Source organism: Kitasatospora sp. MAA4 (assembly GCF_029893355.1).
Classification (GTDB): Bacteria; Actinomycetota; Actinomycetes; order Streptomycetales; family Streptomycetaceae; genus Kitasatospora.
Genome location: NZ_JARZAI010000019.1, coordinates 1 through 113465, shown reverse-complemented (window position 1 = coordinate 113465; position 113465 = coordinate 1). Strand labels below are relative to the sequence as shown.

At 71.7% G+C, this 113465-nt stretch carries 104 protein-coding genes, 1 rRNA gene and 2 pseudogenes (1 of these 107 running past the window's edge); 46 read left to right on the top strand and 61 right to left on the bottom strand.

The window, feature by feature from the left end; genetic code table 11:
• Nucleotides 1-182, bottom strand: partial view of a GMC family oxidoreductase gene (locus tag P3T37_RS24770; protein WP_280726034.1) — the 5' portion only. Its footprint begins 1657 nt before the window's first position; only the first 182 of its 1839 coding nucleotides appear in the window; its start codon is at nt 180-182; its stop codon lies off the left edge, out of view.
• A 20-nt stretch (nt 183-202) separates the two neighbouring features.
• Entirely contained in the window at nt 203-616 is a 414-nt protein-coding gene (locus tag P3T37_RS24765; RefSeq protein ID WP_280726086.1) for a hypothetical protein, read from the bottom strand.
• A gap of 297 nt (nt 617-913) precedes the next feature.
• Between P3T37_RS24765 and P3T37_RS24760 the strand changes: the two genes are divergently transcribed.
• Entirely contained in the window at nt 914-1753 is an 840-nt protein-coding gene (locus tag P3T37_RS24760) for an SURF1 family protein (protein ID WP_280726033.1), read from the top strand.
• Nucleotides 1754-1777: 24 nt separating this feature from the next.
• Here P3T37_RS24760 and P3T37_RS24755 read toward each other — a convergent pair whose 3' ends face one another.
• The gene (locus tag P3T37_RS24755) at nt 1778-2509 is read right to left on the bottom strand and encodes a cupin domain-containing protein (protein ID WP_280726032.1); all 732 of its coding nucleotides are present in this window, start codon (nt 2507-2509) and stop codon (nt 1778-1780) included.
• Between the two features lie 389 nt (nt 2510-2898).
• On the opposite strand from P3T37_RS24755, the gene P3T37_RS24750 reads away from it, so the two are divergent.
• The 10 genes from P3T37_RS24750 to P3T37_RS24705 all read left to right on the top strand — a co-directional run bounded on the left by P3T37_RS24750 (nt 2899) and on the right by P3T37_RS24705 (nt 13329).
• Nucleotides 2899-4080 (top strand): hypothetical protein, encoded by a 1182-nt coding sequence (locus tag P3T37_RS24750; protein ID WP_280726031.1) that lies wholly within the window; start codon nt 2899-2901, stop codon nt 4078-4080.
• Between the two features lie 140 nt (nt 4081-4220).
• Nucleotides 4221-5486: a sedoheptulose 7-phosphate cyclase gene (locus P3T37_RS24745; RefSeq protein ID WP_280726030.1), complete on the top strand. Its 1266-nt coding sequence runs from the start codon at nt 4221-4223 to the stop codon at nt 5484-5486.
• 46 nt (nt 5487-5532) lie between these two features.
• Complete coding sequence (locus P3T37_RS24740) at nt 5533-6312, top strand: cupin domain-containing protein (RefSeq protein ID WP_280726029.1); 780 nt, start codon at nt 5533-5535, stop codon at nt 6310-6312.
• Nucleotides 6309-6719 carry a hypothetical protein gene (locus tag P3T37_RS24735; protein WP_280726028.1) on the top strand — a complete coding sequence of 137 codons (411 nt, stop codon included), beginning with the start codon at nt 6309-6311 and terminating at the stop codon, nt 6717-6719. The genes P3T37_RS24740 and P3T37_RS24735 overlap by 4 nt, the downstream gene beginning before the upstream one ends.
• The gene (locus tag P3T37_RS24730; protein ID WP_280726026.1) at nt 6716-7273 is read left to right on the top strand and encodes a VOC family protein; all 558 of its coding nucleotides are present in this window, start codon (nt 6716-6718) and stop codon (nt 7271-7273) included. The genes P3T37_RS24735 and P3T37_RS24730 overlap by 4 nt, the downstream gene beginning before the upstream one ends.
• A complete protein-coding gene (locus P3T37_RS24725) occupies nt 7270-8838 on the top strand; it encodes a GMC family oxidoreductase (RefSeq protein ID WP_280726025.1) in 1569 nt (522 codons plus the stop codon). The genes P3T37_RS24730 and P3T37_RS24725 overlap by 4 nt, the downstream gene beginning before the upstream one ends.
• 28 nt (nt 8839-8866) lie before the next feature.
• Nucleotides 8867-9979: an NAD(P)-dependent alcohol dehydrogenase gene (locus tag P3T37_RS24720; RefSeq protein ID WP_280726024.1), complete on the top strand. Its 1113-nt coding sequence runs from the start codon at nt 8867-8869 to the stop codon at nt 9977-9979.
• A 44-nt stretch (nt 9980-10023) separates the two neighbouring features.
• Nucleotides 10024-10728, top strand: a complete 705-nt coding sequence (locus tag P3T37_RS24715; protein WP_280726023.1) for a response regulator transcription factor — start codon at nt 10024-10026, stop codon at nt 10726-10728.
• 146 nt (nt 10729-10874) lie between these two features.
• Nucleotides 10875-13040, top strand: a complete 2166-nt coding sequence (locus tag P3T37_RS24710) for a histidine kinase (protein WP_280726022.1) — start codon at nt 10875-10877, stop codon at nt 13038-13040.
• A gap of 100 nt (nt 13041-13140) precedes the next feature.
• Nucleotides 13141-13329 (top strand): hypothetical protein, encoded by a 189-nt coding sequence (locus P3T37_RS24705; protein WP_280726021.1) that lies wholly within the window; start codon nt 13141-13143, stop codon nt 13327-13329.
• A gap of 130 nt (nt 13330-13459) precedes the next feature.
• Here P3T37_RS24705 and P3T37_RS24700 read toward each other — a convergent pair whose 3' ends face one another.
• A complete protein-coding gene (locus P3T37_RS24700) occupies nt 13460-14776 on the bottom strand; it encodes an amino acid permease (protein WP_280726020.1) in 1317 nt (438 codons plus the stop codon).
• Nucleotides 14777-14782: 6 nt separating this feature from the next.
• Here P3T37_RS24700 and P3T37_RS24695 point away from each other — a divergent pair, with 6 nt between their 5' ends.
• Nucleotides 14783-14950: a hypothetical protein gene (locus P3T37_RS24695; RefSeq protein WP_280726019.1), complete on the top strand. Its 168-nt coding sequence runs from the start codon at nt 14783-14785 to the stop codon at nt 14948-14950.
• 115 nt (nt 14951-15065) lie between these two features.
• On the opposite strand, the gene P3T37_RS24690 is transcribed toward P3T37_RS24695, so the two are convergent.
• Entirely contained in the window at nt 15066-15746 is a 681-nt protein-coding gene (locus tag P3T37_RS24690) for a response regulator transcription factor (RefSeq protein WP_280726018.1), read from the bottom strand.
• Nucleotides 15743-17017: a sensor histidine kinase gene (locus P3T37_RS24685; protein ID WP_280726017.1), complete on the bottom strand. Its 1275-nt coding sequence runs from the start codon at nt 17015-17017 to the stop codon at nt 15743-15745. Before P3T37_RS24685 ends, P3T37_RS24690 begins: the two co-directional genes overlap by 4 nt.
• A gap of 133 nt (nt 17018-17150) precedes the next feature.
• On the opposite strand from P3T37_RS24685, the gene P3T37_RS24680 reads away from it, so the two are divergent.
• Nucleotides 17151-18062: an ATP-binding cassette domain-containing protein gene (locus P3T37_RS24680; protein WP_280726016.1), complete on the top strand. Its 912-nt coding sequence runs from the start codon at nt 17151-17153 to the stop codon at nt 18060-18062.
• Nucleotides 18059-18877 carry an ABC transporter permease subunit gene (locus P3T37_RS24675; protein ID WP_280726015.1) on the top strand — a complete coding sequence of 273 codons (819 nt, stop codon included), beginning with the start codon at nt 18059-18061 and terminating at the stop codon, nt 18875-18877. The genes P3T37_RS24680 and P3T37_RS24675 overlap by 4 nt, the downstream gene beginning before the upstream one ends.
• 46 nt (nt 18878-18923) lie before the next feature.
• Here P3T37_RS24675 and P3T37_RS24670 read toward each other — a convergent pair whose 3' ends face one another.
• Both P3T37_RS24670 and P3T37_RS24665 read right to left on the bottom strand, forming a co-directional pair.
• Nucleotides 18924-19400 (bottom strand): 2Fe-2S iron-sulfur cluster-binding protein, encoded by a 477-nt coding sequence (locus P3T37_RS24670; protein WP_280726014.1) that lies wholly within the window; start codon nt 19398-19400, stop codon nt 18924-18926.
• 10 nt (nt 19401-19410) lie between these two features.
• On the bottom strand, nt 19411-21747 hold the full coding sequence (locus P3T37_RS24665; protein WP_280726013.1) for a molybdopterin cofactor-binding domain-containing protein: 2337 nt from the start codon (nt 21745-21747) through the stop codon (nt 19411-19413).
• Between the two features lie 175 nt (nt 21748-21922).
• On the opposite strand from P3T37_RS24665, the gene P3T37_RS24660 reads away from it, so the two are divergent.
• Nucleotides 21923-23410: a M1 family metallopeptidase gene (locus P3T37_RS24660; protein ID WP_280726012.1), complete on the top strand. Its 1488-nt coding sequence runs from the start codon at nt 21923-21925 to the stop codon at nt 23408-23410.
• Between the two features lie 3 nt (nt 23411-23413).
• Here P3T37_RS24660 and P3T37_RS24655 read toward each other — a convergent pair whose 3' ends face one another.
• From P3T37_RS24655 to P3T37_RS24630, 6 genes are all read right to left on the bottom strand, one after another.
• Nucleotides 23414-24400: a LysR family transcriptional regulator gene (locus P3T37_RS24655; protein WP_280726011.1), complete on the bottom strand. Its 987-nt coding sequence runs from the start codon at nt 24398-24400 to the stop codon at nt 23414-23416.
• Nucleotides 24401-24417: 17 nt separating this feature from the next.
• Nucleotides 24418-25080 (bottom strand): hypothetical protein, encoded by a 663-nt coding sequence (locus P3T37_RS24650; protein WP_280726010.1) that lies wholly within the window; start codon nt 25078-25080, stop codon nt 24418-24420.
• A gap of 130 nt (nt 25081-25210) precedes the next feature.
• The gene (locus P3T37_RS24645) at nt 25211-25798 is read right to left on the bottom strand and encodes an NAD(P)H-dependent oxidoreductase (protein ID WP_280726085.1); all 588 of its coding nucleotides are present in this window, start codon (nt 25796-25798) and stop codon (nt 25211-25213) included.
• 48 nt (nt 25799-25846) lie between these two features.
• Nucleotides 25847-26230 carry a hypothetical protein gene (locus P3T37_RS24640; protein ID WP_280726009.1) on the bottom strand — a complete coding sequence of 128 codons (384 nt, stop codon included), beginning with the start codon at nt 26228-26230 and terminating at the stop codon, nt 25847-25849.
• A 117-nt stretch (nt 26231-26347) separates the two neighbouring features.
• Nucleotides 26348-26773 (bottom strand): hypothetical protein, encoded by a 426-nt coding sequence (locus tag P3T37_RS24635; protein ID WP_280726008.1) that lies wholly within the window; start codon nt 26771-26773, stop codon nt 26348-26350.
• A gap of 92 nt (nt 26774-26865) precedes the next feature.
• The gene (locus tag P3T37_RS24630; protein WP_280726007.1) at nt 26866-27738 is read right to left on the bottom strand and encodes an LLM class F420-dependent oxidoreductase; all 873 of its coding nucleotides are present in this window, start codon (nt 27736-27738) and stop codon (nt 26866-26868) included.
• A gap of 290 nt (nt 27739-28028) precedes the next feature.
• Between P3T37_RS24630 and P3T37_RS24625 the strand changes: the two genes are divergently transcribed.
• Nucleotides 28029-30044 (top strand): Ig domain-containing protein, encoded by a 2016-nt coding sequence (locus P3T37_RS24625; protein ID WP_280726006.1) that lies wholly within the window; start codon nt 28029-28031, stop codon nt 30042-30044.
• A gap of 179 nt (nt 30045-30223) precedes the next feature.
• A complete protein-coding gene (locus P3T37_RS24620) occupies nt 30224-31327 on the top strand; it encodes an AI-2E family transporter (RefSeq protein WP_280726005.1) in 1104 nt (367 codons plus the stop codon).
• Between the two features lie 82 nt (nt 31328-31409).
• Here P3T37_RS24620 and P3T37_RS24615 read toward each other — a convergent pair whose 3' ends face one another.
• The gene (locus P3T37_RS24615; RefSeq protein WP_280726004.1) at nt 31410-31655 is read right to left on the bottom strand and encodes a DUF6296 family protein; all 246 of its coding nucleotides are present in this window, start codon (nt 31653-31655) and stop codon (nt 31410-31412) included.
• Nucleotides 31656-31864: 209 nt separating this feature from the next.
• Here P3T37_RS24615 and P3T37_RS24610 point away from each other — a divergent pair, with 209 nt between their 5' ends.
• From P3T37_RS24610 to P3T37_RS24600, 3 genes are all read left to right on the top strand, one after another.
• Nucleotides 31865-32341 (top strand): DoxX family protein, encoded by a 477-nt coding sequence (locus P3T37_RS24610; protein ID WP_280726003.1) that lies wholly within the window; start codon nt 31865-31867, stop codon nt 32339-32341.
• A 99-nt stretch (nt 32342-32440) separates the two neighbouring features.
• Nucleotides 32441-32974, top strand: coding sequence for a hypothetical protein (locus tag P3T37_RS24605; protein WP_280726002.1), 534 nt, complete (start codon nt 32441-32443; stop codon nt 32972-32974).
• 1 nt (nt 32975) lies between these two features.
• Nucleotides 32976-35705, top strand: a complete 2730-nt coding sequence (locus P3T37_RS24600) for a M48 family metalloprotease (protein ID WP_280726001.1) — start codon at nt 32976-32978, stop codon at nt 35703-35705.
• Here the strand turns inward: P3T37_RS24600 and P3T37_RS24595 are convergent.
• A complete protein-coding gene (locus tag P3T37_RS24595) occupies nt 35702-37399 on the bottom strand; it encodes a hydrogenase maturation protein (RefSeq protein WP_280726000.1) in 1698 nt (565 codons plus the stop codon). The two genes, P3T37_RS24600 and P3T37_RS24595, sit on opposite strands and share 4 nt — an antisense overlap.
• A 131-nt stretch (nt 37400-37530) precedes the next feature.
• Nucleotides 37531-38571, bottom strand: a complete 1041-nt coding sequence (locus tag P3T37_RS24590) for a putative sulfate exporter family transporter (RefSeq protein WP_280725999.1) — start codon at nt 38569-38571, stop codon at nt 37531-37533.
• Between the two features lie 70 nt (nt 38572-38641).
• On the opposite strand from P3T37_RS24590, the gene P3T37_RS24585 reads away from it, so the two are divergent.
• On the top strand, nt 38642-39580 hold the full coding sequence (locus P3T37_RS24585; RefSeq protein WP_280725998.1) for a LysR substrate-binding domain-containing protein: 939 nt from the start codon (nt 38642-38644) through the stop codon (nt 39578-39580).
• A gap of 218 nt (nt 39581-39798) precedes the next feature.
• Here the strand turns inward: P3T37_RS24585 and P3T37_RS24580 are convergent, their stop codons facing one another.
• The 9 genes from P3T37_RS24580 to P3T37_RS24540 form a co-directional block, all read right to left on the bottom strand.
• The gene (locus P3T37_RS24580) at nt 39799-40221 is read right to left on the bottom strand and encodes a PIN domain nuclease (protein WP_280725997.1); all 423 of its coding nucleotides are present in this window, start codon (nt 40219-40221) and stop codon (nt 39799-39801) included.
• Nucleotides 40218-40433, bottom strand: a complete 216-nt coding sequence (locus P3T37_RS24575) for a type II toxin-antitoxin system VapB family antitoxin (RefSeq protein WP_280725996.1) — start codon at nt 40431-40433, stop codon at nt 40218-40220. Before P3T37_RS24575 ends, P3T37_RS24580 begins: the two co-directional genes overlap by 4 nt.
• Nucleotides 40434-40543: 110 nt before the next feature.
• The gene (locus tag P3T37_RS24570) at nt 40544-41446 is read right to left on the bottom strand and encodes a DMT family transporter (RefSeq protein WP_280725995.1); all 903 of its coding nucleotides are present in this window, start codon (nt 41444-41446) and stop codon (nt 40544-40546) included.
• Entirely contained in the window at nt 41443-42375 is a 933-nt protein-coding gene (locus P3T37_RS24565; protein ID WP_280725994.1) for a hypothetical protein, read from the bottom strand. The genes P3T37_RS24570 and P3T37_RS24565 overlap by 4 nt, the downstream gene beginning before the upstream one ends.
• A 58-nt stretch (nt 42376-42433) precedes the next feature.
• The gene (locus tag P3T37_RS24560; protein WP_280725993.1) at nt 42434-43180 is read right to left on the bottom strand and encodes an SDR family oxidoreductase; all 747 of its coding nucleotides are present in this window, start codon (nt 43178-43180) and stop codon (nt 42434-42436) included.
• 30 nt (nt 43181-43210) lie between these two features.
• Nucleotides 43211-44326, bottom strand: coding sequence for a homoserine O-acetyltransferase (locus tag P3T37_RS24555; RefSeq protein ID WP_280725992.1), 1116 nt, complete (start codon nt 44324-44326; stop codon nt 43211-43213).
• Between the two features lie 2 nt (nt 44327-44328).
• Nucleotides 44329-45306 carry a cysteine synthase A gene (gene cysK, locus P3T37_RS24550; protein WP_280725991.1) on the bottom strand — a complete coding sequence of 326 codons (978 nt, stop codon included), beginning with the start codon at nt 45304-45306 and terminating at the stop codon, nt 44329-44331.
• Between the two features lie 42 nt (nt 45307-45348).
• Entirely contained in the window at nt 45349-46167 is an 819-nt protein-coding gene (locus P3T37_RS24545; RefSeq protein ID WP_280725990.1) for an arginase family protein, read from the bottom strand.
• Between the two features lie 3 nt (nt 46168-46170).
• Nucleotides 46171-46953 carry a YqcI/YcgG family protein gene (locus P3T37_RS24540; protein WP_280725989.1) on the bottom strand — a complete coding sequence of 261 codons (783 nt, stop codon included), beginning with the start codon at nt 46951-46953 and terminating at the stop codon, nt 46171-46173.
• 370 nt (nt 46954-47323) lie between these two features.
• On the opposite strand from P3T37_RS24540, the gene P3T37_RS24535 reads away from it, so the two are divergent.
• Entirely contained in the window at nt 47324-48142 is an 819-nt protein-coding gene (locus tag P3T37_RS24535; RefSeq protein ID WP_280725988.1) for a UbiA family prenyltransferase, read from the top strand.
• A gap of 12 nt (nt 48143-48154) precedes the next feature.
• On the opposite strand, the gene P3T37_RS24530 is transcribed toward P3T37_RS24535, so the two are convergent.
• The 8 genes from P3T37_RS24530 to P3T37_RS24495 all read right to left on the bottom strand — a co-directional run bounded on the left by P3T37_RS24530 (nt 48155) and on the right by P3T37_RS24495 (nt 59237).
• Nucleotides 48155-48853, bottom strand: coding sequence for a helix-turn-helix transcriptional regulator (locus P3T37_RS24530; protein WP_280725987.1), 699 nt, complete (start codon nt 48851-48853; stop codon nt 48155-48157).
• 213 nt (nt 48854-49066) lie between these two features.
• Entirely contained in the window at nt 49067-49486 is a 420-nt protein-coding gene (locus tag P3T37_RS24525) for a TOBE domain-containing protein (protein ID WP_280725986.1), read from the bottom strand.
• Between the two features lie 176 nt (nt 49487-49662).
• Nucleotides 49663-52281, bottom strand: a complete 2619-nt coding sequence (locus tag P3T37_RS24520; RefSeq protein ID WP_280725985.1) for a SpoIIE family protein phosphatase — start codon at nt 52279-52281, stop codon at nt 49663-49665.
• A gap of 155 nt (nt 52282-52436) precedes the next feature.
• Nucleotides 52437-53393 (bottom strand): hypothetical protein, encoded by a 957-nt coding sequence (locus P3T37_RS24515; RefSeq protein ID WP_280725984.1) that lies wholly within the window; start codon nt 53391-53393, stop codon nt 52437-52439.
• A gap of 105 nt (nt 53394-53498) precedes the next feature.
• Complete coding sequence (locus P3T37_RS24510) at nt 53499-54989, bottom strand: APC family permease (RefSeq protein WP_280725983.1); 1491 nt, start codon at nt 54987-54989, stop codon at nt 53499-53501.
• A gap of 572 nt (nt 54990-55561) precedes the next feature.
• Nucleotides 55562-56164, bottom strand: a complete 603-nt coding sequence (locus P3T37_RS24505) for a superoxide dismutase (protein WP_280725982.1) — start codon at nt 56162-56164, stop codon at nt 55562-55564.
• Nucleotides 56165-56470: 306 nt separating this feature from the next.
• Complete coding sequence (locus P3T37_RS24500; protein WP_280726084.1) at nt 56471-57733, bottom strand: S53 family peptidase; 1263 nt, start codon at nt 57731-57733, stop codon at nt 56471-56473.
• 310 nt (nt 57734-58043) lie between these two features.
• Entirely contained in the window at nt 58044-59237 is a 1194-nt protein-coding gene (locus P3T37_RS24495) for a CaiB/BaiF CoA-transferase family protein (protein ID WP_280725981.1), read from the bottom strand.
• Nucleotides 59238-59351: 114 nt separating this feature from the next.
• On the opposite strand from P3T37_RS24495, the gene P3T37_RS24490 reads away from it, so the two are divergent.
• Entirely contained in the window at nt 59352-59846 is a 495-nt protein-coding gene (locus tag P3T37_RS24490) for a hypothetical protein (protein WP_280725980.1), read from the top strand.
• A gap of 89 nt (nt 59847-59935) precedes the next feature.
• Here P3T37_RS24490 and P3T37_RS24485 read toward each other — a convergent pair whose 3' ends face one another.
• The 4 genes from P3T37_RS24485 to P3T37_RS37090 form a co-directional block, all read right to left on the bottom strand.
• Complete coding sequence (locus tag P3T37_RS24485; RefSeq protein ID WP_280725979.1) at nt 59936-62155, bottom strand: NADP-dependent isocitrate dehydrogenase; 2220 nt, start codon at nt 62153-62155, stop codon at nt 59936-59938.
• A gap of 176 nt (nt 62156-62331) precedes the next feature.
• Nucleotides 62332-63372: an ABC transporter substrate-binding protein gene (locus tag P3T37_RS24480; protein WP_280725978.1), complete on the bottom strand. Its 1041-nt coding sequence runs from the start codon at nt 63370-63372 to the stop codon at nt 62332-62334.
• A 42-nt stretch (nt 63373-63414) separates the two neighbouring features.
• Nucleotides 63415-64335, bottom strand: coding sequence for an amino acid ABC transporter permease (locus P3T37_RS24475; protein WP_280725977.1), 921 nt, complete (start codon nt 64333-64335; stop codon nt 63415-63417).
• Between the two features lie 159 nt (nt 64336-64494).
• On the bottom strand, nt 64495-64608 hold the full coding sequence (locus P3T37_RS37090) for a putative leader peptide (protein WP_348533278.1): 114 nt from the start codon (nt 64606-64608) through the stop codon (nt 64495-64497).
• A gap of 367 nt (nt 64609-64975) precedes the next feature.
• Between P3T37_RS37090 and P3T37_RS24470 the strand changes: the two genes are divergently transcribed.
• The 7 genes from P3T37_RS24470 to P3T37_RS24440 all read left to right on the top strand — a co-directional run bounded on the left by P3T37_RS24470 (nt 64976) and on the right by P3T37_RS24440 (nt 72190).
• A complete protein-coding gene (locus P3T37_RS24470) occupies nt 64976-65722 on the top strand; it encodes a GNAT family N-acetyltransferase (protein WP_280725976.1) in 747 nt (248 codons plus the stop codon).
• A 33-nt stretch (nt 65723-65755) separates the two neighbouring features.
• Nucleotides 65756-67390: an NAD(P)/FAD-dependent oxidoreductase gene (locus P3T37_RS24465; RefSeq protein WP_280726083.1), complete on the top strand. Its 1635-nt coding sequence runs from the start codon at nt 65756-65758 to the stop codon at nt 67388-67390.
• Between the two features lie 79 nt (nt 67391-67469).
• Nucleotides 67470-68123 (top strand): GNAT family N-acetyltransferase, encoded by a 654-nt coding sequence (locus P3T37_RS24460; protein WP_280725975.1) that lies wholly within the window; start codon nt 67470-67472, stop codon nt 68121-68123.
• Nucleotides 68124-68328: 205 nt separating this feature from the next.
• The gene (locus P3T37_RS24455; RefSeq protein WP_280725974.1) at nt 68329-69681 is read left to right on the top strand and encodes a lytic transglycosylase domain-containing protein; all 1353 of its coding nucleotides are present in this window, start codon (nt 68329-68331) and stop codon (nt 69679-69681) included.
• A gap of 72 nt (nt 69682-69753) precedes the next feature.
• A complete protein-coding gene (locus tag P3T37_RS24450) occupies nt 69754-70257 on the top strand; it encodes a hypothetical protein (RefSeq protein WP_280725973.1) in 504 nt (167 codons plus the stop codon).
• Between the two features lie 59 nt (nt 70258-70316).
• Nucleotides 70317-71516 (top strand): sensor histidine kinase, encoded by a 1200-nt coding sequence (locus P3T37_RS24445; protein WP_280725972.1) that lies wholly within the window; start codon nt 70317-70319, stop codon nt 71514-71516.
• Nucleotides 71513-72190 (top strand): response regulator transcription factor, encoded by a 678-nt coding sequence (locus P3T37_RS24440; protein WP_280725971.1) that lies wholly within the window; start codon nt 71513-71515, stop codon nt 72188-72190. The genes P3T37_RS24445 and P3T37_RS24440 overlap by 4 nt, the downstream gene beginning before the upstream one ends.
• A gap of 29 nt (nt 72191-72219) precedes the next feature.
• On the opposite strand, the pseudogene P3T37_RS24435 reads toward P3T37_RS24440, so the two are convergent.
• From P3T37_RS24435 to P3T37_RS24420, 4 genes and pseudogenes are all read right to left on the bottom strand, one after another.
• Nucleotides 72220-72406: pseudogene (locus P3T37_RS24435) on the bottom strand (DUF397 domain-containing protein).
• Nucleotides 72403-72624 carry a DUF397 domain-containing protein gene (locus P3T37_RS24430; RefSeq protein ID WP_280725970.1) on the bottom strand — a complete coding sequence of 74 codons (222 nt, stop codon included), beginning with the start codon at nt 72622-72624 and terminating at the stop codon, nt 72403-72405. Before P3T37_RS24430 ends, P3T37_RS24435 begins: the two are co-directional and overlap by 4 nt.
• On the bottom strand, nt 72621-73433 hold the full coding sequence (locus P3T37_RS24425) for a helix-turn-helix transcriptional regulator (RefSeq protein ID WP_280725969.1): 813 nt from the start codon (nt 73431-73433) through the stop codon (nt 72621-72623). Before P3T37_RS24425 ends, P3T37_RS24430 begins: the two co-directional genes overlap by 4 nt.
• 90 nt (nt 73434-73523) lie before the next feature.
• A complete protein-coding gene (locus P3T37_RS24420) occupies nt 73524-74426 on the bottom strand; it encodes a hypothetical protein (RefSeq protein ID WP_280725968.1) in 903 nt (300 codons plus the stop codon).
• A gap of 320 nt (nt 74427-74746) precedes the next feature.
• On the opposite strand from P3T37_RS24420, the gene P3T37_RS24415 reads away from it, so the two are divergent.
• The 8 genes from P3T37_RS24415 to P3T37_RS24380 all read left to right on the top strand — a co-directional run bounded on the left by P3T37_RS24415 (nt 74747) and on the right by P3T37_RS24380 (nt 83466).
• Nucleotides 74747-75193: an ATP-binding protein gene (locus tag P3T37_RS24415; protein ID WP_280725967.1), complete on the top strand. Its 447-nt coding sequence runs from the start codon at nt 74747-74749 to the stop codon at nt 75191-75193.
• Nucleotides 75190-76212, top strand: coding sequence for a GNAT family N-acetyltransferase (locus tag P3T37_RS24410; protein WP_280725966.1), 1023 nt, complete (start codon nt 75190-75192; stop codon nt 76210-76212). The genes P3T37_RS24415 and P3T37_RS24410 overlap by 4 nt, the downstream gene beginning before the upstream one ends.
• A gap of 102 nt (nt 76213-76314) precedes the next feature.
• On the top strand, nt 76315-76551 hold the full coding sequence (locus P3T37_RS24405; RefSeq protein WP_280725965.1) for a hypothetical protein: 237 nt from the start codon (nt 76315-76317) through the stop codon (nt 76549-76551).
• Between the two features lie 241 nt (nt 76552-76792).
• Entirely contained in the window at nt 76793-77350 is a 558-nt protein-coding gene (locus tag P3T37_RS24400; RefSeq protein WP_280725964.1) for a hypothetical protein, read from the top strand.
• 387 nt (nt 77351-77737) lie between these two features.
• Complete coding sequence (locus P3T37_RS24395) at nt 77738-79681, top strand: PEP/pyruvate-binding domain-containing protein (RefSeq protein ID WP_280725963.1); 1944 nt, start codon at nt 77738-77740, stop codon at nt 79679-79681.
• Nucleotides 79678-81072: an ATP-grasp domain-containing protein gene (locus P3T37_RS24390; RefSeq protein ID WP_280725962.1), complete on the top strand. Its 1395-nt coding sequence runs from the start codon at nt 79678-79680 to the stop codon at nt 81070-81072. Before P3T37_RS24395 ends, P3T37_RS24390 begins: the two co-directional genes overlap by 4 nt.
• Nucleotides 81072-82214: a nucleotide disphospho-sugar-binding domain-containing protein gene (locus tag P3T37_RS24385; RefSeq protein WP_280725961.1), complete on the top strand. Its 1143-nt coding sequence runs from the start codon at nt 81072-81074 to the stop codon at nt 82212-82214. The genes P3T37_RS24390 and P3T37_RS24385 overlap by 1 nt, the downstream gene beginning before the upstream one ends.
• A gap of 37 nt (nt 82215-82251) precedes the next feature.
• Nucleotides 82252-83466: an FAD-dependent oxidoreductase gene (locus P3T37_RS24380; RefSeq protein WP_280725960.1), complete on the top strand. Its 1215-nt coding sequence runs from the start codon at nt 82252-82254 to the stop codon at nt 83464-83466.
• Between the two features lie 182 nt (nt 83467-83648).
• Here P3T37_RS24380 and P3T37_RS24375 read toward each other — a convergent pair whose 3' ends face one another.
• The gene (locus P3T37_RS24375; RefSeq protein ID WP_348533277.1) at nt 83649-84671 is read right to left on the bottom strand and encodes a helix-turn-helix domain-containing protein; all 1023 of its coding nucleotides are present in this window, start codon (nt 84669-84671) and stop codon (nt 83649-83651) included.
• Nucleotides 84672-85220: 549 nt separating this feature from the next.
• On the opposite strand from P3T37_RS24375, the gene P3T37_RS24370 reads away from it, so the two are divergent.
• The 4 genes from P3T37_RS24370 to P3T37_RS24355 all read left to right on the top strand — a co-directional run bounded on the left by P3T37_RS24370 (nt 85221) and on the right by P3T37_RS24355 (nt 88892).
• Nucleotides 85221-86633: a family 2B encapsulin nanocompartment shell protein gene (locus tag P3T37_RS24370; protein WP_280725958.1), complete on the top strand. Its 1413-nt coding sequence runs from the start codon at nt 85221-85223 to the stop codon at nt 86631-86633.
• Between the two features lie 24 nt (nt 86634-86657).
• A complete protein-coding gene (locus tag P3T37_RS24365; protein WP_280725957.1) occupies nt 86658-87722 on the top strand; it encodes a family 2 encapsulin nanocompartment cargo protein terpene cyclase in 1065 nt (354 codons plus the stop codon).
• Nucleotides 87723-87734: 12 nt separating this feature from the next.
• Nucleotides 87735-88598 (top strand): geranyl diphosphate 2-C-methyltransferase, encoded by an 864-nt coding sequence (locus tag P3T37_RS24360; RefSeq protein WP_280725956.1) that lies wholly within the window; start codon nt 87735-87737, stop codon nt 88596-88598.
• Between the two features lie 90 nt (nt 88599-88688).
• Nucleotides 88689-88892, top strand: coding sequence for a cold-shock protein (locus P3T37_RS24355; RefSeq protein ID WP_035796868.1), 204 nt, complete (start codon nt 88689-88691; stop codon nt 88890-88892).
• A 62-nt stretch (nt 88893-88954) separates the two neighbouring features.
• Here P3T37_RS24355 and P3T37_RS24350 read toward each other — a convergent pair whose 3' ends face one another.
• Nucleotides 88955-90607: an FAD-binding protein gene (locus P3T37_RS24350; RefSeq protein WP_280725955.1), complete on the bottom strand. Its 1653-nt coding sequence runs from the start codon at nt 90605-90607 to the stop codon at nt 88955-88957.
• 353 nt (nt 90608-90960) lie between these two features.
• Between P3T37_RS24350 and P3T37_RS24345 the strand changes: the two genes are divergently transcribed.
• Nucleotides 90961-91839, top strand: a complete 879-nt coding sequence (locus tag P3T37_RS24345) for a C1 family peptidase (protein WP_280725954.1) — start codon at nt 90961-90963, stop codon at nt 91837-91839.
• Nucleotides 91840-91930: 91 nt separating this feature from the next.
• Here the strand turns inward: P3T37_RS24345 and P3T37_RS24340 are convergent, their stop codons facing one another.
• The 7 genes from P3T37_RS24340 to P3T37_RS24310 all read right to left on the bottom strand — a co-directional run bounded on the left by P3T37_RS24340 (nt 91931) and on the right by P3T37_RS24310 (nt 98118).
• Nucleotides 91931-92323, bottom strand: coding sequence for an MmcQ/YjbR family DNA-binding protein (locus P3T37_RS24340; RefSeq protein ID WP_280726082.1), 393 nt, complete (start codon nt 92321-92323; stop codon nt 91931-91933).
• A gap of 35 nt (nt 92324-92358) precedes the next feature.
• A complete protein-coding gene (locus tag P3T37_RS24335; RefSeq protein WP_280725953.1) occupies nt 92359-93357 on the bottom strand; it encodes an MASE1 domain-containing protein in 999 nt (332 codons plus the stop codon).
• Nucleotides 93358-93420: 63 nt separating this feature from the next.
• On the bottom strand, nt 93421-94251 hold the full coding sequence (locus tag P3T37_RS24330; RefSeq protein ID WP_280725952.1) for a PP2C family protein-serine/threonine phosphatase: 831 nt from the start codon (nt 94249-94251) through the stop codon (nt 93421-93423).
• 114 nt (nt 94252-94365) lie between these two features.
• Entirely contained in the window at nt 94366-95829 is a 1464-nt protein-coding gene (locus P3T37_RS24325; RefSeq protein WP_280725951.1) for an amidase, read from the bottom strand.
• 17 nt (nt 95830-95846) lie between these two features.
• Nucleotides 95847-97070, bottom strand: a complete 1224-nt coding sequence (locus P3T37_RS24320; RefSeq protein WP_280725950.1) for an MAB_1171c family putative transporter — start codon at nt 97068-97070, stop codon at nt 95847-95849.
• The gene (locus P3T37_RS24315) at nt 97067-97600 is read right to left on the bottom strand and encodes a hypothetical protein (RefSeq protein ID WP_280725949.1); all 534 of its coding nucleotides are present in this window, start codon (nt 97598-97600) and stop codon (nt 97067-97069) included. Before P3T37_RS24315 ends, P3T37_RS24320 begins: the two co-directional genes overlap by 4 nt.
• A gap of 50 nt (nt 97601-97650) precedes the next feature.
• Nucleotides 97651-98118, bottom strand: coding sequence for a helix-turn-helix domain-containing protein (locus P3T37_RS24310; RefSeq protein ID WP_280725948.1), 468 nt, complete (start codon nt 98116-98118; stop codon nt 97651-97653).
• A gap of 191 nt (nt 98119-98309) precedes the next feature.
• Here P3T37_RS24310 and P3T37_RS24305 point away from each other — a divergent pair, with 191 nt between their 5' ends.
• Entirely contained in the window at nt 98310-99179 is an 870-nt protein-coding gene (locus P3T37_RS24305) for an MBL fold metallo-hydrolase (RefSeq protein WP_280725947.1), read from the top strand.
• A gap of 39 nt (nt 99180-99218) precedes the next feature.
• On the opposite strand, the gene P3T37_RS24300 is transcribed toward P3T37_RS24305, so the two are convergent.
• The 3 genes and pseudogenes from P3T37_RS24300 to P3T37_RS24290 form a co-directional block, all read right to left on the bottom strand.
• Nucleotides 99219-100664: a glyceraldehyde-3-phosphate dehydrogenase gene (locus P3T37_RS24300; RefSeq protein ID WP_280725946.1), complete on the bottom strand. Its 1446-nt coding sequence runs from the start codon at nt 100662-100664 to the stop codon at nt 99219-99221.
• A gap of 205 nt (nt 100665-100869) precedes the next feature.
• Nucleotides 100870-101019, bottom strand: a complete 150-nt coding sequence (locus tag P3T37_RS24295) for a hypothetical protein (protein ID WP_280725945.1) — start codon at nt 101017-101019, stop codon at nt 100870-100872.
• Nucleotides 101020-101057: 38 nt separating this feature from the next.
• Nucleotides 101058-101222, bottom strand: a pseudogene (locus tag P3T37_RS24290) (zinc ribbon domain-containing protein); the annotation flags it as partial.
• Nucleotides 101223-101308: 86 nt separating this feature from the next.
• Here P3T37_RS24290 and P3T37_RS24285 point away from each other — a divergent pair.
• Nucleotides 101309-102250, top strand: a complete 942-nt coding sequence (locus P3T37_RS24285; RefSeq protein WP_280725944.1) for a LysR family transcriptional regulator — start codon at nt 101309-101311, stop codon at nt 102248-102250.
• 157 nt (nt 102251-102407) lie between these two features.
• The gene (locus tag P3T37_RS24280) at nt 102408-104711 is read left to right on the top strand and encodes a collagenase (protein ID WP_280725943.1); all 2304 of its coding nucleotides are present in this window, start codon (nt 102408-102410) and stop codon (nt 104709-104711) included.
• Between the two features lie 87 nt (nt 104712-104798).
• On the opposite strand, the gene P3T37_RS24275 is transcribed toward P3T37_RS24280, so the two are convergent.
• The 7 genes from P3T37_RS24275 to rrf all read right to left on the bottom strand — a co-directional run.
• Complete coding sequence (locus P3T37_RS24275; RefSeq protein ID WP_280725942.1) at nt 104799-106040, bottom strand: VWA-like domain-containing protein; 1242 nt, start codon at nt 106038-106040, stop codon at nt 104799-104801.
• Nucleotides 106037-107281 carry an AAA family ATPase gene (locus P3T37_RS24270; RefSeq protein ID WP_280725941.1) on the bottom strand — a complete coding sequence of 415 codons (1245 nt, stop codon included), beginning with the start codon at nt 107279-107281 and terminating at the stop codon, nt 106037-106039. The genes P3T37_RS24275 and P3T37_RS24270 overlap by 4 nt, the downstream gene beginning before the upstream one ends.
• Before the next feature lie 44 nt (nt 107282-107325).
• Nucleotides 107326-108687: a hypothetical protein gene (locus P3T37_RS24265; RefSeq protein WP_280725940.1), complete on the bottom strand. Its 1362-nt coding sequence runs from the start codon at nt 108685-108687 to the stop codon at nt 107326-107328.
• A gap of 129 nt (nt 108688-108816) precedes the next feature.
• Nucleotides 108817-109347 carry a hypothetical protein gene (locus tag P3T37_RS24260; protein ID WP_280725939.1) on the bottom strand — a complete coding sequence of 177 codons (531 nt, stop codon included), beginning with the start codon at nt 109345-109347 and terminating at the stop codon, nt 108817-108819.
• Nucleotides 109348-109466: 119 nt separating this feature from the next.
• Nucleotides 109467-112064, bottom strand: coding sequence for a collagenase (locus P3T37_RS24255; protein WP_280725938.1), 2598 nt, complete (start codon nt 112062-112064; stop codon nt 109467-109469).
• Nucleotides 112065-112170: 106 nt separating this feature from the next.
• Nucleotides 112171-113112 carry a LysR family transcriptional regulator gene (locus tag P3T37_RS24250; protein ID WP_280725937.1) on the bottom strand — a complete coding sequence of 314 codons (942 nt, stop codon included), beginning with the start codon at nt 113110-113112 and terminating at the stop codon, nt 112171-112173.
• A 260-nt stretch (nt 113113-113372) separates the two neighbouring features.
• Nucleotides 113373-113465, bottom strand: a 5S ribosomal RNA gene (rrf, locus tag P3T37_RS24245); the annotation flags it as partial.

Here is a 113465-nt window from a genome sequence, read left to right as displayed (position 1 = left end):
CCGGGGACCTTGGCGACGGCGGTGCGGTAGGCGTCCAGCTGCTCCTGGACCGGCTGTTCGGTCCCGGCCTCCAGCACCAGCACCCGCCACCCGAGCCCGGCCAGCCGCCCGGCGGCCAGCGACCCGGCGAAGCCGGCGCCGACCACCACCGCGTCGTACCGCTCGCCCGTCTGCTCCGCCACCGACTGATCCGGGATGCCGCTCACCGCCCCGCCCCCTGCGGCGGCCGGGCCCAACTACCCGGCCCTGGACCGGGCGTACCCGGCGCCTGCCCGTCGATGGTCCGCCACACCAGCCCCTGCGCGGCCGACCGCGCCGAGGCCACGAACGCCTGCTCCGGCCCGATCCCCGGCCAGACCCCCAGGTACCACAGGTGCGCGACCGCCCGAGCCGCCTCGCGCAGCCCCTCGTCCGCCAACTCCGCCGGCTCCAGGCGGTCGAGGGCATCCGCCAGCCGCTCGTACCGCTCGGCCCCGAGCTGCTGCGACACCACCCACAGATACTCCGCGGCCACCCCCGCCGCCCCCAACTCCCCCGCATCGAAGCCGGTCAGCTTCACCGACAGCTCGACGAACCGCTCGACATCCCGCCCCTCGACCGGGACCAGCCCGCCCATCACGCCCACCCGCCGAGCACCCCGACAGCAACAGTCCACATCCTCGGCCCGCCTCCCGTCTGCCCGCACGCCGACCGGGCCCACCCCCGGTATCAGGCCGATCCCTTCCTCGACCGTGCACAGACCATGCGCGATGATCGAATTCGATCGAACTTGCCTGATCTTCGACTGTTTCCCTTCGTTCTCGTCTCGCGGAGAGAGCGCAGGGCCGGGAGCAGCGGTGGGGGCAGCGGTGGGGCTGTCGGGGATCGGAGGTACCTTCTTGTGGTGTTCCGCATCCTGCTCACAAGGCGGTGGGTGATCCTGACCCTCGTCTTCCTCGCGCTCATTCCCGCCATGTCATGGCTGGGCCTCTGGCAGTTTCACCGCTACCAGCAGACCAACCGGCAGAACGGGAGCATCAACGCCAGCCTGTCGGCGCCGGCGGTGGCCATGGACGCCATCTCCAAGCCCGGTGGCACCGTGCCCGGCGACCTGACGTACCGCACCGTCACCGCGTCGGGGCACTACGACACCGCGCACGAGTTCGTGGTCCGGCAGCGTACCGACGCGTCCGGCGACGACATGGGGTTCTACGTGGTGACACCGCTGGTCACCGCGGAGGGCGAGACGGTGCTGGTGAACCGGGGCTGGGTCGCACCGCCCAGTGGCGGTGGCGCGGCCGACTACCCGCCGGTGCCGCCCGCGCCGTCCGGGGAGATCACGGTGACCGGGCGGCTGCGGCCGGACGAGACCAGCGCCTCGACCGGGATCCACCAGCGCGGCGGGATGCCCGACCGCCAGTTCATGCTGATCAACAGCGGCGAGCAGGCCACCCGGCTGGCCGAACCCGTGGTCGCGGGGTACCTGGAGCTGACCGCGACCAGCCCGACCCCGCCGGCCGCCGACGAGGCCGAGTTGGTGCCGGGCCCCAGCGCGTCCAACAACAGTCAGTCGGGCGACGACGCTGTGGTCGGCAAGGGCGTGCACCTGCCGTACGCCGTCCAGTGGTGGCTGTTCGGCGCGATGATCCCGGTCGGCTGGTGGATCCTGCTGCGTCGGGACATCCGCGAGGCGCGCGAGAAGGCCGCGGAGGCGGTCGCGGGGGCCGGCGGCGAGCCGGTGCCGACCGCGCCCGAGCCCGCGTCCCAGTCCTGACCGGCGCATTCGGCCGGACAGGCCCTAACCGGCAAGCGTGGTGGGGACGGCGCTCAGCAGGCGCTGGCGGGCGTCGGCCGGCTGCTGGGCGCCGATCTCGCGGACCACGAACGAGAGGTGGATCGACAGTCCCTCGCTGCCGGTCGCCGCGCGGGCGAAACCGCGCGGGACGTAGAGCAGTCGTCCCAGGGTGAGTTCGGTCTCCAGCTGGGCGGCGCCCTGGCTCGCGCCGGCGAGGTCGGGTTCGAGGTACCAGCCGCGGGCGCCGTTGAGCTGGACGATCAGTACGTCGGCCTCGTCGCGCTGCGGGTCGCGGCACGGGGTCCCGGAGGCCGTCGCGGACAGGTAGGCCTCCACCTCGCGGCCGAGCAGGCGCGCCAGGCGGTCGGTGATCGCGGACACGTCGGCATTCCACTGGTCGATCCGGGGCAGCAGAACGGTGTGCCCGTCCTCCAGCAGCCGAATGAGCGCCATCGGGTCCGCGACCTGTGCGGTGGAATCCACCGCCGATTTCACCGAATGTATTCCGCGGATCTTTCCCGGACGGCAGAAATCCCGGGTAGGCAGCATTTCCCGGCCCCGCAGGACCGCCACCTGCCCGGCGCGCAGGCCGCTGGCGAACAGGGTCCGGCACCAGGAGAGATCCAGGACCGGCCCGCACCAGGGCGCGGTGAGCACCGTCGGCGTGCCGGACCACTGGCCCCGCAGCTCGCCGCAGAGGGCGTCGAGCCAGACCGCGGGCCGGTTGTCCTCCATGAGTGGATCCCTCTCTCCTGATCGCCGCGCCGCGCATCGGTCCGGGCGGTCGACGGATTTTCCGAGGCCCGGCAGCAGTTGCTGATTCCTCATCATTCTGACCTCACCGCGGACCGTTCAAGGCCGTTTCCGTTGCCCGTTCGGGCACCGATCGGTGCCCGCCGAAACCTTGCCCGCAGAATTCCCGTGCGGGGGCGGGGTCGGGGATGACAGGTCGGGGCTCAGGGCCGGCTGGTGGGGGCTCAGGGGCCGGGGTGTGGGGGCTCAGGGCCGGGGGGTCGGTGGCCCTTGGGACGGGTCGGGTCCGCAGACTCATGCGTCCGGGATCACGGAACGCCCAAGGTGGCCAGGTACGCCATGCCGTCCGCCACCGGCCCGGGAGTGTTCCGATGCCCGATTCCGCCGCACCGTCCGAGCTCGACCGCGAGGTCCGGATCGGGCCCTGCCACTTCCCGGTCCGGATCCGCGCCGGGCGCGCCGGGCGGACCGCCCGGGAGGAGCTGTCCCGGGCGTTCGCCGCGTTGGGCGCCCGCCGGTTCCTGGTGATCACCGAGGGCCGCGCACCGCTCGGGCTCCGGGCCGACGACCCGCTTGGCGATGCCCTCGCCGAGGTGCTCGCCGCTCTGGAGTCGACGGAGTCCGTGCGGGCGCCTGCGCCCACGCCCGAGCTGGCGCCCGTGCCGACGCGCGTTCCTGCGCCCGTTCCTGCGCCCGTTCCTGCGCCCGCTCGTGGCACCGCGGTGGTCGCGGTCGGCGGCAGCCGGTTACTGCGAGCGGCGGCGCAGGCGGCCGGGGCGGCGCCGCTGGTGCTCGTCCCGACCACGCTGACGGCGATGTGCGACGCCGCCGTGGCCGTCCACTGGGATGCCGACGCCGGCTGCTTCCGGGCCCCGGCGCTGGTCTGGAGCCGACCGGGCCTGCTGCGGGCGGCGCCGGCCGAGCGGTCCGGCCTGTACCCGCTGCTGCGCAACGTGCTGGCGGTCTGCCCGTACCACTTCGACTCGGTGGCCGCGCGGCTGCGCGCCGCCGGCCGGTACGAGCCGGCGACGCTGGCCGGGTTCGTCGCGCTCTGCGTGGACGCCCGGAGCGCCGTGCTGGACGACGATCCGCTCGGGCGCGGCCGGGGTGCCGTCCTGGAGTACGGCACTCCGCTCGCCCGGGCCGCCGGCGCGCCGCCCGAGCTGGGGCTGCTCGTCGCAGGGCGGCTGGCAGGCCGGCTCGGGCTGCTGGACGCCGACGGCCGACGCGCCCACCGGGAGCTGCTGGCCCGGGCGGGTCTGCCCACGGCAGTCCTGCCCGGACACCGGGCGACCGGTCCCGGCGCGCCGGAGTGGGTGCGGGACCTGGAGGCGGGTCTGGAGCTGGTGCTGCTGGACGCCCTGGGACAGCCGCACTGCACGAACGGCAGCCTGCTCACCCCGGTCCGCGCGGCCGACCTGCGCGCGGTCCTGCCCTGGACCCAGGCTCCGGCCCAGGCCCAGGCCCAGGGCCAGGGCCAGGGCCAGGGCCCGTTGCCCGCCGCGATCCCGCTCGCCCGGGTCACCGTGGCCGTGGCCCAGGCGATGGGGTGACCCGGGGCCCGGGCCGCGGTTGGGACAGGGAGGAGGTCGTCCTCCCGTGCACCTGGGACGTCGGGATCGCGACTGTGGTCACCAGAACCACCGCACCGCACCGCACCGCACCGCACCGCACCGCACCGAGGGAGTCTCCCGTGATACCCGAGCAAACCACCGTCGCCCCGACCGAGCAGCGCGGCCACGGCCTCTTCACCACCGGCTCGCCGGTCACCTCCTGGACGGTCCGTACCGCCCTGCCGGTCGACTACCGGGTGCGGTTCGCCCCGCGGCTACTCGCCCCGGACAACCCGGCGCTGGCCACCGCAGGGCTGCCCGCAGGGCCCGGCCGGCAACGCAGGAAGCGCCTGCTGCTGGTGGTCGAGGCCCGCGTGCACGAGCTGTACGGCGAGCGCATCCACGCCTACTGCGAGGCCCAGCGGCTCGACTGGTCGTGCTGCATCCTGCTCGCCCATGAGCGGGTCAAGACCATGGAGTCGGTGTTCCAGGTGGTCGAGCAGCTGGACCGGTTCGGCCTGGCCCGGCGCGGTGAGCCGGTGATCGCGATCGGCGGCGGCGTGCTGACCGACATCGTCGGCCTGGCCTGCAGCCTGTACCGGCGCAGCACGCCGTTCGTCCGGGTCCCCACCACCCTGATCGGCCTGGTCGACGCGGGTGTGGGAGCGAAGACCGGCGTGAACTACGGCCGGCAGAAGAACCGTCTGGGCAGCTATCACCCGGCCGTCGAAACGCTGCTCGATCCGTCGTTCCTGGCCACCCTGGATACCCGGCACCTGAGCAACGGGCTGGCGGAGATCCTCAAGATCGCGCTGATCAAGGACCGCCGCCTCTTCGAGACCCTCGACCTGCACGGCGAGCGGCTGCTCGCCGAGCGGTTCCGCACACCGGGCGGCACGGCCGGCGAGGGCGGCACGGGCGCCGAAGTACTGGCGCGGGCCGTGCACGGAATGCTTCAGGAGCTTCAACCCAACCTCTGGGAAAAGGAGTTGGAACGTGCGATGGACTACGGTCACTCCTTCAGTCCGACCCTGGAGATGCGCGCGCTGCCCGAGCTGCTGCACGGCGAGGCGGTCTGCGTCGACATGGCGCTGACCACCGTGCTCGCCCGGCGGAGGGGACTGCTCGACGCCGCGCAGTGCGCCCGAATCCTGTCCCTGATGCGGCGACTGGGCCTGCCTATCCACCACCGCCTGCTGGAGCCCGGGCTGTTGAGCGACGCACTCGCCGACACAGTCCGGCACCGCGACGGCCGCCAGCGGCTGCCGCTGCCGGTGGGCATCGGCTCCGGCTGCTTCGTCGACGACCTGACCGCACACGAACTCGCGCTCGCCTCGGCCGACTTGAAGGAGATCGCCGATCCGACCACGACCACGGCCACGGCCACGGCCCGCGAAGCTGCCTGAGCACCCCTGGAAGGGCAGCCCAAGAAGCCAGCCAAGGAGGCACACCATGCGACGCGCCGTCATCGTCGCCAGCACCCGGGGTCCCGCCGACGTCCACGGCGTCCACGGCACCGAAGGGTTGACGCACTGGACGTGCCTGGCCCGCCGCCCTGGACTGCTCGGCGGCTGGGAGGCCGTCGAGTGGGCCTGCCTGCCGCCCGGCGCGGTCAGCGGCGAGCACCTGCACACCCGCACCGAGGAGGTCTACGTCCTGCTCTCCGGCCGGGGCGAGATCTCCCTGGACGGACGCACCGTCCGCGTCGAGGCCGGCGACGTGGTTCTCACCGGCCTCGGCACCCGCCACGGCCTGCGCAACACCGGACCCGAACCCCTGGAATGGCTGGTGATCGAGATGACCGCCGTCAAGCTCCCCGCACAGCACCCCACCCACCCCACCCACCCCAGCTACCCCAGCTACCCGGCCGGCCCCGCACCAGTGATGCGCAGCACGGTCGTCACCAACCTGCGCAGGGTGGGATCGATCGATCCGAGTGTGGTCCTCTCCGGACCGCTGCGCCGACTGCGGATCGTCCGACTGCGGCCCGGCGAGCGCGCGGAACTTGCCGCCGACGCAGTCGAACACACCGCCTTCGTCACCGCCGGCGGCGGCCGGGCCGCGCCCGGCGGCGCGCAGACCGGCGAACTGCGGGTCCCGCTCGCCCCCGGCACCGCGCTCACCCTGCCCCTGGGCACCGGCGCCGTCCTGACCGCCGGGCCGGACGGACTGGAGTACCTGCACGCCGTGCTGGCGGTACCAGGCGCGGCGGAAGGAGGCGGAGCATCGTGATTGTCACCGACACCGCCCGGCCGACCGTCCTGGTCGGCCCGGGTACCCACCGGATCAGGATCCGCTGCCTGGCCCGCCGGGGCATGCTGCACAGCGAGTGCGAGGCCTTCGAGCACATCCGGCTCAGCCCGGCGGCCTGCTACGACCTGACCGGCCGCGACGGCACCGAGGCCGCCTGGTACGTGCTGCGCGGCCCGGTCGCCCTGCTCGACGACTCCGTCCGCGGCGGCAGCCGGCGCACCCTCGTCGAGGGCGACCTGGTGCTCGCCCCGCACGGCCGGGAGGTCCACCTGCACGGCGGCCCGCTCGGCGCCGAGCTGCTCTGCCTGACCGTCCTGCCGGACACCGTCAGCAGCCGACTCCCCTCCCGCAGACCCGATCTGAGCAACCGAGGAGCGACCCCATGACCCCCCGCACCGGCCCGCTGGTCGGCGCCGTTCACCACGTCGCCTACACCGTGCCCGACCTCGAACAGGCCATCACCTTCTTCACTGAAGCACTCGGCGCCGAACTCGCCTACCGTGCCGGGCCGATCAGCGACCCGGACGGCGACTGGACGACCCGCCACCTCGGCGTTCACCCCCGGGCCGTCGTGCGGCTCGCCATGCTCCGGCTCGGCCCTGCCGTCAACCTGGAACTCTTCGAGTACGCCGTCCCCGACCAGCGCCGCGCACTGCCGCTCAACAGCGACTGGGGCGGCCACCATCTCGCCCTGTGGACCGAGGACATCGACGCCGCGGTCGCGCAACTGGCGGCCCGCCCGGGAGTCCGGGTGCTCGGCGGGATCGACACCGTCACCGACGGGCCGATCGCCGGGGCGCGCTGGGTCTACCTCACCACACCCTGGGGGATGCAGCTGGAACTCGTCCATTTTCCTGACGAGTTGCCCTTCCAGGAGACCACCGCGGTCCGGCTCTTCGATCCGCGCCGACTCAACCAGCAGCAAGGAGTGCGGAGATGACCGACATCTGGGCCACCGGTGCGCCGCCCGTGGTCGGTTCCGCGGACGACCGCTACGACGCCGACGTGGTGATCATCGGCTCCGGGGCCGGCGGGGCGACCACCGCGTGGGCGCTGGCCGGCAGCGGTGCCCGGGTGCTGGTACTGGAACGCGGCGGCTTCCTGCCGCGCGAGCCGGAGAACTGGTCCGCCCGGGCCGTCTTCGGCGAGCGCCGCTACCACAACGCCGAGCCCTGGCGGACGGCCGATCGCACGGGCGCCCTCGGCCGGCCGTTCGACTCCACCGCGCACTACTACGTCGGCGGCACCACCAAGGTCTACGGCGCCGGCCTGCCGCGGCTGCGCGAGGACGACTTCGGCCCGGTCGAACACCTCCAGGGCACCTCTCCCGCATGGCCGTTCGACTACCATGCGCTGGAGCCCTACTACGCCGAGGCCGAACGCCTCTTCCGCGTCCACGGCGGGGACGGCCACGTCGGCGACCCCACCGCCGGACCTCGCTCCGGCCCGTTCCCACACCCACCCGTCCCGCACGAACCCTATGTCGCCGACCTCGAACTGCGGCTCCGCGCCCAGGGGCTGCACCCCTACCCGCTGGAGCTCGGGATCGACCTGGGCCCCGGGCGAACCTGCCGCCGGTGCGGCACCTGCGACGCGTTCCCGTGTCAGGTGGGCGCCAAAAGCGACGCCGAGACCCGCGCGCTGCGCCCCGCCCTGCGCAGCGGCACGGTCCGCCTGCTCACCGGCAGTTACGCCACCCGGCTGGACACCGATCCGGCCGGCCGCGCCGTCACCGCCGTCCAGGTACAGCGCGGCGGGCGGCCCACCACCGTCCGGGCCGGCGCCGTGGTGGTCTCCTGCGGGGCCGTCAACTCGGCTGCCCTTCTGCTGCGTTCGCGCAGTCCGTCCCATCCGGACGGGCTGGCCAACGGCTCCGGCCTGGTCGGCCGCAACCTGATGCTGCACAACAACAGCGTGCTCCTCGCGGTCGACCCGCGCCGCCGCAACCCCGTCACCTTCCAGAAGACACTGGCTCTCAACGACTTCTACCGGTCCGGCCCGCACGGCGCCTTCCCGCTCGGCAACCTGCAGTTGATGGGCAAGATCGGCCCGGCCATGCTGCCCGGCACGGTCCCGTGGCGACTGCGCGGCGCCGTCAGCGCGCACAGCCTGGACTGGTGGGTGATGTCCGAGGACCTCCCCGACCCGCGCAACCGGGTCACCCTGGCGCCGGACGGCGGGATCGTCCTGCACCGCGAGGCCACCAACCTGCGCGCCCACCGCGGCCTGCTGCGCGCCGCCCGACGGATGCTGCACCGAGCCGGCTACCCCCTGGTGCTGTCGCACCGCCTGGGCATCGAGGCCACCGGCCACCAGTGCGGCACGGTGGTGGCCGGCCAGGACCCGGCGCGCTCGGTGCTGGATCCGTACTGCCGCAGCCACCAGGTGCGGAACCTGTTCGTGGTGGACGCCGGCTTCTTCCCGTCCTCCGCCGCCGTCAATCCCACCCTCACCATCGTCGCGCAGGCCCTGCGCACGGCCCGCCAGGGCGCCCTGCTGCCCTGACGGCCCCTCCAGAAAGGCCACCACTGCCATGCCCACCGCCACCGCCGCCGTCGCCCGCGCCCCGGGGCTGCCCTTCACGCTCGAAGAGATCCGGGTCGCCGAGCCGCGCCCGCACGAGGTCCTGCTCCGGGTGCGCGCCGTCGGCATCTGCCACACCGACCTGAGCGTGCGGGCCGGCCACACCCCGTTCCCGCTGCCGGGCGTGCTCGGCCACGAGGCGGTCGGCACGGTTGTCGGCGTCGGCGGCGCGGTCACCGCCACTGCCCCCGGCGACACCGTCGTGGCGACCTTCGACTCCTGCGGCGACTGCTCGCCCTGCCGCGAGGGTCGGCCTGTCCAGTGCGCACACTGGCCCGCACTGAACCTCTTCGGCGGGCGGCGACTGGACGGCTCGCCCACCCTGTGGGGCGGCGACGGGCAGCCGCTGAACGGGCACTTCTTCGGCCAGTCCTCGTTCGCCACCCTCGCCCTCGCCTCCGACCGCAACGTGGTCCCGGTGCCCTCCGAGCTGCCCGCGCAGGCGCTCGCGGGGTTCGGCTGCGGCGTGCAGACCGGCGCCGGCGCGGTCCTGAACGTGCTGCGACCCGAACCCGGCCACACGCTGGCGGTCTTCGGGGCCGGCGCGGTGGGCCTGTCAGCCGTGCTGGCCGCCCGGCTGACCGCCGCCACCCGGATCGTCGCGGTGGATCTGCACCCGGGACGCCTCGACCTCGCCCGGCGACTGGGCGCCACCGAGGTGATCGACGCACACGAGGCCGACCCGGTCGCCGCGCTGGCCGAACTGACGGGCGGGCGCGGCGCCGAGCGCACCCTGGAGACCAGCGGCGACGTCCGGGCTTTGCGGCAGGCAGTCGCCGCGCTCGCCGTCGGCGGGATGTGCGGGGTGGTCGGCGCACCACCGGCCGGGACCGAGGTCGGCCTCGACGTGCCCCAACTGCTGGACCGGGGACCGCGGATCGTCGGCATCAACCAGGGTGCGAGCCTGCCGCAGCGGTTCCTCCCGGCGCTGGTCGAGCTCTACCGGTCCGGCCGCCTGCCGGTGGACGAACTGGTGCGCACCTTCCCCTTCGAGCAGATCGAGCAGGCCGCGCGGGAGGCGCGTTCCGGACGGGCCGTCAAGCCCGTGCTACTGATCGACTGAGGTCAGCGGTAAGTCATCGAGCAGTTACTGATAGTGTTCAACTCGTGGATGAGCAGCCTGAAGACAGCCGGGGACACAGCCCGGACGGCCGCCCGGCCGACACCCTCGTGCGGGTCCTGATCGTCGACGACCACCCGCTCTTCCGGGAGGGCCTGCGGGCCGCACTGGAGACCGATCCGGGGGTCCGGGTGGTGGCCGAGGCGCAGACCGCGGGCGCCGTGCCGGACGCCGTCGCGGGGCACCGCCCGAACGTCGTCATCATGGACCTCAACCTGCCGGACGCCTCCGGCCTCGAGGCCACCCGCCGCCTCGCCGCGCAGTGCCCGGACTCGCCCGTCCTGATGCTCACGATGGCCGACGACGACGGCAGCCTGCTGGCCGCGCTGCAGGCCGGCGCCCGCGGCTACCTGGTCAAGGGCGCCGGGCGCCAGGAAGTCCTGCATGCGGTACGGACGGTGGCGGCCGGCGGGGCGGTGTTCGGTTCGGACGTCGCAGCTCGGATCACCACGCTGCTGGCGGGCAGCCGGCTGCACGACGCCGGCCAGCTCTTCCCCTCCCTGACCGCGCGCGAGTGCGAGGTGCTCGACCTGGTGGCGCGCGGCCTGGACAACCACCGGATCGCGCGCGAGCTGGTGGTCGCCGAGAAGACCGTCCGCAACCACGTCACGCACATCTTCGAGAAGCTCAACGTGGCCAGCCGCGCCGAAGCCGTCGCCCGGGCCCGCGACATGGGTCTCGGCGACAGCTAGGCCCCACTGGTCCGCAACTGGTCCCGCAGCCCCACCGGTCCCGCACGAGAGCGCGCCGAGGACAGGACGCACGGCTCATGCGACCGGGACACGAGGCCGCCGAGGATGGCAGGCGTCACCAGGGACGGGTACCCGAGGAGGGCCGGATGCGCACAGCCACCAGCACACCCGAGGGCTCGGCGCCCACCGCCGCGCCACCCGCAGCCCGAACCGCCACCCGGGCCGGCCCGAGCACCTCCGGGCTCGCCACCGCCTACGGCCTCTGCGGCCTGACCCTGTTCTGCGCGCTCGGCTGGGTGGCCCTCGCGCTCACCCATCTGGACGATCACGCGCACAACCGGGACATCGCGTTCGACCGCACCAACATCCTGCTCGGCCTCGGCTTCGCGCTGTCAGGGCTGTTCATCCTGGCGCACCACTCCGGCCGTTCGCTGGGCCGGACGCTGCTGGCCGCCGGGTTCGCCACCTGCCTGTCCCGCTTCCTGCTGTTCACCCTCGCGGTCACCGGCGCGGGCCGGGCCGGCGGCGCACTGGGCGGGGCCGTCCTGGTGCTGAGCGAAACGCTCCTGCTCTTCGTGATGTACGCGGTGGCGCTCTGGTTCCCCGACGGGCGGCTGCCGCGCGGCTGGGGCCCCTGGTACGCGGGCGCCCTGCTGCTCTGGAGCGCCGTCCAGTCCTACGACGGGCACGCGACGGCCCCCGACTGGTACGGGCTGCCGAGCCCGTTCGTGCAAGGCGGCTGGGCGAGGGCCGCGACCGGGCTCTCCAACGCGCTGGACTCCCGGATCCTCTGGATCGCCTCCGGGCTGCTGCTGTTCAACCTGGTGGTCGCCGCCGTGCGGTGGCGCCGCTCGCCGACCGTGCGCCCACACCAGGGCGTGGTACTGCTGCCCTACCTGGCCTGGCTGGTCCTGGTGCTCTTCGGCGAGCGGCTGGGCCTCAGCATCCCCGTGCTGGACGTCCTCGCCACGCTCACCGCCGCCCTGTGGCCGCTCGCGCTCTGCTACGCCTTCGCCCGGGACCGCTCCTGGTCGCTGGACCGCACCACCCGGCGGGTGCTCACCAGCTTCCTGCTGACCGGGGCGCTGATCTTCGGCTACTTCCTGCTCGCCCTGGAGCTGCCCCACCTGCTGCCCGGCGCCTCCGGCGCCGACGCGCAGCTGATGGCGGGCTGCGCGCTGGTCGTCGGCATCCTGGTGCGCCCCAGCGCGGGCGTCATCAACCGGGCCGTCGAGCGCTTCTTCTACGGCGAGCGCGCCCATCCCTACAAGGTGGTCCGCGCGCTGGCCGAGCACCTCGGCCGGGCCGTCGACCCGGGCGACGCGCCGCCGCTGCTCTGCGACACCGTCGTCCGCACGCTCGGCCTGCCCGGCGCCCGGGTGGTCGTGCACACCCGCAGCGGGTCGCGTGAACTGGCGCTGCTCGGCCGGGCCGGGCCGGAGAGCGAGGTCTTCCCCCTCATCTACGAGGGTCTGGAGATCGGCGAGCTGTACGCCCCGCCGCGCTCCGGTGAACTCGCGCTGGACCGCCAGGACCAGGTCGTCCTGCGCTTCCTGGCCGACCAGGCCGCCCCCTCGATCGCCTGCCTGCGCCTCTCCGAGGACCTGCAGGCCAGCCGCCGGCGGCTCGTGCTGGCCCGCGAGGAGGAGCGGCGACGGCTGCGCCACGATCTGCACGACGGCCTCGGCCCGACGCTCTCCGGCCTGCGCCTGCAGGTCGACGCCACCGGCAGCAGCCTGCCCGCCGGCTCCGCCGCCCGCGCCTCGCTGCTCGCCGCAGCCGAGGGCATCGGTCAGGCCATCGACGAGCTGCGCCGGATCACCGACGGCATGGCCCCTGCCGAACTGGTCCGGGTCGGCCTGGCCGACGCGCTGCGCCAGCTGGCCGGGCGACTGGACGGCGGGCGGCTGCGGGTCGCCGTCGAGCTGGCGCCGGACCCGCTGCCGCCGCTGCCGGCCGCCGTGGAGGTCGCCGTCTACCGGATCGCCGGCGAGGCCCTGAACAACGTGCTGCGCCACTCCGGCGCCGGACGCGCCAGGCTGGTCCTGCGGGTCGGGCCGGAGGAGGTCACCGTGGAGGCCCGGGACGACGGCGCCGGGTTCCCCGACCACCGCCCGAGCTCCGGTGTCGGGCTGCTCTCGATGGCCGAGCGCGCCGAGGAGCTGGGCGGCCGGTTCTCCATCGCGAACGACGCCCGGGGCACGGTGGTCAGCGCGGTCTTCCCCCGCCTCACCGAGCCGCTGACCCACCGACCACCGACCACCGCACCGGTCCCAGAAGGTCCCAGGAGAAACAGGACCGCTGGCTCATGACTCCGGGACACGGCAAGCGCGAAAGTCGAACTGTCGCCCGAAGCGACCGGTCACCGCGGCCCAGCCTCACTGAACCGCCACCGAAGCAAGGAGACCTGAGATGACAGCCACCAGCCAGAACCCCTCCGGCCCGGCTTCACCCTCGACCGACGATCCCGCGGCGGGTACGCCCGACCCGCAGCGCAAGGACGCCCCGGCCGTCGAGGAGGAGGGGCCCGCGAGCTGCTCACCGCCCGGGTGGCGATGCGTGCAGCCCGAACCGGCGGCACCCGCCGGCACCGGTAAGTGACGGCCCTGCAATGACGGCCCTGCAATGACGGCGGTGCAATGACAGCCCTGCGGTGACCGCCCCGGTCCATTCCTGCGGACCGGGGCGGTCACCGATCAGCGGTCACCGATCAGCGGTCGCCCGTCAGCCGCTACCCCGCCGCGGCGGCCTTGCGCCGGCGGTCGACGATCGCGGCGGCCGCCAGCACCACGGCAGCGGCCACCAGCGAGAGGATCATCTGGATCCGCCCGTCGTGGTCGGTGAACATGTAGCCGACCACGAAGCCGATCAGGCCGATGGTCGCCCAGGTCAGGTAGGGGTAGAGCCACATCCGCACGGTCAGCCGCTCCGGGGCCTCGCGCTCGATGATCTTCCGCATCCGCAGCTGCGAGAAGCAGATCACCAGCCAGACGAAGAGCGCCACCGCACCCGAGGAGTTCAGCAGGAACTGGAAGACCGTGCCCGGCGAGGTGTAGTTGAAGAAGACCGCCAGGAAGCCGAAGACCACCGACGAGAGGATCGCCGTACGCGGTACCCCGCGCGAGCTGACCGAGGCGAACGCCTTCGGCGCGTCCCCGCGCTGCCCCAGCGAGAAGGCCATCCGGGAGGCCGTGTACAGGCCGGAGTTGAGGCAGGACAGCACGGCCGTCAGGACGATCACGTTCATCACCTGCGCGGCGCCCGGGATCCCGACATGCTCAAGGACCGCGACGTACGGGCTGCCGAGCAGCTTGGCGGAGTCCCACGGCAGCAGCGTCACGACGATGGCGATCGATCCCAGGTAGAAGATGCCGATGCGCCAGATCACGCTGTTGGTGGCCCCCTTGACCGCCTTCTCCGGGTCGGCCGACTCGCCGGCGGCCAAGGTGACGATCTCGCTGCCCATGAACGCGAAGACCACCGTCAGCATGCCGTGGAACACCGCGCCGACGCCGTGCGGCAGAAAGCCGCCGTGGCCGGTCAGATTGGTCGTGCCGACCGCGTGCGTGCCGGGCAGCAGCCCGAACACCGCCAGCACGCCGATCACGATGAAGGCGGCGATCGCCACCACCTTGATGCCCGCGAACCAGAACTCGAACTCCCCGTACGAAGCGACCGAGAAGAGGTTGGTGGCGGTCAGCACCGCCATCACGATCAGCGCGAACGCCCACTGCGGGACGCCCGGGATCCACCCGTTGAGGATCTTCGCCCCCGCGGTCGCCTCCACCGCCAGCACCACGACCCAGAAGAACCAGTACAGCCAGCCGATGGTGAACCCGGCCCACCGCCCGAGCGCGCGATCCGCGTACGCGGAGAACGAGCCGCTCTGCGGGTCCGCCGCGGCCATCTCCCCGAGCATCCGCATGACCATCACGACCAGCACGCCGGCCAGCGCGTAGGAGAGCAGGATCCCCGGCCCGGTGGCCGCGATTCCGGCACCCGAGCCGACGAACAGTCCGGCACCGATCACGCCGCCGATCGCGATCATCGAGAGATGACGGTTCTTCAGTCCCGCCTGCAACTTCCCGCCGGCTGCCGCTTCGTGAACGGCCCGATCCGGGACGGTTTCGGAACTGGAGCTGGTATCCGTGGTCATGGCCTTCTGCTGACCTTCCTGCGTGACGGCAATGGCAACGCCAGGAAAGATAGCCCGAATACCTGAATTCCGTAAACCTCTCGATGAATACCGGCCACCCTACTGATGAGTTAACTATTCCCCGGCGACGGAATACTTGAGCATTATTTGAGGAACGGAAAGCATCGCGGCTTTCCCGCGCTCAGCTCGGCAGCGTCACCAAGCCCGTCTCGTACGCGAGGATGACCAGCTGCACGCGGTCGCGGGCGCCGAGCTTGGAGAGCAGCCGCGTCACGTACGTCTTCACGGTGGCCATGCTGATGACCAGTTCGGCGGCGATCTCGGTGTTGGACAGACCGCGCCCGACGAGAGTGAGGATCTCCCGCTCCCGGTCGGTGATGCCGCCGATCCGCGCCGCCGAGGAGGCGGACGCGCCGGAGGCGGGCTCGCGCCGTCCCGCGAACTCGGCGAACTCGGCGATCAGTCGGCGGGTGACACTCGGCGCGATCAGGGCGTCCCCGGCCGCGACCACCCGGATCGCGGCGAGGATGTCGTCCAGCGCCATGTCCTTGACGAGGAATCCGGAGGCACCCGCCCGCAGCGCGGCGTAGACGTAGTCGTCGTCGTCGAAGGTGGTGAGCACCACGACGCGCGCGTCTCCCGGGCCTGCGGTGACCAGGCGGGTGGCCTCGATGCCGTCCATGCCGGGCATCCGGATGTCCATCACCACCACGTCGGCATGCAGCTCCTCGGTCAGCCGGACCGCCTCGGCGCCGTTCGCGGCCTCCCCGACGACCTCCAGGTCCGACGTTTCGGCGATGACCATCTCCAATGCGGCCCGGACCAGCGGCTGGTCGTCGGCCAGTACGACGCGGACGGTCATCGCGCCCCTCCCCCCACAGCTCCCGCAACAGGTCCCACCGAAGATCCCGCAACAACTCCCGCCGCAGATCCCGCCAGAGGCAGCCGGGCCACGACGCGGAAGCCGCCGTCGGGCCGGGGCGCGGCGCCGAACTCGCCGTGCAGCAGGGCGACCCGCTCGCGCAGCCCCGCGAGGCCGTAGCCGCTGCCGAGGGTGCTGCCGCGCCCGCGCCCCCGATCGGTGATCTCGATGGCCACCTCGTCCGGTTCCCGGCAGTCGATGGACACCACGCAGGAGCCGGCGCCGGCATGGCGCACCACGTTGGTGACCGACTCCTGGATGATCCGGAAGGCCGCCAGGTCGATCTCCGGCAGCAGCGGCCGTCGCTCGCCGTGCCAGCGGACGTCGACCCGCACACCGGCGGCCGTCGTCGCGGCGGTCAGTCGGTCGAGGTCCGCCAGGCCTGACATGTGGTGCAGCGCGGTCACCTCCGCACCCGCGTTCTGGTCGGCCTGGCGCAGGGCGCCGAGCATCCGGCGCAGCCCCGCCAGCGTCTCCCGCCCGGCGGCCTCGATCTCGGTCAACGCCTCGCGCGCCCGGTCCGGTCGGCTGTCGATGACCCGCCGCGCCGCACCGGCCTGAAGGGCGACGATGCCGATGCTGTGCGCCACCGTGTCGTGCATCTCGCGCGCGATCCGCAGCCGTTCGGCGGTGACCGCCTGCTCGGCCGCCTGGGCGCCCAAGGTCTCGGCGTGCTCGCGGGACTGGCGTATCGAGCGGCCGACCAGCCAGGCGATGAGGGCCACCAGCAGGCCGCCGTCCGAGGCGCCGATGGTGGTGCCGGTGTAGAACAGGCCGCCGCCCATCTCGGACAGGCCGGCCAGGTGGCTGAAGAGAACGCCGAGCACCATGGCCGCGGCGGCGCGCGAGGTCCGGCGCGGGCAGCCGGCCGTGATCAGGCAGAGCGCGACATCAACCGCCAGCAGTGCGGTCGGCGGAAGCTGGACGTTCGCGCGCCACGCCTGCGTCTCCGCGGTCGTGGCGGCGATCAGCAGACCGGTCGCCACCAGCGGCCTGCGGCGCAGCAGTGCGGCGGCGGCGAGGACGACCAGCGTGGCGAGGGCAGTGGTCGCCCACTCCCGATGGCCCTGGTAGGGCGGGAGCACCGGCGGGTGGTCCGGTCGGGCGCCGAGCACGACGCAGGGGTACGCGACCGAGGTGCACCAGGCCAGGACCGTCCAGGCGCCCGGTGGCACGCGTTTGATCAGGGGCAGGGTCGGTGTCGCGGACATGCGGTGATCGTAGCCAGCCGCTCGCGTGCGGGCATCGGACCACGGTTGTACAACCAGGGTCGACGGGCCCGACGACCGAGTGTCAGTTCTGGTCCGATGCCCGGCCCGTCCCCACCACGGCACCGTTGACCGCATGATCGAAGTCACCGAACTGACGAAGCGTTACGGCCGCACCACTGCGGTCGACCACCTCAGCTTCACCGTCCGCCCGGGCCAGGTCACCGGGTTCCTCGGCCCGAACGGCGCCGGCAAGAGCACCACTCTGCGCATGATCCTGGGCCTCAACGCCCCCACCAGCGGCAGCACCGCGGTCGACGGCCGCCCGTTCCGGGAGCACCCGCGCGGCCTGCGCCATGTCGGCGCGCTGCTCGACGCGAACGACGTCCACGGCGGCCGCAGCGGCCGCGCGCATCTGCGCGCCCTGGCCCGCACCAACGCCGTCCCACGCAGCCGGGTGGAGGAGGTGCTGCGCGAGGTCGGGCTGTCCGCCGCCGCGGGCCGCCGGATCGGCGGGTACTCGCTCGGCATGAAGCAGCGCCTGGGCATCGCGACCGCGCTGCTCGGCGATCCGCCGGTGCTGCTGTTCGACGAGCCGCTCAACGGGCTGGACCCGGAGGGCGTGCTGTGGGTGCGCGGCCTCTTCCGCCGCCTCGCAGCCGAGGGGCGGACGGTGTTCGTCTCCAGCCACCTGATGAGCGAGATGGCGAACACCGCGGACCAGCTGATCGTCATCGGCCGCGGCGAGTTGATCGCCGCCGAGAGCGTGACGCAGTTCGCCGCCCGCGGCACCCGGTCGAGCGTGACCGTCCGGACGTCCGAACCCGCAACGCTGGCAGCCCTGTTGACCACCGCGGGCGCCACCGTGCAGCCCGCAGGCGACGGCACACTCACCGCGACCGGACTCGATGCGGCCCGGATCGGCGAACTCGCCCTCGAACACCGGCTCGCACTCCAGGAGTTGACCACGCACTCGGCCACCCTGGAGGAGGCGTTCATGGAACTCACCGCCGACAGCGTCGAATACCTCGCAGGAGATCACCGATGACCACCGCGACCCCCACCGCCCGGTTCCGCGATCTGCTCGCCGCCGAGTGGATCAGGATCTGGTCACTGCGCTCGACGTCCTGGGTGCTCGCCCTCAGCGCCCTGGTCATCATCGGCGCCAACCTCAAGTCCGCGAAGTACACCTACGACTACTTCCCCGTCGGCGACCCGCATCCGGCCTCCGGCTATGTGCAGGTGGCGCTGGACGACTCGTTCAACATCATCGCCGCCGACGTCCTGATGATCGTCGCGGGCAGTATCGGCGCCCTGGTGATCGTCGGCGAGTACGCCACCGGGATGATCCGCACCACCATGGCGGCCGTCCCCGACCGCCGCGCGGTGCTGGCGGCCAAGGCGTGCGTGCTGACGGCGGTCATGCTCGGCTACGGCGCCTTCGTCGCCGGGGCGTCGTTCGGCCTGAGCCAGGCGGTCCTGTCCGGACGGCACATCGGCCTGTCGATCACCCACCCCGGCGCCCTGCGGTACGTCGCGGCGGCCGCGCTGTTCGCCCCGGTCTGCGCCCTGATCGGGCTGGGCCTGGGCGTGTTGATCCGGCACAGCGCGGCCACCGTCGTCGGCACGGTGCTGGTGCTCTTCATGCTGCCCTCGTTCTTCACCGACACCCACCACTGGACGGCCGACGTCTCGCACGCCATGCCGCTGACCGCCTGGCGCCGCCTGGCCGAGGTCGACACGACGAACTCCTTCGTCTCGCACTACCCGGCGACGGTCGGCGGATCGTGGATCACCTTCGCGGCCTGGCCTCTGGTCTCGGTGGTGATCGCCGCGATCGCCCTCCACCGCCGAGACCTTTGAGAGCCGTGAGAGCCGTGAGACCTGTGAGCCGTCAGAACCGTGAGAGCTAGAAGTTCTTCGCCCCCGCCGTGATCGCCTCGCGGATGCGGAAGTAGGTCCCGCAGCGGCAGATGTTGCGGATCTCGTCGAAGTCGGCGTCGCCGATCTCGTGGCCGGCGGCGCGGGCCTGGCGGACCTTGGCGACGGCGGCCATGATCTGGCCGGGCTGGCAGTAGCCGCACTGGGCGACGTCGTACTCCAACCAGGCCTCCTGCATGGGGTGCAGGTCCTTGCCGACGGTGGCGGGCAGGCCCTCGATGGTGGTGATCTCGTCGGTCGGCTGGATCGCGCTGACCGGCACCGAGCAGGGGTTGAACGCCTTGCCGTTGATGTGGCTGGTGCAGGCCTGGCAGACGCCGAGGCCGCAGCCGTACTTGGGGCCGGTCACCCCGAGGACGTCGCGCAGCACCCAGAGCAGGCGGACGTCGTCCTCGACGTCCACCGACACCGGCTTGCCGTTGAGGATGAAGGTGTGTGCGGACACAGGGGTGCTCCTAGTAGGCGCGGGGCAGGCCGTCGACGGGCGACTGCGGGATCGGGGGCGTGGTCGGCAGCGGGGTGAAGGAGAGCGGCGCGGCATGGTTGATCGGGAAGCTCGTCGGCATGGTGCCGGTCGCCCGGGCGTAGGCGCAGGCGACCGCCGCCATCGCGGCACCGACGGCGAGTTCCCCGGCGCCACCGGGGGTACCGCTGGTCGGCGGCATCACCACGATCTGCAGGTCGGGCGGCGTGTTCCACTGCCGGGTGTAGAAGTAGTTGTCCCAACTGCCCTCCTGGAACACCCCGTTGTCGAGATGCATGCCGGAGGTCAGGGCGACCGCGATGCCGTCCATGATGCCGCCCATCATCTGGGCCTGCAGACCGAGCGGGTTGACCGCGAGGCCGGCGTCCACGGCGCAGACGACCTTGGTGACCCGCGGCCCGGTGTACGCGTCGGGGATCTGCCGACCGGTGGTCGCGGGGGTACAGTCGATCTCGACCAGCATCGCCGCGACGCTGTGGTACTCGGGGTGAAGCGCGATGCCCTGGGCCGTGCCGGGCGCCATCGTCCGGCCCCAGTCGCCCAGTTGGGCGACCTTGTCGAGGACGGCGACGGCCCGCGGGTCCTTCAGCGTCTGGCGGCGGAACTGGTACGGGTCCTGACCGACTCCGGCCGCGAGCCGGTCCACGATCAACTCCTGGGCGCAGCGCACGTTGGGCGAGTAGATGCCGCGCATGCTGCCGGTGTTGAAGCCCTTGTCCACCTCGCTCAGCAACTGGGTGGTGACGCCGAAGTTGTAGGGCGTCTGCTGGCTCAACTCGAAGATCGTCTCGGAGAATCCGATGTCGCCGACCGGCAGGTCGGCCACCAGCGCGGTGATCACCTCGCCGAGCCCGTGACCGAAGTCGGTGGCCACCGAGGTGTGCCGCTGCTCGAAGGTGAGCACCTGGCCGAGCGCGTGCGTGGCGCGCACATGGGAGGTGGACATCGGGTGCGTGCGGCCCTGGCGGAACTCGTCGGTGCGGTGCCACATCAGCTTCACCGGCTTGCCCATCAGCTGCGAGATCTCGGCGGCCTCCAGGGCCGCGTCGAAGAACAGCTTGCGGCCGAACGACCCGCCGCCCTGGACGACATGGACGGTGACGGCACTCGGCAGCAGCCCCAGCTTGGCGGCGATCGCGCCCTGCGCCACGATCGGCGCCTTCACCGCCGCCCAGACCTCGGCCCGCCCGGGACGGACGTCGGCGATGGCGCAGTTCGGCTCCAGCGCACTGTTGCTGGCGAAGGCGAACGTGAAGGTGGCCTCGACGGTCTGCGCCAGCAGGTTCAACGGGGGTACCACGAGCGGCAGTTCGGCCGCCTTCAACTCCTGCTGCACGGTGGCGTCCGAGGAGTTGTCCTCGGTCCCGGGAGCCCAGGTCACCTGCAACGCCCGTACCGCGTCGATGCACTGGCCGAAGGTAGCGGCCCGGACGGCGACGCCGGTGGCGATGGTGACGACGTCGGTGACGCCCGGCATCGCCTTCACCGCCGCCAGGTTCTGCACGGAGAGCGGGGTGCCGTTGACCGTCGGCGGCCGGCAGACCATGGTCGGCAGCGCGTTCGGCACCGAGAGGTCCATGGCGAACTGCTTGCGGCCGGTCACGATGTCCAGCGCGTCGATCCGGTTCTGCGCCGTCCCGATCACCTGGAAGTCGCTCTGCGCCTTCAGCGCGACCCCCACCTGAAGCGTCACCTGGCTCGCGGCCGCCACGGCCAGCGACCCGTAGGTGGCGCTCTGGCCGCTCGGCGAGCTGACCACACCGGCGGCCGTGGTCAGCGTCGAGGCGGGGACGCCGAACTGCGCGGCGGCGGCTGCCAGCAGCCGCTGGCGCGCGGTCGCGGCGGCGACCCGGATCGGGGTGTAGGTCGAGACGGTGGTGTTGGAGGCGCCGGTCAGCTGGTTGAAGAGCAGCTCCGGTCGGGCGTCCGCGAGCGTGATCTTCACCTGCGCGAGCGGGATGTCCAGCTCCTCGGCGATCAGCATCGCGGTGGAGGTGGTGACGCCCTGGCCGACCTCGGCGCGCGGCAGCGCGAAGGAGGCCGTGCCGTCGGTGTTGAGCTGGATGCTGATCAGGCCCGAGGTCGGCAGCGCCGCGGTGGTGAGCAGGTCGGTCAGGTCGAGGATGTCGGCCGGCTCGGGCAGGGACGGGATGGCCGCCTGCGCCTCGGTCGGCGCGAGCACCTCCTCTCCCAGCTGTGCGGCGACCACCAGCGTCGGCCCGGCCAGCACGTAGCCGAGGAATCGCCGCCGCCCGACCCCGCGGCCGCTCTCGTCGTCGCCCTGCGGCGCTGCGCCCTGAGCCCCCATCAACTGTCCTCCCGGATAACCGTACGAATGGGCATGTCAGGCATGCCCGCGACAACCCTAGGGGCCGGACGGCGTACGACCTGCGGCGGGGTGGTCTCGCGATGCGGACGGCGACCCGCCCACCGATCCCGGCGTGCCGGGCCGTCGCCCTACCGCGCCTCTACGATCCGTGACCATGACGACGACTCGCACCCGCGCCGTACAGGCCCTCGTCCTGGCCGCCGCCTGCTGGCTGGGCGCCCTGCCACCGGCCGCCGCGGCGACGGCGAGCGGTGGACTGGGCGATCCGGTGTTCCCCGCGCTCGGGAACACCGGCTACGACGCGCTGCGCTACGACCTCGACTTCGTCTACCGCGCCACGACCCGCACGGTCGACGCGACCGCCGCCGTCACCGCGCGCAGCCTGCGGCCGTTGAGCGGCTTCGAACTCGACGCGCTGGGCCTGGACGTGCACAGCGTGCAGGTCGACGGGCAGCCGGCCCGCTTCTCGCTGCACGACGAGAAGCTCGCCGTCACCCCGGCGAGCCCGGTGCAGTCGGGCACCGTCATGACCGTCCAGGTGCAGTACACGGCCGACCCGCGCGCCGCGCTGCCGCACAGCGGCTGGGTGCCGACTTCCGACGGGTTCGCGATCGCCGGGCAGCCGGACAGCGCGCACACGGTCTTCCCGTGCAACGACCACCCCAGCGACAAGGCGGACTTCACCATCCGGGTGACCGCTCCGGACGAGCTGTACGGGGTGGCCAACGGCTCACTCACCGGCACCACCGAGCAGCAGGGGCAGACCACCCGCACGTACACCTCCCGCGACCCGATGGCCACCGAGCTGGTACAGGTCTCGGTGGGCCACTACACCGTGCGCGACCGCCCCGGACCGGCCGGCGTCCGGCTGCGGGACGTCGTCCCGACCGCGCGGGCCGCCGACCTGGAACCGGCCCTGGCGCTGACCCCGGGCCAGCTCGACTGGTTGCAGCAGCGCCTCGGGCCCTTCCCGCTGGAGAGCTACGGGCTACTGCCCGTGAACACCGACGACCCCGAGGCGTTCGGCTTCACCGGCCTGGAGACCCAGACCCTGACCCTCTACAAGCCGAACTTCCTGCGCCAGAGCGAGTCCGCGATCGGCTCGCACATGATGCACGAGCTGACGCACTCCTGGTTCGGCGACAGCGTCACGCCACAGAGCTGGGCGGACCTGTGGCTCAACGAGGGGCACGCCGACTACTACGGACTGCTCTACCGCTACGAGCGCGGCTGGGCCGACTCGCTCGGCCTGACCTCCTTCGAGGCGCGGATGAAGGACACCTACGCCAAGGGCGACCAGTGGCGCCACGACTCGGGCCCGGTGGCCGCGCCCGACGCGGCGGACCTCTTCGACAGCCAGCGCTACCTCGGCGGCGTCCTGGTCCTCTACGCGCTGCGCCAGAAAGTCGGCGAGGCCGACTTCCAGCGGATCGAGCAGACCTTTCTGCAGCGCCACCGCAACGGCACCGCGAGCACGCAGGACTACATCGCGATCGCCTCCGAGGTCTCCGGCCAGGATCTCAGCGGCTTCCTCACCGACTGGCTGTACGGCACCCGCACCCCGCCGATGCCCGGCCACCCGGAGTGGACCGTCTCGCACAGCGCCGCCGTCGCCACCACCCGTGGCACCGGCACACTCTGACGACTACTCCTCCCTTACTCCTCCCTGTCCCTCGTCCACCCAGAACGGCAGCCCGACGATCGGCTCGCGGTCCAGGACCTCGCGCACCGCGAGCGCCTCGGCGGCTCCGAGCACCGCCTGCCGCAGCGCGCGCAGGACCGCGCCCACGGCGGGCGACGGGCCGACGGGCGACGTCCGGTACAGGACGCGGCTCTCGTAGGTGCCGGAGACCGGCAGGGCCGTGACCGTTCGGCAGCGCAGCCGGGCGGCCGCGTTGGCGGGCAGCACGGCGGCCCCCAACTGCGCTGCCAGCATGGCGCGCAGGGCGGCGGAGGAGACCGCCAGGTGCTCGCGGGCGGGCCGGATCCCGTACTGCGCGGCGAACCGGGCGAAGGCGTGGCCGCGCGCGGAGTCCGGCGGGGCGCTGATCCACGCCAGCCCGGCCAACTCCGCGGCCGAGGACGGCACCGGGCTCCAACTCTCCGGCACCACCAGCCGGTAGCCGTCCGTCATCACCACCCCGCAGGCCGTGCCGTCGGGCAGCGGGGTGGGGTGGTCCCGGTCAGCGGTGAGGACGACCACGTCCAGCAGTCCGCGGCGCAGCTGCTGGAGGGCGGCGGGATACTCCACCTCACGCAACTCCGCTTCCAGCAGCGGATGTTCGGCGGCGAGCAGCGGGATGACGGCGGTGGCGGTGGCGGTCAGGACACCGAGCGAGACGCCGATCGCCACCCGCCCGGCGATCCGCCCGTGCACGGCGAGATCCTGGGCCGCCCCGGTGAGCTCGTCCGCGATCCTGGCTCCGCGGGCGGCCAACGCGCGGCCGGCCTCGGTGAGTTCCAGCCGGTTCCCCGCACGGTCGAGCAGCGCAAGCCCCGCCTGCTGCTCCAGCCGGGCCAGCGCCTGCGAGACCGCCGATGCGGTCACCCCCAACCGCCGGGCCGCGGCGGCGATCCCCCCGGACCGCGCGACGGCGTCCAGCACCAGCAACCGCCTGGGATCCAGCTCCACGAAAACCCCGTCCTCGCCTACAACGGCTGCTCGACGTCGGCGCGGACCGCCCGCATCAGGTTCCCGGCGTCCACCACCGTGAACCCCGTCAACAGCCGGTCACTGTAGCCCTTCGGGTAGAAGGTGACCTCGCCGAAGGTCGTCGCGGTCATCCACAGGCAGGCGCTGTCCTCGGCGGCCAGTGCGCCCGACTGCTCCAGCGTCTGCGAGCAGATCCCCCGACCGCCGTGCGGCCCGGGATCGGTGTCCTCCCAGGACGTGGTGACCCGGTCGCCCGTCCCGTCCAGGTGGGTGGACGGCTGCTGCCAGAGCTTGGCGTGCAGCTGGGCGGGGTCGAAGCCGCCTCCACTGCCGGCGTTGATGCCGATGAAGACGATCCACTCGCTGTCCGCCGCATCGTCGTAGAGAGCCTCGACCGGCGTTCCGGTGATGCCGAGCTGCTGGGCGATCTGCTGCTCCGCGTCCGACATCTTCTGCTGACTGGCACTGGCGGCCTGGTGGAACGCGTACCCGCCGGCGCTCGGCGGGGTGCCCAGGCGGTAGGACGCGCCACGAACGCCTGCGGGCGGCACTGCTGAACCGGTCCTCCCGCCACCACCGGAGGAGCAGCCCGATACCGCCGCGCCGAGCAGCAGTACCGCCGCCGCGCCTGCCAGCCGCCTCGTTGTGAACCTGGACAAGGGTCGCTCTCCTCACCGGGAGGCGGCCGCGCCCCACGCGCGGCCGCCGTCACCATCGCCCGGCCACCCTGCCCGACCGTCCCCCCGCACGGAAGCAAGCTCTGCTCAACCCCACCATCAGCTCTGCTAACTACACCCCGGACGCACCCACGGGCCGCCGCGCCGAGGCGAAGAAGTCCCGGGCCCGCTCCAGCGCGGGCCCGTCCGCCAGCACCTGCCCGGGCCGGTTCGCGTACCCGAGCAACCCGCCGCCCCAGCGCGCCCCGAAGTACTCAGCACTCAGCCGCAGCGTGCCCAGCAGCGGCTCCGCCACCTGCTGGTCCTCGCTCGCCAGCGCGCTGACCGCCCAGAAGGTCTTGCCGCCCATCCGTTCCTTGAAATCGGCCCCCGGCACCCGCAGCCAGTGCGACCAGTAGTCCAGGTAGAGCTTGGCACTGGAGCTGACGCTGTACCAGTACAGCGGTGAGGCGATCACCACATCGGTCGCCGCCAACGTCGCGTCGAGCAGCAGCCGTTCGTTCTCCCCGAGCTCGCGCCCGCCGCCGTCCGGCGCATGCCGCACGTCCTCGAAGACCGGCAGCGGCAGGTCCGCCAGCCGCAGCCAGCGCTGCTCGGTCCCGGCCGGAAGCTGCGCGGCCGCCTCCCGCGCGAGCGCTTCGGTGTTGCCGCCCTCCCGGGAGCTGGCAAGGAGAAAGAGGAAGCTCCTGCTGTCGTTCATCATGCACATACATTAAATGCAGCTGCAACTAATCTCAACCCTCAACCCTCAACCCTCACCCCGCGCATCCCGACAGCCCCGCCGCAGCGCCGTCGCGCAGGCGGCGACCACGAGCATGGCGAGGCCCGTGCCGGTCAGAACCCAGCGGGGGCCGAGCGCGGCGGTGAGCGGCCCGCCGAGGGCGGCACCGGCGGGCGCGGCGGTCAGCAGGACGGCCGCGCGCAGCGCGAGGACGCTGGTCAGCAGGTCCACCGGGGTGAGCTCCTGGAACAGGGCGAAGGCCAGTGCGCTGTACGGGCCGTGGACCACACCGCCCAGCGCGAGGCCCGCCAGCGAGACGGCGGCCGGCGCCGGCAGGCCGAACGGCAGCATCGCCAGGCCGTGACCGGCGATGATGCCGAGCAGGACCGGCCACAGCGGCCGCCCCCGCACCGACGCCGAAGGCCCCCCAGTACAGCCCCAGGACGCTCGCCCCGGCGTGCAGATCCTGGCCGACGAACAGCGGTAGCGCGACCTCGACCGGACCGTAGAAGAGGTTGAACAGCCAGGTCACCACGAGCAGTCCGAGCAGTTCGGGCCGCTCCCGCAGCACGGCGGCAGCACGCGGGTGAGCGGGATCCGGCCGCTCCGGCCCCGCAGCTCCGGCAACTCCGGCAGCTCCCGAGGTGGCGGACACGGCGAGCAGGGCGAAGGACAGCGCGTCCAGGCGTTGGCGCGGATCGGCCGGCCCGCGGACAGCCGGCGCAGGCGACCGCCCAGCAGCAGCGCGCCGAGGGCGCCCGGCAGGGCGTAGGCGGCGACCGCGGCGCCCACCAGCGGGCCGCCGTCACCGGGCGGAGCGAGCCGCAGCGCCAGCCACGCCACCGCGACCACGCTCGTCCCGTCGCCGAGGTCCGACACCGCCAGCGCGGGCAGCAGGCGCCGGAACGGGCCGGGGGCGAAGAGCGGTCGGTAGCCGCGAGGCAGCACCAGCACCAGAGCTTTGCGGCTGCATGAACTTCGACGCCTGCGAGCTGCTGGCCGCCGCGGACGCGGACGCCTGAGCGCGCAGGCCGGCCAACCGCGCCCTAGCCGATCGCGGCGAGCCGCGGGAGGACCCGCTCGGCGACCTGTTCGGCGAAGGTGACCGGGTGGCGGTCCGGCAGCAACTGGAGCTCACTGATGCCCAACCGCGCGTACTGCTCGGCGGAGGCGAGGAAGCCGTCGACGTCATCCAGCACCGGGCCGCCGGCCACCGCGGTCTTCGCGATGGCGTCGTAGTCGCGGCCCTCGTCCTCGCAGTGCGCACGCAACACCTGGAGCTTGTGGGCGACTTCGTCCGGTGTGGTGGCGAACAGGTTGCAGGAGTCGGCGTACCGGGCGACCATCAGCAGGGTCTTCTTCTCACCACCGCCGCCGATCATGATCGGCGGGTGCGGCCGCCGCAGCGGCTGCGGGACGCACAGCGTCTCCTCCAGCTGGTAGTGCCGGCCCTGGTAGGGGCCGTTGTCGTCGCTCCACATCTGCAGGCAGATCTGCAGCGTCTCCTCCAGTCGCTCGAACCGCTCGCCCACCGGAACCACCGGTACGCCGAGGGCGCGCTGCTCGCGCTCGTACCAGGAGGCTCCGATGCCGAACCTGGCCCGGCCACCGGAGAGCACGTCGATGCTGGCGACGATCTTCGCCAGCAGCCCGGGGTGGCGGTACATCACGCCCGTGACCAGCACTCCGAGTTCCATCCGCTCGGTCAGCGCCGCCACGTACCCGAGCGCTGTGTACGCCTCCAGCATCGGCTGGTCGGCGCTGCCCGTGCGGTGCTCCATCTGGAAGTAGTGATCCATCACGGTGAACGCGTCGACCCCGGACTGCTCGGCGATCCGCGCGGTCTGCGCCAGCGTCGGACCGATCAGCGCGGGGTCGGTGGGGGTCGAGTAGTTCCAGTAGTGCAGACCGAGTTTCATGACCAGTCCTCAGCTGGGGAGCGGACGGCCCGCCGGTCCGCCCGGCTGTCCACGATAGCGGCGCGGGCGGGCCGCAGCGGCGTACGAACCGCATGGAAGTGACGGTCGGTCAGCTGATAATTGTTTGATTTAGCGCGAACATGTGGACTCTTGTGCGCAGTGCGACATTGCAATATAGTATTGCACTGATAGAGCGTCACAGTGCCCCCGCAATTCCACTGTTGTTTCCTCCCCCGCGCTCGGTCCCCCCTCGCACCCCCACTCCCCCACCCGAAAGGGACTGTGTCAACGTGACCAGACTCAGATACGGCCTGTTCCGGCGCGGCAAGCGAGCCGTGTTCACCGGGCTCGTCGTGGCCATGGCCGGCGCCGGACTCGTCGCCAACCCGCTGTCCGCCACGGCCGACCCGCACCCCGCCTCCGCGGGCTGGGTACAGACCACGGCCAGCGGCTGGATGCAGGTCCAGCCCGGCACCCCGAAGGTGGCCAAGGCGACCAAGACCACCGCGAAGCCCGCGTCGCTCGGCAGGGTCGGCGCCGCCCGTCCGGCCCCGGGCACGGGCGGCTCCGGTGGCAAGATGCACCCGCAGACGGCCGACGGTGCCGACCCCTCCACCGGCAACCCCGATGACGGGTACGTCTCCAACCAGTACGACCTGCAGATGCAGTACAAGGGCGGCCAGGACTCGACCGGTGTGGTCATCGGCCCGCCGAAGGTGTACCTGGTGCTCTGGGGCTCCCAGTGGGGCACCCCGTCCACCAACGCCAGCGGCGACGTCGTGATGTCCAAGGACGCCGACCAGGCCGCGCCGTACCAGCAGGACTTCTTCAAGGGCCTGGGCAGCGCCGGCGACGGCTGGAGCGGGGTCATCACCCAGTACTGCGAAGGCATCCCGGCCGGCACCATCCAGTGCCCGGCGAGCGCCGCGCACATCCCGTACCCGAAGGCCGGCAGCGTGCTCGCCGGCGTCTGGGTGGACAACGCCGCAGCGGCCCCGCAGTCCGCGAACGAGCCGCAGCTCGGCGCCGAAGCAGCCGCTGCCGCACAGCACTTCGGCAACACCACCGAGGCGCAGAACCGCAACGTGCAGTACATCATCGACTCGCCGCAGGGGACCGACCCGGACACCTGGAAGGAGCTCGGGTACTGCGCCTGGCACGACTTCGAGCACTCCTCGTACGGCCAGCTCGCCTACACCAACATGCCCTACCTGACGGACGTCGCCGGCTGCGGCACCAACTGGTTCGGTGAGAACACCGCGCGCGGCCGCCTCGACGGCTACGGCATCATCGGCGGCCACGAGTACGCCGAGACGCTGACCGACCCGAACACCCCCGGCGGCTGGACCGACGCCACCGGCCAGGAGGTCGCGGACAAGTGCGCCTGGATCCCGGCCGGTTCGAACGGCGGGCTGTTCACCGAGAACCTGTCCACCGGCTCCTTCCCGCTGCAGACGCTCTGGTCCAACACCGACCACCTGTGCAGCGCCTCGGACCCGGTCTACACCGGCCCGCCCGTGGTGCTCAGCACCATGTGCGACCGCACGGACGTTCCCAACACGCCGCTCTCGATACCGGCGGTCGCCGCCGACAGCGCCGGAGCAGCGGTCAGCTACAGCGCCACCGGCCTGCCGCAGGGGCTCAGCATCAACGCCTCGACCGGCGTCATCTCCGGTAGCGCCGCCGCGACCAACGGCTACGTACGGATCACCGTCAACGCCGTCGACACCGCCGGCAAGACCGCGAGCACCGGGTTCTGGGAGAACGTCGCCGCCGGCTCCAGGGCGGGCTGCGGCTCGATCGAGCAGCTCATCGACCCCGGCTTCGAGAACGGCTCGGCCGACGTCAACCACACCGGGATGACCGACGCGTGGAGCCCGTCCGGCTACAACATCATCACCCCGTCCAGCCTGCACTCGGCGCACTCGGGCAGCTGGTACGCCTGGCTCGGCCAGAGCGTCGGCAGCGACGACTCGATCACCCAGTACCTGAACACCTACCCGGGCTACACCGCCGCGTCGTTCTCGTTCTGGCTCGACACCGAGACCACGAACACCTCGGCCACCCCCGACACGCTGTCGCTGATCGCCATCGACCAGTACACCAAGCAGCCGCTCGGCACGGTCAGGACGTGGAGCAGCAAGGGCGCGACCCCCGGCTACCAGTACCAGTCGGTGGACCTGTCCCCGTACATCAACCAGGTCGGCTTCGGCACCACGATCGGCCTGGAACTGGTCTCGCACGAGTCCGGCAGCACCGCCACCACCGCGTTCCTGGTGGACGACGCTTCGGCCCACGAGAACTGATCCGCCCTCACCGCAGTACCTGGCACCGCACCCGCCCGTCGCAGCCGTCCCTCGGTCGCGGCGGGCGGTTCGGCATTCGGGCGGTACCTCGTGGCGCTGGGGCTCCGGCGCGGCGCGGCGATCTACGGTGGCTAAGGCCGGTCGGTCTACGCCCACCGTGCCCGACCAGGAGGAGCCGGATGCCATCGCCGCGCAGGAGGAACGCCGAACGGCGGGCCACCCCGATCGCGCCCACCAGGCCCGGCACGACGGTCGGGCCCGGGATGCAGCGCGCCGCGGGGTACGCCTGGCGGCTGCTGGTCATGGGCGTGGCCGCCTACGCGGTGGTGATCGTGGTCGGCCGTCTGGTGCTGCCGGTGGTGGCGGTCTTCGTCGCCCTGGTGATCACCGCGATCCTGCGCCCGGCCGCCGACCGGCTCGCCCGGCTGATGCCGCGCGTGCTCGCCGTCGTGGTGACCGTCCTCGGGGCGCTGCTGCTGCTCGCCGGGCTGCTCTCCCTGGTCGGCGAGACCGTGGCCAGTGAGTCACACACCCTGGGCAACGACTTCAGCGGCGGGCTCGACCGGATCGAGAAGTGGCTGGAGGGAGCGCCGTTCCACCTGAAGGCGAACAGTCTCTCCGGACTCAAGTCCAAGCTCAGCACCTTCCTGTCGGCCCACCGCTCGACGCTCGTCAGCACCGCGGTGAACGAGGCCGGACGGGTCTTCGAGATCGCCGCCGGCGCCGCCCTCGCGCTGTTCTGCTCGATCTTCTTCATCCACTCGGGCGACGGCATGTGGCGCTGGGCGCAGCGCCAGTTCCCGGCGGGCTCCCGCGACGGCACCACCCGGGCCGGCCAGGCCGCCTGGCGCACCTTCGCCGGCTACACCCGCGGCATCATGATCGTCTCCGGCACCAACGCGATCCTGGTCGGCATCGCCCTGCTCGTCCTCGGCGTGCCGCTGGCGCTGCCGCTGACGGTCCTGGAGTTCTTCGCCACCCTCATCCCGCTGATCGGCTCACCCGTCGCCCTGGCGATCGCCGCCGTGGTCGCGCTGGCCGCCAAGGGCCCGGTCACCGCCCTGATCGTGCTGGCCCTGATCGTGGTGATCGGCCAGATCGAGGGCCATCTGCTGCACCCCGTGGTGATGAGCTGGGCCGTCAGCATCCACCCCGTCGCCGTCGCCCTCTCCGTCACCGCCGGCGGCATCCTGTACGGCGTGATCGGCGCCGTGGTCGCCCTCCCCCTCGTCTCGGTCGCCTGGGCCGTCATCAGCGAACTCCGCACCCCGCCCGCGACCTGACGGGCCCGCGAGGGTCAGTGGGTGAGTGCGGCGCGGGCTTCCAAGCACGACGATGCATCGTCCCTGGTCCCCGCGACCGTCGTCAGCGCGGTCCCGGCAGCGGGACGGCGTGCAGGCACTTCGTCGTGCACGGGCCGGGCTGCTCCACCAGCGGCTCGGCGATACCGTCGGCACTGATCTGCACCAGGAACTCACCGGTCTCGTCCGCGTACACCGGTCGCCCGTCCGCTCCGAGCCGACCGGACAGCGCAACGGTCACCACCCGGGGCGGGGCGTGCGTCCCCGGAGTGCCGGGGAGGGTGATGGCATAGCGTTCGATCACGTTCATGGCGGACTCCTACCCTCAGTGGGCCTCTGACCGGCCCGGACGCCGCCTAAACCTCGCTGGGCCGGGTGAAAATGCCGGCGCCCGCGCGCGGCGGATTCAGACGGTACTCAGCGCTTCGCCCTCTGGACTCGACCGCCGCCAGCCCCCCAGAATCTGACAGGTCCACCTCATATGCGCCCGTCCCGCGGCGCATCACCCAAGGGAGACCCATGATCGTCGCCGCCCGCTCGGCCGCCGCCTCCGCCCGCCCGCACGTGCAGGGGCTGTTACGCATCGTGACCGGCCTGCTCTTCGCCTGCCACGGCGCCGCGTCGGTCCTCGGCGTCTTCGGCGGCGCGCACGGCACCACCCTGCCGGTCGGCCAGTGGCCGGGCTGGTGGGCCGCGCTCATCCAGCTGGTCGGCGGCGCGCTGGTCCTGCTGGGCCTCGGCACCCGGTCCGCCGCGCTGCTCTGCTCGGGCTCGATGGCGTACGCGTACTTCACCGTCCACCAGGAACACGCGCTGTGGCCGATCCAGAACGGCGGCGAGCTCTCGGTGCTGTTCTGCTGGATCTTCCTCAGCATCGCCGTGACCGGCCCCGGCAGCCTCGCCCTGGACGGACTCCTCCCCGGCGCCCGCACCCCGAAGAAGACGACGGCACCGACCGCAAGCACCCCGCACCGCGCACCGGCGGGCCGGGCCTGACGATCGGCCTGCCCTGATTGCCGCAAGTCCATCTCGAACAACGGCACTTGGTGGTTGAATCTCAGCACCGGGGGCCATTGGGGTGGGAAGGGAAGTGCTGTGCGCGAGGTGGATACCCGACGGCGGGAGTTGATTTCCGAGGCCGCCCGACGGGCGGTGGGCGCCGTGGCGCCGGAGGAGTCGGTGATCTTCGAGCCGCTGGCCGCGCAGTTCGTCAGCCGCGGCGAGGTTCCGCGCGAGCGGCGGTACACGGACGGGATCATCGCGTCGGGGTGGGACGCCGCGGAGATGTTGATCAGCCCGCTGGCGCTGACGTTGGCGACTTCGCTGTACAACCGGCTGCTGGACAACGTCAGCGACGAGGTCCTCAAGCGGGGCGGTCATGGAGTGCAGCGCGCCTGGCGCAGGCTTCGTCGCGCGGACCGTGCGGTGGACAGCCCGAGCGGCCCGGCCGAGGCGCCGGAGGCGACGGCGGGCGCCACCGCACTGCGGGACCAACTCCTCAGCCAGGCAAGGCAACTGGGCATTCCGGAAGAGCAGGCACAGCCGCTGGTGGACGCGCTGCTCGCAGCGGCCGAGGACCAACTGCCTGCGCCGGGCTCACCGGTGGGCGACGACGCCGGAGCCGCCTGAGATGGCACGCCCGACCGACGGCCCGTTCAGCACCCCGGCCGGCACGACGCTGCGGTTCAGCTCGCTCATCGTGTTGGCGGCCACCGTCACCGCGACGTGGTGGGGGACGTTCGTATCCGTCTGGCGGCCGACCACCGGCCTCCCCGAGGATCGGTGCTCGGTGCGCACCGGCTACTACCTGCCGATGGGAGACTGGCTCTCGCCGCAGGACACACTCAAACACCAGCACTTCGAGCACTGCATAGCGGGCCTGGCGCTCACCGACGTCCTGTGGATCGCCGGCGCGCTGGGGCTGACGGGACTGCTGGCGCTGCTGCTGTTCGCGGTGCACCCGTGGTGGCACCGGCGCCGCGCGCGGCTGGTCCCGATCGATGAACTGTCCTCGCCCGAAACCGCCTCACTACAGGAGGAGTTGCAGGAGCTGGTGGAGCTGGCGGGTCTGGTCCGCGCGCCGAGGTTCCTCCTCGATCCGGCCAATGCGCGCCCCGCCGGGCAGGCCTTCGGCGGGCTCGGTCGGCGCCAGGTCTCACTGAGCGCCGGTCTGCTGGTTCAACGACGGCGCGCCCCGGCGAAGTTCAGGGCCGTGCTGGCCCACGAACTGGCCCACATCCGCAACGGGGACGTGACCATCACCTATCTGACGCTCGCGGTCTGGCGGGCGTTCGTCCTGGTGACCGTCCTCCCGGTACTGGCCACCCTGGTGGATCCGGTCCTGCAGACCACGCAGCCACTGCGCAATCCACTGCGCGTCGGGATGGGACTGCTGCTCACCAACCTGGTCGATCTGGGATGGTTCTTCGTCGTCCTGATCGCGCTGGTCTACGTCATACGCATCTCGGTCCTACGGGCACGGGAGGGCTACGCCGACGCCCGAGCCACGCAGTGGAGCGACCCGGCGGCACTGCGCGAGGTCTTCCTGGCGTCAGCCGAACAGGACGGCACCCGCTGGTGGCACACCCACCCGCGGCTGCTGGACCGCGTGCGGCTGCTGGACCAGCCCGAGCGCCTGCTGCGGCCCGGCTTCTGGGAGACCTTCACGGCCGCGTTCGTGGCCCAGATCGCCGGCGACTACGCCACCCAGGCGGTGGAGGGTGCGAACCTCTCGTCCACCTCGTTCGCCTACCAGGCGAGCCACGATGCCGCCACGCTGCTGACGGCCCTGGTGGTGGTCGTGTCGGCTTGGCGGGGTGCCGCATTCGTCCGCTCCGGTGCGGGCGGCCGCGCCGTGTACACCCGCGCGGGCCTCGGCCTCGGCCTCGGCCTGGCCACGGCGTACGGCCTGCTCGTCCTGCGCGCGGACCGGCTGCTCCGACACCAGCCGGCAGCGAATGCGTGGGAGTTCGACACAGCCGGCTTGCGGCGAGACCTGCTACTGGCCGCTCTCATGCTGGTGGCCGTCCTGGTGCTGTGCCACTGGGCGGGACACTGCTGGCAGTTGCTCGCCACCGCGAGTCGACGACGTCGGCTGTTCGCCGCCGCCGCGATGCTGCTGGCGATCTGGGCGTGCCTGCGCTGGTGGAACACCCTCAACTACTTCATCCCGCCGCTCGGACCGACGCTGTCCGCGGACGCGTCGGTGTGGCGGCACTTCGTGTCGCAGGCTCACGGGAGCGGGCTCGACCGGGCGGTGGTCGAGGCCGTGCTGGCTCCCTTCATCCTCTTGTGGGTGATAGGGCCCGCCACCCTCTTCGCCGCCCCCCTCCTGTGGCTCGTCCCCCTGCTCCTGGGGGCGGCTCGACGCGAGGCCGTCCGTTCTGCGGCCCGCATCGGGGGCCTCGCGGCGCTGGTCTGGCTGGTGATCGACATCGGCCTGCGGGCGGGGGCGCACCTGACGGCGTCCGCGGCGATTCGGGCGGGGGACGGATACGCGGTGGTGTTCCTCTGCTGGGAGATCATCGCCGTCCTCGCCGTCCAGGCAGGCACCGGCCTCCTGCTCGGAATGCGGCGAACGCGAATGATGCCGGCCCTGTTCGCCACCACGCTCACCGGCCTGCTGTGCTGCCTCATCCTCTGGGGCACCCATCGGCCCGGTGACGTCTTCGTCGCCTTCTATGCCCTGCGGGACATCGGCGTCCTCGGCTCCGCGCTCACCGTCCTCGGCGTGTTGCTCGGCCGCAGGCTGAGCCGTCGGGCCCGGGCGCGTCCCGCAGCGGTCGGACTGCCAGGGGTGGTGACGCGGCTGGGACCGGCTGCCGTGGCCGCGGTGTTCCTCGCCCTGGCCGTCTGGCCTGCTCTGCACCTCTGGACAGCGCCGCGTCACACCCGGGTCGACAGCGTGGGCGCACCGGACTACGTACCGCCGCCGCCCGCCGACCCGCAGGAAATCGGGAAGGAGAGCTACATGCTCTGGCTGCAGGGCGGCGGGCAGGGGCAGATGGAGGCCGCCTTCACCGCACTTTTCCGCTACGTCGGGCAGCTGAACCCGGCGTTGGACAAGCAGCAGCCCGACTGGGACGCGATCGCCCGGGACCAGCACCTGAAGGAGGACTGCCGGAACCTGGTCACCGCGGTCGGACGAGCCCGCGCGTTCCCAGCACCGCCCTGGGCCAAGGCCGCCGCGGACTGGAGCGCCTATCTGGGACAACTGGCGGACGACGGCGACGCATGCACAGCGGTCTCCGTGGCGCCGGACCTCAGGACCATCCAGGCCGAGCTCAAGGCCGCTCAGGCACAGCCACAGCTGGACGCCCTCGACTCCGACCAGAAGGCGGCCCTCAGCACGGCTACCTAGCGCGAGGCGGAGCGGACGAGGGTGCGGGGCAGCGCGTCGAGGTGGTCCGGGTTGCGGGTCAGTGGGTGCTTGCGGACGAAGGCGCGGCGCAGGGCGTGGTAGGGGGCCTGCGGGTCGAAGAAGATCGCGTGCATCCGGGCGAGTTCCTCCTCGCGGTGGGCGGCGAGCGGCTTGAGCGCGGCATCGCGCTCAAGCCGCGCCTTCTTGGCGGCGATCCGCTCCTGAAGGGCGGGTAGCGCGGCCAGGCGCGCGGCCAGCGAGCGGACGTCCGCGGCGAAGTCCGCCGGGGCGCTCTCGACGATCCGGTCCACCAGGCCCAGGTGTTGGGCGCCCGTCGCGCCGACCGGCAGCGCCTCCTCGGTCAGCCGCCGGGCGGCGCCCGTGCCGACCCGGCGGGGCAGGGTGTACGTCCAGTACTCGGAGCCGTAGAGGCCCATCAGCCGGTAGTGCGGGTTGAGCACGACGCCGGAGCGGCACCACACCTCGTCGGCGGCCAGCGCCAGCATCGCGCCGCCGGCCGCGGCGTTGCCGCCGAGCGCTGCGACGGTGAGCCGGTCGGTGGTGGTCAGCACCGCCTCCACCAGGTCGTCCATCGCCTGGATGTTGGCCCAGGACTCCTCGGCCGGGTCGTCGGCGGCCTCGATCACGTTGAGGTGGATGCCGTTGGAGAAGAAGTCCCGGTCGCCGCCGAGCACCAGCACCGAGGTGGGTCGGGTGCAGGCGAGGCGGTAGGCGGCGAGCAGGCGGCGGCACTGGTCAGTGCTCATCGCGCCGCCGGGGAAGGCGAACCGCAGCACGCCGACCGGGCCGTCCTCCCGGTAGGCGATGTCCGGCCCATCCGCCGTCTCCGGTAGCTCTGGCAGCAGCGCGCCGAGCGCCGTCGCCGCCGGAAGCTTGACGCCGGGCGGCCCGCCCGGGCGGCGGCGGGCCCGCAGTTCGGGGATCCACACCGCGCCGTCGGCGGTGGCCCGGCAGACGGCGCCGGCCCGGGTCGCCAGCAACTCGCCCGGCCGTCCGCGCAGTTGGCCCTCCGGGTGGCCGCCGTGCAGGAACCACTCGGCGCCGCACAGCTCGTCGGCGACTCCGGGCTGCGAGTCGGCGCCGCGCAGCGCCCGCAGCACCTGCGCGGTGCTGTCGCGCTGCCAGTCGATCCGGCGCAGGCTCTGGTCGAAGTACGGGCGGGTGCGCCCGACGGCCGCCAAGTCGGCCTGGCGCTGCGGAACGTACGTGCCGCCGGCGACGCGGTCGACGGCGAGCAGCACGGCCCGCACCGCGGCATCCGAGATCTCGCCGCGGTAGAGGTCGCTCTTGGCGACGCCGGCCGGGACCGTGCAGGGCTCGGTGGCCCAGACGTCCCCGCCGTCCATCACGGCGTCGGCCTGGAGGACGGTCACGCCCCACTGCCGGGCACCCTCGTGCAGCGCCCAGTCCAGCGAGGACGGTCCGCGGTCGCCGATCGGGCCGGGGTGGACGATCAGGCAGGTGTGCGCGGACCAGAGGTCGGCGGGGATCGCGCTCTTCAGCATCGGGGCCAGGATGAGGTCAGGCGCGTGGCGGCGGACGGCCGCCCGCAGGGCGTCGTCGTCCGGGGCCTGGGCCAGTTGCACACCCACCAGGTGTCCGCGATCGCGCAGTTCGACGAAGACCCGCTGGGTCAGGCTGTTGAACGCGCTCGCGACGAGCAGAATCCGCACGGCTGCCTCCCGGCCGCCCGGCGCACGGGGGAGGCGGCGGGCCCGGCCGTCAGCGATCCTCACGCGCGGGCGCGCAGACGCCGGGAACGCGCGCCCAGGGGTCGCCCGTTCGGACCAGGCCAGGGGAGGTTTCAGGTGGTGAGCCGCACTCCGATGTAGGCGAGCACGGCGATCAGCAGCCAGGACGCCAGCCCCACCAGCAGGGCCCGTCCCCCGGTGCGGACCAGCGCACGGACGTCGACCGAGCTGCCCAGCGCGAACAGCGCGCCGGCCAGCAGCAGTCCGTCCAGCTGGTCCGCACCGGCGATCACCGAGCCGGGCAGCACCCCGCTGGTGCGCACGGCCACCAGGGCGAGGAAGCCGGCCACGAAGAGCGGCACGACGGGCTGGCGCCGGCTCGCCGCCGCGACGGTCGGTCGGGCGCGGCGGCGGGAGAGGGCGACGCCGGCGACGATCGGCGCCAGCAGCGCGACCCGCATCAGCTTAACCACCACGGCCTGGCCCAGCGCGGTCGGTCCGGCGCCCTGCGCGATCGCCACCACCTGGCCGACGTCGTGCACGCTGGCCCCCGTCCACCGTCCGAACTGGACGTCCCCCAGGCCCAGCGGGCCCTGGAGCAGCGGCAGCACCACGATCGCCAGCGTGCCGCAGAGCGTGACCAGCGCGACGGCGGTGACCACGTCCTCGTCCTCGCTCTCGGTGACGCCGTTCATCGCGGCGACCGCCGACGCCCCGCAGATCGAGAACCCGGTGGCGATCAGCAGCGGCTGGTCACCGGGCAGCCCGGCGCGCCGGCCGAGCCACTGGGTGCCGAAGAAGGTCGCGGACACCACTCCGAGCACCACCAGGACGGTCTGCCAGCCCAGCGCGACCACGTCGCCCAGCGCCAGTTTCAGGCCCAGCAGGGCGATCCCCAGCCGCATCAGGCGGCGCGAGGAGAAGGCCAGGCCGGGCCGGAGCGGGTCGGGCAGCAGGCGCAGGTTCCCCGCCACGACCCCCAGCACCACCGCCCAGGTGAGCGGCGCGACGGCCGGCACCAGCCGGTTCGCCGACCACGCCACCGCGACCGCCGCGGCCACCGCCGCGAGCCCCGGCAGCAGCCGCTTCCCCGCCGCCGGGCGGCCTGGGGAGGGGGAGGGCGCGGCGGCGGGACGCGTGAGGGAGAGGGTCATGGCCCCACGTTCCCCCCGCTGCGCAGCGGCCGGTACCCGTCAGTTACCTGGCACGCGATAAGTTGTGCCTATGACCTCGAACCCCTCCGCAGGCCCCCGACCTGCGGATCGTCCGCGCCGGCTGCCCGACCTCAACGCGCTGGAGCTCCTGGTCACCGTCGCCGAGACCGGCAGTCTCGGACGCGCCGCCGCCCGCCTCGGCATCAGCCAGCCCGCCGCCAGCGAGCGGATGAACCTGCTGGAACGCCGGCTCGGTCTGCAACTCGTGCACCGCTCCACCACCGGCTCCCGGCTCACCGACACCGGCGTGGTCGTGAACGACTGGGCCCGCCAGGTGCTGGAGGCCGCGCAGGCGCTGGCCGAGGGAGTCGACGCGCTGGTGTCCCGGCAGGACGGGCGGCTGCAGATCGCCGCCAGCCTCACCCTCGCCGAACACCTGCTGCCCGGCTGGCTGGTCACCCTGCGCACGCTGAGCCCGGGCGTGCACGTCGGACTCCAGGTCGCCAACAGCCAGCAGGTGATCGAGGCGGTTCGCCGCCAGGACGCCGACCTCGGGTTCATCGAGAGCCCCGCCACCCCGCGCGACCTGCGCACCGCCGTGGTCGCCCACGACCGGCTGGTCGTCGTCACCGCCCCCGGCCACCCCTGGACCCGCCGCAAGCAGCCACTCACCGGCGCCGAACTCGCGAGCACCCCGCTCGTGCTGCGCGAGGCCGGCTCCGGCACCCGTGACACCCTGCAGCGCGCCCTGCGGGCCTGGAACGGCCCGTGCGAGCCCGTCCTCGAACTCGGCTCGACCACCCCGCTGCGCGCCGCCGCGGCCGGCGGCGCCGCGCCCGCCGTGCTGTCGCAGCTCGCCGTCGCCGACGATCTGGCCGCCCGCCGCCTGGTCGAGATCCCCACCACCGACGACCTCGCGCTCCAGCGCACGCTGCGCGCCGTCTGGCGCAAGGACACCGAACTCACCGATCCCGCCCAGCATCTGCTGCGGATCACCCGCCGGAGCTGAGCTCTACCTCCAGTCGGCGGGGTAGCTCGCCACGTGCTCGGCCCGGCTCGCCGCGACACCCGCAGCGACCGGCAGCGTGAGGAAGCGCAGCGGGTGCGGTGCCTGCACGACCACGATCACCGCGGTGGCGGCCGGCTCGCGCCCGAAACTCGGTGGGGGCGGCGCACTCCACCCCCCATGAAACCAGCCGGCCGCCGTCCCCGGCGTCCGGGGCGCGCCTACCTGCCGGCTTCCGGGCCGAACCACTGCATGGCCTGGCCGGTCACCGCCGCGATGCAGTCGAAGTCGTGATCCCGGTGCAGCAGGGTGAGCCCCTGGAGTTCGGCGGAGGCGGCGATCACCAGGTCGACGGGACCGGCGCTGCGATGCTGCCCCTGCGCGGTCAGTATCCCCTGGACCTGCCAGGCCCGGTCGTAGGCGCGGTCGTCGACCGGGGCCCAGGTGAACACGGCCCGCAGATCCGCGATGCCGCGCTCGCGGTCCGCTGCCGAGCGGGCGCTGTAGAAGTACTCAAGCTCTGTGATCGGACAGATGGCGATCAGGCCCGCCGCTGCGGCCTGGTCCCAGCCGTACGACTCGGCAGCCGGGCGCATCAGTCGGGCTAGTGCGCTGGTGTCGATCAGGAAGCGGGCGGCGTTCACCGACGGTAGTTCGCCTTGTCCTCGAAGAGGTCGAGATCGAACGCGCCGTCCTGCGCGGCGCCGCGCAGGCGGGTGAGCGCCAGTGCGCGGCGCCGGTTCTCCAGCACCTCGCGCAGGGCCGTGTTGACGGTCTCCTTCTTCGTCGAGGTGCCGAGGGCCTGCGCCACGTCGGCAACCAGGGCGTCATCGAGGTCGATCACGGTGCGGGTCACGGGCCACCTCCGTTGATATCAAGTCGTGCATCAATGATACCTCTGCATGTGCTGGGGGAGGGAGGACACCGATGCCGCCCGCCAGTGTCCTCTCCTGCCCTGCGCCGGTCTCAGGATGTTCTGGCCCGCTGGGTGACCACGATGCAGCTGAGCACGATGGCGGCGGTGAGCGGGACGGCCGCGGTGATCTGCTCGCCGAGCAGCAGCACAGCCCACACCAGCGTCAGCAGCGGCTGCGCCAGCTGGAGCTGGCTCGCCCTCGCCACGCCGATGAGGCCCATGCCCTTGTACCAGACGACGAATCCGCCGAACTGCGAGATGCCGGCGATGTAGGCCATGCCGACCACGGCCTTCGCGGTGAGGTGTACGGGCTCGTGCGAGAGCGCCCACAGGGCCACGGCGAGGTTGACGGGGGCGGCGAGCACCACGCCCCAGGCGATGACGCGCCAGCCCGGCATGCGTGCGGAGAGCCGCCCGCCGTTGGCGTAGCCCGCGGCGCAGACCAGCAGGGCGCCGAAGAGAAAGAGGTCCGCGACGGTGGGTCGGCCGTGGTTCTGCGACAGCGTGAACACGATGACGGTCGCCGCTCCGAGGCCGGCCGCGGCCCAGAAGACCTTCGAAGGGCTGCGCCGGGTGAGGACTGCGGAGAACACCGCCGTGGCCATCGGCAGCGCACCGATCACGACCGCAGAGTCCGCCGTGGACGAGGTCTGCAGGGCGAGCGTGGTGAGCAGCGGGAAGCCGATCGCGCAGCCGCCCGCGACGACGGCGAGCGCGGGCCAGTCCGTGCGCGCCGGCAGCGGGGCCCGGGTGATGAGCAGCGCGCCGATCGCGATGACGGCAGCCAGGACGCCGCGTACCCCGATGGCGCTCCACGGCCCGAATCCGTCGAGCGCCCACACCGTTCCGGGGAAGCTGAAGGAGAAGCTGACCACTCCGAGCGCGGCGTAGAGGGTGCCGTTGGAGAGGGCCGGTGTCGCGAGGCGGGCGGGGGAACCCTGTTGTGACGTCATGACTGTCCGTTCTTTCGCTGTCGGGAGACTGATTCCAGCCGTGCGGAGATGACCTGCGCGAATCGTGCGGCGGAGGTTTCCGAGAACGGCATGCTGAGCGACGGTTCGCAGAGCTCGAGTTCGAGGACCAGGGGCTTGCCGTCAGCGCCGCGGATGAGGTCGACGCGGCCGTAGAGCAGTGGCTCCCGCAGCGCCAGGTGCTCAGCTGCGGCGTCCAACGCGGCCGCGGCGACCGCGCGTTCGTCCTCGGCGGCGTCCCGCGCGGTGCGGGCCTCCTGCGTCGGCTGGTCGACCCTGCCGTCCGGCAGGAGCAGTGCGCGCTTGCGGATGGCGTGGCTGTAGACGCCGTCGAAATGGATGAGGTCGGTCTCGCCGTCGTGATCGACCGAGTCCAGGTAGGGCTGCAGGATGACGTGGCAGCCCTGATCGAGCAGCTTGGCGACGTAGGCAGCCGCCTCGGTCTCCGAGGACCGGGCAAAGCGCTGCACGTCCCGGGAGTAGGCGCCGACGGTCGGCTTCACCACGATCTCCGGTGCCCGGTCGTGCCGGGCGAGGAACGTGCGCACGGCCGCCGCCGGATCCGCGCCGGGGGCCACGAAGCCGCTCGGCACGACCGGCACGCCGGCCGCGGCCAGATCGGCCAGGTAGTGCTTGTCGAGATTCCACCGCACCACCGGAAGCGGGTTGAACAGGGACGTCACATCGGTGACGTACTCGCACCATTCCAGGAACTGCGGGAGGCTCTCCACATAGGTCCAGGGAGAACGCAGCAGGACGGCGTCGAAGCGATCCCAGGCGATGTCCGGATCTCGCCAGGAACATATCTCGGTCCTGATGCCGACTTCGTGACACGCATCGAGCAGCAACGGCATGTCGTAATCAATGGCAAGGCTGGTCTCGTCGGTGACCAAAGCCAGATGGTTGCCCATCGGATGACTCCAATACGGGAAGGACGGGAACGACGGGAGGAACGGCCGTTCCGGGTGGCTACCAGGGGACGGTCGCTCCGCTGTGGGTGTAGGTGCCGGTCGGGCCGTCGCTGCCGAGCAGGGCCATCGCGACGCTCGTCCTGGCTCCGTCCGCGACGTCGAGATCGCCTGCGCCGTCGTTCATTCCGGTCCTGGTGTAGCCCGGGTGCACGGCGTTCACCTTGATCGGCGTCCCACGCAGCTCGTACGCAAGGTGGACGGTCCAGGAGTTGACCGCGCTCTTGGAGGCGCTGTAGGCGGGAAGCGATTTGAACATGGGGCTGTGCGCGTACGACTTGGGGTCGCTGTGCGTGGCCAGCGAGCCGAGCAGGCTGGACACATTGACGATGCGTCCGGCCGTGGACCTGCCGAGCAGCGGGAGAAAGGCCGTGGTCACCTCGACGACGCCGAACAGATTGGTGTCGAAGGTCTCGCGCCACTGCCGCATCGGCTGCTCGGACGGCTGCTTGCCGTATTCCTCGATCCGGATGCCGGCGTTGTTGACCAGGATGTCGAGGCGGCCGTGGTTGCCGTCGACCTCCGAGGCGGCGGCCCGGATGCTCTCCGGGTCCGTGACGTCGAGCACGAGGGGGTCGACGGCGAGGCCGTCGGCCCGCAGCTCGTCCGCTGCCGCAGTGACCGCTTCGCGGTCGCGGCCCGCGAGCAGCACCTGGACGCCGGCCGAGGCGAGCTGACGCGCGGTCTCGAAGCCGATGCCCCGGTTGGCGCCGGTGACGAGGGCGAGTCCGGAGAGATGGTCGGGCATACGGTTCTCCAAGGGGCAGGAAAAAGGAGGCTAGAGCGTGGCCAGGAATCTGGCCACGGGCGCCCCGAAACGGGCGGTGTCGATCAGGAAGGCGTCGTGTCCCTCCGACGAATCCATCGCCAGGAATTCGACGCCGGTACCGTCGACGGAAAGACCGTCCGCTATTTGCTGCTGCTGTCGCAGCGGGAAGAGGATGTCGGTTTCCACCCCGATCACCAGTGCCTTCTCCAGGTGGATGCGGGAGAGGGCCTCGTCGGTGGTACCACCGCAGGACTCGCCGAGGTCGAACCTGTCCATGCAGTGGCTGAGGCTGAGGTAGCTGTTGGGGTCGAAACGGCGCGCGAAGCGCCGGGCGTGACGCTCCAGATAGCTCTCCACCTGGAATTCATGGCCGAACGGGTCGTCGTCCGCGCGGTCCTCCGGCGCGATGCGCGCGCGGCCGAACCGGCTTTCCCACTCCTGGGCCGACCGGTAGGTCAGCATGCCGAGCTTGCGCGCGGTGAACATGCCGCGCTGCGGGTAGTTCCGGTCGTCGTACCGGCCCTGGTTCCACTGCGGGTCGCACCGGATCGCCTCACGCTGAAGGGAGCGGATCGCTATCGAGAACGGCAGCGCACGCGCCGCGCCGCAGATGTTGATGTGGCCGCGGGCCAGGCCGGGGTGACGGGCCAGCAGGGACAGCGCACTCATGCCGCCCATCGACGTGCCGATCACGCACGCCAGCCGGTCGACGCCCAGCGCCCGCACCGCGTGGGCCGCGGCGTCGGCGATGTCCTCCATCGACAGGTCCGGGAAGTCGGGACCGTAGGACTCGCCGGTGCCGGGGTCGACCGAGGCGGGCCCGGTCGATCCCTTGCAACTACCCAGCGAGTTCAGGCAGATCACGTACCAGCGATTGGTGTCGACGGGCTTTCCCGGTCCCACCATCGCCTCCCACCAGCCGGGGTCGGTGTCCGCCGGGTGGGAGGCGGCATGGGCGTCGGGCGAGAGACCGGTGAGGATCAGGACCGCGTTGTCGCGTTCCGGGGCCAGTCGTCCGACGGTCTCGTACGCGATGCGCGCGCCGGTCAGCGTGCCGCCCCGTCGCATGGCGAACTCTGCGGGGAGGTCGATGAAACGGGCCGCAGGGGGGATGAATTCCCTCATGGTCAGGCCGCGCCGTCAGCGGTCTCCAGGGAGGCGAGCCAGTCGTCGTCCGACCCCTCGATCATCCCGTCCATGAGGAACGTGGAGAGATAGCGCTCGCCGGTGTCCGGGAGCATGGCGAGCAGCACCGAGCCCGCCGGCGCGGTCGCGGCGACGCGCAGCGCGGTCGCCAGGGTGGCGCCGGCCGAGATGCCGGCGAAGATGCCTTCCTCGGCGGCGAGCCTGCGCGCGGTGTCGCGCCCCTCCACCTCGTCGACGGTCACCAGTTCGTCGATGACGCTCGGGTCGAGCACCCCCGGTACGAAGTTCGGGGCCCAGCCCTGGATCCGGTGGACGTTCCACTCCTGCCCGGCGAGCACGGCGGCGTTGTCCGGCTCGGCGGCGACGACGCGCACCCCGGGGCGGGCCGTCTTCAGCATCTGCCCAACACCGGTGAGGGTGCCGCTGGTTCCGAATCCGGTGACGAAGTAGTCGAGCCGCTTGCCCGCGAAGTCGCCGAGGATCTCCGAGGCGGTGGTCTCGCGGTGGTACGCGGGGTTGGCCGGGTTGTCGAACTGGTTGGCCCGGAACCAGCCGTGCTTCTGGGCGAGTTCGTCCGCGATCCGGTTGCCGCCGCTGCTGCCGAGGTGGCCCGGGAAGAGGATCACCCTGCCGCCGTAGGCCCGGATCAGCTTGCGCCGTTCCGCCGAGTACGTGTCACCCATCACCGCCACGAACCGGTAGCCGCGGGCCGCGGCCACCATCGCCAGGGCGATCCCGACGTTTCCGGAGGTGCACTCGACGATGGTGTCGCCGGGCTTGAGCAGCCCCTTCGCCTCGGCGTCGAGGACGACGGAGAGCGCGAGGCGGTCCTTCACCGAGCCGCCGGGGTTGAACGACTCCACCTTCACGTAGACCGTGGTGTGTGCGGGGGCCATGCGGTGCAGCCTGACGATCGGGGTGCGGCCGATGGTGTCGAGGATGCTGTCGTGCAGAGGCATCGGAAAGTACTCCTTTGATCGGTTCGGCGGGGGCCGGCTGGACTAGCCTGCCGGGGTGTTCTCGAAGGCGGGGGCGACCATGTCGAGGATCGTCTCGATCGCCTGCTCGCTGAGCCCGTCGTCCAACGGGGCGTTGAACTCGGCCAGTTCGACGCCGCGGAGCTGCCCCGGCGGAATCGCGTCGAAGATCGCCCGGATCTGCGCGGGGAGCAGGCCGTCCGGCACCGTGTAGTCGGCCGGTACGTGTCCCGGTTCGAGTACGTCCCAGTCGATGTGCACCCACACCGGGGAGTCGCCGATGGCGTCCAGGATGTTCTCGGCCGTCGTCTGCGCCGGGGGAATGACCCGGACGCCGTGCTTCGCGATCAGCTCGCCCTCGGCCTCGTCGATGTCGCGTGCCCCGACCAGAATCGCCTGCCCGGGGCGCAGGCCGGCGCCGTGACCGCTGTCCCACAGCCCGCACGCGCCGGCCAGGACCATCCCGCCCAGATACCCGGTGCCGGTCGTCTCCGGCGTGTTGAAGTCGCCGTGCCCGTCGATGTAGAGCACCACGGCATCCGGGTGCTCCCGGGCCACGACCGGCAGAGTGGCGAGGCTCGCCGAGCAGGTGTTGGAGATCATGACCGTCCGGCTGCCGTTCCCGATGCTCTCGGTGACGGCCCGGCGCAGCCCGGTCAGTGTCTCCCCGGCCTGCGGAAGGCTGACGGTCCAGTCGTCGTCGGCGGGCGGCGCGGGCTCCCCGATGAAGCGGCCGGTGAGTCCGTAGCGGCGTTCCAGGGCCCGTGCGATGCGGGCGGCGCCCTCGATCATCCGGGGTTCCCGGTCGGCCACCCGCCCCTGGGACACGATGAGCTCGATCATTGGTCAGGATCTCCTGTTCGTTTCGACAGCCGTCTGGGGCTGGAAAGGGCAGACACCGTTTCGCTCGGTGTTCTCTTCGATGAGGCCGTACTGGAACCATTCGAGCGCTCCGACGCCGTAGGAGCCCAACTGCGGTGAGTGCTGGATTCCGTCGTAAGCCTGTATGCGCTTGCGAATGTTCGCGCGGACCCTGCGGCCGCTCGACGTCTCGCCGGCGAACACGTCGAACCGTTCCCGCGGATTGATGACGAGGGCGAAATTCCGGCCGAGGTTTCTGCTGCGGCGGTTCCGGTGCGCCGGACTGCTCATATTGCAGAACAACGGCATTCCGTTGAAGCACATGGACCAGGTCTCGGAACCCGGGTCCTTCCCGACGTCGTCCGGCCACGGCGCGGGATCGTGGTGGTGCAGTTCCTGCAGCACCCGCCAGCCGAAGGAGTGGTACTCCTCGACGGTGCGCGCGGTCACGGCTTCCGCCGAGAACAGCACCACCAGCGGATACGCGGTGTCCAACTGGCCGTCCCAGGCCCTGGACAACTCGACGTACTCGGTGAGGGCCTCCGCCAGGTGCCGGATGCCGTCGCTTCCGGCGCTCTCCACGAAGACGAACTTCAGGAGCTGCTTCCGGAACGCGTTCCGGGAGAAGACGCACGGGAAGTCCGGACCGTCGAGACGTGCTGCGATCTCCTCGAAGACGGCTCGGTGCCATCTCTCTCCGCCTTCGCGGACCTGCGCCTGGGAGATCAGTTTCGCGGTCTGCTGCAACCTTTCCACCTGAGCATTCATTTCTACGGGTCCCTGCCGTTTCGAATGAGGGGGCGAGAGGGTCGGCGCTCCTTTTCCGGTACGGGCGCCATTCGTATCCCCCACCGCGGCGTCCGGATTCGTTTCACCGGGCTGCGGCGCCACCCATCGTGTCCCACGAATTCCGGGCGTCGCAACGGATTGCCACCAAGGACTCAGCGGGGATGTACACCGTGTACGCCGATGGTTGTATGGCGATGTACCCGAGGCCATTCCTAGGCTGCGGGCCATGATCGATTCCGCTGGCTACCTGAGCGCCCCCGTTTCGGCTCGCGCTCTGGATCTCCGATGGCGTACCGCCGTGAATACGGCGCGTCTGTGCTGGTCAGAGGCGCGCCCGTCGGTACAGCTGGTGTTCCTGCTGCGATTCGCGGTGGGGCTGGCCTCCGCCGCACAGCTGCCGCAGGCTACCGGGCGGACCGTGCTCGGCATGGCGTCCTGGTGGTGCGCCGTGGCCTGCGCGTACCTGCTCAACGGCGTGACGGACGTCCGCGAGGACCAGGCGAACGGCTCCCGGCGTCCGATCGCCCGAGGAGACCTCCCGGTCCGCACCGCCACGGCCGCCACGGCCCTGCTGGCCGTCGCCGCGCTGGCGCTCGGAGGGCTGGCGGGGACCGGGGTACTCGTGTGGGTGGTGGGCTTCCTGCTGCTCGGCTGGGCGTACTCGGCCCCTCCGGTGCGGGCCAAGCAGTCGAGCGTGCTCTGCGCGGTGGTGGCGTTCGGTCTGGGCGCGACCTCGTACGCGGCCGGGGTCTCGGCAGCCGGGTCCGGGTGGACCGCGACGGGCGCGGTGTTCGGCTGCGTGATGGCGGCCTGGATGGCTCTGGTCGGCTCCCTGGTCAAGGACCTGGGGGACGCCGGCGGGGACGCGGCCGGCGGACGGCGCACCGTGGCGGTCGTCCGCGGCGTGGCGGCGGCGCGGGCCCTGGCCGTGGCGGGTGCCGTGCTGGTCGGCACGGCCGGGACGGTGGCGGCTGCCCTGTGGGCCCCGCTCGCTCTCGTGGGGACGGTACCGGTGGCGGCCGGGGCGATCTGGGTCGTCGCCCGGGTGGTGCGCGACGCCCGGCGGGAGAGCGCCGACCGGCAGCAACGGCGCGGCGCCTACCGGGCGTTCATGGTCACGCAGTACGCCGCGAACCTCCTGGTGCTGGCTGCGCTCGCCGCCCGGTGAGCCGCGGCGAGGTCAACCCCGCCCGGGGAACGCCTTGTTGAGGGCCTGCACCCGGGAGCTGGCCCCGAGCTTGCGGTACGCGTTGTGCAGATGGCGCTTGACGGTCGCCTCGCTGATCTCGAACCGGCGGCCTATCAGACGGTTCGTCAGCCCCGCGCGCACCGCCTCGAGGATCTGCCGCTCCCGCAGCGTCAGCAGGTCGAGGGCCTGCGCGTCCGCGGCGTCCGCGAGCACCTCGGGGTCCCGCTCCTGCACCTCGGGGGAAGGCGGCCGCTGCGCCTCCTCGTACCCCCGGATACCCTGGTAGAGACGGCTCCCGGCAGCGGCCCGGAAAGCGGCGCTCACCGTCTGCGTCGCCGCGAGCCGCTGATCGGCCGGCACCCGGTCGACGGCTTCCGCGACCGCGACCTGCATGGCCTGCCAGAGCACCTCCGCCGCCCGCACCGACTCGGACACCGGAATCTGCTGGACGAGACGGTGGGCCCCGAGCAGTCGCGAGTACTCCCCCACCCCCGGGAGCTCTGCGTGACTGCCGGCCTCGAGCGCCTGCGCGCACTCGGCCACGACGTTCTGCGCCTGATGACGGCACTGCCGCCAGATGTCCTCGCGGGACACCAGTGGGCTGCCGAATCGTCCCAGCGCCGCCCGGTACACCTCGATGATCTCAGGTGTGGCAGCACGGAGCTGCTGAGCAGCCACCTGACGACCCATTGGTGTCTCCCTCCGGCCACGAGACGTCGCAGCCACCGCCCCGGGCGACGCTGCCCGAGTGAATGCGTGGGGAAGCTAACATCCGGTCGGTGCGCCCCGAAGTGAAGATCCAATTGGTGGGATCGGCAGCCACACAGCGTAGTCGTTGCTGGCTGTGGGTGAGTTCTCGGTGGCTACCCGCGACCCGGGTGGGGGACGTGCGGTCGGCGGGGGTCAGACGGTGGCGAGGGAGATCTCGGTGGACTTGATGAGGGCCACGACGGGGGTGCCGACGGCCAGGGCGAGGTCGGTGACGGCGTCCTTGGTGATGGCGGCGGTCAGTTCGCCGCCCTCGACGGAGAGCTTGACGGTGGCCATGGCGCCGCCGGCGGCGATGTCGGTGATGGTGCCGGGGATCTGGTTGCGGATGCTCAGGCCGGTCACCGGGCCGGTGGCGAGGGAGACCTCGGTGGACTTGACCATGGCGCGGACGGCGGTGCCCTCGGCGAGGCCGAGGTCCTTCACGGCGTCCACGGTGACGGCCGCGGTGATCAGCTGGCCGCCGTCCAGGCGGGCCTTCACGGTCGCCATCGCCTCACCGGTGGTGACGGAGGTGACGGTGCCGGGGATCTGGTTGCGGATGCTCAGGCTCATGGGGTCGACCTCACGGAATAGGGACAGGGAGATTTACCGGCGGGAATTCCTACTGAATAACCGTAGCGAGCGATTCCGGGCAACGCGGAACGGCTCTCTCAGCTGCCAGCCCGCAGGCGGGAAGGGGCTCGCAGCTGAGCGGGATCCCATCCGAATGCCGCAAACCCGCAAACCCGCTATTCCCCGATCAGCGCCTGTTCGGCCCAGATCACCTTGCCGGTCGCGGTGTAGCGGGTGCCCCAGCGTTCGGCGAACTGGGCGACCAGGAAGAGTCCGCGGCCGCCCTCGTCCATGGTGGCGGCGTAGCGCAGGTGGGGGGAGGTGCTGCTGCTGTCGGAGACCTCGCAGATCAGGCTCCGGTCGTGCAGCAGCCGGACCCGGATCGGCTCGGTCGCGTAGCGGATCGCGTTGGTGATGAGTTCGCTGAGGATCAGCTCGGTCACGAACGCCATCTCCTCCAGTCCCCAGAGCGCCAGCTGCCGGCTGACGGCGGCGCGGGCGTCGGAGACGGCGGCGGGGTCGGAGGGCACGTCCCACTCGGCGATCCGGTCGGCGGCCAGCACCCGGGTGCGGGCGACCAGCAGGGCGACGTCGTCGGTGGGGTGGTCGGGGAGCAGGGCGGCGAGGACCGCCTCGCAGGTCTCCTCCGGGCCCGGGCCGGAGGACTCCAGGGCCTGGCGCAGCAGCTCCAGGCCCTCGTCGATGTCCCGCTCGCGGTCCTCCACCAGGCCGTCGGTGTAGAGCACCAGGCGGCTGCCCTCGGGGACCTCCAGGTCGGCGGCGAAGAACGGCAGGCCGCCCAGGCCCAGCGGCGGGCCGGCCGGCACGTCGGCGAACTCGACCGTTCCGTCGGGGTGGACCAGTGCGGGCGGCGGGTGTCCGGCCCGGGCCATCGTGCAGATCCGCGAGACCGGGTCGTAGATCGCGTACAGGCAGCTGGCGCCGGTGACGGCGTCGGCGCCGCCGGGGGCGGTCTGGTCCTGGTCGAGGCGGTTGACCAGGTCGTCCAGGTGTCCGAGCAGCTCGTCGGGCGGCAGGTCCAGGGTGGAGAAGTTGTGCACCGCGGTGCGCAGCCGGCCCATGGTGGCGGCGGCGTGCAGGCCGTGGCCGACGACGTCGCCGACCACCAGCGCGACCCGCGCGCCCGGCAGCGGGATCACGTCGAACCAGTCGCCGCTGACGCCGGCCTGCGCGGCCCGGTAGCGGTGGGCGACCTCCAGGGCGTTCTGCTCGGGCAGGCCGTGCGGCAGCAGGCTGCGCTGCAGGGTCATCGCCATGGCGTGCTCGCGGGTGTAGCGGCGGGCGTTGTCGACGCAGACGGCGGCGCGGGCGACCAGCTCCTCGGCGAGCGACAGGTCGTCCTGGTCGAAGCGCTCCGAGGCATCCGAGCGCCAGAACTTGGCGATCCCCAGCAGCACGCCGCGGGCCCGCAGCGGCACCCGGACCACGGAGTGGACGCCGAACTCCAGCAGCCGTCCGGCCCGCTCGGGGTCCTGGGCCAGCCAGTCGGTGGAGGAGGCCAGGTCGGAGTCGAGGACCGCGCGCCCGGTCTCCAGGCTCCAGGCCTGCGGGGTGGCGGGGCGGATCGTGATCAGCTCGCCCACCGGGTAGAACGGCGACCGGGCGCGCACCCCGCTGAACGCCACCCGGCGCATCGGGGCGCCACTGCTCGGTGCCGGCTCCTCCCCGCGCAGGACCACCTCCGCCAGGTCGACGGTGACGTAGTCGGCGAACCGCGGGACGGCCACCTGGGCGAGCTCCTCGGCGGTCCGGGTGACGTCCAGCGTGGTGCCGACGGCCACCGTGGCGTCGTACAGCAGCTTGAGGCCGCGGCGGGCGGCCTGGGCGGTGTCGGAGACGGCGTGCAGCTCGGTGGAGTCGCGCAGGGTCGCCACGCTGCCGGGCGGGCCGCCGTTGCGGTCGGTGGTGCGGATGTTGACCACCAGCAGCCGGTCCCCGGTGAGCAGCACCCGGTCGCTGACCCCGCGCCCGGAGGCCAGCAGTTCGGCCGCCTCGTCGTCCAGGCCGAGGTCGGTGACCGCGCGCCCCTCGGCGTCGGCGGGCAGCCGCAGCAGGCGGCGCGCCTCGTCGTTGGCCAGCAGCAGCACCCCGTCCCCGCCGATGATCAGCACGCCCTCGCGCACCGCGTGCAGCACCGCGTCGTGGTGCTCGTACATCCGGGTCATCTCGGCCGGGCCCAGGCCGCGCGTCTGGCGCAGCACCCGCCGGCTGGCCAGCGCGGTGCCGGTCGTCGCCAGCGCCAGCGCGCCGGCCGCGGTGCCGAAGACCAGCGGCAGCTGGTGGTCGACGACGCCGTTCACCCTGCTGATGGTGATCCCGGCGGACACCGCGCCGATGATCTGGCCGTTGGCGGGGTTGTAGATCGGGACGACGGCCTGCACGAGCGGCCCGATGGTGCCGGTGAGCTGCTGGGTCACCACCTGGCCGTTCAGAGCCGGCTCGTAGGTGCCGACGAACTTCTTGCCGATCCGGTCCGTCAGGGGGTGGGTGTAGCGGATGCCGTCGGGGTTGATCACGACGATGAAGTCCACCCCGGAGGCGACCCGGGCCGCCTGGGCCCGGGGTTGCAGGATCGCGGTCGGGTCCGGGGACTGCATCGCGGCCACGATCCCGGGCGAGTTGGCGAAGGTCTGGGCGACGGCGACCGAGCGGTCGCGGGCCTCTGCGGTGCTGTCCCGGTGCGACTCCAGGACGAGCGCCAGCACCGCCGCCAGGACGAGCAGCAGGACGACGACCACCTGCAGCGCGAACACCTGGCCCGCGACACTGCGCATCCACCGCAGCAGGCGCGGCCGGGGCCGCCGCCCACCCCGCCGTCCTCGGCCGGTGGGCAGGTCGGCCGAGGATCGGGCCATCAACCGGGCCATGAGCCCATTGTCTACCCGCTGTTTGTCGGAGGCTGAGTGGGTACGGCTGATCCTGGGCCCGCTCAGCGCCCGAGGCGCTCGTACCAGCGGCGGAACAGTTCCTCCGGGTCGTCGGTGTAGGACCACGGCGCCAGGGTGGGACGGTTTCCGAGCACCTGGAAGACCGCCCGGGCCTGCTCCATCATGCCCGCCAGCACCAGCGCGTGGGCGACGCAGTTGAGATCCGCGACGTCCTGGGCGAGTTCGAAGCTGCGGTGCGCCAACCAGCGCTCGCAGGTCCGGTTCAGGTCGCGCAGGGCGACGTCGCTCTTCCAGTGCTGGGAGAGGTTGAGCGCCGAGGCGGTGCCGCTCTGCCGCAGGAAGCGGAAGTGCTCGGCCCGGGCGGCCTGGGTCAGCGCGAGGAGCGGCGATCCGGGCGGGGCGAAGGAGGCGGTGTCCCAGGCGAAGTCGTACATCTGGGAGTGCGAGCCGTGCCAGCGCGCGGAGATGTGGCGCAGCACCTGGTGGTGGCCCTCGCGGCTGTCCCGGTCGCGGGCCTGGAGTTCGCGCCACCACTGGTTGGACTGCGGGTGGCCGCCCGCGTACAGCCGCGCGAGGGTCAGCAGGGAGACCCAGGGCATCGGGTCGTCGGGGTAGCCGCCCGCGGCCTGCAGGCAGATCCGGACGACCCGGTCGAGCCGCTCGCGTTCGATCGCGTCCCGGTCGGGGGTGGGTGAGGGGCCTGCGGCGATGGCGTTGAAGAGCCGCATCACGTCGGTCTCGGCCCGCAGCACCATGGCGTCCGGGTTGGCGGGCTCGGCGGCCTGCCAGGTCTCGACGGTGCGGTTGCCGGCGGCGGCGTCGGCCAGCAGCCGGACCCGGTGGGTGCGCCGGTCCCAGTCGCGGCCGGTGTCGCGCAGCAGGTCGCGGGCGCCCTGCCAGCGGCCGACCAGGACGTCCTGGCGGGCCTCGGCGAGCAGCCGGTCACCGAGGGTCGGATCGTAGAGGGACGCCTGGGGACGGCTTCGTGATCGTGCCACCGGGACTCGCTCTCCAGTTGGGGTCGGGGGTTGGGATACGCGGCGGCGGGCCGCCCGGGTGCGGGCGGCCCGCCAGGGGCCTGTCGTGGGGACAGGCCCCGCGGGTCACAGGTCGGTGGCCAGGCCGTTCTGCCCGGTGCCCGACAGCGCCAGGTCGCTGTCCCCGTAGCGGGCCTCGACGGCGTCGGCGTCCGTCGCGTCCAGGCGCGCCGGACGGTAGTAGGAGCTGCCCTTCGTCCAGTACCAGCCCATCGGGATCAGGCCGAGGGCGAGCGTGCCCAGGCCCAGCCAGAGTTCCTGCCCGGTGAAGCTGAACAGCGCCTCGACAAAGACGAAGCCCATGAAGACCGCGCCGGCCAGCGGCCAGAGGCCGATGAAGATCGCGTTGGAGAGCGACTTGAAGAGCAGCCGGCGGTAGGCGACCACCACCGCCAGGCCGGCCAGCGCGTAGTAGAAGGCGATCTGCAGGCCGATGGCGTTGACCGCGGCGGTCAGGATCGTGCTGACCGAACCGAGCGCGTTGGAGGCGATGAACAGCAGCAGCGAGACGCCGGCGACCACCGCGATCGCGACCCACGGGGTCTGCCAGCGCAGGTGCGACTTGCCGAAGACGGCGGGCACCGTGCGGTCTCGGCCCATCGCGAAGAGCGAGCGGGAGACCTGGATCAGCGTGGTCTCCAGGGTGGCGACGGTCGACAGCACCACGGCGATCACCAGCACCTTGCCGCCCCAGCCCGGCCAGACGGCCTCACCGAGGTCGGAGAGCAGGGTGCTGCTGTTGGCCTGGATGTCCTTCTGGCTGACGATCAGGTTCACCGAGATGGTGACCACCTCGAAGATGGCAAACGAGGTGACCACGCCGAGCAGGCCGCCGAGGCCCGAATTGCGCTTGCTGTTGTTGGTCTCCTCGCTGAGGTTGGCGGTGACGTCCCAGCCCCAGAAGTAGAAGGCCGCGATCAGCGCCGAGGCCGCGAAGCCGCTCACCCCGCCGAAGTGTCCGAAGCCCCAGAGCCAGGACCAGGAGAAGACCGCCGCGGACCCGCCGTGGATCAGGGCCGCCGCTCCGAAGACGACCAGGATCACGATCTCGATGCCGGTCATGATCCACTGGGCGTGCGCGGTGATCCGCGCGCCCATCAGCACCAGTCCCGCCATGATCAGGAACCAGCAGGCGCCGACCGCGGTGGCCAGCGCGGTGTTGCCGGCCAGGCCCGCCGAGAAGAGCGAGAGCGTGTACGTGCCGGCCGGCAGCGAGCCGGCGACCATGAACAGGGTCGCCGAGACGACCAGCGCCCAGCCGCTCATGAAGCCCAGCGAGGGGTGCAGCGCCCGCCCGACCCAGGAGTAACTGGCACCGGCGTTGACGTCGATGCGGCCCAGGTAGTTGAAGGCCCACGCGATGCCGAGCATCGGTATCGCGCACCAGAGCAGCGCGGCGGGCGAGAACAGGCCGGCTGCCCCGGCCAGGGTCGCCGTGGTCGCGGCGAGCGAGTACGCCGGGGCGCTGCCCGCCACCGCCATCACGATCGTGTCGAAGGTCCCGAGGACGTTCGCCCGTAGACCCGACTTTCCTCCGGAGGAATGGGGGGAGCTCATCGGTGGCGCCTTTCCTGGCAAACAGCCGAGGCACGCCGGGGGACGCGTCTGCGGCGGGTGTCGGATACCCGGCTGGCCGGGCGGGACCGCGGACGCCGCCCGGTGTTCGCGGCGGCTGCCCACGGGTGCAGGTGCAGGTTCGGGTGCAGGTTCGGGTGCGGTGAGGCAGTGAGAAGTGTGTGTCCGCGGTGGGGGAACACGGCGGATACGGACTGGCCGTGAGTATTTCCACTGTCCAAATACCTGTCAAGGTATGCACGTTGACCGGAGGTTAATTGTGCCCGTCCGGACTGGACCACTTCCCGCCAACTCCCCCGCCGCCTGAACCCCGCATTCCCGCAAGGCCCTTGGAGGTGCCGGGTCGATCCCGTGCGTACGGTGGTCCGGCGGGCGGCGGACAGGTTCGCCCTTTGGGGCATTGCCCGGTCTCAACCCGTGGCCGTCCTGGCGCCCTTGCGGGCATCGGGCTCGAAACCTCATTCGCGGACGATCGGGATGACGCGGCGCACGCAGCCCGACGGCCGGCGAGGGGGTGGGCACCTCGCCGGCCGTCGGAGTGGATTCGGGATGGATCAGGCGCCGGATACCTCACGGAAGCGCGCGGCGACGTCGTTCCAGTTGACGACGGACCAGAGCTTCTCGACGTAGTCCGGGCGGACGTTGCGGTACTGGAGGTAGTAGGCGTGCTCCCAGGCGTCGAAGGCGAGCAGCGGGGTGGTGCCCTGGCCGACGTTGCCGTGGTGGTCGTAGACCTGCTCGACGATCAGACTGCGACTGAGCGGCTCCCAGGCGAGGATGCCCCAGCCGGAGCCCTGCACGCCGGTGGTGGCGGCGGTGAGCTGCTTGCGGAAGGCGTCGAAGCTGCCGAAGTGCTCGGTGAGCGCCTCGCCGAGAGCACCGTCGGGGCGGTCGCCGCCGTCCGGGGAGAGGTTCTCCCAGAAGAGCGAGTGCAGGACATGGCCGGAGAGGTGGAAGGCGTGCGTCTTCTGCAGACCGACCAGGGCGCCGAACTGCTCACTGGCGCGGGCCTCGGCCAGCTGCTCCAGGGTGTCGTTGGCGCCCTTGACGTAGGCGGCGTGGTGCTTGGAGTGGTGCAGCTCCAGGATCTCGGCGCTCATCGCGCGCTCCAGGGCGGAGTAGTCGTAACGAAGGTCCGGCAGTGCGTAGGTGCCCATCAGGACACGGCCCCTTTCGACGGGTTGGTGATCATGCTGGGACCACACTATTGCGCATAGGTTGCAACTACTACCCATATGCTTCAGCATGTCAGTGCGGGGTCGACCCCGTCAGTCACCGGACCGCACTCCTCCCCCGTGGCGCGCGTCCTTCCTTGCTGGCGATCGTCTTCCCAACCGGCACCCGCCGGGACACCGGGCCGGCCCCGCAGCTCTGCGAACGACAGCGTGCTGGGCGGGATCCGGATGCGGATCCCGCCCAGCACGGTAAGGAGTTGACGGAGCGTCAGCTATTGGCGCCAGCCGTCAGCCGACGAAGGCCGCCGTTCCGTTCGGGGTACCCAGACCGGTGGGGCCGTCGTAGCCCGAGCCGGCGGTGCAGAGGTAGGAGCCGCCGCAGTCACCGTTGGTGCCGCTGGTGACGTCGTTCAGCGCCGAGGTGTTGGCGTACGGGTCGGACGCCGGGGTGGTGTTGGCGCCGGGGGTGCCGGCCAGTGCGTAGACGCTGGCGATGATCGGCGAGGAGGCGCTGGTACCGCCGTACACCTGCCAGCCGGAGGCGCCGTAGGTGTCGTACACGGCCACGCCGGTGGCCGGGTCGGCGACGGCCGAGACGTCGGCGACCGTACGGTTGCCGCAGCCGCTGTCGGTCTGCCAGGTGGGCTTGGCCTCGTACGCGGAGCAGCCGGAGCCGGTGCCGTCACCGGAGGTGCCGCCCCAGACCGACTCGCTCCAGCCACGCGCGCTGGAGTCGGCGGTCAGCGAGGTGCCGCCGACGGAGGTGACGTACGGCGAGGCGGCCGGGTACTCGACGCCGTAGCCGCTGTCGCCCGCCGAGGCGGTGATGGCGACGCCGGGGTGGTTGTAGTACTGGCTGTCGGCGTTCGTCTCGTCAGCGCTCTCCGAGCCGCCGTAGCTGTTGGAGACGAACTTCGCGCCGAGCGTGACGGCCTGGTTCACCGCGGTGCCCAGGTCGTCCGTGCTGGCCGTGTTCGCCTCCACCAGGAGGATGTTGCAGTTGGGGCAGGTGGCGCTGACCATGTCCAGGTCGAGCGAGATCTCACCGGCCCAACCCGAGTCGGCAGACGGGTAGTTGGTGCCGCCGTTCTCGTCGACCTTGCTGAAGCAGCCGTTGGCCGAGGTACAGGCCGGCAGGCCGAACTGGCTGCGGTAGGTCGCCAGGTCGGTCTCGGCGTTGGGGTCGTCCTGGGCGTCGACGATGGCCACGGTCTGACCCGCACCACTGGACGCGGCGGCCGAGGCGAGGTTGTAGGCGCTCTGGATGTCAGCCGGACCGAAGCCCGAGACCGCGGCGGCCGGGGCGGCGCTGGTCGACCGCGCCCCGGTGGCATGGGCCTTGAGGGGAGTTCCGCTGGTGACCCGCAGCGCGTTGCAGGCCATGTAGCCGACGTGCGACGGCACCGCGCAGGACCGGGCGACGCTCACGTGTCCGTGCCCGTGCGCGCCCGCCGCCGGCGCGGCGTCGGCGGGGGCGACGGCGAGGCCGGAGAGGGTGAGACCCACCACGGCGGTGGCGGCCAGCGCGGTGCGCCGGGCGGCTGAGGTGATCGAGGTACGCAAGAGACCTGCTCCTCTGTTCCGGTGAACCGGGGTGTGGGGGAGGGCCCCTTGGGGGTGGGCCCAGCCGCTGACGTCCTCCGGCGGTGGCTCAGTCCGCGGAGTACGTGATGTCAGCAGCCGGGCCCGACTGTAGATTTCCGCGGTCATGACAATCAATGGGTCGTTCAGGAAATACACAGAATTTTCTCAGGAACGCCAGCATCGCCTTCAGTTGGCCACCGCGGAAACAGGCGGGCCAGGCGGGCGCAGACGGGCGCAGACGGGATATTTCGGACAGACCGTCAGGGCCGGTGCCCGCTCAGAGCGCCCCGGCCGCACGCAGCGCGGCGATCCGCTCGGGGCCGTACCCGAGCGCAGCCAGCACGTCCTCGGTGTGCTCGCCCAACGCGGGCACCGGGCCCATCGGCAGCTCGACACCGGCGAAGCCGAACGGCGGTAGCAGGCCGCGGACTTCGCCGACCGGGGTGGCCACCGGCCGCCAGCGGTCGCGGGCGGCGAGCTGCGGGTGCCCCAGCAGGTCGCCCACCTCGTTCAGCCGCGCCGAGGCGATCCCCAGGCCGTCCAGGCGGGCGATGACCTCCTCGACCGTCATGGTCGCGGTACGCCCGCCGACCAGCGCGTCGACCACCCGCCGCCGGCGCGCCCGGACCACGTTCGTCGCCCACAGCGGATCGTCCGCCAGCTCGGGACGGTCCAGGAAGCCGGCGGCGAACCGGGCCCACTCGCGGTCGTTCTGAACCCCGATCAGCACCAGCCGGTCGTCGGCGGTCGGGTACGCGTCGTACGGCGCGAGGCTCGGGTGCGACAGACCCGCCCGGCCCGGCGACACGCCGCTCCCCTGGGTGTAGTAGAGCTGGTACCCCAGCCACTCGGCGGTCGCCTCGAACATCGAGATCTCGATCGCGGCGCCCTCCCCGCTGCCCGCCCGCCCGACCAGCGCGGCCATGGTGGCGGACAGCGCGTACATCCCCGCCGCGATGTCGGAGGTGGGCACGCCGGTCTTCACCGCCTGCTCGGCCGGCCCGGTCACCGAGGCGAGCCCCGCCTCGCACTGGATGAGCATGTCGTAGGCGCGCTTGTCGCGGTACGGCCCGGTCGAGCCGTAGCCGGACATGTCCACGGTGATCAGCCGCGGGTCCCGCTCCCGCAGCGCGGCCGAGCCGAACCCGAGGCGGGCGGCGGCGCCCGGCGCCAGGTTCTGCACGAAGACGTCCGCCCCGGCCACGAGTTGAGCCAGCACCGCGCGCCCCTCGGCCGTCTTGAGATCGAGGGTGATCGACTCCTTGCCCCGGTTCAGCCAGACGAAATGGCTCGCCATCCCGTGCACCGTACGGTCGTAGCCCCGCGCGAAGTCCCCTCCGTCGGGCCGCTCGACCTTCACCACCCGCGCACCCAGGTCCGCCAGATGCCGCGTCGCCAACGGCGCGGCCACCGCGTGCTCCAGCGCGACGACGGTGACGCCGTCCAGCGGCAGCCCCTTGGCGAACGTCATGGGCGGGTCTCCTTCAGCGATGGGCGGTTGATGGCTGCAAACCACGTTCAAAGAGGCGGCTCCGCAAATCCTCGCCGACATGGACGATCCGTGTCTGCTTCTACGATGACGTCCATGGATATCGAGGTGAACCCCCCGACCGGCATCACCGGCTTCCCCCTCGGAATGCCGGCAGCCGCCCTCAAGGTGGCGGCCGCCGCGCTGGGAACCGTCCAGGTGCAGGACGAGGACGCACCGGATCTCTTCCACCCCATGAAGGTCCTCGCCCTGCACCCGCAGTTCGAGATCACCTTCACGCTGCCGGACGGCAAGAGCCTCGCCAGCGCCGAGGTGTGGACGCCCCGGCCCGGGCCCGAGGATGTCACGGTCCGCTTCCGCGGCATCGACGTCTTCCGCACCCCTGCCCGGCAGTTGCTCGCACAGCTGCGGGCCATGGGGCTGACGGTGCTGGACGAGACCCTCTACGCGTACGTTCCGCAGCTGTCGCTCGGCTTCACCCGGGTGGCCGGGCACGAGGTGCCGCTCGACACCGACGGTGAACCGCTGTACTTCCAGGCCGTTCTGACCGGGCCGACCGACTACTACGACTACAAGCTCGCCCAGGGCTGAGCAGAACCGGCCCAGACAGGGCAGAGGCCCCCGGGCCCGGCCGGCCGCGAAGCGGCGAGCCGGGGCCGGGGGCCTCTGGTGTCAGCGTCTCAGCCGAGGGTGGCGATGGCCTCGTTGAGGGTCTTCGACGGGCGCATCACGGCCGAGGCCTTGGCGGCGTCGGGCTGGTAGTAGCCGCCGATGTCGACCGGCGAGCCCTGGACCGCGATCAGTTCGTCGACGATGGCCTGCTCGTGCGAGGCCAGCGTCTTGGCGAGCGCGGTGAAGGCCTCGGCGAGCTGCGTGTCGGCGGTCTGCTCGGCCAGCTCCTGGGCCCAGTAGAGGGCCAGGTAGAAGTGGCTGCCGCGGTTGTCGATGCCGCCCAGGCGACGGCTCGGCGACTTGTCCTCGTTGAGGAAGGTGCCGGTCGCCCGGTCGAGGGTGTCGGCCAGGACCTGCGCGCGGGCGTTGTCCGTGGTCTGCGCCAGGTGCTCGAAGCTGACGGCCAGCGCGAGGAACTCGCCCAGGCTGTCCCAGCGCAGGTAGTTCTCCTTGACCAGCTGCTGGACGTGCTTGGGGGCGGAGCCGCCCGCGCCCGTCTCGAACAGGCCGCCGCCGTTGATCAGCGGAACGACGGAGAGCATCTTGGCGCTCGTGCCGAGCTCCAGGATCGGGAACAGGTCGGTCAGGTAGTCGCGCAGCACGTTGCCGGTGACCGAGATGGTGTCCTCGCCGCGGCGGATCCGCTCCAGCGAGAACGCGATCGCCTTCTCCGGCGACATGATCTCGATCTGCAGCCCGTCGGTGTCGTGCTCGGGCAGGTACGCCTTCACCTTGGCGATCAGGTTGGCGTCGTGCGCGCGGCCCTCGTCCAGCCAGAAGACCGTCGGGGTGCCGGTGGCCCGGGCGCGGTTGACCGCGAGCTTGACCCAGTCGCGGATCGGCACGTCCTTGGTCTGGCACATCCGGAACACGTCGCCGGCGGCGACCGGCTGCTCCAGCACCAGGTTGCCGGCGGCGTCGACGACCCGGACCGTGCCCGCGGCGGCGATCTCGAAGGTCTTGTCGTGGCTGCCGTACTCCTCGGCGGCCTGGGCCATCAGGCCGACGTTCGGCACCGAGCCCATGGTCGCCGGGTCGAAGGCGCCGTGCGCGCGGCAGTCGTCGATGACGACCTGGTAGATGCCGGCGTAGCTGCTGTCCGGGATGACCGCGAGGGTGTCGCCCTCGTTGCCGTCCGGGCCCCACATGTGGCCGGAGGTGCGGATCATGGCCGGCATGGACGCGTCGACGATGACGTCGCTCGGCACGTGCAGGTTGGTGATGCCGCGGTCGGAGTCGACCATCGCCAGCGCCGGGCCCTCGGCGATCTCGGCGTCGAAGGACGCCTTGATGGCCGCACCCTGCGGGAGCGCGTCCAGGCCGTGCAGGATGGCGCCGAGGCCGTTGTTCGGGTTCAGGCCGGCCGCCGCGAGCACCTCGCCGTACTGGGCGAAGGTCTTCGGGAAGAAGGCGCGCACCACGTGGCCGAAGATGATCGGGTCGGAGACCTTCATCATGGTGGCCTTGAGGTGCACCGAGAACAGCACGCCCTCGGCCTTGGCCCGGGCGACCTGGTCGGCGAAGAACGCGCGCAGCGACGCGACGCGCATCACCGAGGCGTCCACGACCTCACCCGCGAGCACCGGCACCGAGGCGCGCAGCACCGTGGTGGTGCCGTCGGCGGCGGCCAGCTCGATCCGCAGGACGGTGTCCTCGGCCAGCACGGCGGAGCGCTCGGTGGAGCGGAAGTCGTCGGCGGTCATGTGCGCGACGTTGGTCTTCGAGTCGGCCGTCCAGGCGCCCATGCGGTGGGGGTGCGCCTTGGCGTAGTTCTTCACCGAGAGCGGCGCGCGCCGGTCGGAGTTGCCCTCGCGCAGGACCGGGTTGACGGCGCTGCCCTTGACCTTGTCGTACCGGGCGCGGACGTCGTGGTCCTCGTCGGTCTTCGGGTCGTCCGGGTAGTCCGGAAGCGCGTAGCCGGCCTTCTGGAGCTCCGCGATCGCCGCCTTGAGCTGCGGGATGGAGGCCGAGATGTTCGGCAGCTTGATGATGTTGGCGCTCGGGCTCTTGGCGAGCTCGCCGAGCTCGGCCAGCGCGTCCGCGATGCGCTGGCCCTCCTCCAGACGCTCCGGGAAGCTGGCGATGATCCGCCCGGCCAGGGAGATGTCGCGGGTCTCCACCCGGACGCCCGCCGTCGAGGCGTACGCCTGGACCACCGGCAGGAACGAATACGTCGCCAGGGCCGGGGCTTCGTCTGTGTGGGTATAGATGATGGTCGAGTCAGTCACCGGGTACTCCGCTTCACGTCGACAACGTCTCGACATCAAGATATCTCGTGATCGCCCGTTCCCGACACCGACCCCCGGCGGCGGGCCTCCGGCGCGTCGTCGGGGGTCGGTGTCGGTGTCGGTGTCGGGGGTCGGTGTCGGCAAGGCGCTACTGCGGGCCCCGGCGACCGCTCAGGTCAGGTGTTGGTCAGCGGCAGCCCCGGCGGGTTGACGGCCGAGCTGGGCACGGCCTCGTTGGACAGGTTCCAGGCCGCCAGCCACTTGGCGTAGTCACCGGTGGCGATCAGGTGGTTGATTGCGTCGGCGACGGGCTTCGCCAGCCCGTCGTCCTTCTTGGTGGTGGCGCAGATCAGGCCCTGCAGGGTCGCGCCGGCGCCGGAGTAGGTGCCGGCGTTGCGGGTCGGGTTCGGCGACTTCGCGGTCTGCCCGATGTGGTAGGCGACGCTGGGGTTGGGGGCGAAGTAGGCGTCGATCCGGCCCGAGTTCAGCGCGAGGTAGGTGCTGGCGGCGTCCGGGAAGTACTTGATGGTCAGCGTCTTGCCCTCGGCCTTGAGCCTGGTCTGCCACTCCAGCAGGATCTTCTCCTGGTTGGTGCCCGCGCCCACCGCGACGGTCTTGCCGGCGAGGTTCTCGGCGCTGCTGTCGAGGGTCAGGGTGCTGGTCTTCAGCACCTCCAGGCCGAGGTTGTCCTGCCGGTAGCAGGCGAAGTCGTACTTGGTCTTGCGCTGCTCGGTGTCGGTGATGTTGGAGAAGCCGACATCGTCGCGGCCGCTGTCGAGGCCGACGAAGAGGTTGTCCCAGGTGGCGTTGTTGAGCACCGGCTTGAGGCCGAGGACCGCCGCGACGAGTCGGCCGAGGTCGGGCTCGGAGCCGGTGAGGGTCTTCTGGTCCGAGCCGACGAAGCCGATCGGCGGGGAGCCGGACGGCAGCTGGCCGAGCCCGATGGCCAGCTGCCCGCTGCCGAGCACCGAGGCGGGCAGCTCGGCGCGGATCGAGGCGACCTGGGCGACCGTGAGCGAGGTCTCGGTGGCGGCGCCGTTGGACAGGGCGCCGACGTCGACCACGGTGCTGCCCGCCGGAGCGGCTGCCTTGGCGCTGCCGGTGGCGCCGGTGGTCGCGGTGGTGCTGCTGCCGCAGGCGGTCAGAGCGGTGCTGAGGGCGATCAGGGCGACGGAGGCGGAGATGGTACGGGTGCGTCTGAATCCGGCGCTGGACATGCTTCTCCTCGGAACGGTTGAACGGGCGTGTTGTAAGGGGGCTCAGCGCGAGGTGCCGCGGGCGTAGTGGCGCTCCACGGAGAACTGGGCGACGGACACGACGCTGGTCAGGATCACGTACCAGACGGTGGCCACCATCAGCAGCGGCACCACGTCGCCCGGGTAGGTGCTGCCCATGCTCTGGACCTGGCCGAACAGGTCCAGCAGCGAGACGTAGAAGACCAGCGAGGTGCTCTTGATCAGGCCGATCAGCTGGTTGACGTACGAGGGGACGATGGTGCGCAGCGCCTGCGGGAGGACGATCCGCACGAACTGGTGGCGCCGGGGCAGGCCGAGGGCCGCGGCCGCCTCGTGCTGGCCCTGGTCGACCGACAGCAACCCGGCCCGGACGACCTCGCTGGCGTAGGCGGCCTCGTTCAGGCTCAGCCCGACGGTCGCCACCACCAGGTCGGTGGCCAGCGTCGACTCGCGGAAGTGCACCAAGCCCGGACCGAACGGCACACCCAGGCTCAGCGTCCGGTACAGCGCGCTGAAGTTGTAGAGGATCAGCAGCACCACGATCAGCGGGACGGACCGGAAGAGCCAGACGTAGCTCCAGGCGACCGCCCGCAGGACCAGGCTCTTCGACATCCGGGCCAGCGCCAGCAGGACCCCGCCCGCCAGGCCGAGCACCGCGCTCAGCGCGGTGACCTCCAGGGTGACGAGCAGGCCGCCGGTGATCACCGGGCGGGCGAACCAGTACTGGAACCGGTCCCACTGGTAGAACGGGTTGGTCACCAGCCCGTGGGCGAACTGCGCGACCAGCACCACCACCAGCACGCTCACCAGCCACCGGCCGGGGTGCCGCAACGGGACCACCCGCTGAACGGGGACCTGCTGGACGGGGACGGGCGCGGCTTGGACGGGCGCGGATTCGGACGGTCTGCGGGCAGGCGAGAGCACGGGAAGGGGTGGCTCGTTCATCGGGGGAGCTCCAGCGAGCGAAGGTCGAAAACTCCGGGCGTCAACGATCAACCAGCGGCGCGGGCAGCACAGTTGCGGCCGGGCAGCGGTGATCGGGCCTGCCGGGTCAGAACGACGGCAGGGCGGTGCCGGGGGTTACCGGCAGGCAGCGGCGGGCACTCAACCGCGACAGAGCGCGCTGCTGACGCGCTGGAGGTCCACATGGCGCCTGGCGACCTGGAGTTGGAAGGATCCGTGCGGGAGCGGCGCGCTGCCGCAGCGTCGTGCGTCCATGCCGTTCACCCCGCCCCTCCGGTCAGCAAGCCAGGGCTCGATTCTGACGCTCATAACCGACGCTCACGTTAACCGGTGTAGCGGTCGCGAGCAATCCCCTTCCGAGGGGCGGACCGTGAACCCGGGTGGCGCGCGGGGTCGGCATGTATCGTGGCCTTCTTCCTGGTAGCGGTCGAGACGGGCTGGGTCATGCGTACACGCCAACTGCGTTCCGAGTGGGCCCCCTTGGGCTGCCCGCTGGTGCGTCAGCGGTGGATCGACGGGGTCGGCTCGCCGACCGGCCTCTGTCAGCCGTGACGTTCCGGCCCCAGCGCATCACCAACTCCCGTCGCCCCGCCGCCTGCCAGGGATCAAGGATCGGTTTCGCATGTCCACTTCCATGTCCGTGCCTGTCTCCGCTGACGCTGCCGCGCTCCCCCACCCGCTGGACCGTCCGGTCCGGGCCGCGCTGCTCGGCCCGCACGCGCACCTGGCCGAACGGTACGGGGACCTGCTGCGCTACCCCGTCGACGTCTCGCCCTTCCTCGCCCTGCCGGACGTGCCGGACGAGGCCACCTGGCGCTCGGTGGCCGAGCTCTTCGGACCGGGGGTGATCGTCCCGGTCGCGGGCCTGCCCGACTCTCCGCCGCCGCACTGGGAGGTGGTCAGGCGCATCCCCTGCGTCCAACTCGTGGACGAGGGCGTCGCCGTGGCGCCCGACGAGGAGGCCGTCATGCTGGGTCCGGCCGACGTGCCGGAGATGCTCGAACTGGTCGCCCAGGCCCAGCCCGGCCCCTTCCTGCCCCGCACCATCGAGCTCGGCGCGTACCTCGGAATCCGGCGCGGCGGCGCCCTGGTGGCGATGGCCGGCGAGCGCATGCACCCGCCGGGCTGGACCGAGATCAGCGCGGTCTGCACAGCTGCGAACCACCGCGGGCAGGGCCTGGCCACCCGGCTGGTACTCGCCGTCGCGGCCGGCATCCGGGCCCGGGGCGAGACGCCGTTCCTGCACGCGGCCGCGAGCAACACCAACGCGGTCCGGCTCTACGAGTCGCTGGGCTTCGGGCTGCGCCGCCGGATCGACTTCGTCGCGGTCCGGACGCCCGAAGCCCTCGCCAACGGCGGCTCGCGCTGATAGGACAGGGCCATGCAGCCCGCCGCACCGCCGATGCCCACCCGGTCCGGATACGACGCCGTCATCGTCGGCGGCGGCCACAACGGCCTGGTCGCCGCCGCCTACCTGGCGCAGGCCGGGCGCAGCGTACTGGTCCTGGAGCGGCTCGGCCGCACCGGCGGCGCGGCGGTCTCCACCCAGACCTTCTCCGGCGTGCAGGCGCGACTGTCGCGCTACTCCTACCTGGTGAGCCTGCTACCGCACAAGATCATCGATGAGCTGGGGCTGCGGTTCGCCGTGCGCAGGCGGCGGATCTCCTCCTACACCCCGACCGTGCGCGGCGGACGGCCGACCGGCCTGCTGGTGGACGCCGGCGACCCGACCCGCACTGCGGCGGCATTCCACCAACTCACCGGCTCCGAGCGTGAGTTCGAAGCCTGGCAGCGGTTCTACGCGATGACCGGCGCCGTGGCCGAGCGGGTCTTCCCCTCCCTCACCGAACCGCTGCCAACCCGGGCCGAGCTGCGCCGGCGGGTGGCCGATCCGGCGGCCTGGGAGGCGCTCTTCGAGCGGCCGCTCGGCGAGAGCGTGGAGCGCCACTTCACGGACGACCTGGTCCGGGGCGTGGTGCTCACCGACGCGCTGATCGGCACCTTCACCCATGCCCACGATCCGTCGCTGCGGCAGAACCGCTGCTTCCTCTACCACGTGATCGGCGGCGGCACCGGGGACTGGGACGTGCCGGTCGGCGGCATGGGCGCGCTCACGGACGCGCTGGCCGACGCGGCGCGGGCGGCCGGCGCGCAGATCCTCACCGGCTGCGAGGTGACGGCGGTGGCCACCGACGGAACGGCCGCCGAGGTGACCTACCGCAGCGGGGACGAGGAGCACCGGGTGGGCGCCCGGCAGGTGCTCTGCAACGCCGCACCGCAGACGCTGGCCCGGCTGCTGGGCGAGCGGCCCGACCCCGCGGCGGCGCCGGAGGGCTCGCAGCTCAAGGTGAACATGCTGCTGCGGCGGCTGCCCCGGCTGCGCGACACGTCGGTGGACCCGCGCGAGGCGTTCGCCGGAACCTTCCATGTCGCCGAGTCCTACCGGGAGTTGGAGTCCGCCTACCGGCAGGCGGCGGACGGGCGGGTGCCCGTCGCCGCGCCGTCCGAGATCTACTGCCACTCGCTCACCGACCCCTCGATCCTGGGCCCCGAGCTCGCCGCCCGCGGCTACCAGACCCTGACGCTCTTCGGACTGCACCTGCCCGCCCGGCTCTTCACCGCCGGCGGGACCGACACGGGCGACGCGGTCCGGCAGGCCGCGCTACAGGCCGTCCTGGGCCCGTTGGACGCGCTGCTCGCCGAGCCGCTCGCGGACTGCCTCGCGCTGGACGACCAGGGCCGACCGTGCATCGAGGCGAAGAGCCCGCTGGACCTGGAGCGCGAACTCGGCCTCCCGGGCGGGAACATCTTCCACCGGGACCTGTCCTTCCCCTTCCGCGACGGGACCGACGGCGACAACCACGGCGACAGCCACGGCGGCGACCACGGCGGCGACCGCGGCGGCAGCGCGGCCGACCGCTGGGGCGTGGCGACCGCCCACCCGAACGTGCTGCTCTGCGGCGCCGGCGCCACCCGCGGCGGCGGCGTCAGCGGCATCCCCGGCCACAACGCGGCGATGGCCGTCCTGGGTCGCTAGTCCCCTCCGCCGCGGTCTGCCGGTGCCGACGTATGTAATATGTGCAACCGCCATGCAGTCATTACTTGGGGGGCTCCGGATGCTGGACAGCGCACGCTCGTGGGTCGAGGGATGGACCGTCTCGCGGCGGACACCGAAGCCGGTGGACGTGCCGTGGGGGCTTCGCATCGCGGTCGGGCTGCCGGACCAGGCGGTCCGGCACGTCCTGCTCGACACCGACGCCGACACCGACGCCGAGACCGCCCGCAGGCTCATCGACTCCGTCACCGAGCCGGTCACCTGGGTCAAGGCGTTCCTCGAACCGGACGTCATGGAGCCCTGGTTCTCCTCCGCGTGGGAGCCGACCGATCCCGGCTTCCTGATGGCGGTGGACCTGCGCCCGGCCCTGGTACGCGCGCCCGACGGGTACAGCCTCACCACCGAGACCACCGAGACCGCCGAGGACGTCACATACGTGCGCGTCCTGGCCCCCGGCGGGGAGCTCGCCGCGCGCGGCCAGATCGCCCTGACCGATGCCGCCTGCGTCTTCGACCAGATCGTCACGGAGACGGCCCACCAGCGCCTCGGCCTCGGGACGGTCGTGATGGGCACCCTCACCAACGCGGCCGTCGAGAGCGGTGTGACCGCCGGCCTCCTGGGCGCGACCGTCCAGGGCCGGGCGCTCTACGAAACGCTCGGCTGGAAGGTCCTCGGGCCGCTGACCGGCTTCATCCACCAGCCTTTCGCCCGCTGACCAGCAGAGAAGGAAATCCCCCACCAGTTCGCCAGGCTCTCTCGGTAAGCTTCGGCGCGCGCCGGGGGTGGGACGACGGCGAGCCGGGAACGGGACGAATGGCGTGACAGGCGCCACGGTTTCGGACCTGATGGACCGCTCCCCGGACATATGACATATCGTCTGTCCGTCTACAGATCACCGGACAGCAGGGGGAGCACCCAGCATGGCGTACAGCTACATGCGCGTGACGAAGCGGGCCGCAGGGACTCTGGCGGCCCTCACCACGTTGGCCGCCCTGACGGGTTCCCAGGGGCTCGTGCTGGCACCGGTCGCGGCGAACGCGGCGGCGCCGGCCGCGCCGACCACGCCCTTCGGCAGCCCGAGCACCGACGCCGGTCTGCCGGTCGACGGCGGCGCCACCATCCCGCTGCCGCAGCCGCCCGCCGCGCCGACCGGCCAGCCCGGCGTCGGAGCCTCCCCGCTCGTGCCGACTCCCGGCGGCCCCTCGCTCCCTGCCACCGTCTTCGCCGCCTACCGCAACGCCGAGGCCTCCCTCGCCGTCAGCGACCCTGGCTGCCACCTGCCGTGGCAGCTGCTCGCCGGGATCGGCCAGGTGGAGTCGGGCCAGGCCGACGGCGGCAACGTCGACGCCGCCGGCACGACGTACACCCCGATCCTCGGGCCGGCCCTCAACGGCAACGGCTTCGCCGCGATCCCCAACAGCGACGGCTCCTGGGCGCGGGCCGTCGGACCGATGCAGTTCATCCCCTCGACCTGGGCGGTCTGGGGCGCCGACGGCAACAACGACGGCAAGGCCGACCCGAACAACATCTTCGACGCGGCGCTGGCCGCCGGCCGCTACCTCTGCGCCGACGGACGCGACCTGAACGACCCGGCCCAGCTCGACCGGGCGATCCTCGGCTACAACGACTCCACCGACTACCTCAACACGGTGAAGAGCTGGATGCAGCACTTCCAGTCGGGCGCCCCCGTGACGACGCCGGACGGCCAGCCGCCGGCTCCCGGCAGCGTGACGCCGTTCCCGCCGTTCCCGCTGTTCCCGCCGGTGTCGCCGTTCGCCTCACCGACCGCGACCCCGACGGTGCCGACGGCCCCGACCGACTCGCCGTCGCCGGTGGACACGCCGCCCGTCACGCCGCCGACTGCCGCGCCGTCGCCGAGCCCGAGCGCGCCCACCCCGAGCAGCCACCCGACGCCGCCGCCCTCCCCCAGCCCCACGGGCACCGCGTCCCCGACGGGATCGCCCTCGGCCTCCCCCAGCCCCGCGCCGTCCGGCTCGCCCACCTCCTGCCCCACGGCGAGCCCGCTGCCGTCCGGCAGCCCGAGCGCCGGTTCCTCCCCGTCCCCGTCCCCGTCCCCGTCCGCAGGCGCCACTGCCTCGCCGACGCCCGGCCCGTCGGCCTCGGCCTCCCCCACCGGCTCCCCGACGCCGCAGTGCCCCGCGCCCAGCCCTTCGGCCTCCGCGTCCGCCTCCCCGTCCCCCTCGGCGAGCGCAAGTGCCAGTGCCAGTGCGAGCGCGAGTGCCAGTGCGAGCACGAAGCCCACGCACCCGTAACCAGCGGAACTGCCCCTGCCCAGCGACCGCTGGGCAGGGGCAGTTCGGCGTTCTGTCTGTACGGTCGGTGTCATGAGTGAACAGCACGGGCAATCAGCAGCGGCAGCAGTGGTGTTCGTGTGCGCCACCTGCGGCGCTGGGCTGACCGGGCCGCTGCGTCGGCTGCCTTCCGTTCCCGAGGCTCCCTACTACGAGTGGTGGGAGGCCGACTCGATGGGCCCCTCGCCGGCGACGGTTCCGCTGGGCTGCTACGCCATCGAGACGGAACCGTACGGCGCTCCCCTGGTCGTCGCCGAGGTGCCCGGGCCGACCTACCCGCGCGGAGGGATCCTCTACACCGTGGACCATCAGCCGCTGATCTCACAGGGCCCGCGAGGCAATATCGTCATCAACCCGGACGACGCCCGCGGCCTGGAACTGCGGCACGCGTCCCCCGCCTGCTGCGGAGCGACCCCCACCGGCGGGCTCAACCAGCTGTGCGCGTGCGGAACCCTGGTCGCGACGCTCTGTTCCGACTGCTGCCTGCCCTACGAGCTTCATCTCTCACCCGACCGTGTCCGCGCCATTCCGGCCTGACTTCTCGCGGCCACTGCCAGAACCGATCATGAACCGCGAGAGGGAGGTACGGCATGCGCATGCGCCTCTCGACACGCGACGACGCGCTGCCGTGGACGCGTAACGACGCGCTCGTCACCGTCGGCGCCTGCGGCATCGACCTGCTCGGCTACTCCCTCGGCCACCCGGTCGGCGGCCACCAGGTCACGGTGGTCGGAATCGTCCTGAGCGTCCTGTCGGCCCTGCCGCTGCTTGTCCGACGCAGCCACCCGGTCTCGGTGCTCGCCGGCGTGCTCGTCCTCGGCACGGCGTTGAACCTCCTCGCCTGGCCGCCCACGCACTTCGGTGCCGCCCTCGCGGTGGCCCTGTACTCGGTCGCCCGGGCCTGCGGCCCTCCGGTGACAGCGCCGGCCGGCATCGTGACGGCCGCCGTGACGCTGCTGAGCCAGACTCACGGCGGGCTGCCGAGCCGGGGGGACGTGATCGGCGACGTCGCCGCGGTCGTCGTCATCGTCGGGGTGGCCGTCGCGGTCACCCGCTACACGAACGAGGTGGCCGCCAACCGCCAGCTGCTGGCCGACCATGCGGTGGCCGAGGAACGCCGCCGCATCGCCCGGGAGTTGCACGACATCGTGGCCCACCACATCACCACCATGCAGCTGATGGCCGGCGGGGCCAGAGCCAATCTCGCGGGCGACCCCGAGGTGGTGCGGGACGCCCTGGTCACCCTGGAGTCCTCCGGGCGGTCGGCCCTGCGCGAGATGCGCCAACTCCTGGACGTGCTGCGCGCCGACGACGAACCCGAGCACGCGCCGCCGGCCCCCCAGCCCGGCGCCGGTGAGCTCGACCGCATCGTCGGCGAGTCCCGACTGGCCGGCCTGCCAACCGAGTTCACCGTCCGGGGGCAGGAACGCCCGCTGCCGCCGACGGTCGGGCTCACCGTGTTCCGGGTCGTCCAGGAGGCCCTCACCAACGCCCGCAAGCACGCCGGACAGAGCCGGGCCTCCGTCCTACTGACGTACCTTCCGGACCGGGTCACCGTCGAGGTACAGAACGACGGTGGGGACAACGCCTGCGACGACCCCGGGGACGACCCCTGGGACGACGCCGGGGACGACGCCGGGGACAGCGACCGGAGCGGGTACGGTCTGATCGGCATGTACGAACGCGTCGCCCTGCACGGCGGCAGCCTGGAGACCGGCAGACTCGCCGGCGGCGGGTTCAGGGTGGCCGCCAGCCTGCCGGTGATGCCGGACGCACGAGAGGAGGTCCTGCGGTGAACCAAGCTCCGCAGCGGATCAGCGTGCTGATCGCCGACGACCAGCCGCTGGTGCGGCGGGGCCTGGCGATGATCCTCGCCCCCGACCCGTCGGTCGGCGTGGTGGGCGAGGCCGAGAACGGCGAGCAGGCCGTCGCCCTCGCCCAGCGGCTGCGCCCCGACGTGGTCGTGATGGACATCCGGATGCCCGTCCTCGACGGAATCGGCGCGATCGGGCAGATCGCCGTCACGGTGCCCGAGTGCCGGGTCCTCGCCCTCAGCACCTTCGACATGGACGAGTACGTCGTCGCCGCCCTGCGCGCGGGCGCCTCCGGATTCCTCTCCAAGGACGTCTCTCCGGAGGAACTGACCGCCGCGATCCGCACCGTCCACACCGGCGAGGCCGCCGTCGCGCCTCACCTGTTGACCCGGCTGATCTCCACCTACGTCAGAGCCCCACAGCGCCCCGAACGGCCCGCCGCGTACCCGAGCGAGCTCACCCCGCGCGAGGTCGAGGTGTGGCGCCTGATCGCCACCGGACTCGACAACGCCGAGATCTCGCGGGAGTTGGCGATCAGCGTCTCGACCGTCAAGAACTACATCACCAGCATCTTCGGCAAGCTCAGCCTCCGGGACCGCGCCCAAGCGGTGATCGCCGCCTACGAGTCCGGACTGGTCGAGCCCAGGTCGGCGTAGTCACCCCGCCCTCGGACGCGCCTTCGACCTCAGCCCTCGCCCAGGGCGACGGACCGGACGAAGGCGGACCAGGCGGCGGGGGCGAAGGTCAGCACCGGGCCGGCCTTGTCCTTCGAGTCACGGATGCACGACCGTGTCTGTCGCCACCTCGACACAGTCGCCACCCTCGGCACCGCTGTAGCTGCTCTTGAACCAGATTGGCACTTCGGCACTCATAGCTCTCCCAACAGCCTCTGCCGGGCGGCGAACTCAACAAACACGGCCCAGTCGCAAGGCGCGAAGGTCAGCACCGGGCCACCCTTGTCCTTCGAGTCACGAATATGCACGACCGTACCTGTCGCCACCTCAACGCACTGACCACCCTCGGCACCGCTGTAGCTGCTCTTGAACCAGACCAACTCCTGGCCTGCGGGGGCGGTCTCCTCGGTATTCATAGCTCTCCCAGCAGCTTCTCGACGTAGGCCAGCGACTCACGTGGCGTCAGGGCTTGCGCTCGGATAATCCCATAGCGCGCCGCCATCACGCGGACTTCTTCACGATCAGTGACCAAGGTGCTCCGCCCCTGCGTCTCCAGGTAGCCGATCTGCTCACCTCCCTTGCGTGTATAGAGGGTGAAGCCACCGTCGACACCGGCGTGGTCCTCCCGATCGAGCGGCATCACCTGAAGTTCCACATTGCGTTTCTGCCCGACGAGATGGATCTGCTCCAACTGCCCACGCATCACCGCTGTCCCGCCCAGCCGCCGCAACAGGACGGACTCCTCCATGACGAAACTGAACAGCGGCGCCGGCCACTTGGCGAAGACGTCCTGACGTGCAAGACGGGCTGTCACGCGCTGCTCGATGGTCTCCTCATTGAGCAACGGCCTCCGCATCGCCAACAACGCCCGCATGTAGTCCTCGGTCTGGAACAGGCCGTTCACCACGTGGGTGTCGTACATCTGCAGCTCGACGGCCTCCGCCTCCAGGCGGGCCGCGTCGCGGAAGAACGCCGGGTAGCGGGCCCGTTCGACCTCGCCCTTCATCGCACGCAGGATTCCGCGTGCGTCCAACACCTCATCGGCCTTGTCGATCAACTCGGGCTTGGGGATGCGTCGGCCGAGTTCGACCGAAGCGATCTGGTCCTCGCCGTAGCCGAGTTTCGCGCCCAACTCGGCTCGCGTCAGGCCCGATCGCTCCCGCAGGATCCGCACCTGCTGTCCGAAGCTCCGGAGGAAGCCCGCTCCGTCGTCCTGGTCCGCCACGCTCGCCACCTCCGGCCGCTCTCGGCCACCGCACCGTCCATCGGCAACGATAAGTACAGAGGTGCTCCTGTACACCCGAATCCCCTGCATTCACCCTGTTGGGGGTACGCACGTGCGCAGGAGGCTGCGGGCGCGGGCTGCGCCGCGGCGGTTGCGTTCCACCGTCGCAAGGTCCGGGCCTCGGGCCGCGGCAGGGGCAAGGCCCGCGCAGCGGAGGCAGGTGCCGCCCGACAGCCGCGCGGGGACGGGGTCGGCGCAGCGGGTGCACTCGCCCGCGATGCGGGGCGGGGGTGCGGGTTTCGGCGGCGGGGGCATCTTCTGTTCGAGGCGGGTGCGCAGGAGGCCGGCCGGGGAGATGATCCGCGTGGGCAGGCCGCCGGTCAGGGCCTCGCCCAGTCGGCCGAGGTCCGGATCGCGGGCGAGCCAGTCGGCGACAAGCGGCGCGAGGGCGAGCGCCTCGGGCCATCCGAGGCGAAGGCGTTTGTCGCGGGCGATCAGGCTGTCCAGCAGGCTCGCGGCGGCCACCGCCTCGTCCTCGCCCTCGCCCTCGGCCTCACCCTCGGCGGGGAGGGCGGTGTTCTCCTCGTTCTTCTTCCCCAAGGGGGAGGTGCCGACTTCCCGTCGGCCCGGCTCACCGAGTGTCGGCTTTCGGACAGCGCCGTCGACACCGTTCCACGCGGCGGCGATCTGGTCCGGATCCGTCAGCGGGACGCTGCTGATGAGCAGTCGGGTCGTCCAGGTGCCTCTGGTGGGGTGCTGGGTGCGCCGGACGTGGAGGTAGCCCTCCTCGATCAGCTGGCTGCGGGCCCGCGAGACGGCCGTCCGGCCCTCGGGCATGCGGTTGCCGAGGGTCAGGATGGTGTCCCGACTGCCGGGTGGGAGCGACAGCGCCCACAGCAGCAGCGTTTTCGCCGTGGCCCGCAGACGCGGGTGGCGAACGATGTCGTGGGATGCCCGTACGTAGCGCTCGGGCGCGATAAAGTTCACGTGCATGTGGAGTTCGCTCTCCTGTGCCGGACCCCGGGGTGTTGGCGCACCGCCGGGGTCGACTATTGGTCTCTGTGATCGGACCGTAGCACACGGTAGCGGAGTGGCGTAGCGGAATCCCGACGTCCCGACGTAGCGTCAGTTCGCTTCCCTGTCAGGCGTGTACGTCGTCGCCGTAATGCCGTACAGACCCCAGCGGTACGCGCGTCACTGCTGGTCAGCCGCTCCTGACGCCCGGCAGGCTCGTCCTCATGAAGCCTCCGTGCAACACCTCCGCCACCCCGCCACCTGAACCCCAACCCGGATCGTGGGGATGGGAGTTCACCATGCGGTTCACCTCCACACCGCGCGGGGCCCGGCTCGCCCGGCGCCTCGTCTCCGACCGGCTGAAGGACTGGGGCTACGGGTACGACACCGACGCCAACGAGACCGTGTCCCTGATCACCGCCGAGCTGGCCGCCAACGCCGTACGCCACGGACACGTGCCCGGACGGGACTTCAAGGTTCGACTGACGGGTGAAGTCCGGCTGACGGGCGGGCGGCCGCAGAGACTGCGGATCGAGGTGTCCGACACCCGCACCGAGCGCGTTCCGCTGCTCTCCTTCCAGGAACCGCCCGGCGACGCGGAGTCGGGCCGCGGACTGCTCATCGTCGCCGGCCTGGCCAGCCGCTGGGGCGTCGCCCCACGGCCGGCAGCGCCGGGCAAGACCGTGTGGGCGGAGTACGTGCTGCAAGATCTTCCTATCAGTCCCAGATACCTGGAGGTCCAGTGACTCTAGATGTTCGGCCGCTCGATCCGTCCACCGCCCCCGAGCAACTCCTGGCCGACTACCACGCGATGCGGGCAGCAGTCGCAGCGGCGGATTCGCCCGAGGACCCGCCGCTGACCTACGAGAGCGCGATCGGCCGCCTGCGCACGCCGCCGGTCGGGGACGGACCATGTCGCTTCTGGGTCGGGCACCTGGACGGGCGCCTGGCCGGGTCGGTCAGGGTGGCGCTGCCCGAGGAGGCGAACAGCGGGATCGTCAATGTCGAGGTCCACGTGCACCCCGAACTTCGGCGGCGCGGCGTCGGCACCGAACTGTTGCGCTCGGCCATGCCCGCGATCCTGGACGCTCGCCGCGACACCGTCCTCGGCCTGGGGATGAAGCCCGACTCCGCCGGTGCCCGGTGGGTGGACGGCCTAGGGTTCGAGGTGACCCACAGCACCGTGATGCAGGTCCTGCTGATCGCGCGGACTCCCGCGCAGCTGTGGGATGTGCCCGCCCCGGCCGGCTACCGCCTGGAGTGCTGGACGGGAGCGACTCCCGAGCGGCTCATCGACTCCTACGCCGCGGCACGGCAGGCCATCCAGGATGCCCCGCTGGGCGGGACGAGCTACCGGGCGACCGTCTGGACCCCCGCCCAGGTCCGCGCAACCGACCGCGAGTTGGCGGACGCCGGCGCGGAGCAGCGGGTTGCCATCGCCGTCGACGAGGCCACGGACCGGGTCGTCGGCGTGCACGTCATCCACAACTACCCGCACCGCCGAGAGAGCGGCTTCATCTACGACACCTCGGTGCTGGCCGCCCATCGCGGCCACGGGCTCGGCCGGGCCATGAAGGCCGCCATGATGCGGTGGCTCGCCGACGAGCGCCCGGACTTGGAACGCATCCTCACCACCACCGCCACCACGAACACCCACATGATCGGCATCAACCACGCCCTCGGCTACCACTCCGCCCGGACGATGAACTGGGTCGAGACCCCGACGGCGCGGCTTGCCGAGAACTGGCCGACCCTTGGTGACTGATGGAACCGAGCGAGCGGGTACGCAGGGCGGCTGGTGCGGCGGGGACGACAGCGGTTCAGCCGTTGTGGTCACATCGCGCCGCTTGGGACCTATCCTGAGCCAGTGCTTCACGAGCTGTGGGACGAAGGCGAGGAGGGCCAGACGTTCTGTCTGGCCGGGCCGCGCGGAGACGGGGCTCGTGCGCTCTTGTCCGAACGTGCCCGGCTCGTGTGGACCGTCGAGGCCGCGAGCCACTTCGACGCGATGACGTTGTACTACCAGCGCATGGGCTGGGGCACCTACACCGCAGCGCACCCGGAGTGGGACAACCGGACCTACGCCGAGCACGGCTGGGAGTGATCCACCGATTTCATCCCTCGTCGAGATCATCCAATCCGAGGACGGCAGCCACTCCTACGTCCTGGAGTACACGCTGGGCTGACGTATGCCGTGACTCGGACGACGTGTCGGCCGCAGTCGCCGTCAGGGCGGCGTCGTTCGAGCGATCGCCCACCGAATGAACCGCAGCAGTGATCCTGACTGACCGTCACATCTTCGTAACTAGCGAGTGTTTCATAAGATACTGCGGCATTCTTCGGACATGAAGCGCTTCCTCGCCTGCGCATCCGCCATAGGCTCGATGATCGTCCTTGCCGCTTGCTCCAGCGGTAACGGCAACAGCCCTGCACTCGGGACAACCGTGAAGACGACCGGATCCCTCACGCCAATGGGCGATGGCATGAGCGGAGCCCCGCTCCAGCTCACACCCACCACAGTCGTCTACGCAGTCCGTGCCACCGGATCCATCGCCCAGAACGGTCAGTTCGAGATCATCACCATCAAGAACACGGCCACGATCGACATGGCCGACGCAACCACCCTGGAGGAAGGCGGAGGCTTCCGACTCGTGACCCGTGATGGCGCGACTACTCCAGCGAACAACGACAATGCCAAGTACGTTCGGCCGGACTCCTATCCCGGCCCGCCGATACCGGCCAACAGCACGGTCTGGTCGGTGGCCGTTTTTGACATCACGCCGCAGGAACGGGGTGGCACCCTGGAGTACAAGGACGGCCACGGCTTCACCTTCCGGTGGAGCATCCCGGGATCCGATTCGGGGCCCCAGGTTGAGGCGATGAAGATGTTGATCTCCTCCTGATCTAGGCCGACCTTTCGGTAGGACACGGGGTGGTTCAGGCGTCCGCACCCCTGGCCGAGGATGCCCCCCGCACCGGCACCAGAACTCTCATGTAGTGCGGAGGTTCGACTCGCTGTCGGCACCTCCATGGCCGGATCGATTCAGCTTTGGCTGAAATTCGTACAACTATTCGCCAGAATGTCGATCCGATGACACGATGAACCAAGCCTTTACGAACTTCTGACCCGACGTACACCATGACCTGCACATGCGTAGACGAATGGCTGAACCGTGAACCTCCCCCGCTCAGGCATCGCTGAGCCACTCGCGCCGCGCTCCCTCGTGGGCGAAGTACTCACGCTTCCGACGTTCTCGCAACTGGCTGGGGTGGTGAGTGGGTACCCGTATGTGAAGCTCGTGTTGGATCGGGCCGAGTCGACCGTTCACTTCATCGACAGTGCCGACGGGGTCCTGCACGTCCAGTATGTCGCGTGCGATGTACTGGGCATGTCCATGGGCGAGTTGGCCCAGGATCTCGATGCGTTCAACGACTCGGTGTACCGGGATCCCGAACGGCGTTTCTACCTCGGGACATTGGCGTTGCACGGGGGTCAACAGGGCGACGCGGAGCGGTTCCTGTCGCTGGAGACCGTGGACGTCGACACGATGTCGCGGGAGATGCTGCGGTTCTTCTACCGCGCGGTCCGTGCCCAGCTCGACCCGGGGGTGCCGCTGCTGCTCAAGCCGGCCAACCACCTTCAGGAGGGGTATCTGGCGGATGTCCCGGTGGAGGAGATTCCGCGGGTGCTGGCTCATGACCTCTACTCCCGTGCGAGGTTCGTCCCGTTGAACCCGGGGACGGCACGCGGGCGGGTGCGGATGTTCCGGTCCGAGGAGGAATACCGGTCGGCAGCGGAACCGCTGCGATGGCACGACATCCTGGTGATGCCGCGGATTCCGGAGGACATACCGCGGCTGTCGGGGATCGTCCACGGCGAGCACACCGCGCCGCTGTCGCATGTGAATGTGATGGCCGCCGGGTGGCGGATTCCCAACGCCGTCCGGGTGGATGCCATCGAGCTGGTCGAACGTGCCGGGTTGGACGGTCAGTGGGCGGAGTACCAAGTCGACGCCGACGCCGCCGATTTCGTCCTGATGGCAGCCGAACGGCCGCGAGCTGTCAGCGCGTTGCCGCCCTGGGCGGCGGCCGGGACGGTCGTTCTGGAACGGCCCGAGTGGGCGCCGGCACCGATCACCGCGCTGTCCGACCTGCGGATGGGCGACCAGGGCCGGTTCGGCACCAAGGCCGCGAACCTCGGCGAACTCTGCCACCTGCTCCAGTACGGCTCGCCGCGCTGGCTCGGCTTCTACCGCGCCCCCCGACCGCCCCGGGCGAACCTGCTGGGCCATCTCGCGCGCCAACTCGGCGTGCCGGAAGGGGAGGTGGAGGACGCGGCGCGGCACCTGGCGAAGGAGCACGCGGTGGTGCCCCGGGGCATCGCGCTGCCGTTTTCGCTGCACCGGCGGTTCTTGGACTCGTCCTCCCAACTCCTGGCCGCCCTCGCCGAGTTGTGGCGAACAGTGGACGCGAACGGTAGCGACCTCGCGGAGCGCTGCCTCGACGTACAACGGCTGATCCGCAGTACACCGCTGCCGGCCGACCTCCGGAGCGAGATCGAGCGCGCACTCGTCCGGTACCTCGCCGGCGCCGCCCGCTTCGTCGTGCGCAGCTCGTCCAACGCCGAGGACCTGGCCGGGTTCTCGGCCGCCGGGCTCTACACCTCGCTCCCGCAGCTCGGCACGACGGACGAAGTCCTGGACGGCGTCCGGGAGGTGTGGGCCTCCCTGTACTCCCCGCGTGCGGTGCTGCTGCGCCGGCAGGCGGGCATCCCGCTGGAGCACTGCTCGATGGGCGTGATCGTGCAGGAGCAGGTCGAGGCGAGGACCGGCGGCGTGCTGGTCACCTGCAACCCGCTCGACCGCCGGGACTTCCGCACCGTCTACCTGAACATCTCGCAGCGCTCGGTGGCCGAGGTGGTCTCCGGCTCGGGCGGCGCGCCGATTCAGTACCTGTGCAACACCGTCGAGGGGACGAGTCGCACCCTGTCGCTCGGCTCCGCCGGCGCGGATCTGGACGACTCGATGAAGGCCGCGGTGCGCCGACTCGCGCTGATCAGCCGGCTGCTGCAGTCGCACTTCTCGCCCGAGCCCGAGCCCGAGCCCGCGCCCAAGTTTGCGCCCAAGTCCGAGTCCGAGCCGGTCGACGTCGAGTGGCTGATCGAGGGCGAGCGGATCCACCTGTTGCAGCTGCGACCCTTTCACACCACGGGACTTGAGGAGAACGCCGGTTGAGAAGGATCCTGTACGTCTACGTCAGGGGCGGCGCGCCGCTGGAGTACGCGTTCCCGCGGATCGCCGCCTGCGGCGAGCTGCACGTCCTCGCGCTGGCGCCGCTGCCCGCGGCCGCGCGGGAGGCCTGGCTGCCCAGCTGCACCCGCATCGCCGAGGTGCCCGAACCGCCGCGCGGTGAAGCCCTGGTGGAGCTGATCGTGGAGCACGCGAAGGCCCTGGGCGCCGACGCCGTCCTGACGCTGTCCGAGTTCGCGGTGCTGGCCGTCGCGCACGCCGCGCGCCGGCTCGGCCTGGCGGGCGCCGGTCCCGGGATCCTGCGGGCCAGGGACAAGCGGCTGATGCGGGAGGCCTGGGCCGCCGCCGAGGTCCCGGTCCCGCACTTCCGCCGTGTCGACAGCGAGCAGGAACTACGGTCTGCGACAGCCGAGTTGACGCCTCCGCTGCTGCTCAAGCCGGCCTGGGGCGCCGGGTCGGTCGCCCAACTCGTGCTGCACTCGCCCGAGGACGCCGCCCCCGCCTGGTCGCAGATCGAGGACGCACTGCACGCGGGCCGCCGCGTCGGCATGGACGAGCTGTACGCGCCGGACACCGACCGGGACCGGCTGGTCGAGGAGATTGCCCAGGGCTCCACCGCGGGTTGGTACGAGGAGCCGGGCTACGGCGACTACGTGAGCGTCGAGGGCATCGTCGCGCGCGGGGTCTACCACCCGCTCGCCGTCACCGCGAAGCTGCCGACCGTGCCGTCGTTCGTCGAGGTGGCCAGCACCTCGCCGTGCGTGCTGCCGGAGCCGTTGCAGCGCCGGATCGAGGAGGTCTCGCGCCGGGCCGTCGACGCGCTCGGCCTGGAGACCTGCGGCACGCACACCGAGCTCAAGCTGCTGCCGGACGGGCAGCTGGTGGTGATCGAGACCGCGGCCCGGTTCGGCGGGCTGCTGACGATCCGGCAGTTGGAGGAGGTGTTCGGGCTCGATCCGATCGGCCTGCTGGTGCGCGAGCTGCTGGGGGAACGGGTCAGCTACCCGGCAACGATGCCGACAGCCGGGACCGGAAGGGTGGGCGCGGCCGCCTCCCTGGCCGTCGTCCCGGCCGATGCGGCGGGCGTGCCCTGGCGGACCGGTGCGCGCTGGGACCCGGAGGCGGTGGACTGGCTGAGCCTGCTCTCCCCGGGGAGCACCATCGAGCCGGTGCCCGCGTTCGCGCTGCCGCCGGGCCGGCCGGTGCCCGCCTTCGACCCGTCCGGCGGGTCGCGCAACTGGCTGGGCGTCTACCTGCTGACCGCCGTCGACGCCGCGACCCTGCGCCGCGACTGCAACGCCGTCCTGGACGGGCTGGAAGCCGCCCTGCACCGGATACCGCCCACCCGCTACCCGCCCACCCACGGAGCACACTGATGCGCGTCCTGTTCGCCGGCGCCCCCGGCATCGGCCATCTCTTCCCACTGGTCCCGCTGGCCAGGGCGCTGCGCGGGCTCGGCCACGAGGTCGCGGTGACCTCGATGGACGGCGGGGAGGCGGTCGCTGCGTCCGGGCTGCCGTACCTGCCGCTGGCGCCGGGCGTCGACTGGCGCAGCGAGATCCGCGAGGCCGGGCGCGTGCGGCGGCCCGAGCTGCTGCGGCGGGTGGTCGCCTCCAACTCGGCCGACCGCGAGGCCTTCGTGCCGCTGGCCGCGCTCGTCAACACCGTCGTGGCCGACGCCACCGTCGAACTCGCCGCCCGCTGGCGGCCGGACCTGGTGGTGTACGAGTACCTCTTCCCGGCCGCGCTGCTCGCGGCGGCGAGCCTGGGCGTGCCCGCCGTGCAGCACGACCTGGGGGTGGCCCGCACTCCGGCGCTGCGCGCGCTGATGCTCGCGGAGATGGCGGACGCGTTCGCCCGGCACGGCGTCCGGCGGCTCCCCGAGGACGTCCCCACCCTCGACCTGTGCCCGCCGAGCCTGGCCGCCGGCGGGCAGCGGTACGGGTGGCCGATGCGCCCGGTCTCCTACAACGGCGAGGTCGCGCTGCCCGAGAGCCTGGCCGCTCCCGCCGACCGTCCGCGCGTGGCGGTGACGTTGGGCACCGTGCCGCCCAAGCTCGACGGGCTGACCAGGATCGAGCGGGTGGTCGCGGCGGCGGCCCGGGTCGACGCGGACTTCGTCCTCGCCACCGGCGACCTCGACCTCGGCGCCCTGGGTCCGCTGCCCGCCAACGTACGGCCGTACGGCTGGGTCCCGTGGCGCGCGCTGCTGGACACCTGCACCGCCGCCGTCCACCACGGCGGCGGCAGCACCGCGCTCGGCGCGCTGGACGCCGGCCTGCCGCAACTGCTGCTGCCCGACGGCTCGGACCGCTTCGTCACCGCCGACGCGGTGCGCGAGCGGGGAGCGGGCCTGAGCGCGACCGCCGCGGAGATCGACCCGGAGCTGCTGAACCGCCTGATCGCCGACCCCGCCCTGGCCCGGGCCGCCCGCGAGGTGCGCGCCGAGATCGCGGCCATGCCCGCCCCGGACTCCCTGGAGCCGGCGCTCACCGGCCTTGCCGGCACCAGGATCTGACGTAGCGTGGGGTCTGTAGCTCGAGAGAGGGGCCGAGATGGCAGGGATCATGGTCATCGGCGGTGGCATCGCCGGGACGGCGGCAGCCCTGGCGCTGCACAAGGCAGGCTTCGAGGTCACCGTCTACGAGGCCCACCCGAGGACCGGCGAGGACATTGGCGCCTTCCTCACCCTGGCGAGCAACGGCATGCGCGCGCTCGCGCAGCTCGACGCGGCGGAGCCGATCGCCGAACTCGGCTTCCCGGTCACCCGGATGAGCGTCCTCGACGAGGCCGGGGCGCAGCTCGCCGCCATGCCGCTGGGCGAGCACGACCACCCGCTGACCCGCTACCGCTGCCTGCGCCGCGCCGAACTCGGCGCGGCGTTGCAGCGCGAGGTCGAGCGCCGCGGCATCCCGATCCGGCACGGCGCGCGGCTGGCCGCCGTCACCGAGAGCGCGACCGAGGTCACCGCGACGTTCGCGGACGGAAGTTCGGCGACCGGCGATCTCCTCGTCGGCGCGGACGGGCTGCACTCGGCCGTGCGCTCCCAGCTCGACCCGGCGGCGTCGGCGCCGGCCTACGCGGGCCAGAGCGTCTTCTACGGCTACACCACCGACTACCCGCCACGCGGCGAGGCGCCGGACCGCATCACCATGGTCCGCGGCAGCGGCGCGGCCTTCGGCTACCTGGTCTCCCCCGCCGGCGAGACCTTCTGGTTCGCGCGCGTGCCCGGGGCGCCGCTGACCGCCCGCGAGCTCACCGGGACGACGCCGGCCCAGTGGCGTGACCGGCTCCTGCCGGTGCTGCGCCCCGACCGCACGCCCACCGCGGAGATCGTCGCGGCGACCGGCGACCGGCTGATGGCGACCAACGCCCTGCATCTGAGCCCCGGCGCCCGCTGGCACGGCGGCGGCCGGACCGTGCTGATCGGCGACGCCGCCCATGCCGCCTCGCCCGCCACCGGGCAGGGCGCCTCGATGGCCCTGGAGGACGCGGTGGTGCTGGCCAAGGCACTGCGCGACGCGGATGGCACGGCGGCGGCGCTGGAGTGCTACGAACGGCACCGCCGACCCCGCGCCGAGCAGAACATGACGGTGAGCGCCCAGCTGACGGCGAGCAGGAGCCCGGAGCGCGCCACGCCGTCCGGCGACGACGCTCCGCCGCCCGCCCGCGACTCGGCACGCCCTGCCCAGCGGGTGGACGAGGAGCTGCTGCGCCTGCTCGACTGGGAGACCGAACTACCGGTCGGAGGCGGGCCCGCTCCCCAGTGACGGGCCCGCGTCCGACGGGCGCGGACCCGCGACGAACTGCGCGGGAATCGTGCCAGGGACAGGGGCAGGGCCGCGGCCTGTGCCCGCCGCCTCCCCCGGGTGGGCCCGGGCCGCTGGGCCCAGCACGGCGCAGCTGCGCGCGGCTGAGCCCCAGGGCGAACGACCCGGTCCTGCGCCGTACTTCACGCTCTCTCCCCTGGAACGTCCGGCGGGAAGACGGCTTCCCCTTCGTTTCCAGAGCCTAGAGCCGGGCTGATCTTGAGACTTTGCGCAGCGTGCAGGACCCCTTGACGATCCGTGCGGGCACTCTCCCCCGCCCGCCGGCGCAGCTCGCTGGGGCTGATGCCGTACGCGTCGCGGAAGGCCCGGCTGAAGCCGGCGGCGCACGCGAAGCCCCAGCGGGCGGCGACGGCATGGATCGGACGGGTGCGCAGCTCGGGGTTGGCGAGGTCGGCGTGGCACCGGGCGAGCCGCCGCCGCCTGATGCAGCCGGCCACGCTCTCCTCCCGCTCCTGGAAGAGCACGTACAGGCGGCGCAGCGAGATGTGGTGGCGGTCCGCGACGAGCTGCGGGGTCAGCTCGGGGTCGGCGAGGTTGTGGTCGATGAAGGCGTCGATCCGCTCCAGCAGGACCCGCGTGCGGGTTTCGGCGGGGAGGTCGTCGCCGGCGCCGAGGTTCTGCGCCAGGCACGCGGCGGCCAGGTCGAGCGCGACCCGGCCCAGCCTGGTCCGGTCCGCCGGGTCGCAGTCACCCCCGTGCGCGCCCAGGCTGGTCATGAACTGGGCCAGGATCGCGCCCATCCCCTGCCCGCCGGAGATCCGCCGGGCGAGCAGCTCGTCCGCCTTGCCCGAGCGCAGCGGGAGCGCCGCCTTGGGGATCTGCAGGATGACGGCTCGGACCGTGCTCCCCTCCACCGGGGCGCCTGCCTCGTAGGGGTGGGAGGTGTCCCAGAGCACCATGTCGCCGATGATCAGCCCGGAGTCGTTGCGGCGCTGGGAGATCCACATCGGGCTCCCGGTCACCAGACCCAACTCGTAGCGCTCCGGATCGCTCTGCCGGATCAGCGCCGGCGACCGCCGGGACCGCAGCGCCGGGTAGCGGAACGTCGACAGCTGCACCTCGCCCAGCTCCAGCACGGACGCCTCCGCCTCGAACTCGGCGGGCGCCGCACAGCTGATCGCCGTGGGCGCCAGTGCCTGGGCCACCACATCAGCAAACCACTCGAACCGGTCCACCGCCGGTACCGCGGTTGACGACAGAGTCGACCACATCGCGCAAGCCCCCCTGACCCTCAGCCACTGTGTCCGTACCTTGAGTCGCCATCCTACGAAACAGGCCCAAACCGCCCTGACGAGCGGTTAAACCCCAGCACCCGCTCGGGCCGTCGAACACCGGGCAGTTCTCGCCACCCTTGATCGTCCGCGTCGGGCCGAAACCCGGCGGCGGGCAGGATCCGGCGTCCCGTCCGATACGAACGACCCGTCAGCGGAGCAGGTCCCAACCGGCTACCCCGCCTGCGGGACTTCTAACCGGAACCATGCAATCCGGCCACGCGCCCAGTCTGGCGAGTTAGCTTCGAACTGCCGTCCTGGTTTCCATGAATACGATGACCGCCACTCCGCTTGCCGCTATCAATGAATAAGCCGGGAGTGCGCGGCCGAATGCCGCCGACGCGAACGCCGTCCACTCCGTCCATGTTCATCGCGGCGCGGTGCGCATTTCCCTTTTCCGTCCCGTCGATCGGAGCTCGTTGCATGACCGTCGAAGCAGATATCGAATCCGCCCGGGCCCGCGAACGGCTCAGCCTCAGTACCGCCGCCGCGCGCAATCTGGCGACGACCACCAAGTCCGCGCCGCAGATGCGCGGAATCAGCTCGCGCTGGTTGCTGCGCAAGCTTCCGTGGGTGGAGGTGTCCGGCGGGACCTACCGGGTCAACCGGCGGCTCTCGCTGGCCGTGGGCCGGGGGCGGGTGGGCTTCGTCCAGGCGGGCGCGGACGACGTGCGGATCATCCCGGAGACGCTGCGTGAGATCCCGGTGCTGCGGGGGTTCGGCGAGGACGCGCTGCTCGCGGAGCTGGCCGGCCGCTTCACCCTGCGCGAGTTCCGCAGCGGTGACGTCATCGTGGAGGAGGGCCAGCCCATCGAGGAGGTCTTCATCATCGCGCACGGCCGGATGGAGCGGATCGTCACCGGCAAGTACGGCGGCCAGGAATCCCACGGCGTCCTGTCCGACGGCGACCACCTGGGCGACGAGGCCCTGCTGCAGACCGATCCGCTCTGGTCGGCCACCGTGAAGGCCGCCACCGACGGAACCCTGCTGACCCTCCCCTGGACCGGCTTCCTCGAACTGTTCAACCGCTCCGCGGAGTTGCGCACGCACATCGGCGCATTCCTGGAGAACGCGAACCGGAAGGTGAATTCCAAGGGCGAGGTGGAAGTCGCCGTCTCGGCCGGGCACGAGGGCGAGGCGGAGATCCCCGGCTCCTTCGTGGACTACGACCTGGCACCCCGCGAATACGAACTCTCGCTCACCCAGACGATTCTCCGGATGCATTCCCGGGTCGCCGATCTGTACAACGACCCGATGAACCAGCTCGAGCAGCAACTCCACCTGACGGTCCAGGAGATACGCGAACGCGAGGAATGGGAGCTGCTGAACAACCGCGAGTTCGGCCTGCTCCACAACGCCGCCTACGACCAGCGGATCAACACCTGGTCGGGGCCGCCGACTCCGGACGACATGGACGACCTGCTGTCGATGCGCCGCGGCACCGACTTCTTCCTCGCGCACCCCAAGGCCATCGCGGCCTTCTTCCGCGAGTGCACCAAGCGCGGCATCTACCCGGACAGCACGGAGGTCGACGGCCACCGGGTGCCCGCCTGGCGGGGCGTCCCGATCTACCCCTGCGGCAAGATCCCGGTGACGGGCCGCCAGATGACCTCGATCGTCGCGATGCGCACCGGCGAGGACCGCCAGGGCGTCATCGGCCTGCACCAGACCGGCATCCCGGACGAGTACGAGCCCGGACTGAACGTCCGCTTCATGGGCATCGACGACCAGGCGATCATCCGGTACCTGGTGTCCGCCTACTACTCGGTGGCGGTTCTCGTCCAGGACGCCGTCGGCATCCTGGAGAACGTCCACGTGGCCGCCCCCAGGTCCTGATCCGCCGCAGCTCCAGGAGGATCGATGACACCCACGCAGACCGTCGCCGATGCCGGGCGGCGAATACCCAACGGCCCCACGGGAATCGGCACCTCGGCCGCCCGCATCTTCGGTACGGCGAAGAACAGCCGCAAGCTCCCCGATCTGTACTGCCCGCCGCACCTGCGCGACGATCCCGCCCTGGGCCGGGAGGTCAACGAGCGGCTGGTCCGCTGGGCCGAGCAGGTCGGCATCTACGCCGGGCAGTTGGACAAGTTCCGCAAGGCCGACTACGGCCGGCTGCTCATGCTGACCCACCCCGACACCGACGACCCGGACCGGCTGCTGGCCGCGGCCCGCTGCATGGCGGCGGAGTTCGCGGTGGACGACTACTTCTGCGAGGACGCCGCCACCAGCGACCACCCCGAACGCCTCGGACCGCAGCTGATGCTCGCCCAGTCGGCGATCGACCCGGCGCAGCAGCCCCTCGCCGCCCGCGCCCGCTACGAGCGCGCGATGCGCGAGCAACCGGTCCTGAACGCGCTGCGGCGGTCCGTCGAGGAGCTGGCGCCCTATGCCGGCGGCGCGCAGGTCAACCGGCTCCGGCAGGAGATCGCCGGGCTCTTCCTCGGCATGGACGCCGAGGCGGGGTGGCGGATCGGCGGCAGCCTGCCGCCGGTCTGGGAGTACCTGGCGAATCGTCAGATGAACAGCTTCCTGCCGTGCATGGCCCTGGTCGACGCCGTCGGCGGCTACGAGCTGCCCGCCGACGTGTACGGACGCCCCGACGTGCGGCGCGCGACGCTGCTGGCCGCCCTCGCGTCCGTGCTGCTGAACGACGTGTACTCGATGCACAAGGAAGGCAGCGCCGGCGGCGTCGAGTACAACCTGCCGATGGTGATCGCGGCGGAGGACGGCTGCTCGCTCGACCAGGCGATCCAGCGTTCCGCCGACATCCACAACGAACTCGTGCACTCCTTCGAGGCCGCGGCCGCCGAGCTGGCCCGCACCGGCGACCCGGTGCTGACCCGCTTCCTGGCCGGCCTGTGGGCCTGGCTCGGCGGCAACAAGGAATGGCACGCCTCCAGCCCCCGCTACAACCAGAGTTAGGGAACCCCCGCGATGACGATGACCGACGACAGCGGCACCGACGTCCTGTCCACCAGGTACCAGAAGTCGGTGGCCGAGTACTGGAACAAGGAGAAGGACCCGGTCAACCTGCGCCTGGGCGAGGTCTCCGGGACCTTCCACCACCACTACGGCATCGGTGACGTGGACTGGTCGGTGCTCGAAGGCCCCGAGTCCACCCGCGAGGCGCGGACCATCGAGGAGCTGCACCGGCTGGAGGGCGCGCAGGCCGACTTCCTGCTCGACCAGCTCGGCGACCTCGGGGCGGCGGACCGGGTGCTCGACGCCGGCTCCGGCCGCGGCGGCAGCAGCTTCCTGGCCAACCTGCGCTTCGGCTGCCAGGTGGACGGCATCTCCATCTCCGAGAAGCAGGTGCGCTTCGCGAACGACCAGGCCCGCGAGCGCGGCGTGGCCGACCGGGTGGGCTTCCACTTCCGGAACATGCTCGACAACGGCTTCCCCGCCGCCACCTTCCAGGCCATCTGGAACAACGAGAGCACCATGTACGTCGACCTCCACGACCTGTTCGCGGAGCACGCCCGGGTCCTGAAGCCCGGCGGCCGGTACGTCACCATCACCGGCTGCTACAACGACGTGCACGGCCGGCAGCCCTCGCGGGCCGTCAGCCAGATCGACGCCCACTACATCTGCGACATCCACCCGCGCAGCGACTACTTCGCCGCCATGTCGGCGAACAACCTGCTCCCGATCAGCGTGGTCGACCTGACCGCCGCGACCATCCCGTACTGGGAGCTGCGCGCCAAGTCGGCGGTGGCGACCGGCATCGAGGAGGCGTTCCTCACCGCCTACAAGGAGGACAGCTTCCACTACCTGATGATCGCGGCCGACAAGGTCTGAGCGGCCGAACCGACCTCGTGTCTACCTGGAACTGGGCGACTGCGGAGAGTAGCGTACGGGCCAGCAGCAATCGTGGTTGAGGAGAACAGCATGGCCACCGGCACCGTGAAGTGGTTCAACGCCGAGAAGGGTTTCGGCTTCATCGAGCAGGAGGGTGGAGGCCCGGACGTCTTCGCGCACTACTCCAACATCGCCACCCAGGGCTTCCGTGAGCTCCAGGAGGGCCAGAAGGTGAACTTCGACGTGACGCAGGGCCAGAAGGGCCCGCAGGCGGAGAACATCACCCCGGCCTGATCCGCGCGGCCGTGAGGCGCCCCGCACCGAACCTGGTGCGGGGCGCCTCGGCGTTCCCGAGGTCAGGCGGGCGGCTCGATCGCCAGCGCGTGGCGGAACACGCCGCGCGGGTCCCAGCGGGCCTTCAGCTGCTGAAGGCGCGGGTAGTTCCCCTTGTAGTAGAGCGTGTGCCAGGGCACGCCCGAGGTGTTCCACGCCGGGTCGGCCAGGTCGACGTCCGGGTAGTTGATGTAACTGCCGTCGCTGACCTCGCCCGGCACCGGGACGCCCCCGGTCTCGGCGTAGACGTCGCGGTAGAACGAGCGGATCCAGTCCAGGTTGGCGGCGTCCTCGGACTCCTCCGCCCAGATCGTCTGGTAGACCGCTTTCATCACCACGTCGCGCTGGGCGACCGCGGTGGCTCCCGAGGGCACAGCGTCGACCTGGCCGCCGTATCCGACGAGCAGCATGCCGCCGGTCGGGCCGCCGGTGGAGTTCCTCAGGTTCCGGTACACCGCAGCGAGTTGGGCGTCGGTGAGCGAGCGGCGCAGGTAGCCGGCCTTGATCTTGTACCGACGGGTGACCACGTCGCCGGGCTCGTTGGCGCCGGGCCAGGTGGTCGGATGCAGCCACGGCATGGTCTGGCGGGCCTCGAAGGCGGGATCGACGCCGGTGCCGGCCTTCACCGCGGACACGAAGTCGCTCAGCAGGCCGTCCGCGTTCGGAAGGTCCGCGTCGAGCTGCACGGTCAGCAGGAAGCTGCCGGCGCTGCAGTGCGTCGGCGCGAGGATCGCGTACAGGCCGGTGTTCGGCGAGCCGGGCGCGCTGTTGCGCTCGTGCCAGATCCCGAAGTTGCGCAGCAGCGTGGTGAACGCCCGCTCGGTCATCCGCTCGTCCCAGGTCCAGCCGACCAGGCATCCCAGCATCGCGCGCGGCGAGGGCGGCAGCAGCCGGGACGGGTCCACGGGGGAGGCCGCCGCCGCGGGATCGGCGTCCGGTGAGCGCAGCCAGTAGCGGGTGACCACGCCGAAGTTGCCTCCGCCGCCGCCGGTGTGCGCCCACCACAGGTCGCGGTGAGGGTCGTCCGGCTCACGGGTGGCCACCACCGCGCGCACGCCGCCGTCCGCGTCGACCACCACGACCTCCACGGCGTAGAGGTGGTCCACCACCGAGCCGTAGCGGCGCGAGAGCGGCCCGTACCCGCCGCCGGCGAAGTGTCCGCCGGCGCCCACCTCCGGGCAGCCACCGGCCGGGAGCGTCACGCCCCAGCCCTTGAAGAGCGTCCGGTACACGTGCCCGAGGGTGGCACCCGGCTGCACCGCGAACGCCCGCCGCCCGGGGTCGTAGCCGACCGCGTCCATCGGCGACAGGTCCAGCAGCAGGCGCACTGCGGGATCGGCGGTGAAGTTCTCGAAGCAGTGGCCGCCGCTGCGCACCGCGACCCGCCGCCCGGAGCGGACCGCGTCGGTCACCGCGCGCACCACCTGGTCGGTCGAACCGACCACGCGGATCTCCTCCGGGCGGCCCGTGAAGCGGAAGTTGTTGCCGCGCAGCAGGCTGTCGTAGCGCAGGTCGCCCGGCCGGACCGCCACCGGCCCGAACGCCGTGGGCTCCGGCAGGACGGGTGCCGCCGCGGCCTCGGCTGCGGCCGCGGGAGCGAGCACGCCGGCCGCCGCCGCACCGGCTGTGGCGAGCAACCCCCGGCGGTTCAGCAGGTGTTGATCGGATCGGTCCATCGCAGGTCTCCCGTCGTCCCCGGCGTGCCGGCCTCAGCATGCTGTCGGACCGCTGCCCGGCGAGCGCGCAGGCAGGCCGACCGCGGCGGTCCGGTCCTTCGTTCGGGGGAAGCCACTTGCGTCGGACTGCAAACCTCGAAGCCGCCACAATCCTGCTTTTTGTCGTGTTCCGGCTATGTCTGGTTGACGACTGGAAGAAGGCTGGCAGGTTCCTGACAGTTCGCCCTATGGTCAGTCAAGTCCCGGTGACAGTCCAGCACTTGACCTCACCCGGCAGCACACCCGCCGCGCGCTCGACGGCCCCCACCCCTACCGTCGCGCGCCGGCACCCCCACAACAGAAGGAAGACCCCAGTGAACAGGAACTCGTTCGGCCGCGCCGCAGCCGTCCTGGCGATATCCGGCGCGATGTGCGCCGCGCTCGCCCCCGCCGCCACCGCGGCCCCCGCCTCGCCGGCCCACCGTCAGCACCACCACCACTACGCGCTCGGCGCACTGACGAGCCCGCAGCGGGCCCACACCCACACCGCGATCGCCCCGCACGCCCTGCGGTCCGCCGATGTCCCGGCGAGCGTGGACCTCAGCAACTACCTTCCCTCCGTGGGGGATCAGGGCCAGGTCGGGTCCTGCGTGGCGTGGGCCATCGACTGGTCGGCGATCACCATCATGGAGGGCGAGCAGGGCATCACGGGTGCCCCGCACGCGCCGATGTACACCTACGCGCAGATCGCCCAGGGCAACGATCAGGGCAGCTACGCCAGCCAGCACTTCGACATCCTGACCAGCCAGGGCCTGGACACCAGGTCCGACTACTGGCAGGGCGACTTCGACTACACCACGCAGCCCGACGCCAACGAGACCGCGAACGCGGCCCACTGGAAGCTCTCGGGCTACACCGCCCTGGACACCGGCAGCGCGCTGGTGGGCGAGGTGAAGAGCTCGCTCGCCCAGGGCGAGCCCGTGGTCTTCGCGTTCGACGTCTACCAGAGCCTGGAGGACCTCAACTCCTCCAACGCCGGCGACTACAGCTACTACCCGTCCGCCGACGAGCTGGCCGGACAGCCGCTCGGCGGCCACGAGGTGGCCATCGTCGGCTACAACGACCAGGGCGTGAAGATCGCCAACTCCTGGGGCACCTCCTTCGGTGACAACGGCTACTTCACCGTGCCGTGGCGGTTCGTCACGGACCAGATCCAGGAGGCCGACGCGGTCGGCAGCGTGATCGCGAGCTAGTCGGCACCCGTACGACGACGGCCGGGGCCCCGCAGATCGCGGGCCCCGGTCGTGTGCGCGCCCCGCAGATCGCGGGGCCGGGTCGGTGCGATCAGCCGGCATCCCCCGAACCCGCATGAGCCGCGACGCCCGGCCAGTCGAGGACCAGCTGCTGCCGGCGCGGGAGTTGAGCGACGATCAGATCGTAGGAGTCCTCGATCATCTCCCGGAGCAGGCGGTCGGGCACCGAGCCGTCGATCGTCACCGTGTTCCAGTGGCGCTTGTTGAGGTGCCAGCCGCCGGTGATCGCGGGGTACTCCTGGCGCAGCCGCACGGCCACCTCGGGGTCGCACTTCAGGCTCACCTTCAACGGGACGGCGTCCAGCGCGCTCAGCGCGAAGATCTTGCCGCCGACCTTGAAGACCGAGGCCTCCGGGCCGAACGGGAAGGTCTCCTCGGCCCCGTTGAGGTCCAGGCAGGCGGCTTTGAGTGCGTCGGGAGCCATGGTCATGAGGAACAGTCTGCGCCACCCGCGCCGCGTCAACGCCTCGGGGCACCGTCATCGTCAGGTTCGCCCGGTTCGCCCGGTTCGCCCGGGGACAGGTGGGCGACCAGCTCGGCGAGTCCGGCGCAGGCCTGCTCGATGGTCCGCAGGGTGTTGTTCCGCTCGGTGATCATCGCGGCCAGCAGCAGCCCGGTCAGCGCCGCGGACCCGTTCAGCGCCTGAAGGATGACCATGGTCGCGAGCAGCCCGTGCCCGAGGAACGGCCCGACCTGGTCGGTCGCGGCCGGCACCGCGAAGACGGACACCACCAGCACGCACGGCGCGGCGCCGGGCAGCTGGAAGCGCAGCGCCCCCCACATGACCAGCGGCAGGACCAGGAACAGCAGGTCGAGCGTGCTCCGGGTGACCACCAGCGTGACGACGACGGTGCTCGCCAGCAGGACGACCGCCTCGACCCAGCGCAGCGGCGGGGTGCTGCGGGTGCGGGGCAGCCGGGCCGCGTAGCCCGCCAGCAGCAGCGGCGCGATCACCAGCACGCCCATCGCGTCGCCGGTCCACCAGGCCGACCAGACCGGCCAGAACTCGTGCCCGGGCAGCGCACCGTCCAGCAGCAGCACGACGCACGCCGTGCCGCTGCTGATCAGCATCGCGGTGAGGGCGCCCAGGAAGACCAGCGCCACCCCGTCCCCCAGCCGGTCCAGCTCGAGCCGGAAGCCCACCCGCCGCAGCAGCCAGCAGGCCGCCAGCGGGGCCAGTGTGTTGCCCGCCGTGATCCCGAAGGAGGAGAGCGTCAGGGGGCCGAACCCCGCGATGATCAGCAGCGCGCCGAGCGCGATGCCCGGCCAGACCCGCAGGCCGAGCAGCAGCAGCCCCGCCACGGCGATGCCGGTCGGCGGCCACAGCGGCGTCACCCGCACCCCGCCGACCACCACCTGCTCCAGGAGGCCGAGCTTGCCGCCCCCGTAGTAGGCGGCGGCGAGGACCAGAATCCACAGGCCGGTGGCCGTACCTCGTCGGATCGTCTCATTGGGCACCACAGGGCCATGAGAACGCCTGCGCCGACGGACGACGGCGTGACACGCCCTCGAAGCCTGTGTCTAATCCTCGCGGTGGAACCCGTCGTGGCGCAGCACGAGGACCGCGGCGTCGTCCTTGTGGCCGGTCTGCTCGGCCACCTTGATCACGTCGGCGGCCAGCGCGCCCGGCTCGGCGCCGACCCCGGCGCGGACCACCGCCAGCACCTGCGCCAGGCCCTCCTCGATCGCGAACGAGGGCCCCTCGACCACGCCGTCGGTGACCAGCACGAACGCGCCCGGCTCGGACAGCACGCGCCGGGTGACCGGGTAGACCTCGCCGGGCAGGATGCCGAGCGGCAGGCCCGCGACGTCGTCCTCGATGCCGTGGCGGCCGTCCGCGGTGGCCCAGAGCGCGGGGACGTGGCCGGCCCGGGCGTCGGCCAGCTCGCCGGTTGCCGGGTCGAAGCGCAGGAAGGTGCAGGTGGCGAAGAGCTCGCCCTCCAGCGACAGCAGGAGGTCGTTGGCCCGGCCCAGCACCTCCCCCGGGTCGACGGCGGAGGTCGCCAGTGCGCGCAGACCGACCCGGACCTGCCCCATGAACGCGGCCGCCTCGACGTCGTGCCCCTGCACGTCGCCGATCGAGAACCCGAGCGTGCCGTCGGCCAGCACGAAGCCGTCGTACCAGTCGCCGCCGATGTCCAGGCCGTTGCGGGCCGGCGCGTAGCGGGCCGCCGTCCACAGGCCCGGCACGGTCGGCAGCCCCGCCGGGAGCAGCCCGCGCTGCAGCGCCATCGCCAGCTCGACCCGGGCCCGGTGCAGCTCGGCGTGGTCGAGCGCCTGCGCGGTGAGCCGCCCCAGTCTGCCCAGCAGCTCGTGGGCGCTCGACGGCTGGGAGGGACGGTGTCGGGCCATAGGCGGACGGCTCCAGGACGTGCGGCGATCACGGACCGCTACGAAGCGTTCTCGGGCGATGTGTCCTATTGTCCTCCCTTCCGGCTCTGCGGCCTTCTAGTGCCTGACGCGGCACTAGCTCTGCGGCGGGATCCGGAAGCCGCCCAGCAGGCGGTCGAGGTGGGCGGCGACGTCGGTGACGGTGCGGTCCTCCAGGTGCGGGCCGATGATCTGAATGCCGACCGGCAGGCCGTCCGGGGTGAGGCCGACCGGGACGACGGCTGCCGGCAGGTGGGCCAGCGCGGCGGGGCCGCTCCAGGTGCCCTGGTCCCAGTAGGGGCGGTCCTGGCCGTTGACGGTCAGGCGGCGGGCGTTCGGGTCGGGGTTGTGGTCGTGCGGGATCGCGGCGGTCGGGGCGACCGGGCAGAGCAGCACGTCGTGGTCGCGGAAGTAGTCGGCCCAGCGGACCCGCACCTGCTCGCGCTCCTCCTGGGCGTGCGTCCAGTCCCTGGCCCGCTGCGTGCTGTTGCGCAGGAAGGCGGCGAACGGGGAGTCGGCGTCGGCGGGCAGCTCGCCGGCCATCGTGCAGAGGCGCTCGAAGTCCGCGTCGGACATGGCGGCGCTGGTGGTCGCGAGCAGCAGCCGCTGGAAGAGCCGGTCGCTCTCGTCGAGGGCGACCGGCCGGCTCTCCTCGTCCGTCCGCGCCCCGGCGGCCCGGATCGCGTCGACGGCGGCGGTGAGCAGGTCGGCGACGGTGCTGTCGACCGGGCAGTACGGGTCGTCCAGCCACACCCCGACCCGGTACCCGTCAAGGCTGTGCGCGCGCGGGCCGGGCAGCTCCAGGCGCCACCCGGTGGCCTGCGCGGCGGCGGGACCCGCCAGGACGTCGAGTCCGAGGTCGAGGTCCTGGGCGCTGCGGCCGAGCGGGCCGATCACGCACATGTCGCTGCTGGTCAGCCAGCCCGGCGCGCGCGGGATGTGCCCGCGGGTCGGCACCACGCCGAACGAGGGGCGCAGCGCGTGGACGCCGCAGTTGTGCGCCGGGTTGCGCAGCGAGCCGGCCAGGTCGCTGCCGGTCTCGAAGCCGGTGAGGCCGGCGGCGAGGGCGGCGGCGCCGCCGCCGGAGGAGCCGCCCACCGCGCGGTCGGGGTTCCACGGGTTGCGGGTGGTGCCGAAGACCGGGTTGTGGGTCTGGAGGTCCCGGGCGTAGGTGGGGACGTTGGTCTTGCCGAAGACGATCGCCCCGGCGGCGCGCAGCCGGGCGACGCTGTCGGCGTCCCGCGCGGGGACGTGGTCCGCCAGCTCGGGCGCGCCGGCGGTGGTGGTCAGGCCCGCGGTCTCGATGGTGTCCTTGACCGTCATCGGCAGGCCGTGCAGCGGGCCCAGTTCCTCGCCGCGGGCCGTCGCCGCGTCGGCCGCGCGGGCCTGCTCGCGGGCCCGCGCGGGGTCAGTGGTGACCACGGCGTTGACCGCCGGGTTGAGCTTCTCGATGCGTTCGAGATAGTGGTCCAGCAGTTCGAGGCTGGAGATCTCCCGGCGGCGCAGCGCGCCCCGGAGCTCGACGGCACTGCGGAAGGCGATGTCGGTGGTGCTGCTCATGATGTTCCCCCCATGGTTCAGGACGTGGTGACCCGCGACTGCTCGCTGCCGGCCAGGGCTGCCGAGACGACCGGCGATCTCCGGAAGGCCGCGGACACCTGGACGAGCCAGGCGATCTCCTCGGCGAGGTCGCCGGTCTCCGCGCTGCCGGCGGACTCCTCGGCGGGATCGGCCGCCGCCTGGGCAGCGTCCTCCGGGACGGACAGGGCGGCCTTGAGCTCCGCCGCCGCGACGGTGGCGCGCAGCGCCTCACCGCTGAGACCAGCCGACTGCGCCAGTCGCGTCGCGGCCTGGGCCACCTCCGGGCTGAGCCGGTCGCGCAGCGCCAGCTGGCCGTCCCGGATCTCGATCACCCTGCGGTAGAGCCGCAGTTCGAGGCTGCGGACGGTGGTGAGGTTGCCGAGCAGCGAGGGTGAGCGCTCCAACGCGATGGACGGGTGCGCCCGTTGCAGGGCCCGCCAGAGCGGGTAGAGCCGCTGGTAGCACAGGTAGCTGCGGAACAGCCGCCGGCCCATGGAGAGTTGCGGCCCCCAACCGGGCAGGGTCCAGCCGATCAGGGTCAGCAGCGCGCCGATGTCCCCGCAGGACCACGCTAGGTCCTCGGCCCAGGTCAGCTCGACGCCGGCGTGCGCCACGACGATGTCGGCGATCCGGATGAAGCTGTAGCCCAGCGTGATCCAGGCGCCGATCGCCGTGGTGCGCAGGCCCCTGCGCAGCCAGGGCCCGCTGACGAGTCCGGAGTAGCGCCAGCACAGCCGCCCGATCTCGACCTCCCCGAAGGTGTAGGCCGCGATGTAGAGCGACAGGTACACCACGTAGTACGGGTCGGTGGCGTAGCGCAGCGTGAAGTCGTCCGGGTGCTGCCCGTTCGGCGCCATGTTCAGGAACAGCGTCACCAGGACGGCCAGCAGCACCGCGGTGAAGGCCAGCCGCCGCAGTGCCCGCGGGCGGGCCTGCTCCGGCGGCGCCAACCAGAAGGCGAGCAGCACCTGTTGGAAGCCGATCAGGATCATCACGCAGCTCTGCGCGAGGAGCGCGGCCAGCTCGGGAACGCCGGTCAGCTGTCCGATGACGAGCCAGACAGACGGGATCGAGAGCGTGAAGCTGAGCGCCGAGAAGCCCAGGACGGCGCAGAGCGCCAGCAGCGACACCTCGCGGGGCGTGCGGCGCAGCGCGTTCAGTTTGTAGAGCAGGGCCAGCCACGCCACGATGGCGCAGGGCGGGTGCAGCAGGGCGGTCATTCGTCTCCCTCAGGCGCTTGCCGCAGCGAGCGTTCGAGCCGGTGGACGATGTCCTCGGTACCGCGCGGCGGACTCGGGAACACCGGGTCGGGCTGGCGGCGACTGGCCCGCTGGAGGATGAGCGAGGCGATCATCTCGGCCTCCTGCTCGGCGGCCGCGCCGTAGCCGTGGCGCTGCAGCACCCGTTCGACCATCGCCGGGTCGAGGTTGGGCATGATCAGCCGCGAGGTCTCCGCGCCGACGATCTCCTCCGCCTCGTGCTCGCAGAGCAGGTGGCCCAACTCGTGGGCGATGATGTGGTCCTGGTGCAGTCGGCTGGTCCGGCGCTCGAAGAAGATGTAGTCGACCTCCGGCGTGCCGACCCAGAGCCCGCACGGGCTGTGCGCTCCCAGGGCCATCGGCTGCAACCTGATCGGCCGCCCGGAGCGCTCGGCTATCCGGTCGCAGAGTTCGCGCATGTCGAACGGATCCGGGATCGCCAGATCGCGGAGCAGTACCTCGCAGTGCGCTTTCATCCGCCGCAGGTTCATGGTCTCTTCTTCGTGTCGCAGCCCGTCGACAGAATGCCAGGCCGAGATGATCAAGACGACGCCGACCCATCCTTGGAGGTGTTGCGAGGGGTGCGGGGTGCGCGGTTCAGGCCCTCGAGCTCGCGCACCCGTTCGATCACCTCGCCGATCGAGTGCAGGCTCTCGGGGGACAGCCCGGCGGCCCGCAGCGCGACCCGCTGCACCTTCGCATCCCGCAGGGCGACCAGGAGTTCGAGCTCCGCGTTGACGGTCGCCGTGATGCCGTCGTCGAAGAAGTAGGCCGGCGGCACCCCGAAGAACTTGGCCAGCGCCTCGATGTGCTTGAGCGTCGGGTTGTCGCGCTGCCCCTTGCGCAGCAGCCAGATGTAGCTCGCGGAGATGGGCACCCCCGCCGCGGTGATCGTCCGAGCCACCTCGTCCGTGCTGTACGGGCCGCCGCTCGCGGACACCACGGCCCGGAACAGCGTGTTCAGCTTGCCGGCCAAAGGGCATTCAGCCGTTTCCTCGTCCCCGGCCATCCGCCACCTCCGTTCTGCGCACGCACGTCAGATCCACACTCACATGGTAGGTGATGGACCACCACCTCTTACCTCCGTTGACAGCCCTCCTGGGCCGCTCTACCGTGCAAGCACGCGACCGAACTCCAGCGGGGATCAACGGACCTGTCACCACGTCGGCTCGGTGCGGATACCAGGAGGACGTTGCTTCCATGACCCTCATGATGGCCGGACAGCTCAACCGGGTCTCACCGATCCGCACCCTGCGCGTCGGCGACCACCAGGTCACCTACCTGCCCGACGGGTGCATGCAGCTCGACCCCCGCTCCTGGCTGCCGCAGTCCACCGCGGAGGACTGGCGCCAGCGCGCGGACCACCTGGACGACGAGGGCTACCTGGTCGGCTCGATCGGCGGACTGCTGGTGGAGTACCAGGGCCGCGCCCTGCTGATCGACACCGGCTACGGCCGCCGGCACGTCCCGGCCTCCCGCACCCATCCCGCCCTCGGCGCACTGAAGGGCGGCCGGCTGCCGGCCACGCTGATCGCGCTGGGGAAGTCGCCGGAACTGGTGGACACGGTCGCCTTCACGCACCTGCACGACGACCACGTCGGCTGGGCCTTCGCCCCCGGCGAGGACGGCTCGGAGCTGCTGTTCGGCAACGCCGCGTTCATCGCCTCGGACGCCGAGTGGCGCGCCCGGCACGGACTCCTGCCGCCCAGGTCGGCCCGGTTCCTGCGGGAGCGGGCGGCCTCGGCTGCCGACGGGGAGGAGGTCTTCCCGGGCGTCACCGCCTGGATCACCCCCGGCCACAGCGCCGGCCACACCTCGTACGTGATCTCGTCCGGCGGCGAGCGGCTGATCGCGTTCGGGGACGTCATGCACTCTCCGGCCCAGGTCGCGCGGCCCGACTGGCGGGTCACGCTGGACACCGACCCGGACACCGCCGTCCGCACCCGCCTGGCGGTGCTGGACGAGCTCTCCCGCCCGGACACCTTCGGGTTCGGCGGCCACTTCGCCGACGTGGTCCTCGGCCTGGTCACCCGCGACGGGCACGGACACCACTGGGTGCCGGCGGCGTGAGAACGCCGCGGGCACCCAGTGGGGACACGTCCGCCGGAATCAGACCGCCGGGGCCGGGTAGGTCGGGTACTCCACCCCGGAGACGTGCTGGACGACCCGGATGACCTGGCACGAGTAGCCGAACTCGTTGTCGTACCACAGGTAGAGGATGGCGTTGTCGCCCTCGACCTTGGTGGCACCCGCGTCGACGATCGAGGCGTGGCGCGAGCCGATGAAGTCGCTGGAGACCGCGTCGGGCGCGCTGATGAAGTCGATCTGGCGCTTGAGCGGCGAGGTCAGCGACACGTTGCGGAGGTAGTCGAGGACCTCCTCGCGGTTGGTCCCGCGCGCCAGCGTCAGGTTGAGGATCGCGATCGAGACGTCCGGCACCGGAACGCGGATCGAGCTGCCGGTGATGGTCGCCTTGAGGTCCGGCAGCGCCTTGGCGACGGCCGAGGCGGCACCGGTCTCGGTGATCACCATGTTGAGCGCCGCCGAACGGCCACGACGGTCGGAGTCGTGGTAGTTGTCCAGCAGGTTCTGGTCGTTGGTGTACGAGTGGACGGTCTCCACGTGGCCGCGCAGCACGCCGTACTCGTCCGCCATCGCCTTCAGCGGCGGGACGATCGCGTTGGTGGTGCAGGACGCGCAGGAGATGATCTGCTCGTCCGGCTTGATCGTGTCGTGGTTGACGCCGTGCACGATGTTGGGCACGTCGCCCTTGCCGGGCGCGGTCAGCACCACCTTGGCGATGCCGGGGCGCAGGTGCTTCGACAGCCCCTCGCGGTCGCGCCAGCGGCCGGTGTTGTCGATCAGGATGGCGTCGTTGATGCCGTACGCCGTGTAGTCCACCGTGGTCGGGTCATTGGAGTAGATGACCTTGATCTCGGTGCCGTTGGCGATGATCTTGCTGTTGGCCTCGTCGACCGTGATCGTGCCCTGGAACTGGCCGTGGATGGAGTCGCGCCGCAGCAGCGAGGCGCGCTTGACCAGGTCCTCACCGCCGCTCTTGCGCACGACGATGGCGCGAAGCCGCAGCCCGTTGCCCGAACCGGCCTTCTCGACGAGCAGGCGGGCCAGCAGGCGGCCGATCCGGCCGAAGCCGTAGAGGACGACGTCGCGCGACTCGGCGCGCTCCAGCTTGTTGGCACCGGTCGCACCGACGACCGCCTCGGCGGTGAACTCCTCGACCGAGAGGCCGCGGTCGTCACTCGCGTACGTCGCGGCGAGCATGCCGATGTCGATCTGGGAGGGGCCGAGGTCCAGCGCGGCGAGCGCGCTCAGGAACGGCAGCGTCTCGGTGACCGAGAGCTCCTCACCGGCTATCTGGCGGGCGAACCGGTGCGTCTTGAGGATGCTGACCACCGACTTGTTCACCAGGGAGCGGCTGTGCAGCAGGACAGTGACGTCCCGCTCGCGGTGCAGCCTCCCGATGATCGGGATCATAGACTCCGCGATCTCCTCGCGGTTCTTCCAGTTCGTGAACACGTCTTCGTTGACAGTCACAAGTCCATCTTTCGAGCTAGAGCCAGGCCATGCGCAAGCACAGGTTATCTTCAGAAACCATCGGCTCCCCGCGCGGACCTGCCTGCTCGCACCGCAGCACGCCGGGCCGCACGAGCCCCATGAGCTGCGGCAACCCCGGCAGGGTGGCGAACCGGACGCCCCTGCCGCGCTCCCGAACATGGCCAGCGTCACACCCCGGTCGGGGTCACTCGTAGGCGGGAGAGTCCCAGCCGTCCCCTACGGCCGGCCCCTCCAGCCAGCCGGGGTCGGCCAGCCGGATCGCCATCAGCACGGACGGGGTGCGCGCGGGATCGCGCCAGAAGGCGTTCCACGCCTGGCGCCGGGAGGAATGCACGAGTGACTCCTCCCCCGGATAAGTCCGGGGGCTTCTCGCTAGGCCGGGTTGGCGTTGCGACGGACCAGCCCGGCCCGTAGAACGTCGGTGGCTCCGACCGTGTCGGCGTGGGCCGTGTGACCGCAGGCGACGCAGTGGAACCTCGCATGGGTGGGCCGGTTCTCCTTCGCGGTGTGCCGACATTCGCGGGAGGTGTTGCGGGGTCCGGTGGTCGGTGCTCCGCACCTGCGGGCCAAAGATCACGTTCCCGCCCGGCCTGAAAGCCGGGATTCCCTGCGAAGATCAAAGGATGGAGCTGGAGCTACGACACCTGCGGGTGCTGTGTGCGATCGCCGATGCGGGGAGTGTGGGCCGGGCCGCCTCGGTTCTGGGGTACTCGCAGCCGGCCATGAGCACCCAACTCAGGCGCATCGAGAGCCACTTCGGGGAGTTGCTGTTCGAACGCAGGGTGTCCGGCGTGGTGCCGACCGAATACGGCTTCGAGGTCCTGGCGCAGGCCCGCGACGTCCTGTCGCGGGCGGACGCGATCGGGCACCGCCCGCGGGGCAGCGCCCCGGGAACGCGTCGGACCCTGCGCGTCGCGGCCACCAACTCGCCGATCCTGGCCGGCATGGTGGTCCGGGCGAGGAACCGGATCCCCGATCTCGCGGTCACGGTGCGCAGCGTCTACTCGTCCTCGGAGATCGTCGAACTCCTGCAGAAGGGCGAGGTCGACGTGGCGATCGCCGCGGACTACCCCGGCCTCGCACTCCAGCACTCGGCCGAGGTGACGCATCGCGGGATCGCGACCGCGCCGTGCTTCATCGCCCTGCCCGCGCGCCACCGCCTCAGGGCCCGCCTGGAGGTCTCGCTGGCCGAGCTGGCCGACGACGCCTGGTTCCTCACCCCCGACGACGGCGCCGGCTGGCCGGGGGTGTTCCACCAGGCCTGCGCGGCGGCCGGCTTCACTCCGGCGGCCGTCCACGAGTTCCTGGGCGACCAGCTCCAGTTGCAGAACATGATCGCCGACGGCCTCGGGGTCTCCGTCGTGCAGGCGACCATGCGGCCGATCCCCGACGTCCTGGTCAAACCGCTGACCGGCACGCCGCTGTGGTGCCGCTATGTGCTGGCCTGGCGGTGCGACGGCTTCGCCGGTGAGGTCTCGGACACGCTCTTCAGCTGCGCCACCGCGGCCTACCACGACCTCATCGCGCAGGCGTCGCACTTCCAGGCGTGGGCGTCCGGGGCCTGAGTCCTCCAGTTCACCGAATTCACCGAAAGAGCTGTGTTATGGCATGTCCCGCAAGGTGCTATGTCACACCGTATTGAACGCGCCGGTGGGAGGTGGCAGCGTCCCTCTCACGCCTCAGACATCCCCCACAGAGGCGTCTATCCATGAAGGAGCACAGATGCGCTACCGCTCCCCCCTGCCCGGACTCGTGGCGGGCGGTCTGGCCACCGTCGTCGCGCTGGCCGGTCTGGCGACACCCGCGGTCGCGGCCCCTGCACCGCGCGGCGCCGCGAAGACGCCGACCGCGGCCACGGCCGCGAAGCCGGCGCCCGCTCGTGCGCTCTCGCCGGCCGGCCGGACCGTCACCAGGTCCGACCAGGCTGCCGAGCAGCACGGCAAACTTCCCGCATCCGCGATTCCTCCGCTGGCCCCCGCGACGCCTGCGCCCGCCTCGCACCCCGGAGTTCAGCTCAAGAGCAACGCCAAATCGGCGGCGGCGGCGTCCTGCAGCCCGGCCGACTTCGGCAGCAGGTCCGGATCCGCGCTGGTGTCGTTCGTCCAGTCGTCGACCACCGACTGCGTCAACACCCTCTTCACCGTCACCGGCACCGACGCGGCCAACGTGTTCGCCGAGCCGCAGATGGTCGCGATAGCCAATGCGCTCGGCAGCGCCGCCGTCAGCTATCCCGGCGACGACTCGACCGGTGTCTGGCAGCTGCTCCTGTTCCTGCGCGCCGGCTACTACATCCAGTACAACAACCCGTCCGTCGGCAGCTACGACGCGACCCTGGCCACCGCCACCGAGGGCGGCCTGGACGCCTTCTTCGCCAACGCGCACTCCCGCGACGTCACCGCCGCGAACGGCGACGTCCTGGGCGACGCCGTCGTCCTCACCGACAGCGCCAACGAGCAGGCCCGCTACCTGAACGTCGACCAGCAGCTGCTCAACGCCTACGACAACTCGTACAACGGCATCGAGAGCATGGTCACGGCCGTCAACGACGTCTACACCCCGCTCTTCCGCGGCCACCAGAACGCGGACTTCGTGGCCGCCGTGACGGCGGACCCGAGCATCATCACCACGCTCGACACCTTCGCCCACAACCACCTCGACCTGCTGGGCACCGCCAACTCCTTCCTGGACTCCAATGCGGGGATCGAGACCAGCCGCTTCATCCAGCACCCCGCACTCCAGGCCACCGTGAAGCCGCTGATGCAGGGCCTGCTGAAGGTCTCGTCCATGACCGGCCCGACGGCCCCGCTCTGGGTCGGCGTCGCCGGTATGGCCGACAGCTTCGACCAGGCGAACTGCTCGGACTACGGCACCTGCAACCTGGTCGCCCAGCTCACCGCGGCGGCGCTGCCGATCACCCACGTCTGCGACCCGGCGCACACCATCCTGGCGCAGTCGCTGAGCGCCGCCGACCTCGACGCGGCCTGCAACAGCGTCATCCACCAGGACGCGTTCTTCAACAACCTGGTCAAGGACAACAACACCCCGATCCCGGGCGAGTACGAGTCGACGATCAAGCTGGTCGTGTTCGCCAGCCCCACCGACTACGAGACCTACGCCGGTGTCCTCTACAACATCGACACCAACAACGGCGGCATGACGCTGACCGGGGACCCGACCGACCCCAACAACCAGCCGATGTCGATCATGTACGTCAAGAGCCCCGACGACGGCTTCGTCGGCGGTATCTGGAACCTCAACCACGAGTACACCCACGCCCTGGACGGCCGCTACGACACCAAGGGCGACTTCGCCTCCGAGGTCACCGTCCCCGACGTGTGGTGGATCGAGGGCCTGGCCGAGTACGTCTCCTACACCTACCGCGGCGTGACCGACACCGAGGCGATGGCCGACGCCGCCAACCACACCTACGCGCTGAGCACGCTGTGGCAGAGCACCTACGACAACAGCGACGTGACGCGCACCTACCCGTGGGGCTACCTCGCGGTGCGGTACATGTTCGAGAAGCACCCCCAGGACGTTTACAACATGCTCGCCAAGTTCCGCGCCGGTGACTACGCGGGCGGCTACGCCGTCTACAACGACGGCATCGGCACCCGCTACGACGCCGACTTCAACAGCTGGCTCGACGCCTGCGCGGCCGGCGCCTGCTCGACCCCGACCCCTCCCCCCACCCTGCCGCAGTGCACCGGCGCCGACCCGCGGGAGATGGGCCAGAACTGCTCCCTGCTCGACCAGTCGGCCGCAGCCGGCAGCTCGGACTTCCTCTACATCTACCTGCCGGCCGGCACCACCACGCTGAACGTCACCACCACCGGCGGCACCGGCAACCCGTACCTCTACTACAGCCCGACCACCTGGGCCACCGCCGACAACCAGACGGCGGAGTCCACCGGTTCCGGCAGCGACCAGAGCCTCACGGTCACCAACGACACCGCGGGCTACCGCTACATCAGCCTCTACGGCAACACCGCCTTCAGCGGAGTCACCGTCTCCTCGCAGTACTGACGACCTGCCCTGACAGGCTGACGGCCTCCTTCGCCCCTCGCGGCGCAGGAGGCCGTCAGCCGTGCCGGGAGACGGCCCGGACAGGCCCTAACCGATCTCCACCACGCGGGCCCAGTCCGGCGGCGCGTCCGGCACGTAGTCGGGATCGTCCTCGTCCCACGACGGGCCGGCCCACTGCCGGGGGAAGAGGCCCACCACCGTGCGGCACGACGGCCGGGTGGCCGGCCAGGGCGTCTGCCCGTCGGTCAGCACCACGATGACGTCCGGCCGGAGTTGTCCGCGCAGCGCCTTCGCGAAGCCCGTGCGCAGATCCGTACCCCCGCCGCCGACCAGCGGTATCCCCTCCGCGCGGCAGAGCGGGTGCACGACCCGGGCCGCCGCGTCGCAGGGCAGCACCGTGATCAGGTCGCGACGGCCGCCCACCGCACGGGAGATCGCGGCGACCTCCAGGAGCGCGCTGCCCAGTTCGGCGTCACTGACCGATCCCGAGGTGTCGACGATCACGCAGACGCGAGGCGGCCTGCGCCGCAGGCTCGGCAGCACCACGCCGGGCAGCGCGGTCGAGCGCCGCGACGGCCGACCGTAGGTGTAGTCCTCACCCGCACCGGCGCCGGACGCGGCCGAGCGGACCGCCGCTCCCAGCAACTCACGCCACGGCTGCGGCGGGTGGAACGCCTCCTCGGCCCAGCGCTGCCAGCCCTTCGAGGTGCTCCCCGGACGGCCGGTGATGCCCTGCGCCACCCGGAACCGGACCGCGTCCCGCTCCTGCGCGCTGAGCCCGTGCGCGCCGTCCGGTCCCAGGTCCCACTCGCGTTCCAGGCCGTCGGCGCCACTGCCGCAGTCCAGCCAGGACAGGCTCTGGGTGTGCGGCCCGAGCCGGAACTGCCGCAGGTAGTCCTCCATGAGCTCGCCTTCGGGCAGCCCCAACGCCTTTGGCAGGACGACGCCTTCGGGCTGCACCAACCCGTCGCCGAACACGTCGTCGTTGATCTCGCAGTCTGCGGCGATGTTCATCCGCAGCCGCTCCCCCGGTCCGGTCAGCCCGCGCTCCCGGGCGACCCGGTCCCCGCGCCCGTGGTGGTCGCGCAGCAGGTGCGACACCTCGTGCACCCACACGCCGGCCAGCTCCTCCACCGGCGTGCGATCCACGAACGCGGGCGAGACGTAGCACCGCCAGTGCCGGTCGACGGCCATCGTCGGCACCCGCCGCGACTGAACGGTGTGCAGGGCGAAGAGCGCCGTCGCCAGGTAGGGCCGGACCCGCGCGGCGTGCAGTCGGGCGGCGAAGAGCTTGTCGCGGTCCAACAACGCCGCTGGGCCCGGGGTCATCGGCCGGCCTTCGCGGCGAGCGCGGCGTGGGCCGCCGTCGCCGCGGCGTCCGCCCGCCGGGACAGGGACACCGCTCCGGCCAGCCGCTCGATCGAGGCGGGGACGTCCCACTCCTGGCGGCGCAGCGCGGCCAGCGTGGTGGCGGGGACGACCACCAGGTCCGGGGCCCCGGTCTCCATCGCCCGGACCAGCAGCGTCCACGCCGCGTCCCACCGGGACTTCTCCGGCTGCCTGCGGACCGCGTCCACCACGCCGTCGAGCACGGCCTGGCGCAGATCCCCGCGCTCCGGAAGGTCGGCACCCGCCGGGTCGGCGAGCAGCGCCTCGGGGTCCGGGAGGTCCATCCGGTCCAGGCCGGCCAGCAGCTCCAGCCCCGGACCGTCCCCCACGGTGCCCCGGACCAGCAGCGAGAGCACGTCCCGGGAGGACCCGGCCGCGGTCGCGAAGGCGATCAGGTGCAGCGTCATCTCCCAGCTCCGCGGCGACGGCCAGGGCCCGCCGCGGCGGGCCTCGGTGCTGGGCAGCCGGTGCACGAGCGCGGGACGGGCGGCGAGCAGCCCGCACACCGCACGGCGGGCGAAGTCGACGGCCTGCGGCAACCGCTGCGGGTCCAGCCGGGGCAGTGTCGCCCGGGGCCAGGTGCCGCCGAGCCCGCGCACCACGACCTCGTGCTCGTGGGTCCACTGGAGGTGGACGAACCGGTTGGCCAGCGGCGGGCTCAGCTCCCACCCGTCGGCCGCCGAGCCCCGCGGATTGGCGGCGGCCACGATCCGCACCCCGGGCGGCAGTTGGAGGGCCCCGATCCGCCGCTCCAGCACCAGGCGGAGCAGCGCGGCCTGCACGGCCGGTGGCGCGGTGGACAGTTCGTCCAGGAAGAGCAGCCCCCGGCCGGCCCGGACCAGCCGTACGGCCCAGTCCGGCGGGGCCATCGGGACACCGTGTTCCGCGGGATCGTCACCGATGACCGGCAACCCCGAGAAATCGGACGGCTCGTGCACACTCGCGATCACCGTGGTCAGTGGCAGGTCCAGAGCCGCGGCGAGCTGGGTCAGCGCGGCGGTTTTGCCGATCCCCGGCTCTCCCCAGAGCAGCACGGGCAGGTCGGCGGCCACGGCCAGCGTCAGTGCCTCCAGTTGCGTGTCGGGGCGCGGTTCGCTGGCGGTGTCGCGCAGCAGGGCCAACAGGTCGGCGGCGACGTCGAGTTGGGAGGTGGTGTGAGCGGACGGGGTGCATGTGGGCATGGTCGGTCACCTCAGGGGTTCGTGGTGGAAGGGAGTCTCCGGGGTCAGCGGAGGGTCGCGTGGCGCGGGTGGGAGCGCCGGTCGCGCAGACGGCGGCGATCGGGTCGGATCCGGCCGGGTCCGGATCCGACCAGGCCTGCCCTGAACAGTCCGTAGCTGATCCGCCGCTGCGCGGCCGCCTCCAGTTCGTCCAGCAGTTCGCCGCTGCGCAGCACGGCGCCGGGGCCCAGCAGGCCCTCGACGACGGCCAACGCACCGGCGGTGTCGCCGTGGTCGAGGCGTTCGCGGACTCCGGCGAGGCACTCCGGACGACGGTGCGCCTCGTCGATGGCCTGCAGGCAGGGCAGCGGGGTGCCGCTCAGGGCGGCCAGCAGCTCCTCGCGGCGGAGCTCGGCCGGATCGTGGTCCAGTGCGGCGAGGATCCCGTCGACCAGGCCGATCCGGTGCCGGGCGCCCCGGCACTCCACCAGCCGCGGTTGCCCCGGCCGGTCGGCCGTCCGGGACGAGCCGGTCGGCGGATGATCCGGTACCAGGGCCGCGGCGACCAGCGGGTGCAGCCGGTCGACGTCGATCGACGCCGTGCGGATCAGCTCCAGATCGGGCAGCACCCAGGTCGCCGCGTCGGGCAGCACCGGCAGCGCGTCGACGCCGACGACGGTGGACGCCGCCTCGATCCGCACCGCGGGCGGCCCGAGGCCGTCCGGGTCCGCGACCAGGTCCAGGACCAACCGCCGTCGGGCCCCGAGGCCCACCGCGACGCGCCCGGTCGGCAGCCCTTCGGCGCGGAGCAGAATCCCCGCCTCGGCCGCCCACCGGTCGAACGCCACTGCCGACCGGCCGTCAGCGGGCGGCCGATCGGCCCCGGAGCGGATCCGCAGCTCATCGGCCCTGCTCGCGTCCCAGAGGTGGCGGTGCAGGTCCAGGCGGAACCGCCGGTCGGGACGGGGGTGGGGATGACGGGCGGCGCCGACCTCCCGGGAGGATCCGTCCCACACGGTCAGGCTGATCCGCTGACCGGCGTCCGCCCAGGCCGGCGGAGTCCGGGCCACCAAGTGCAGCGGGCCTGCGCCGGAACGACCCGCACGGTCGTAGCGGGCCAGCGTGACGGTCAGCCCAGGACGCAGCAGCCCGTCAGGAGCGATCCTGGGCAGATGCCAACGCAACAGGTCGGGCGCCAACCGGCGGAGGTCGGCCCGGATCCGGGCTGCCGACTCCTGGCCGTAAAGGCGCGCCAGGGTACGCAGGTTGAGATTGACGTCGACGCCTGCGGCGGCGCACGCCCCCGCCCAGTCCCCGGCCTGACGGCGGGCGGTCGCGGTCTCGATCATGGAGGGCGGCACGGCGAACTCTCGCACGCGCCGCCAGAGGGAGAGTCGGGAATCCCCATACGCGATCTGAGTGAGCATCAGCACTCACCTTGCGCGGATGGGACCCCCGTTCTGTGAGCGGAGTCAGTGATCATCGCGGCGAGCATAGCGCTCCCGGCCCCCACGTGCGAGGGAATTCCGGCCGGGCCCGGGAGGGAACGGCGGGCGTCAGCCGATCCAGTCCAGCCAGAAGAAGGTGAGCGCCGTCAGCGCCCCCGGGGCGCCGGCGCCGAAGGCGACGACCAGGGCCTGGCCCATCGCGACGTCGGTGGGGTCGACGCCGGGGGTCCAGCTCAGCCGGGCGTCGCTGCCGGGGATGTCGCGGAAGGGGGAGTACGAGCGCAGGGTGCCGCGGGCTTCGGCGATGGGTGTGCCGTCGCGCAGGAGTCGGGCCCGGCGCAGGCCGGTCGGCCGCAGCTCGTAGCCGCGATCGCCCACCCGGGCGGTACGGGTCCGGGCCGAGCGGCGGGGGTCCCAGCGGCGGGCTGCGCTCCGATCGGTGGACACGGTCTGCCGGTTGATGCTCAGGCCGCCGTCGTCGCGGCCGGGCCGGACCGTCACGTTCGGCATGCCCGGCCCCTGCACCAGCGCGATGACGGAGGGCCAGCCGTCATGGCTGATCCGTACCGGCCCGAACGGGCTGTCGGCCACGAAGTGGTGCGAGAGGCGGACTTGGCGGCGCTTGGTGAAGATGGACACGGGCGCACAGTTTGTCATATCGCCTCTGGCACGACTGCCGGGCAGCCGGGGGGCGGTTCGCCGCCCCCCGGCTGCCCGGAGTGAAGCTCGGTCAGGACTCAGAACTCAGAACTCAGGACTCAGTACTGGGTGCTGACCGTGACGCCGCTGAAGTCGGTGTTGGCGTAGAGGCTGATGTACCGGTAGCCGGCCGTGGTGTTGGTGACGGTGAGGCTCTGGGCCGTACCGGGGGCGGTGGACGAGGCCGTGAAGGAGCTCGGCGACGCCCAGCCGGTGGGGTTGTAGTACAGGGACTCGGTGCCGGTGCCGCCGGAGGTGGAGACCTTCAGCGTGCTGGTACCGGCCGGCAGGTAGATGTACATGTAGTCCAGGTTGCCGGCGGTCGCGGCCTGGTTGGGCCGGGAGCAGTTCTGGCCCATCGCGTCGGTGCGCGGGTCGGTGCAGGTGGGCAGGGTGGTCGCGGCGGCCACGGTGACCGAGGACGGCGTGCTGGCGGTCTTGCCGCTGCTGTCGGTCACGGTCAGGTCGACGGTGTAGGTGCCGGCGGCCGTGTAGGTGTGGGTCGGGTTCTGCTGGGTCGACGAGGTGCCGTCGCCGAAGGTCCAGCTCCACGAGGTGATCTTGGCGGAGCTCGCGGTCTCGACGGACTTGTCGGTCAGGCTGACCGTGGCGCCGTTCTGCGTCTGGTCGAACAGGGACGTCGGGCCGGCCGCGTAGCAGGCGCCGGCGGCGCAGGTGTTGAGCCAGCTGTCGAAGTCGGCGTCGTAGGCGGTGCCGAGGCTGTTGTAGACCGCGTAGGCGCCCTGGAAGTCACCGGCGCGGTACTTGGCGAGCATCGCGGTCACGTCCGCCGGGTGCTTCTCGAACATGTACCGCACCGCGAGGTAGCCCCACGGGTAGGTGCGGACCGAGTCCGAGTTGTCGTACGTGTTCTGGAAGATCGTGCTGAGCTTGTAGGTGTGCTTGGCCGCCTCGGACATCGCCTGGGTGTCGGTGGTGCCGCGGTAGGCGTAGGACTCGTACTCGGCGACCCCTTCGATCCACCAGATGTCCGGGACGGAGATCTGGGTGGAGAAGTTGCCCTTCATGTCGTAGATGCCGTCCATGTAGTGCGTGTACTCGTGGTTGAGGTTCCACACGTTGGCGGTGAAGCCGTCCTTCCACGACTTCTGGTACATCACCGACACGGCCTGGTTGTTCGGGTCCGTCGCGTCCATCAGGGTCTCACCACCGTTGTTGGTGGAGTTGCCGAAGATCGCCCAGGAGTAGGTGAGGTAGTCGGCCTGGTTGGCGAAGATCCCGAGGGTGATGGTCTTGTCGTACTGGCCGGGGACCGGGCCGTTGTCCTTGACCATGGTGTGGAAGAAGGTGTCCTCGCCGCGCAGGCTGGCGCAGACGGCGGCCAGGTCGGCCGGCGAGAGGGCCTCGGACTGGATGGTGCGGTTGTCGCAGACCAGGTCGTTCGGCAGGACGGCCGCGGTCAGTTTCGCCGCCAGGTTGCAGGTCTTGTAGTACGAACACTGGGCTGGGTCGTACGTGTTCGCCTGGTAGGCGGTGTGCACGTACAGCGCGCCGGTGGGACCGGTGATCGGGGCGGAGTTGAGGACCGCCAGCACCAGGGGCTTGGCCACGGCCTCGATGGCGGCGCTGTCCCCGGCTATTCGGGCCAGGTCGTTGCCCGCATTGCTGTCCAGGAAGGCGTTCGGACCGCTGAGCAGATCCTCGTGGTTGATCGCGAAGCTGCTGAGGGTGTTGACGATGCTCGGGTCGGCGCCGACCGCGGCGACGAAGTCCGGGTTGTAGTTGCCCCGCCACAGCGGCGCGGACAGGATCGCGTTGACCGCGCCCACCAGCTTCGGGAAGGCGTTGTACGCGTTGGAGTAGCCGCTCAGCACCTGCTTGTAGACGTTCAGGTACTTGCTCTGCAGGTTGGCGCTGTCGGTCAGGACCAGCACGTCGTAGAGCACGCTGCCGTTGGCGTCGGAGACGTCGGTCCAGTGCTTGCTCGCGAAGAAGGCGTCCAGGCCGGCCTCGGTGGCGGCGTAGAGCGAGGCGTCGTAGCTGCCGACGGCGCCCGCGTTGTAGGACTGGACGTAGTAACCGGCCCGCAGGAAGAGCACCAGCTGCCAGATGCCGGTCGAGTCGTCGCCGGTGTAGGTGGTCGCGAGGTTCTGGAAGGCCTGCGCGACGGACAGCATCTGCTGCTGCTTGAAGATGTTGCCCGCGTCGGTGCCGGTGACGTTGAACAGCGTGTTGATGCAGTCGATGGTCGAGCCCTCGACGAAGGAGGCCAGGGCGGATCCGCTGCGGCTACCGAAGTCGGCCGGAGTGCAGGTCTGCGTCGCGGCGGACGGCGCGGCGGAGGCCGCGCGGGCGGCCGACTTGGCCAGGGCCGGCAGCTGGGCGAACGGGCGGGGCGTGGTCTGAACGGCCGTTCCGGCCGGCTGGCCCATCACGGCCTGGCCGAGCAGCGCCGGCGGCAGCGGGGCGGCGACAGGGGCGAGATCCTGGGAGGCGGCGGCGACCACCGGGCCGAGTGGCTTCGGAAGGGCCGATGACGCTGCGGCCGATGACGCCGAGGCCGCGGAACCCGCGGCCGCCGACCTGACGGTGACCGGGCCCGACGCTGCGAGAGCGGGGGCCGGAAGCATGGTGGCGGCCGTCGCGGCGGTGGCGACGGCGGCCATGAGGGTGGGGAGGGGTATGCGCAGGCGCACGGCTAAGTCCTTCTCCTGTGGGGGGAACTCACTGAGCATCAGGCGGTGCGTGTGGGGGATTGGCGTGCATCCTGCCATTCAATGAAGCCCAGAACAATGTCACAGGTCATATGGCATCGCTGGTCGAGCCATAACACCGGCCGGCGAGCAGGTCCCGGTAGGCCGCGGTCGCGGCGCCGAACAGCGCCTCCACGATCTCGCCGCCCATCGCGGCGGTGCGCCAGAGCAACACATGACGGACCCCGATCGGCGTGCCGGTCAGCGGCCTGACGACCACTTCGCCCAGCGGCCGGGTGGTCCCCCGGACGATCGAGATCCCCAGCCCGGCGGCGATCATGTCCTGCAACTCCAGCCGGCCGTCACGGAACTCCTGCACCCTCGCCGCACTGAACCCGGCTGCGGCGCAGGCGCGGTGGAAGACCGCGGGCCAGCCCGCCCCGTCGTCGGGAGCGAGCAGCCAGGTCTCCTCGGCCAGCTCTGCCAGCGCGATCTCGGCGCGGTGGCCGAGCTGATGACCGGCCGGCAGCGCCACGAAGGCCGGCTCGGTGGCGATCCCGCGGTGCGCCACGGCCTGCGAGTGCCGCAGCTCCAGGCCCGGGTAGTCCACGGCGATGGCGGCGTCCGCCTTCTCCAGCTCCAGCAACTCCACGACGTCCGAGCAGCGGTGGACGGTGCTGACGGTGAACAGCAGGTCGGGCCGCTGCTGCCGGGCCCGACCGAGCAGCCCGGGCAGGATGCTCGTGGTGGTCGCCAGCAGCCGTACCTCCTGCTGACGGACGGGTGGCGGACCCTCGCCCGGCAGCCGGCCCAGTCCGTCGATCCGGGCCAGCACCTCGCGCGCGGCGGCCAGCACTTCGACACCGAAGCAGGTCGGCACGACCCCCGAGGCCGTGCGCTCGAACAGCGGCGCGCCCAGATTCCGTTCGATCCGGCGCAGTTGGGTACTGGTCGCCGGCTGCGAGGCCCCGAGCACCGCGGCGGCCCGACCCACGCTCCCGCTGTCGGCGATCGTACACAGCACCCTCAGGTGCCGAAGCTCCAAGTCCATGGGCCCCCCTCGCCCGGCGGCCCACCCGGCCGTCCGGTGGCGTCGGGCAGGTGCCGCCTCGCCCGCTTGTGCAATGCCACACGTAACATGGCAGGTCTGCGATCACCTTCGCTCTGTGCACATGCCACGTCAAGCCCCCATCCGGCCATCGCTATCCGGACAGCTATCCGGGCAGCTGGCCTCAGCTCTCCGAAAAGGCCCGGAAACACAGATAAGCCCCCACCCGGAACCCGGGTGGGGGCTTATCTTTATCAAAATTTGTTCGGCGGCGTCCTACTCTCCCACAGGGTCCCCCCTGCAGTACCATCGGCGCTGTGAGGCTTAGCTTCCGGGTTCGGAATGTAACCGGGCGT

Bases quoted from the DNA above. Each gene is read 5' to 3' on its own strand.
- P3T37_RS24765 (WP_280726086.1), bottom strand. From the start codon at position 616: ATGGGCGGGCTGGTCCCGGTCGAGGGGCGGGATGTCGAGCGGTTCGTC.
- P3T37_RS24755 (WP_280726032.1), bottom strand. From the start codon at position 2,509: ATGGAGGACAACCGGCCCGCGGTCTGGCTCGACGCCCTCTGCGGCGAG.
- P3T37_RS24750 (WP_280726031.1), top strand. From the start codon at position 2,899: ATGCCCGATTCCGCCGCACCGTCCGAGCTCGACCGCGAGGTCCGGATC.
- P3T37_RS24740 (WP_280726029.1), top strand. From the start codon at position 5,533: ATGCGACGCGCCGTCATCGTCGCCAGCACCCGGGGTCCCGCCGACGTC.
- P3T37_RS24730 (WP_280726026.1), top strand. From the start codon at position 6,716: ATGACCCCCCGCACCGGCCCGCTGGTCGGCGCCGTTCACCACGTCGCC.
- P3T37_RS24725 (WP_280726025.1), top strand. From the start codon at position 7,270: ATGACCGACATCTGGGCCACCGGTGCGCCGCCCGTGGTCGGTTCCGCG.
- P3T37_RS24720 (WP_280726024.1), top strand. From the start codon at position 8,867: ATGCCCACCGCCACCGCCGCCGTCGCCCGCGCCCCGGGGCTGCCCTTC.
- P3T37_RS24710 (WP_280726022.1), top strand. From the start codon at position 10,875: ATGCGCACAGCCACCAGCACACCCGAGGGCTCGGCGCCCACCGCCGCG.
- P3T37_RS24705 (WP_280726021.1), top strand. From the start codon at position 13,141: ATGACAGCCACCAGCCAGAACCCCTCCGGCCCGGCTTCACCCTCGACC.
- P3T37_RS24700 (WP_280726020.1), bottom strand. From the start codon at position 14,776: ATGATCGCGATCGGCGGCGTGATCGGTGCCGGACTGTTCGTCGGCTCG.
- P3T37_RS24695 (WP_280726019.1), top strand. From the start codon at position 14,783: ATGACGGTTCTTCAGTCCCGCCTGCAACTTCCCGCCGGCTGCCGCTTC.
- P3T37_RS24690 (WP_280726018.1), bottom strand. From the start codon at position 15,746: ATGACCGTCCGCGTCGTACTGGCCGACGACCAGCCGCTGGTCCGGGCC.
- P3T37_RS24685 (WP_280726017.1), bottom strand. From the start codon at position 17,017: ATGTCCGCGACACCGACCCTGCCCCTGATCAAACGCGTGCCACCGGGC.
- P3T37_RS24680 (WP_280726016.1), top strand. From the start codon at position 17,151: ATGATCGAAGTCACCGAACTGACGAAGCGTTACGGCCGCACCACTGCG.
- P3T37_RS24675 (WP_280726015.1), top strand. From the start codon at position 18,059: ATGACCACCGCGACCCCCACCGCCCGGTTCCGCGATCTGCTCGCCGCC.
- P3T37_RS24665 (WP_280726013.1), bottom strand. From the start codon at position 21,747: ATGGGGGCTCAGGGCGCAGCGCCGCAGGGCGACGACGAGAGCGGCCGC.
- P3T37_RS24660 (WP_280726012.1), top strand. From the start codon at position 21,923: ATGACGACGACTCGCACCCGCGCCGTACAGGCCCTCGTCCTGGCCGCC.
- P3T37_RS24645 (WP_280726085.1), bottom strand. From the start codon at position 25,798: ATGAACGACAGCAGGAGCTTCCTCTTTCTCCTTGCCAGCTCCCGGGAG.
- P3T37_RS24630 (WP_280726007.1), bottom strand. From the start codon at position 27,738: ATGAAACTCGGTCTGCACTACTGGAACTACTCGACCCCCACCGACCCC.
- P3T37_RS24620 (WP_280726005.1), top strand. From the start codon at position 30,224: ATGCCATCGCCGCGCAGGAGGAACGCCGAACGGCGGGCCACCCCGATC.
- P3T37_RS24615 (WP_280726004.1), bottom strand. From the start codon at position 31,655: ATGAACGTGATCGAACGCTATGCCATCACCCTCCCCGGCACTCCGGGG.
- P3T37_RS24610 (WP_280726003.1), top strand. From the start codon at position 31,865: ATGATCGTCGCCGCCCGCTCGGCCGCCGCCTCCGCCCGCCCGCACGTG.
- P3T37_RS24600 (WP_280726001.1), top strand. From the start codon at position 32,976: ATGGCACGCCCGACCGACGGCCCGTTCAGCACCCCGGCCGGCACGACG.
- P3T37_RS24590 (WP_280725999.1), bottom strand. From the start codon at position 38,571: ATGACCCTCTCCCTCACGCGTCCCGCCGCCGCGCCCTCCCCCTCCCCA.
- P3T37_RS24585 (WP_280725998.1), top strand. From the start codon at position 38,642: ATGACCTCGAACCCCTCCGCAGGCCCCCGACCTGCGGATCGTCCGCGC.
- P3T37_RS24570 (WP_280725995.1), bottom strand. From the start codon at position 41,446: ATGACGTCACAACAGGGTTCCCCCGCCCGCCTCGCGACACCGGCCCTC.
- P3T37_RS24565 (WP_280725994.1), bottom strand. From the start codon at position 42,375: ATGGGCAACCATCTGGCTTTGGTCACCGACGAGACCAGCCTTGCCATT.
- P3T37_RS24560 (WP_280725993.1), bottom strand. From the start codon at position 43,180: ATGCCCGACCATCTCTCCGGACTCGCCCTCGTCACCGGCGCCAACCGG.
- P3T37_RS24555 (WP_280725992.1), bottom strand. From the start codon at position 44,326: ATGAGGGAATTCATCCCCCCTGCGGCCCGTTTCATCGACCTCCCCGCA.
- cysK (WP_280725991.1), bottom strand. From the start codon at position 45,306: ATGCCTCTGCACGACAGCATCCTCGACACCATCGGCCGCACCCCGATC.
- P3T37_RS24545 (WP_280725990.1), bottom strand. From the start codon at position 46,167: ATGATCGAGCTCATCGTGTCCCAGGGGCGGGTGGCCGACCGGGAACCC.
- P3T37_RS24540 (WP_280725989.1), bottom strand. From the start codon at position 46,953: ATGAATGCTCAGGTGGAAAGGTTGCAGCAGACCGCGAAACTGATCTCC.
- P3T37_RS24530 (WP_280725987.1), bottom strand. From the start codon at position 48,853: ATGGGTCGTCAGGTGGCTGCTCAGCAGCTCCGTGCTGCCACACCTGAG.
- P3T37_RS24525 (WP_280725986.1), bottom strand. From the start codon at position 49,486: ATGAGCCTGAGCATCCGCAACCAGATCCCCGGCACCGTCACCTCCGTC.
- P3T37_RS24520 (WP_280725985.1), bottom strand. From the start codon at position 52,281: ATGCGCAGTGTCGCGGGCCAGGTGTTCGCGCTGCAGGTGGTCGTCGTC.
- P3T37_RS24510 (WP_280725983.1), bottom strand. From the start codon at position 54,989: ATGAGCTCCCCCCATTCCTCCGGAGGAAAGTCGGGTCTACGGGCGAAC.
- P3T37_RS24505 (WP_280725982.1), bottom strand. From the start codon at position 56,164: ATGGGCACCTACGCACTGCCGGACCTTCGTTACGACTACTCCGCCCTG.
- P3T37_RS24495 (WP_280725981.1), bottom strand. From the start codon at position 59,237: ATGACGTTCGCCAAGGGGCTGCCGCTGGACGGCGTCACCGTCGTCGCG.
- P3T37_RS24490 (WP_280725980.1), top strand. From the start codon at position 59,352: ATGGATATCGAGGTGAACCCCCCGACCGGCATCACCGGCTTCCCCCTC.
- P3T37_RS24480 (WP_280725978.1), bottom strand. From the start codon at position 63,372: ATGTCCAGCGCCGGATTCAGACGCACCCGTACCATCTCCGCCTCCGTC.
- P3T37_RS24475 (WP_280725977.1), bottom strand. From the start codon at position 64,335: ATGAACGAGCCACCCCTTCCCGTGCTCTCGCCTGCCCGCAGACCGTCC.
- P3T37_RS37090 (WP_348533278.1), bottom strand. From the start codon at position 64,608: ATGGACGCACGACGCTGCGGCAGCGCGCCGCTCCCGCACGGATCCTTC.
- P3T37_RS24470 (WP_280725976.1), top strand. From the start codon at position 64,976: ATGTCCACTTCCATGTCCGTGCCTGTCTCCGCTGACGCTGCCGCGCTC.
- P3T37_RS24465 (WP_280726083.1), top strand. From the start codon at position 65,756: ATGCCCACCCGGTCCGGATACGACGCCGTCATCGTCGGCGGCGGCCAC.
- P3T37_RS24460 (WP_280725975.1), top strand. From the start codon at position 67,470: ATGCTGGACAGCGCACGCTCGTGGGTCGAGGGATGGACCGTCTCGCGG.
- P3T37_RS24455 (WP_280725974.1), top strand. From the start codon at position 68,329: ATGGCGTACAGCTACATGCGCGTGACGAAGCGGGCCGCAGGGACTCTG.
- P3T37_RS24450 (WP_280725973.1), top strand. From the start codon at position 69,754: ATGAGTGAACAGCACGGGCAATCAGCAGCGGCAGCAGTGGTGTTCGTG.
- P3T37_RS24445 (WP_280725972.1), top strand. From the start codon at position 70,317: ATGCGCCTCTCGACACGCGACGACGCGCTGCCGTGGACGCGTAACGAC.
- P3T37_RS24430 (WP_280725970.1), bottom strand. From the start codon at position 72,624: ATGAATACCGAGGAGACCGCCCCCGCAGGCCAGGAGTTGGTCTGGTTC.
- P3T37_RS24420 (WP_280725968.1), bottom strand. From the start codon at position 74,426: ATGCACGTGAACTTTATCGCGCCCGAGCGCTACGTACGGGCATCCCAC.
- P3T37_RS24415 (WP_280725967.1), top strand. From the start codon at position 74,747: ATGCGGTTCACCTCCACACCGCGCGGGGCCCGGCTCGCCCGGCGCCTC.
- P3T37_RS24400 (WP_280725964.1), top strand. From the start codon at position 76,793: ATGAAGCGCTTCCTCGCCTGCGCATCCGCCATAGGCTCGATGATCGTC.
- P3T37_RS24385 (WP_280725961.1), top strand. From the start codon at position 81,072: ATGCGCGTCCTGTTCGCCGGCGCCCCCGGCATCGGCCATCTCTTCCCA.
- P3T37_RS24380 (WP_280725960.1), top strand. From the start codon at position 82,252: ATGGCAGGGATCATGGTCATCGGCGGTGGCATCGCCGGGACGGCGGCA.
- P3T37_RS24370 (WP_280725958.1), top strand. From the start codon at position 85,221: ATGACCGTCGAAGCAGATATCGAATCCGCCCGGGCCCGCGAACGGCTC.
- P3T37_RS24365 (WP_280725957.1), top strand. From the start codon at position 86,658: ATGACACCCACGCAGACCGTCGCCGATGCCGGGCGGCGAATACCCAAC.
- P3T37_RS24360 (WP_280725956.1), top strand. From the start codon at position 87,735: ATGACGATGACCGACGACAGCGGCACCGACGTCCTGTCCACCAGGTAC.
- P3T37_RS24355 (WP_035796868.1), top strand. From the start codon at position 88,689: ATGGCCACCGGCACCGTGAAGTGGTTCAACGCCGAGAAGGGTTTCGGC.
- P3T37_RS24350 (WP_280725955.1), bottom strand. From the start codon at position 90,607: ATGGACCGATCCGATCAACACCTGCTGAACCGCCGGGGGTTGCTCGCC.
- P3T37_RS24340 (WP_280726082.1), bottom strand. From the start codon at position 92,323: ATGGCTCCCGACGCACTCAAAGCCGCCTGCCTGGACCTCAACGGGGCC.
- P3T37_RS24330 (WP_280725952.1), bottom strand. From the start codon at position 94,251: ATGGCCCGACACCGTCCCTCCCAGCCGTCGAGCGCCCACGAGCTGCTG.
- P3T37_RS24325 (WP_280725951.1), bottom strand. From the start codon at position 95,829: ATGAGCAGCACCACCGACATCGCCTTCCGCAGTGCCGTCGAGCTCCGG.
- P3T37_RS24320 (WP_280725950.1), bottom strand. From the start codon at position 97,070: ATGACCGCCCTGCTGCACCCGCCCTGCGCCATCGTGGCGTGGCTGGCC.
- P3T37_RS24315 (WP_280725949.1), bottom strand. From the start codon at position 97,600: ATGAACCTGCGGCGGATGAAAGCGCACTGCGAGGTACTGCTCCGCGAT.
- P3T37_RS24310 (WP_280725948.1), bottom strand. From the start codon at position 98,118: ATGGCCGGGGACGAGGAAACGGCTGAATGCCCTTTGGCCGGCAAGCTG.
- P3T37_RS24305 (WP_280725947.1), top strand. From the start codon at position 98,310: ATGACCCTCATGATGGCCGGACAGCTCAACCGGGTCTCACCGATCCGC.
- P3T37_RS24285 (WP_280725944.1), top strand. From the start codon at position 101,309: ATGGAGCTGGAGCTACGACACCTGCGGGTGCTGTGTGCGATCGCCGAT.
- P3T37_RS24280 (WP_280725943.1), top strand. From the start codon at position 102,408: ATGCGCTACCGCTCCCCCCTGCCCGGACTCGTGGCGGGCGGTCTGGCC.
- P3T37_RS24275 (WP_280725942.1), bottom strand. From the start codon at position 106,040: ATGACCCCGGGCCCAGCGGCGTTGTTGGACCGCGACAAGCTCTTCGCC.
- P3T37_RS24270 (WP_280725941.1), bottom strand. From the start codon at position 107,281: ATGCCCACATGCACCCCGTCCGCTCACACCACCTCCCAACTCGACGTC.
- P3T37_RS24265 (WP_280725940.1), bottom strand. From the start codon at position 108,687: ATGCTCACTCAGATCGCGTATGGGGATTCCCGACTCTCCCTCTGGCGG.
- P3T37_RS24250 (WP_280725937.1), bottom strand. From the start codon at position 113,112: ATGGACTTGGAGCTTCGGCACCTGAGGGTGCTGTGTACGATCGCCGAC.